The sequence below is a fragment of the Amycolatopsis sp. cg9 genome (genome assembly GCF_041346945.1).
Classification (GTDB): Bacteria; Actinomycetota; Actinomycetes; order Mycobacteriales; family Pseudonocardiaceae; genus Amycolatopsis.
Map to the genome: position 1 here is coordinate 6,694,261 of NZ_CP166850.1, position 111,108 is coordinate 6,805,368.

General features: G+C 73.3%; 110 protein-coding genes and 1 pseudogene (2 of these 111 cut by a window edge). 60 read left to right on the top strand and 51 right to left on the bottom strand.

Going from position 1 to position 111,108, the window contains the following annotated elements; all coding sequences use genetic code 11:
- Both AB5J73_RS31085 and AB5J73_RS31090 read left to right on the top strand, forming a co-directional pair.
- Window positions 1–1,356: the 3' portion of a peptide-N4-asparagine amidase gene (locus AB5J73_RS31085; RefSeq protein ID WP_370962226.1), read on the top strand. The gene continues 306 nt to the left of window position 1, outside the view; the window shows 1,356 of its 1,662 coding nt (coding positions 307–1,662); its start codon lies off the left edge, out of view; it ends in the stop codon at window positions 1,354–1,356.
- A gap of 53 nt (window positions 1,357–1,409) precedes the next feature.
- A complete protein-coding gene (locus AB5J73_RS31090; protein ID WP_370962227.1) occupies window positions 1,410–2,687 on the top strand; it encodes a cytochrome P450 in 1,278 nt (425 codons plus the stop codon).
- A 2-nt stretch (window positions 2,688–2,689) separates the two neighbouring features.
- Here the strand turns inward: AB5J73_RS31090 and AB5J73_RS31095 are convergent, their stop codons facing one another.
- Complete coding sequence (locus AB5J73_RS31095; protein ID WP_370962228.1) at window positions 2,690–3,316, bottom strand: alpha-ketoglutarate-dependent dioxygenase AlkB; 627 nt, start codon at window positions 3,314–3,316, stop codon at window positions 2,690–2,692.
- A gap of 65 nt (window positions 3,317–3,381) precedes the next feature.
- On the bottom strand, window positions 3,382–3,957 hold the full coding sequence (locus tag AB5J73_RS31100) for a dihydrofolate reductase family protein (protein WP_370962229.1): 576 nt from the start codon (window positions 3,955–3,957) through the stop codon (window positions 3,382–3,384).
- A 172-nt stretch (window positions 3,958–4,129) separates the two neighbouring features.
- On the opposite strand from AB5J73_RS31100, the gene AB5J73_RS31105 reads away from it, so the two are divergent.
- Window positions 4,130–4,708, top strand: a complete 579-nt coding sequence (locus AB5J73_RS31105) for a hypothetical protein (protein WP_370962230.1) — start codon at window positions 4,130–4,132, stop codon at window positions 4,706–4,708.
- A 21-nt stretch (window positions 4,709–4,729) separates the two neighbouring features.
- Here the strand turns inward: AB5J73_RS31105 and AB5J73_RS31110 are convergent, their stop codons facing one another.
- Entirely contained in the window at window positions 4,730–5,668 is a 939-nt protein-coding gene (locus AB5J73_RS31110) for an RluA family pseudouridine synthase (protein ID WP_370962231.1), read from the bottom strand.
- Between the two features lie 117 nt (window positions 5,669–5,785).
- Window positions 5,786–6,163, bottom strand: a complete 378-nt coding sequence (locus AB5J73_RS31115) for a DUF5313 domain-containing protein (protein ID WP_370973399.1) — start codon at window positions 6,161–6,163, stop codon at window positions 5,786–5,788.
- Window positions 6,164–6,249: 86 nt separating this feature from the next.
- On the opposite strand from AB5J73_RS31115, the gene AB5J73_RS31120 reads away from it, so the two are divergent.
- The 3 genes from AB5J73_RS31120 to AB5J73_RS31130 are packed head-to-tail and all read left to right on the top strand — an operon-like array spanning window position 6,250 to window position 8,191.
- Window positions 6,250–6,687: a MarR family winged helix-turn-helix transcriptional regulator gene (locus AB5J73_RS31120; protein WP_370962232.1), complete on the top strand. Its 438-nt coding sequence runs from the start codon at window positions 6,250–6,252 to the stop codon at window positions 6,685–6,687.
- A gap of 53 nt (window positions 6,688–6,740) precedes the next feature.
- Window positions 6,741–7,622: a TIGR03854 family LLM class F420-dependent oxidoreductase gene (locus tag AB5J73_RS31125; protein ID WP_370962233.1), complete on the top strand. Its 882-nt coding sequence runs from the start codon at window positions 6,741–6,743 to the stop codon at window positions 7,620–7,622.
- Between the two features lie 29 nt (window positions 7,623–7,651).
- Entirely contained in the window at window positions 7,652–8,191 is a 540-nt protein-coding gene (locus AB5J73_RS31130) for a TetR/AcrR family transcriptional regulator (protein WP_370962234.1), read from the top strand.
- Here the strand turns inward: AB5J73_RS31130 and AB5J73_RS31135 are convergent.
- Complete coding sequence (locus AB5J73_RS31135; RefSeq protein WP_370962235.1) at window positions 8,188–9,702, bottom strand: MDR family MFS transporter; 1,515 nt, start codon at window positions 9,700–9,702, stop codon at window positions 8,188–8,190. The two genes, AB5J73_RS31130 and AB5J73_RS31135, sit on opposite strands and share 4 nt — an antisense overlap.
- 126 nt (window positions 9,703–9,828) lie before the next feature.
- Here AB5J73_RS31135 and AB5J73_RS31140 point away from each other — a divergent pair, with 126 nt between their 5' ends.
- A complete protein-coding gene (locus AB5J73_RS31140; RefSeq protein WP_370962236.1) occupies window positions 9,829–10,995 on the top strand; it encodes a DUF1015 family protein in 1,167 nt (388 codons plus the stop codon).
- Window positions 10,996–11,161: 166 nt separating this feature from the next.
- Here the strand turns inward: AB5J73_RS31140 and AB5J73_RS31145 are convergent, their stop codons facing one another.
- Window positions 11,162–12,085, bottom strand: coding sequence for a squalene cyclase (locus tag AB5J73_RS31145; RefSeq protein WP_370962237.1), 924 nt, complete (start codon window positions 12,083–12,085; stop codon window positions 11,162–11,164).
- Window positions 12,085–12,591: a DinB family protein gene (locus AB5J73_RS31150; RefSeq protein WP_370962238.1), complete on the bottom strand. Its 507-nt coding sequence runs from the start codon at window positions 12,589–12,591 to the stop codon at window positions 12,085–12,087. The genes AB5J73_RS31145 and AB5J73_RS31150 overlap by 1 nt, the downstream gene beginning before the upstream one ends.
- Window positions 12,592–12,645: 54 nt before the next feature.
- On the opposite strand from AB5J73_RS31150, the gene AB5J73_RS31155 reads away from it, so the two are divergent.
- Genes AB5J73_RS31155 through AB5J73_RS31165 form a run of 3 tightly spaced genes read left to right on the top strand, consistent with a single transcriptional unit; the run spans window position 12,646 to window position 15,175 of the window.
- Window positions 12,646–13,725, top strand: coding sequence for an ATP-dependent DNA ligase (locus AB5J73_RS31155; protein WP_370962239.1), 1,080 nt, complete (start codon window positions 12,646–12,648; stop codon window positions 13,723–13,725).
- Window positions 13,722–14,726 (top strand): non-homologous end-joining DNA ligase, encoded by a 1,005-nt coding sequence (gene ligD / locus AB5J73_RS31160; RefSeq protein ID WP_370962240.1) that lies wholly within the window; start codon window positions 13,722–13,724, stop codon window positions 14,724–14,726. Before AB5J73_RS31155 ends, ligD (AB5J73_RS31160) begins: the two co-directional genes overlap by 4 nt.
- A 2-nt stretch (window positions 14,727–14,728) precedes the next feature.
- The gene (locus tag AB5J73_RS31165; RefSeq protein ID WP_370962241.1) at window positions 14,729–15,175 is read left to right on the top strand and encodes a GNAT family N-acetyltransferase; all 447 of its coding nucleotides are present in this window, start codon (window positions 14,729–14,731) and stop codon (window positions 15,173–15,175) included.
- 43 nt (window positions 15,176–15,218) lie between these two features.
- Here AB5J73_RS31165 and AB5J73_RS31170 read toward each other — a convergent pair whose 3' ends face one another.
- From AB5J73_RS31170 to AB5J73_RS31180, 3 genes are all read right to left on the bottom strand, one after another.
- Window positions 15,219–15,488 (bottom strand): hypothetical protein, encoded by a 270-nt coding sequence (locus AB5J73_RS31170; protein WP_370962242.1) that lies wholly within the window; start codon window positions 15,486–15,488, stop codon window positions 15,219–15,221.
- Window positions 15,489–15,598: 110 nt separating this feature from the next.
- A complete protein-coding gene (locus AB5J73_RS31175; protein ID WP_370962243.1) occupies window positions 15,599–15,865 on the bottom strand; it encodes a hypothetical protein in 267 nt (88 codons plus the stop codon).
- A 59-nt stretch (window positions 15,866–15,924) separates the two neighbouring features.
- Window positions 15,925–16,935, bottom strand: coding sequence for a GTP-binding protein (locus AB5J73_RS31180; protein WP_370962244.1), 1,011 nt, complete (start codon window positions 16,933–16,935; stop codon window positions 15,925–15,927).
- A gap of 439 nt (window positions 16,936–17,374) precedes the next feature.
- Here AB5J73_RS31180 and AB5J73_RS31185 point away from each other — a divergent pair, with 439 nt between their 5' ends.
- The 3 genes from AB5J73_RS31185 to AB5J73_RS31195 all read left to right on the top strand — a co-directional run bounded on the left by AB5J73_RS31185 (window position 17,375) and on the right by AB5J73_RS31195 (window position 20,504).
- Entirely contained in the window at window positions 17,375–18,520 is a 1,146-nt protein-coding gene (locus AB5J73_RS31185; RefSeq protein WP_370962245.1) for a nitric oxide synthase oxygenase, read from the top strand.
- A gap of 104 nt (window positions 18,521–18,624) precedes the next feature.
- The gene (locus tag AB5J73_RS31190; protein ID WP_370962246.1) at window positions 18,625–19,131 is read left to right on the top strand and encodes a flavodoxin domain-containing protein; all 507 of its coding nucleotides are present in this window, start codon (window positions 18,625–18,627) and stop codon (window positions 19,129–19,131) included.
- Window positions 19,132–19,208: 77 nt separating this feature from the next.
- Window positions 19,209–20,504, top strand: a complete 1,296-nt coding sequence (locus AB5J73_RS31195; RefSeq protein WP_370962247.1) for an MFS transporter — start codon at window positions 19,209–19,211, stop codon at window positions 20,502–20,504.
- On the opposite strand, the gene AB5J73_RS31200 is transcribed toward AB5J73_RS31195, so the two are convergent.
- Genes AB5J73_RS31200 through AB5J73_RS31210 form a run of 3 tightly spaced genes read right to left on the bottom strand, consistent with a single transcriptional unit; the run spans window position 20,455 to window position 22,941 of the window.
- Entirely contained in the window at window positions 20,455–21,024 is a 570-nt protein-coding gene (locus AB5J73_RS31200; RefSeq protein ID WP_370962248.1) for an STAS domain-containing protein, read from the bottom strand. The genes AB5J73_RS31195 and AB5J73_RS31200 overlap by 50 nt on opposite strands.
- A 42-nt stretch (window positions 21,025–21,066) precedes the next feature.
- Window positions 21,067–21,726 (bottom strand): response regulator, encoded by a 660-nt coding sequence (locus tag AB5J73_RS31205; RefSeq protein ID WP_370962249.1) that lies wholly within the window; start codon window positions 21,724–21,726, stop codon window positions 21,067–21,069.
- A gap of 9 nt (window positions 21,727–21,735) precedes the next feature.
- Window positions 21,736–22,941 (bottom strand): sensor histidine kinase, encoded by a 1,206-nt coding sequence (locus AB5J73_RS31210; RefSeq protein WP_370962250.1) that lies wholly within the window; start codon window positions 22,939–22,941, stop codon window positions 21,736–21,738.
- A 171-nt stretch (window positions 22,942–23,112) separates the two neighbouring features.
- Between AB5J73_RS31210 and AB5J73_RS31215 the strand changes: the two genes are divergently transcribed.
- Entirely contained in the window at window positions 23,113–23,718 is a 606-nt protein-coding gene (locus AB5J73_RS31215) for an MmpS family transport accessory protein (protein WP_370962251.1), read from the top strand.
- A gap of 48 nt (window positions 23,719–23,766) precedes the next feature.
- Here AB5J73_RS31215 and AB5J73_RS31220 read toward each other — a convergent pair whose 3' ends face one another.
- Together AB5J73_RS31220 and AB5J73_RS31225 are read right to left on the bottom strand one after the other, a co-directional pair.
- Window positions 23,767–25,260, bottom strand: coding sequence for an exo-alpha-sialidase (locus AB5J73_RS31220; RefSeq protein ID WP_370962252.1), 1,494 nt, complete (start codon window positions 25,258–25,260; stop codon window positions 23,767–23,769).
- A gap of 197 nt (window positions 25,261–25,457) precedes the next feature.
- Window positions 25,458–26,360 carry a LysR substrate-binding domain-containing protein gene (locus AB5J73_RS31225; protein ID WP_370962253.1) on the bottom strand — a complete coding sequence of 301 codons (903 nt, stop codon included), beginning with the start codon at window positions 26,358–26,360 and terminating at the stop codon, window positions 25,458–25,460.
- 112 nt (window positions 26,361–26,472) lie between these two features.
- Between AB5J73_RS31225 and AB5J73_RS31230 the strand changes: the two genes are divergently transcribed.
- The 3 genes from AB5J73_RS31230 (at window position 26,473) to AB5J73_RS31240 (ending at window position 29,358) form a co-directional block, all read left to right on the top strand.
- A complete protein-coding gene (locus AB5J73_RS31230) occupies window positions 26,473–27,354 on the top strand; it encodes an SDR family oxidoreductase (protein WP_370962254.1) in 882 nt (293 codons plus the stop codon).
- Window positions 27,355–27,421: 67 nt separating this feature from the next.
- Entirely contained in the window at window positions 27,422–28,255 is an 834-nt protein-coding gene (locus tag AB5J73_RS31235) for a PadR family transcriptional regulator (protein WP_370962255.1), read from the top strand.
- 65 nt (window positions 28,256–28,320) lie between these two features.
- On the top strand, window positions 28,321–29,358 hold the full coding sequence (locus tag AB5J73_RS31240; protein ID WP_370962256.1) for a methyltransferase domain-containing protein: 1,038 nt from the start codon (window positions 28,321–28,323) through the stop codon (window positions 29,356–29,358).
- 1 nt (window position 29,359) lies between these two features.
- On the opposite strand, the gene AB5J73_RS31245 is transcribed toward AB5J73_RS31240, so the two are convergent.
- The 7 genes from AB5J73_RS31245 to AB5J73_RS31275 form a co-directional block, all read right to left on the bottom strand.
- Window positions 29,360–30,679, bottom strand: a complete 1,320-nt coding sequence (locus AB5J73_RS31245) for a M14 family zinc carboxypeptidase (protein ID WP_370962257.1) — start codon at window positions 30,677–30,679, stop codon at window positions 29,360–29,362.
- A 126-nt stretch (window positions 30,680–30,805) separates the two neighbouring features.
- Window positions 30,806–31,477, bottom strand: a complete 672-nt coding sequence (locus AB5J73_RS31250) for an ESX secretion-associated protein EspG (protein WP_370962258.1) — start codon at window positions 31,475–31,477, stop codon at window positions 30,806–30,808.
- 15 nt (window positions 31,478–31,492) lie between these two features.
- Window positions 31,493–32,743, bottom strand: a complete 1,251-nt coding sequence (locus AB5J73_RS31255) for a hypothetical protein (protein WP_370962259.1) — start codon at window positions 32,741–32,743, stop codon at window positions 31,493–31,495.
- A complete protein-coding gene (locus AB5J73_RS31260; RefSeq protein WP_370962260.1) occupies window positions 32,743–33,048 on the bottom strand; it encodes a PE domain-containing protein in 306 nt (101 codons plus the stop codon). The genes AB5J73_RS31255 and AB5J73_RS31260 overlap by 1 nt, the downstream gene beginning before the upstream one ends.
- Before the next feature lie 122 nt (window positions 33,049–33,170).
- On the bottom strand, window positions 33,171–38,642 hold the full coding sequence (locus tag AB5J73_RS31265; RefSeq protein WP_370962261.1) for a biotin carboxylase N-terminal domain-containing protein: 5,472 nt from the start codon (window positions 38,640–38,642) through the stop codon (window positions 33,171–33,173).
- Window positions 38,643–38,917: 275 nt separating this feature from the next.
- The gene (locus AB5J73_RS31270; protein WP_370962262.1) at window positions 38,918–39,157 is read right to left on the bottom strand and encodes a hypothetical protein; all 240 of its coding nucleotides are present in this window, start codon (window positions 39,155–39,157) and stop codon (window positions 38,918–38,920) included.
- A gap of 142 nt (window positions 39,158–39,299) precedes the next feature.
- A complete protein-coding gene (locus AB5J73_RS31275) occupies window positions 39,300–40,922 on the bottom strand; it encodes a DUF6345 domain-containing protein (RefSeq protein WP_370962263.1) in 1,623 nt (540 codons plus the stop codon).
- A 230-nt stretch (window positions 40,923–41,152) separates the two neighbouring features.
- Here AB5J73_RS31275 and AB5J73_RS31280 point away from each other — a divergent pair, with 230 nt between their 5' ends.
- The 3 genes from AB5J73_RS31280 to AB5J73_RS31290 all read left to right on the top strand — a co-directional run bounded on the left by AB5J73_RS31280 (window position 41,153) and on the right by AB5J73_RS31290 (window position 43,972).
- Window positions 41,153–41,479, top strand: a complete 327-nt coding sequence (locus AB5J73_RS31280) for a hypothetical protein (protein WP_370962264.1) — start codon at window positions 41,153–41,155, stop codon at window positions 41,477–41,479.
- A gap of 99 nt (window positions 41,480–41,578) precedes the next feature.
- Window positions 41,579–43,096 carry a CehA/McbA family metallohydrolase gene (locus AB5J73_RS31285; protein ID WP_370962265.1) on the top strand — a complete coding sequence of 506 codons (1,518 nt, stop codon included), beginning with the start codon at window positions 41,579–41,581 and terminating at the stop codon, window positions 43,094–43,096.
- A gap of 93 nt (window positions 43,097–43,189) precedes the next feature.
- Complete coding sequence (locus AB5J73_RS31290) at window positions 43,190–43,972, top strand: hypothetical protein (protein ID WP_370973400.1); 783 nt, start codon at window positions 43,190–43,192, stop codon at window positions 43,970–43,972.
- 81 nt (window positions 43,973–44,053) lie between these two features.
- Here the strand turns inward: AB5J73_RS31290 and AB5J73_RS31295 are convergent, their stop codons facing one another.
- From AB5J73_RS31295 to AB5J73_RS31305, 3 genes are read right to left on the bottom strand one after another with little or no spacing between them, the layout of a single operon-like run.
- Window positions 44,054–45,079 (bottom strand): NAD(P)-dependent alcohol dehydrogenase, encoded by a 1,026-nt coding sequence (locus tag AB5J73_RS31295; protein WP_370962266.1) that lies wholly within the window; start codon window positions 45,077–45,079, stop codon window positions 44,054–44,056.
- Complete coding sequence (locus tag AB5J73_RS31300; protein ID WP_370962267.1) at window positions 45,076–45,750, bottom strand: iron-sulfur cluster assembly protein; 675 nt, start codon at window positions 45,748–45,750, stop codon at window positions 45,076–45,078. The genes AB5J73_RS31295 and AB5J73_RS31300 overlap by 4 nt, the downstream gene beginning before the upstream one ends.
- A 1-nt stretch (window position 45,751) precedes the next feature.
- Window positions 45,752–46,765, bottom strand: coding sequence for an amidohydrolase family protein (locus AB5J73_RS31305; protein WP_370962268.1), 1,014 nt, complete (start codon window positions 46,763–46,765; stop codon window positions 45,752–45,754).
- 162 nt (window positions 46,766–46,927) lie between these two features.
- On the opposite strand from AB5J73_RS31305, the gene AB5J73_RS31310 reads away from it, so the two are divergent.
- Window positions 46,928–48,391 carry a helix-turn-helix domain-containing protein gene (locus AB5J73_RS31310; protein WP_370962269.1) on the top strand — a complete coding sequence of 488 codons (1,464 nt, stop codon included), beginning with the start codon at window positions 46,928–46,930 and terminating at the stop codon, window positions 48,389–48,391.
- Here AB5J73_RS31310 and AB5J73_RS31315 read toward each other — a convergent pair.
- Window positions 48,366–49,577 carry an MFS transporter gene (locus tag AB5J73_RS31315; RefSeq protein WP_370962270.1) on the bottom strand — a complete coding sequence of 404 codons (1,212 nt, stop codon included), beginning with the start codon at window positions 49,575–49,577 and terminating at the stop codon, window positions 48,366–48,368. The genes AB5J73_RS31310 and AB5J73_RS31315 overlap by 26 nt on opposite strands.
- A gap of 81 nt (window positions 49,578–49,658) precedes the next feature.
- Here AB5J73_RS31315 and AB5J73_RS31320 point away from each other — a divergent pair, with 81 nt between their 5' ends.
- A complete protein-coding gene (locus tag AB5J73_RS31320; RefSeq protein WP_370962271.1) occupies window positions 49,659–51,065 on the top strand; it encodes a PLP-dependent aminotransferase family protein in 1,407 nt (468 codons plus the stop codon).
- Here AB5J73_RS31320 and AB5J73_RS31325 read toward each other — a convergent pair.
- The 3 genes from AB5J73_RS31325 to AB5J73_RS31335 form a co-directional block, all read right to left on the bottom strand.
- On the bottom strand, window positions 51,052–54,255 hold the full coding sequence (locus AB5J73_RS31325) for an NACHT domain-containing NTPase (protein WP_370962272.1): 3,204 nt from the start codon (window positions 54,253–54,255) through the stop codon (window positions 51,052–51,054). The genes AB5J73_RS31320 and AB5J73_RS31325 overlap by 14 nt on opposite strands.
- Window positions 54,256–54,317: 62 nt before the next feature.
- The gene (locus AB5J73_RS31330; RefSeq protein WP_370962273.1) at window positions 54,318–55,724 is read right to left on the bottom strand and encodes an MFS transporter; all 1,407 of its coding nucleotides are present in this window, start codon (window positions 55,722–55,724) and stop codon (window positions 54,318–54,320) included.
- A gap of 81 nt (window positions 55,725–55,805) precedes the next feature.
- Window positions 55,806–56,282 carry an SRPBCC family protein gene (locus AB5J73_RS31335; RefSeq protein WP_370962274.1) on the bottom strand — a complete coding sequence of 159 codons (477 nt, stop codon included), beginning with the start codon at window positions 56,280–56,282 and terminating at the stop codon, window positions 55,806–55,808.
- Between the two features lie 168 nt (window positions 56,283–56,450).
- Between AB5J73_RS31335 and AB5J73_RS31340 the strand changes: the two genes are divergently transcribed.
- A complete protein-coding gene (locus tag AB5J73_RS31340; RefSeq protein WP_370962275.1) occupies window positions 56,451–56,966 on the top strand; it encodes a bifunctional nuclease family protein in 516 nt (171 codons plus the stop codon).
- Window positions 56,967–57,014: 48 nt separating this feature from the next.
- Complete coding sequence (locus AB5J73_RS31345; protein WP_370962276.1) at window positions 57,015–57,968, top strand: sigma-70 family RNA polymerase sigma factor; 954 nt, start codon at window positions 57,015–57,017, stop codon at window positions 57,966–57,968.
- On the opposite strand, the gene AB5J73_RS31350 is transcribed toward AB5J73_RS31345, so the two are convergent.
- Complete coding sequence (locus tag AB5J73_RS31350) at window positions 57,932–58,411, bottom strand: DUF2087 domain-containing protein (protein ID WP_370962277.1); 480 nt, start codon at window positions 58,409–58,411, stop codon at window positions 57,932–57,934. The genes AB5J73_RS31345 and AB5J73_RS31350 overlap by 37 nt on opposite strands.
- Window positions 58,412–58,492: 81 nt before the next feature.
- On the opposite strand from AB5J73_RS31350, the gene AB5J73_RS31355 reads away from it, so the two are divergent.
- The 8 genes from AB5J73_RS31355 to AB5J73_RS31390 are packed head-to-tail and all read left to right on the top strand — an operon-like array spanning window position 58,493 to window position 66,646.
- On the top strand, window positions 58,493–58,936 hold the full coding sequence (locus tag AB5J73_RS31355; RefSeq protein ID WP_370962278.1) for a MarR family winged helix-turn-helix transcriptional regulator: 444 nt from the start codon (window positions 58,493–58,495) through the stop codon (window positions 58,934–58,936).
- Entirely contained in the window at window positions 58,933–60,324 is a 1,392-nt protein-coding gene (locus AB5J73_RS31360; RefSeq protein WP_370962279.1) for an MFS transporter, read from the top strand. The genes AB5J73_RS31355 and AB5J73_RS31360 overlap by 4 nt, the downstream gene beginning before the upstream one ends.
- A complete protein-coding gene (locus AB5J73_RS31365) occupies window positions 60,311–60,898 on the top strand; it encodes a cysteine hydrolase (RefSeq protein ID WP_370962280.1) in 588 nt (195 codons plus the stop codon). The genes AB5J73_RS31360 and AB5J73_RS31365 overlap by 14 nt, the downstream gene beginning before the upstream one ends.
- Before the next feature lie 10 nt (window positions 60,899–60,908).
- On the top strand, window positions 60,909–62,549 hold the full coding sequence (locus tag AB5J73_RS31370; protein WP_370962281.1) for a fatty acyl-AMP ligase: 1,641 nt from the start codon (window positions 60,909–60,911) through the stop codon (window positions 62,547–62,549).
- On the top strand, window positions 62,542–62,805 hold the full coding sequence (locus AB5J73_RS31375) for an acyl carrier protein (protein WP_247024143.1): 264 nt from the start codon (window positions 62,542–62,544) through the stop codon (window positions 62,803–62,805). The genes AB5J73_RS31370 and AB5J73_RS31375 overlap by 8 nt, the downstream gene beginning before the upstream one ends.
- The gene (locus AB5J73_RS31380) at window positions 62,802–63,119 is read left to right on the top strand and encodes a hypothetical protein (protein WP_370962282.1); all 318 of its coding nucleotides are present in this window, start codon (window positions 62,802–62,804) and stop codon (window positions 63,117–63,119) included. The genes AB5J73_RS31375 and AB5J73_RS31380 overlap by 4 nt, the downstream gene beginning before the upstream one ends.
- On the top strand, window positions 63,119–66,259 hold the full coding sequence (locus AB5J73_RS31385) for a WXG100 family type VII secretion target (protein ID WP_370962283.1): 3,141 nt from the start codon (window positions 63,119–63,121) through the stop codon (window positions 66,257–66,259). Before AB5J73_RS31380 ends, AB5J73_RS31385 begins: the two co-directional genes overlap by 1 nt.
- Window positions 66,260–66,268: 9 nt before the next feature.
- The gene (locus AB5J73_RS31390) at window positions 66,269–66,646 is read left to right on the top strand and encodes a hypothetical protein (RefSeq protein ID WP_370962284.1); all 378 of its coding nucleotides are present in this window, start codon (window positions 66,269–66,271) and stop codon (window positions 66,644–66,646) included.
- Here AB5J73_RS31390 and AB5J73_RS31395 read toward each other — a convergent pair.
- A complete protein-coding gene (locus tag AB5J73_RS31395; RefSeq protein ID WP_370962285.1) occupies window positions 66,630–67,421 on the bottom strand; it encodes a trans-aconitate 2-methyltransferase in 792 nt (263 codons plus the stop codon). The genes AB5J73_RS31390 and AB5J73_RS31395 overlap by 17 nt on opposite strands.
- A gap of 40 nt (window positions 67,422–67,461) precedes the next feature.
- On the opposite strand from AB5J73_RS31395, the gene AB5J73_RS31400 reads away from it, so the two are divergent.
- The 3 genes from AB5J73_RS31400 (at window position 67,462) to AB5J73_RS31410 (ending at window position 69,496) form a co-directional block, all read left to right on the top strand.
- Window positions 67,462–69,021, top strand: a complete 1,560-nt coding sequence (locus AB5J73_RS31400) for a glycoside hydrolase family 13 protein (protein ID WP_370962286.1) — start codon at window positions 67,462–67,464, stop codon at window positions 69,019–69,021.
- Between the two features lie 101 nt (window positions 69,022–69,122).
- Window positions 69,123–69,311, top strand: coding sequence for a hypothetical protein (locus AB5J73_RS31405; protein ID WP_370962287.1), 189 nt, complete (start codon window positions 69,123–69,125; stop codon window positions 69,309–69,311).
- Window positions 69,311–69,496 (top strand): hypothetical protein, encoded by a 186-nt coding sequence (locus tag AB5J73_RS31410; RefSeq protein ID WP_370962288.1) that lies wholly within the window; start codon window positions 69,311–69,313, stop codon window positions 69,494–69,496. Before AB5J73_RS31405 ends, AB5J73_RS31410 begins: the two co-directional genes overlap by 1 nt.
- Before the next feature lie 8 nt (window positions 69,497–69,504).
- Here AB5J73_RS31410 and AB5J73_RS31415 read toward each other — a convergent pair whose 3' ends face one another.
- On the bottom strand, window positions 69,505–70,347 hold the full coding sequence (locus AB5J73_RS31415) for a PfkB family carbohydrate kinase (RefSeq protein ID WP_370962289.1): 843 nt from the start codon (window positions 70,345–70,347) through the stop codon (window positions 69,505–69,507).
- 186 nt (window positions 70,348–70,533) lie between these two features.
- Here AB5J73_RS31415 and AB5J73_RS31420 point away from each other — a divergent pair, with 186 nt between their 5' ends.
- The 9 genes from AB5J73_RS31420 (at window position 70,534) to AB5J73_RS31460 (ending at window position 76,971) form a co-directional block, all read left to right on the top strand.
- Entirely contained in the window at window positions 70,534–71,301 is a 768-nt protein-coding gene (locus tag AB5J73_RS31420) for an ANTAR domain-containing protein (RefSeq protein WP_370962290.1), read from the top strand.
- Window positions 71,302–71,395: 94 nt separating this feature from the next.
- A complete protein-coding gene (locus AB5J73_RS31425; protein ID WP_370962291.1) occupies window positions 71,396–71,791 on the top strand; it encodes an STAS domain-containing protein in 396 nt (131 codons plus the stop codon).
- A 72-nt stretch (window positions 71,792–71,863) separates the two neighbouring features.
- Complete coding sequence (locus tag AB5J73_RS31430; protein WP_370962292.1) at window positions 71,864–72,598, top strand: ANTAR domain-containing protein; 735 nt, start codon at window positions 71,864–71,866, stop codon at window positions 72,596–72,598.
- Between the two features lie 16 nt (window positions 72,599–72,614).
- Window positions 72,615–73,535 (top strand): non-homologous end-joining DNA ligase, encoded by a 921-nt coding sequence (ligD, locus tag AB5J73_RS31435; RefSeq protein ID WP_370962293.1) that lies wholly within the window; start codon window positions 72,615–72,617, stop codon window positions 73,533–73,535.
- A 240-nt stretch (window positions 73,536–73,775) separates the two neighbouring features.
- Window positions 73,776–74,180 (top strand): STAS domain-containing protein, encoded by a 405-nt coding sequence (locus AB5J73_RS31440; RefSeq protein WP_370962294.1) that lies wholly within the window; start codon window positions 73,776–73,778, stop codon window positions 74,178–74,180.
- Window positions 74,181–74,242: 62 nt separating this feature from the next.
- Window positions 74,243–74,662 carry a DUF6292 family protein gene (locus AB5J73_RS31445; protein ID WP_370962295.1) on the top strand — a complete coding sequence of 140 codons (420 nt, stop codon included), beginning with the start codon at window positions 74,243–74,245 and terminating at the stop codon, window positions 74,660–74,662.
- 50 nt (window positions 74,663–74,712) lie between these two features.
- Window positions 74,713–75,687: a non-homologous end-joining DNA ligase gene (ligD, locus tag AB5J73_RS31450; protein WP_370962296.1), complete on the top strand. Its 975-nt coding sequence runs from the start codon at window positions 74,713–74,715 to the stop codon at window positions 75,685–75,687.
- A gap of 40 nt (window positions 75,688–75,727) precedes the next feature.
- The gene (locus AB5J73_RS31455) at window positions 75,728–76,150 is read left to right on the top strand and encodes a GyrI-like domain-containing protein (protein ID WP_370962297.1); all 423 of its coding nucleotides are present in this window, start codon (window positions 75,728–75,730) and stop codon (window positions 76,148–76,150) included.
- A 479-nt stretch (window positions 76,151–76,629) separates the two neighbouring features.
- Window positions 76,630–76,971 (top strand): DoxX family protein, encoded by a 342-nt coding sequence (locus AB5J73_RS31460; protein ID WP_370962298.1) that lies wholly within the window; start codon window positions 76,630–76,632, stop codon window positions 76,969–76,971.
- On the opposite strand, the gene AB5J73_RS31465 is transcribed toward AB5J73_RS31460, so the two are convergent.
- Window positions 76,929–77,780 (bottom strand): alpha/beta fold hydrolase, encoded by an 852-nt coding sequence (locus tag AB5J73_RS31465; RefSeq protein ID WP_370962299.1) that lies wholly within the window; start codon window positions 77,778–77,780, stop codon window positions 76,929–76,931. The two genes, AB5J73_RS31460 and AB5J73_RS31465, sit on opposite strands and share 43 nt — an antisense overlap.
- Window positions 77,777–78,799 carry an alpha/beta hydrolase gene (locus AB5J73_RS31470; RefSeq protein WP_370962300.1) on the bottom strand — a complete coding sequence of 341 codons (1,023 nt, stop codon included), beginning with the start codon at window positions 78,797–78,799 and terminating at the stop codon, window positions 77,777–77,779. Before AB5J73_RS31470 ends, AB5J73_RS31465 begins: the two co-directional genes overlap by 4 nt.
- A 133-nt stretch (window positions 78,800–78,932) precedes the next feature.
- On the opposite strand from AB5J73_RS31470, the gene AB5J73_RS31475 reads away from it, so the two are divergent.
- The 3 genes from AB5J73_RS31475 to AB5J73_RS31485 are packed head-to-tail and all read left to right on the top strand — an operon-like array spanning window position 78,933 to window position 80,597.
- The gene (locus AB5J73_RS31475) at window positions 78,933–79,613 is read left to right on the top strand and encodes a hypothetical protein (protein WP_370962301.1); all 681 of its coding nucleotides are present in this window, start codon (window positions 78,933–78,935) and stop codon (window positions 79,611–79,613) included.
- The gene (locus AB5J73_RS31480) at window positions 79,613–80,155 is read left to right on the top strand and encodes a DUF6529 family protein (RefSeq protein WP_370962302.1); all 543 of its coding nucleotides are present in this window, start codon (window positions 79,613–79,615) and stop codon (window positions 80,153–80,155) included. Before AB5J73_RS31475 ends, AB5J73_RS31480 begins: the two co-directional genes overlap by 1 nt.
- 13 nt (window positions 80,156–80,168) lie before the next feature.
- On the top strand, window positions 80,169–80,597 hold the full coding sequence (locus AB5J73_RS31485; protein WP_370962303.1) for a Rieske (2Fe-2S) protein: 429 nt from the start codon (window positions 80,169–80,171) through the stop codon (window positions 80,595–80,597).
- Here the strand turns inward: AB5J73_RS31485 and AB5J73_RS31490 are convergent.
- Window positions 80,594–82,501 (bottom strand): hypothetical protein, encoded by a 1,908-nt coding sequence (locus tag AB5J73_RS31490; RefSeq protein WP_370962304.1) that lies wholly within the window; start codon window positions 82,499–82,501, stop codon window positions 80,594–80,596. The genes AB5J73_RS31485 and AB5J73_RS31490 overlap by 4 nt on opposite strands.
- A 134-nt stretch (window positions 82,502–82,635) precedes the next feature.
- On the opposite strand from AB5J73_RS31490, the gene AB5J73_RS31495 reads away from it, so the two are divergent.
- On the top strand, window positions 82,636–83,547 hold the full coding sequence (locus AB5J73_RS31495) for a DUF3800 domain-containing protein (protein ID WP_370962305.1): 912 nt from the start codon (window positions 82,636–82,638) through the stop codon (window positions 83,545–83,547).
- Here AB5J73_RS31495 and AB5J73_RS31500 read toward each other — a convergent pair.
- Window positions 83,537–84,994 (bottom strand): serine/threonine-protein kinase, encoded by a 1,458-nt coding sequence (locus AB5J73_RS31500; RefSeq protein ID WP_370962306.1) that lies wholly within the window; start codon window positions 84,992–84,994, stop codon window positions 83,537–83,539. The genes AB5J73_RS31495 and AB5J73_RS31500 overlap by 11 nt on opposite strands.
- 83 nt (window positions 84,995–85,077) lie before the next feature.
- On the opposite strand from AB5J73_RS31500, the gene AB5J73_RS31505 reads away from it, so the two are divergent.
- Entirely contained in the window at window positions 85,078–85,980 is a 903-nt protein-coding gene (locus tag AB5J73_RS31505) for a GNAT family N-acetyltransferase (protein WP_370962307.1), read from the top strand.
- Window positions 85,980–86,888 carry an NAD-dependent protein deacetylase gene (locus AB5J73_RS31510; RefSeq protein ID WP_370962308.1) on the top strand — a complete coding sequence of 303 codons (909 nt, stop codon included), beginning with the start codon at window positions 85,980–85,982 and terminating at the stop codon, window positions 86,886–86,888. The genes AB5J73_RS31505 and AB5J73_RS31510 overlap by 1 nt, the downstream gene beginning before the upstream one ends.
- Here AB5J73_RS31510 and AB5J73_RS31515 read toward each other — a convergent pair.
- From AB5J73_RS31515 to AB5J73_RS31525, 3 genes are all read right to left on the bottom strand, one after another.
- Window positions 86,860–87,426 carry a TIGR03086 family metal-binding protein gene (locus AB5J73_RS31515; protein WP_370962309.1) on the bottom strand — a complete coding sequence of 189 codons (567 nt, stop codon included), beginning with the start codon at window positions 87,424–87,426 and terminating at the stop codon, window positions 86,860–86,862. The genes AB5J73_RS31510 and AB5J73_RS31515 overlap by 29 nt on opposite strands.
- A gap of 221 nt (window positions 87,427–87,647) precedes the next feature.
- A complete protein-coding gene (locus tag AB5J73_RS31520) occupies window positions 87,648–88,145 on the bottom strand; it encodes a group II truncated hemoglobin (protein ID WP_370962310.1) in 498 nt (165 codons plus the stop codon).
- Window positions 88,146–88,177: 32 nt separating this feature from the next.
- Window positions 88,178–89,116 carry an NAD(P)/FAD-dependent oxidoreductase gene (locus tag AB5J73_RS31525; RefSeq protein WP_370962311.1) on the bottom strand — a complete coding sequence of 313 codons (939 nt, stop codon included), beginning with the start codon at window positions 89,114–89,116 and terminating at the stop codon, window positions 88,178–88,180.
- A 77-nt stretch (window positions 89,117–89,193) separates the two neighbouring features.
- Here AB5J73_RS31525 and AB5J73_RS31530 point away from each other — a divergent pair, with 77 nt between their 5' ends.
- On the top strand, window positions 89,194–89,778 hold the full coding sequence (locus AB5J73_RS31530; RefSeq protein ID WP_370962312.1) for a helix-turn-helix domain-containing protein: 585 nt from the start codon (window positions 89,194–89,196) through the stop codon (window positions 89,776–89,778).
- Between the two features lie 168 nt (window positions 89,779–89,946).
- Window positions 89,947–90,096, top strand: a pseudogene (locus tag AB5J73_RS31535) (zinc-binding dehydrogenase); the annotation flags it as partial.
- An 18-nt stretch (window positions 90,097–90,114) separates the two neighbouring features.
- On the opposite strand, the gene AB5J73_RS31540 reads toward AB5J73_RS31535, so the two are convergent.
- Entirely contained in the window at window positions 90,115–90,603 is a 489-nt protein-coding gene (locus AB5J73_RS31540) for an N-acetyltransferase family protein (protein ID WP_370962313.1), read from the bottom strand.
- 18 nt (window positions 90,604–90,621) lie between these two features.
- Between AB5J73_RS31540 and AB5J73_RS31545 the strand changes: the two genes are divergently transcribed.
- Together AB5J73_RS31545 and AB5J73_RS31550 are read left to right on the top strand one after the other, a co-directional pair.
- Window positions 90,622–91,191 (top strand): helix-turn-helix domain-containing protein, encoded by a 570-nt coding sequence (locus AB5J73_RS31545; protein ID WP_370973402.1) that lies wholly within the window; start codon window positions 90,622–90,624, stop codon window positions 91,189–91,191.
- A gap of 60 nt (window positions 91,192–91,251) precedes the next feature.
- Window positions 91,252–91,512, top strand: a complete 261-nt coding sequence (locus tag AB5J73_RS31550) for a hypothetical protein (protein WP_370962314.1) — start codon at window positions 91,252–91,254, stop codon at window positions 91,510–91,512.
- A 1-nt stretch (window position 91,513) separates the two neighbouring features.
- Here AB5J73_RS31550 and AB5J73_RS31555 read toward each other — a convergent pair whose 3' ends face one another.
- The gene (locus AB5J73_RS31555) at window positions 91,514–91,729 is read right to left on the bottom strand and encodes a hypothetical protein (RefSeq protein WP_370962315.1); all 216 of its coding nucleotides are present in this window, start codon (window positions 91,727–91,729) and stop codon (window positions 91,514–91,516) included.
- Between the two features lie 133 nt (window positions 91,730–91,862).
- Here AB5J73_RS31555 and AB5J73_RS31560 point away from each other — a divergent pair, with 133 nt between their 5' ends.
- From AB5J73_RS31560 to dmpG, 3 genes are read left to right on the top strand one after another with little or no spacing between them, the layout of a single operon-like run.
- Window positions 91,863–93,050 (top strand): MFS transporter, encoded by a 1,188-nt coding sequence (locus AB5J73_RS31560; protein WP_370962316.1) that lies wholly within the window; start codon window positions 91,863–91,865, stop codon window positions 93,048–93,050.
- Window positions 93,038–93,937 (top strand): acetaldehyde dehydrogenase (acetylating), encoded by a 900-nt coding sequence (locus AB5J73_RS31565; protein WP_370962317.1) that lies wholly within the window; start codon window positions 93,038–93,040, stop codon window positions 93,935–93,937. Before AB5J73_RS31560 ends, AB5J73_RS31565 begins: the two co-directional genes overlap by 13 nt.
- Window positions 93,934–94,959, top strand: a complete 1,026-nt coding sequence (gene dmpG, locus AB5J73_RS31570) for a 4-hydroxy-2-oxovalerate aldolase (protein WP_370962318.1) — start codon at window positions 93,934–93,936, stop codon at window positions 94,957–94,959. Before AB5J73_RS31565 ends, dmpG begins: the two co-directional genes overlap by 4 nt.
- A gap of 80 nt (window positions 94,960–95,039) precedes the next feature.
- Here the strand turns inward: dmpG and AB5J73_RS31575 are convergent, their stop codons facing one another.
- Window positions 95,040–96,554 (bottom strand): FAD-dependent monooxygenase, encoded by a 1,515-nt coding sequence (locus tag AB5J73_RS31575; RefSeq protein WP_370962319.1) that lies wholly within the window; start codon window positions 96,552–96,554, stop codon window positions 95,040–95,042.
- A 65-nt stretch (window positions 96,555–96,619) separates the two neighbouring features.
- On the opposite strand from AB5J73_RS31575, the gene AB5J73_RS31580 reads away from it, so the two are divergent.
- Both AB5J73_RS31580 and AB5J73_RS31585 read left to right on the top strand, forming a co-directional pair.
- Complete coding sequence (locus AB5J73_RS31580) at window positions 96,620–97,252, top strand: TetR/AcrR family transcriptional regulator (RefSeq protein ID WP_370962320.1); 633 nt, start codon at window positions 96,620–96,622, stop codon at window positions 97,250–97,252.
- A 228-nt stretch (window positions 97,253–97,480) separates the two neighbouring features.
- Window positions 97,481–99,991 carry a LuxR C-terminal-related transcriptional regulator gene (locus tag AB5J73_RS31585; protein WP_370962321.1) on the top strand — a complete coding sequence of 837 codons (2,511 nt, stop codon included), beginning with the start codon at window positions 97,481–97,483 and terminating at the stop codon, window positions 99,989–99,991.
- Window positions 99,992–99,995: 4 nt separating this feature from the next.
- Here the strand turns inward: AB5J73_RS31585 and AB5J73_RS31590 are convergent, their stop codons facing one another.
- From AB5J73_RS31590 to AB5J73_RS31615, 6 genes are all read right to left on the bottom strand, one after another.
- Window positions 99,996–105,368: a S8 family serine peptidase gene (locus AB5J73_RS31590; RefSeq protein ID WP_370962322.1), complete on the bottom strand. Its 5,373-nt coding sequence runs from the start codon at window positions 105,366–105,368 to the stop codon at window positions 99,996–99,998.
- A 70-nt stretch (window positions 105,369–105,438) separates the two neighbouring features.
- A complete protein-coding gene (locus AB5J73_RS31595; RefSeq protein WP_370962323.1) occupies window positions 105,439–105,870 on the bottom strand; it encodes a hypothetical protein in 432 nt (143 codons plus the stop codon).
- A gap of 22 nt (window positions 105,871–105,892) precedes the next feature.
- On the bottom strand, window positions 105,893–106,603 hold the full coding sequence (locus tag AB5J73_RS31600) for a hypothetical protein (RefSeq protein WP_370962324.1): 711 nt from the start codon (window positions 106,601–106,603) through the stop codon (window positions 105,893–105,895).
- Window positions 106,604–106,656: 53 nt separating this feature from the next.
- Complete coding sequence (locus AB5J73_RS31605) at window positions 106,657–107,142, bottom strand: hypothetical protein (RefSeq protein ID WP_370962325.1); 486 nt, start codon at window positions 107,140–107,142, stop codon at window positions 106,657–106,659.
- Between the two features lie 4 nt (window positions 107,143–107,146).
- A complete protein-coding gene (locus AB5J73_RS31610; RefSeq protein WP_370962326.1) occupies window positions 107,147–108,265 on the bottom strand; it encodes a hypothetical protein in 1,119 nt (372 codons plus the stop codon).
- A gap of 189 nt (window positions 108,266–108,454) precedes the next feature.
- Window positions 108,455–109,333: a LysR family transcriptional regulator ArgP gene (locus AB5J73_RS31615; RefSeq protein ID WP_370962327.1), complete on the bottom strand. Its 879-nt coding sequence runs from the start codon at window positions 109,331–109,333 to the stop codon at window positions 108,455–108,457.
- Window positions 109,334–109,399: 66 nt separating this feature from the next.
- Between AB5J73_RS31615 and AB5J73_RS31620 the strand changes: the two genes are divergently transcribed.
- Complete coding sequence (locus AB5J73_RS31620) at window positions 109,400–110,002, top strand: LysE/ArgO family amino acid transporter (protein WP_370962329.1); 603 nt, start codon at window positions 109,400–109,402, stop codon at window positions 110,000–110,002.
- A gap of 1 nt (window position 110,003) precedes the next feature.
- On the opposite strand, the gene AB5J73_RS31625 is transcribed toward AB5J73_RS31620, so the two are convergent.
- From AB5J73_RS31625 to AB5J73_RS31635, 3 genes are all read right to left on the bottom strand, one after another.
- Entirely contained in the window at window positions 110,004–110,492 is a 489-nt protein-coding gene (locus AB5J73_RS31625) for a methylated-DNA--[protein]-cysteine S-methyltransferase (protein WP_370962330.1), read from the bottom strand.
- Window positions 110,492–110,842, bottom strand: a complete 351-nt coding sequence (locus tag AB5J73_RS31630; protein ID WP_370962331.1) for a hypothetical protein — start codon at window positions 110,840–110,842, stop codon at window positions 110,492–110,494. Before AB5J73_RS31630 ends, AB5J73_RS31625 begins: the two co-directional genes overlap by 1 nt.
- Before the next feature lie 248 nt (window positions 110,843–111,090).
- Window positions 111,091–111,108, bottom strand: partial view of a 2OG-Fe(II) oxygenase gene (locus tag AB5J73_RS31635; RefSeq protein ID WP_370962332.1) — the 3' end only. 696 nt of this gene lie beyond the right edge of the window; the window shows 18 of its 714 coding nt (coding positions 697–714); the start codon falls outside the window, past its right edge — the gene reads right to left on this strand; it ends in the stop codon at window positions 111,091–111,093.

Genomic DNA, 111,108 nt, shown 5'->3' on the forward strand with positions numbered 1-111,108 from the left:
GGGGATCTGCGGATCGGCGGGACCGAGGTCTGGTGGGGGACGACCGAGGAGCCCAGTGGTGAGGGCCGGCGCGCGATCACCTACCACTTCGACAAGGACCTCACGCCCTACGCCGCGCTGCTGCGCACGCCGCAGCCCTTCCGCGGCGGCATCGAGAACTACAACTCGCCGGTCTACACCGGGGTCTACGCCCAGACCGTGACGCTCACCTACTACCAGGCCGACCGGAAGCACCCCGCGCCCGAGACCGCCGATCACGTCGCCGGGTTCGGGCACGCCGACGCGACCCCGGCCGCGCCCACCGTGCACTTCAGCGCGAAAGACCTGCCGCGCAACATCACCCGCGCCTACCTCGAGGTCACCCTCGAAGGCCACGCCTGCGACGAGCAGTGGTTCGACGACGTTCCCGACGCCGTCTCGGCGAAGTACCCCGCCGCCGGGCTGTGCGGGAAGGGGCCCTACCGCGAAGCGAACTTCGCGATCGACGGAACCGCCGCCGGCAGCGCGTTCACCTTCCCGCACATCTACTCCGGCGGGATCGTGCCGCAGCTGTGGCGGCCGATCGTGGCGATCGACACCTTCAGCCTGCACGCCGAAACCTACGACGTGACCCCGTTCGCGGGCCGGCTCGTGGACGGCGGTGCGCACGACTTCTCCTTCTCCTTCGCGGACATCGGCGGTGAGTTCACCGTCGTCCCGACGCTACTGCTCTACACCGACAAAAACGCCGCGCGCACGTCCGGTGCCCTGACCCGGCACGACGTCGCGGCGGCCCCGGCGCGGCAGGAGGTGGTGAAGGACATCGACGGCGGCGTGAACGTCACCGTCACCGCGAAGCGCGACGACGTGACCGCCGGCTACGTCGACACCTCCGCCGGCCGCGTCTACACCCGCGTCGAGCGCACCCGCGACTACCGCAACAGCGACGACGTCACCGGCGGCGGTTTCACCCAGCACGTCGTCCAGGCCGATTCGGGCCAGCAGACGTCGACGTCCACAGTGGACGGACGGGTGCGGTCCGCCGCGCGGCACACGTGGTCCTACCCGCTGACCACCGACGCCACCGCGAACGTCACCGACGACCAGAACCTGCGGATCTCCGGCGCGGCTGAAATGACCAAGGTCCTCGGCGACCTCACCGGCGACGGCCGGAGCTGGCGGCCGGTGCGCGCGTCGCGGGAGTGGCTGAGCTCCTCGGGCGTGCTGGCCCGCACGAACGGCGTCAACACCGAAGCCGACGGGCGCTCCCGGACGTCGTTCGCCGGCTCGGACGACCTCGGCCGCCCGTACTTCCACTACGCCGCGAGCGAGCACGGGCTGATCACCGCGAACACGGAGCTGCCGCCGCGGAGGTGAGTCCCGTCTCGCCGTCGGTCACCCGATCGGGCTAGTGCGGTACTGTCGGGTACATGGGGAGTCTGCGCTCACGGGTCCTGGGCTGGGTCGGCCGCCGGTACCTCGCCCGGCAGTCGAAAAAGGGCTTCGACCTCGAAAAGATGTCGTCGCTCCTGCCCGATTCGGCGCTGCTGCCGCTGAAGCGCGACGGGCTCGACCCGGTCGCCGACATGGCCGCGCGCCGCGCCGAAGCACCCATCGGCAAGCTCGACCTGCCGTTCGGGATGAACGCCTGGCTGGTCACGGGTTACGACGAGGCGAAGGCGGTCCTCGGCAAGGCCACCGGGTTCTCCAGCGACTTCGGCAACCTCGTCGGCAACGCCGGGGTGACCGCGGACCAGAACCCGGGCGGCCTCGGCTTCGCGGACCCGCCGGTGCACACGCGGCTGCGGAAGCTGCTCACCCCCGAGTTCACCATGCGCCGGCTCGGCCGGCTGGCCCCGCGGATCGACGAGATCGTCGCCGAGCAGCTCGACGCGATGGCCAAGACGGAAGGGCCGGTCGACCTCTGGCAGGCGTTCGCGCTGCCGATCCCGTCGCTGACCATCTGCGAACTGCTCGGGGTGTCCTATGAGGACCGGGCGGAGTTCCAGCGGCTGAGCACCGCCCGCTTCGACCTCTTCGGCGGCGCGGGCGCGTCGCTGGGCGCGATGTCGGAGTCGCTGACCTACCTGCTCGACATCGTGAAGAAGCAGCGCGAGGAGCCCGGCGACGGCTTGCTCGGCATGCTGATCAAGGAGCACGGCGACGAGATCGACGACCGCGAGCTGGCCGGCCTCGCCGACGGCGTGCTCACCGGCGGCCTCGAGACGACGGCGAGCATGCTGGCGCTCGGCGCGCTGGTGCTGCTGCGCGACGAGAAGGCCCTCGAAGCCGTCCGCGGCGACGACGAGTCCGTGCACCGCTTCGTCGAGGAGCTGCTGCGCTACCTGACCGTGGTGCAGATGGCGTTCCCGCGCTTCGCCAAGCAGGACATGGACATCGCCGGCGTCCACATCGCCGAGGGCGACATCGTGCTGGTGTCGCTGTCGGCCGCGGACCGCGACCCGAAGCTGGGCGCGGGCATGGAGGACTTCGACGCCACCCGCGAGCCGACGTCGCACCTGGCGTTCAGCTACGGCATCCACCGCTGCATCGGCGCCGAGCTCGCCCGCATGGAGCTGCGCACGGCGTACCCGGCGCTGATCAAGCGGTTCCCGAACCTGCGGCTCGCCGTGCCGGAGCACGATCTTTCGTTCCGCAAGGTGTCCATTGTGTACGGACTGGACGAGCTGCCGGTCCTGGTCGACTGACCTCAGCGCACGCCGCGCGGCCGGAACTGGATGCTGATCCGCGGCCCCACCGCGCGGCTCGTCTTCGGGATCGCGTGTTCCCACGTGCGCTGGCACGAGCCGCCCATCACGATCAGGTCGCCGTGGCCGAGGGCGTAGCGGTGGGACTCGCCGCCGCCGCGGGGGCGCAGGGCCAGCTGGCGGGCCGTGCCGACCGAGATGATCGCCACCATCGTGTCTTCCGTGCTGCCGCGGCCGATCGTGTCGCCGTGCCAGGCGACGCTGTCGCGGCCGTCGCGGTAGTAGCAGAGGCCCGCCGTGCGGAACGGCTCGCCGAGTTCGCCCGCGTAGTGCTCGCTCAGCGCGGCGCGCGCCTCGGCCAGCACAGGGTGGGGGAGCGGCGCCGCTTCGCCGTAGAAGCACAGCAGCCGGGGGACGTCGACGAGCCGGTCGTACATCCGGCGCCGCTCGGCCTGCCACGGGACACCGGTGACGAGACCGGTGAAGACCTCGTCGGCGCCGTCGAGCCAGCCCGCCTGGACGTCGATCCACGCGCCGGAGCCGAGTCCGGTCCGGCGGGGCGCCAGCTCGTGCAGCGTGACGGGGCCGGATTCGCCGAACAGCGATGCCTGCAGTGCCGGGGTCGTCATGGGTCCGACCGTACACCACGTTCGAACAGATGTTCTACGTGAAACATCGGCCGGACCCGCGGCGGTCAGCGCACGAACTCGTAGACCAGCTTCTGGATCCCGTTGCCGTACGACGCGCTGTCGATCAGCTTCAGGCTCTGCTTGTCCTTGTCGGTCTCGCTGAACAGCCGCTTGCCCGCCCCGAGCAGCACCGGGAACACCAGCAGGTGGAGCCGGTCGAGCAGGCCCGCGTCGGCGAGCGAACGGTTGAGGGTGGCGCTGCCGTTGACGATGATCGGGCCGCCCTCGGTTTCCTTGAGCGCGGCGACGTCGTCCAGTGAACGCAGGATCGTCGTCTCGCCCCAGTTGTCCACCAGGTCGGCCTCCTGGAGGGTGGTCGAGACGACGTACTTCGGCATCGCGTTGTAGCCGGCGAACTCCACGGTCATGCCCGGCCAGACCGGCGCGAAGGCCTCGTAGCTGACGCGGCCCAGCAGGAGCGCGGTGGCCTCGTCCTGCTCGGTGCCCTTGATCTCGTAGGCGGCCGGCTCGAACTCGACGTCCTTGAAGGTCCAGCCCGCGTTGCGGTAGCCGGCCTCGCCGCCGGGGGCTTCGACGACGCCGTCGAGCGAGACGAACGACGTGGAGATCAGGGTGCGCATGGGTGCTCCTCGGGTGATCGGTGGTGCCTTCACGAGTCTGTCGAACGAGCACGGCCGGATTCGACAAGGCCCGGAAAACTCTTGTCCGTGACGGCTCCGGCTCGTACAGTCACAACACCGCCGCCTCGAGTGAACCAGGAGGTCGACGGTGCGCAGAATTCACGGTGCGGGTGTGGTCGTGGCGGTCGCGGCAGGGCTCGCGGTCCTCGCCCCCGCGGCGAACGCCCAGGTCGGGACGGGTCCGTGGACCCCGGAGTCGCCGGGCTTCACGGAACAGGAGCGCGGGTGTGGCCAGATTTCCGGGCTCACCTTCCAGCTCACCTGTTCGACCGGCAGTGGTGACCAGCGGGCGGAACGCCGCTACACCACCTACACCGGCGGTACCCACCAGTTCGAAGGCTCGTTCAAGATCACCGGCATGACCGGCTCCCGGATCAGTCTCAAGCAGACGTTCCGCGACGGCTCGAACGCCGGGCCGTACTTCCTGCTGGCGGTCGAGAAGGGCGGCCGGATATACGCGGTGGAGGGCGGGGCGACACTGGGCAGCGGCGCGACCGTCGGCACGTCGGTGCGGGTGAACACGATCAACCAGGTCGGCAGCTCGCACAAGGTGTACCTCAACGGCTCGCTCAAGCAGACGATCGCCAGCGCGAGCGGTAGTTACTACGACAAGTTCGGCAGTTACCGCACGTCCAGCGGCGCGGGGCCGATCACGGTGCAGTGGAGCGGCGTGAAGTTCTGGCGCAAGTGACGCACCGGCGGCGCTCCCGGGTCACGCCGGGGGTGCCGCCCACGCGGCGAGGTCGTCCCAGGCGGACAGCCGCAGCCCGCTGGTGAACCGGCGGGCTGCGCCGGTGACCGGGTCGTCGAAGGCGAGCACCTTCGCCAGCAGCTGCAACGGTTTCGTGAAGTCGCCGAGCGGCTTTTCCCGCAGCTCCGGGTAGAAGTCGTCGCCGAGGATGGGGACGCCGAGGCCGCTGAGGTGGACGCGCAGCTGGTGCGTCCGGCCGGTCGACGGCTTCAGCCGGTAGCGCCCCAGCCCGTCGCGGTGTTCGAGCAGTTCGACGTGCGTCTCGGCGTTCGGCTCGCCCGGCTTTTCGCGCGCGGCGAGCACCCCACGCTCCTTGACGATCCGGCTCCGGACGGTCCGCGGCAGCTCCAGCGCGGGGTCGTACGGGGCGATGGCCTCGTACTCCTTGTGCACGCGGCGGTCGCGGAACAGCGTCTGGTACTTCCCGCGCAGCTCCGGCGTGATCACGAACATCACCAGGCCGGCGGTGACCCGGTCGAGCCGGTGCGCGGGGGACAGCTGCGGCAGGTCCAGCTCGCGCCGCAGCCGCACGAGCGCGGTCTCCAGGATGTGCTGCCCGCGCGGGATGGTCGCCAGGAAGTGCGGCTTGTCGACGACCAGCAGGTGCTCGTCGCGGTGCACGACGCGGATTTCGAACGGGACCGGCACCTCGTCCGGCAGGTCGCGGTGGAACCAGATGAACGAGCCGGGCTCGAACGGCGTGTCGACGCCGAGCGGGCCGTCGAGGCCGTGGATGCGTTCCTCGCGCAGCATTTCCTCGATGCGGGCCGGTGTCACGCGGGGCAGCCGGTCGACGAGGTGCGCCAGCAGGGTCGGCCACTCGCCGTCGGCGGGGAGCTTGAGCCGGGCGGGGTCCAGCCCGTGGCGCGGCGGGATCGGCGGCCGGAGCTTGCGTCTCATCGTCCCCGACTCTAGTTGCCGATCCGGCCAGAAGCAGGCCGCCCCCGAACGGCAGGCGACCGGCGCCACGGGCTGATCCGGCCGTGACTGTGGCCGGATCGGCAACCAGCAGCACAGCTAACCCTCCGGCGACGTCCGGTAGCGCGCGAGGTAGCGGGCGGTGGCTTCGGCGTTCTTCGCCTCGGCGGCTTCGGCGCGGATGCGGCGCCCGGTGTTGTGCGGGAAGCCCTGCCGGCCGAGCCGGTGCTCGACGCTCTCCTCCATGTACGCGCAGGAGTAGAAGTACGCGACGAGCGCGGCCATGAGGACCAGCGAGAGCCGCAGCCAGATCGAGCCGGGCAGCAGCAGCCACACCGCGCACAGCGGCAGGATGCCGACCGACCGCTGCAGCACGTACCGCGCCCGCCAGTGCTTCGAGGTCGCGTCGTGCAGGGCCCAGTCGTTGAGGCGCTCGGGCAGCCGCACGCCCACGGCGTACCCGAACCAGCGGAGCACACTCGGTCGTTCCATGAATTCGATAGTACACTAATGCTTAGTGCACTAATAATTAGCGCGATCGAGGACACAGTAGGATCGAAGGCATGATCGACCTGGGTGAAGACCCGCTGAAGCTGGACCGGCAGGTGTGTTTCGCGCTGTCGGTGGCTTCGCGCAGCGTGATCGCGATCTACCGGCCGCTGCTCGAGCCGCACGGCCTGACCCACCCGCAGTACCTGGTGCTGCTGGCGCTGTGGGAACGCTCGCCGCGCTCGGTGAAGGACCTCGGCGCGTCGCTGCGCCACGAGCCCGCGACGCTCTCGCCGCTGTTGAAGCGGCTGGAGGCACTGGGGTACGTGACGCGCGCGCGGAGCCGCGAGGACGAGCGGCAGCTGACCGTCGAGCTGACGGCGAAAGGGCGCGCGCTGCGGGCGGTGGCGGAGAAGATCCCGTACCGGGTGGTCGAGACGCTGGGGATGGACGTGTCCGAGCTGGAGGCACTGCACGCCGCGCTGAGCCGGGTCATCGCCGCGACCGCCTGAGGAATTCCCGGCCGCCCGGCGCGTTGCCACTGGAGAGCCCTCCGGGAGGAACCGTGCTGAAGATCAGGCTGGGTGTCGCGCCGGCGGCGGGAACGGGGCCCGGCGAGTTCGCCGGGCTGGCGCGGCGGCTGGAGGCCGCCGGTGTCGACTCGCTCTGGCTGTCGGAACTGGTCTACTCGCCCGAAGTCGACCCGATGATCGGCATGACGCACGCGCTCGCGACGACGGCGAAGCTCAAGGTCGGCACCGGCGTGGCGATCCTGCCGGGCCGGCACCCGGTGCTCGTCGCGAAGCAGTTGCTGACCCTGGCCGGCCTCGCGCCCAAGCGGGTGCTCCCGGTCTTCGGGCTGCGCCCGGCCCGCGCCGCCGAGCACGACCTCTTCCCGGTGCCCGCCGGGCGGCGGGCCGCGGTGTTCGACGAGTCGCTGACCCTGCTGCGGCGGTTGCTCGAAGAGGACGACGTCTCCTTCGACGGCGAGTTCTTCCACGTCGACGGCGGCCACCTCGGGCCGCGCCCGGCCAAGCGGCTGGACGTCTGGCTCGGGGGAGCGGCGCCGGCGGCCCTGCGCCGGGCGGGTCGGCTCGCCGACGGCTGGCTCGGCAGCTTCCACACGCCGGCCCAGGCGCGCGACGCCCGCATCGCGATCCAGGAGGCCGCGGCGGAGGCCGGTCGCGAGATCGAAGCCGACCACTTCGGGCTCAGCCTGGCCGTCGCCGACAAGGGGCTCCCGGCCGAGCTGATCGCCGCGGCGGCCAAGCGGCGGCCGGGCGTGCCGGTCGAGGACCTGGTGGCGACCAGCTGGCCCGAGGCGCGCCGGCTGGTGGAGCAGCACATCGAGGCCGGGCTGACGAAGTTCGTCATCCGGCCCGGCCACGGCGACTTCGAGGAGTTCCTGGCGAACTTCCAGGCGGAGCTCATGCCGCTGCAGAACTGATGTACCTACCGGTAGGTACACTGAGGTCCGTGGACACGAGGGAACGCCTCATCGAGAGCACCCGCACCCTGCTGTGGGAGCGCGGCTACGTCGGCACCAGCCCGAAGACCATCCAGCAGCTCGCCGACGCCGGTCAGGGCAGCATGTACCACCACTTCTCCGGCAAGGAGGAGCTCGCGCGCGCGGCCATCGACCGCACCGCCGAGGAGATGCGCGCCGCCGCCGAGGCGCAGCTGTCCGGGCCGGGCACCCCGCTCGAGCGGATCGCGGCCTACCTCCGCCGTGAACGCGACGTCCTGCGCGGCTGCCCGGTCGGCCGGCTGACGCAGGACCCGGACGTCATGGCCGCGCCCGTCCTCCGCGCACCGGTCGAAGAGACGTTCGCCTGGCTGCGCACCCGGCTCGCCGAGGTGGTGGCGGAGGACGACGGCGGGCTCGACCCGGTGGCCACCGCGTCGGCTGTCGTCGCGACCCTGCAGGGCGGCTACGTCCTCGCCCGGGCCGCGGGCCGCACCCAGCCGTTCGACCAGGCGATCGAGGGGATCCTCGCGCTGCTCGGCCGCGCCTAGAACTCGAGCTGCTCGGTCTTGCGCGGCATCAGCAGCAGCGCCAGCACCGACAGCACCGCCACCGCGAGCAGGCCGATGAACACGTAGTGCGTCGCGTCGTTCAGCGCGCCCCGGACGAACGTCGCGACCGGGGAGTCGCTGTGACCGCCCAGGACCAGGCTCGTCGCGTCCACCGACGGCGGCAGCTTGCCCGCCACCTCCGCCGGCGGGTTCGCGAACCGGGAAGCCAGCGTCGCGTTCGCGATCGCGCCGAACACCGCCGCGCCGACCGCGCTGCCGAGGGACCGGCTGAACAGGTTCGTCGCCGTCACCACGCCGCGGCGGTCCCAGCCCACCACCGACTGGATCGCCACCAGCGTCGGGCTGGCCGCGAGGCCCAGGCCGAGGCCGAGGACGAACGCCGCGATCGCCGCCGCCCAGATCGACGACGTCGCGCCGAGCATGGCCACCAGCACGCCGCCGGCGATGATGAACACGCTGCCGATCAGCGCCGTGTCGCGGAAGCCGATGCGCAGGTAGATCTTGCCGGCCAGGGCCGCCGAGATCGGCCAGCCGACGGTCAGCGCCGCCACCGCGAACCCGGCCACCAGCGCGCCCGCGCCGAGCACGCCCTGTGCGTAGGTCGGCAGGTACGACGTCAGGCCCATCAGGACCGCGCCGACCACGACCGCGACCAGGTTGCCGCCCACCAGGATCCGCCGGGTGAACACCCACAGCGGCAGCACCGGCTCGGCCGCGCGCTTCTCCACCAGCACGAACGCCACCAGCAGCGCCGCGCCCACGACGAAGATCGCCACGCTCGGCAGTGAGCCCCACGCCCACGCGACGCCACCTTCGAGCAGGCCCAGGATCACCAGCGAGCAGCCGACGGTGAGCAGCGCGGCGCCGGTGTAGTCGACCCGGTGCGGCTTGCGCTCCACGCGCTCGGCGAAGTTGCGGAACAGCATCAGCGCGGCGATCGCGCCGAGCGGCAGGTTGACGAAGAAGATCCACCGCCAGTCCAGGTACTCGGCGAACACGCCGCCGAGCGTCGGGCCGACCACCGACGCGATGCCCCAGACGCTGGCGACGTAGCCCTGCACCCGGGCGCGTTCCTCCACCGTGTAGAGGTCGCCGATGATCGTCATCGACATCGGCTGGATCGCGCCCGCCCCGATGCCCTGCACCGCGCGGGCGGCGATCAGCACCGGCATGCTCCACGCGGCCCCGCACAGCACCGAGCCGACGAGGAACGCGGCGATCCCGAAGAACATCACCGGGCGGCGGCCGAGGACGTCGGCGAACTTGCCGTAGAGCGGCACCGTGACGGCCTGGGTGAGCAGGTAGATCGAGAACAGCCACGGGAACTGCGAAAACCCGCCGAGGTCGCGCACCACCGAGGGCACCGCGGTCGCGATGATCGTGCTGTCGAGCGCGACCAGCGCGGTGCTGAGCATGACGGCGACCAGCACGGGACCGCGTTCCGAACGGAAGCCGACCCCCTTCACGCTGGTGGCGGCGGGTGTCGTCATCGGCGGGCTGCTCCTCGGGGAGGTCATGTCCGGGGTCAACTACTTTGCAGTCCTAAGCATTCCACCGGGAGGGCACCGCACCCCAGCGAATTTCCGTCTCCGCGCTCATCGCGCAAGATGGGAGGGATGAGCGACTGGATCCGGCCGATCGGGCGGGGCTGGGTGGTCCGCGGCGCGGTGCCCGGCCCGGACGTCGACGAGTTCGCCGAGCCCGGCCGGGTGGTCGACGCGCTGGCCGCGCCCGGTGCCGGCGACAGCCTGCTGGCCGTGCAGCACCCCGCGCGTACGCCCGCGGCGCTGGCGCGGGGTCTCGACCTGGCCGCCGCCGTCCCGGTCGCCCGCGCGGTGCTCGAACGGCTCCGCAAGCGGTCCTACCGGCCGGTGCGCGAGGTCGTCGCGCCGTACCGGATCGAAGGGCCGGACGGCGTCGCGCTGGGCGTGCTCTGCCTGGTCGACCCGGCCGCGGTGACCGACGACGGCACCGCGCGCGTCCGGCACACCGAGGACGTCTACCCCGACGTCGTGGCCGAGCGGGCCGCCGTGCTCGCCGGGCTCGGCTGCGCGACCAGCGCGGCGCTGCTCGTCCCGGCCACCGGCGGCGACCTGCTCACCGAGGTGGTGGCCCGCGCGTGCGGGGCGCTCGGCCTGCCCGATCTGTCCACTTCGGACGCGGCCGGGCGGCGGCACGACCTGTGGGTGGTGCCCGCCGGGCCGCTGCAGCACCGCCTGCTCGCCGCGGCCGGCGCCGCCGAACTCCTGGTCGCCGACGGCAACCACCGGGTGGCCGCGGCCGCGGCGGCCGGGCACGGCGGGCTGCTCGCCCTGGTCACCGCGGGGCCGGAGCTGCGGATCGGCGCGATCCACCGGGTGCTCACCGGTACCGGCCTCGGCCCCGAGGACCTGGTGTCGCGCTGGTCCGCGGCCGGTCTGGACGTGCGCTACGACGAGCACGCGGTGCCGGTCACCGGCGAGGCCGTGGTGCGCGCGGGCGCGGCGGTGCTGCGGGTCCCGCTGCCGCGACCCGGGTTCGCCGGCCCGGGACCGGTGATCGACCACGAGATCGTCGAGCGCGTCCTCTTCGCCGCGGCGCTCGGGATCGACCCCGACGGCCCCGGCGTCCAGCCGCTCCCGGACGGCCGCCCGGTACCACCGGACGCCGACGCGGTGGTCCTGCTGGCACCGGTGAGCCACGCCGACGTCCTCGCCGTGCACGCGGCCGGGCGGCGGATGCCGCGGAAGGCCACGTACTTCACGCCGAAGCCGCGCAGCGGTCTGCTGCTCGCGGAGCTTTAGCGGCGTCCGGCGTGCCGACCCGGTGCGGTCACCGGCTGGTGGGACCGTGGGCGGCTGGTGGTGATGTGCGTGCCGCGCGTCCAAACTCGCGGTCCGGCGGCGGATCTCGCGGCCGCCGCCCGGCCGCCGCCCGGCCGCCCCGCAGCGGTATGCTGTTCGCGGAGCTCTAACGGGCGTCCCACCAGTCCAGGACGCGGGTCGCGAAGAACGTCAGCCACTTCGACGGCTCCCCGGCCGGGACGTCCACCGCGAACCACACGCGGCCCGTGTCGGTCCGCTGCCGCAGCCACGTCCCGTCCGGCTGCCGGGCCGCGCGGATCAGCTCGACCGCGTCCGCCATCCGCTCGTCCGGCCGGGCCGCGTCGCGGAAGTACGAAGCCGCGTTGAGCACGTCGTAGCGCCAGCGCATCGGGTAGCCGAACTCGGTCACCCACGGCCCGAGCGACTCGCCCGTCGACAACCGGCGGAACAACCCGCGCTCCAGGAGGTACTCCTCGCCGAGGCGGCGGGCTTCGCGGGTCTCGTCGGTGCCGCCGGTCGCGGTTTCGTGCGCCAGCAGTCCTTTGAGAGCGTTGAGTGTCGAGTGGACGGACGACCGCGTCGAGCCTTCGACCCACTCGCAGTTCCAGCCGCCGTCCGGGAGCCGGTGGGTGGTGAACCACGCCGCGATCCCGGCGACGTCCGCGCCGAGCCACACCCCGTTGGCCAGGGTCCAGGCGTTGATGCAGCAGTCGACTTCGCCGTCCCAGTAGGGCAGGTCGTCGTACTCCCAGCGGCAGTTCGCGGCCAGCAGCCCGGCCGTGCCGCCCAGCACCGCGGCGTCGAGACCCCATTCGCGCAGGGCGTTCAACGACCACGTCGTCGCCGTCCACGGCTGGGGCTCGTCGCCGCGGAAGCCGGCCGGGAAGAACGCGCCGCCCGCCCACCGGCCGTCCGGGTCCTGCGCCGCCAGCAGCCGCGCGCCGAACCCTTCGGACGCGACTCGGGCGCGCGTCGCTTCCCAGACCGCCGGTGGGGCGCCCGCGAGGTCCCGCTCGACCTGCCAGCGCAGGGCCGGATCCGAGTCGAGCAGCCACGCGAGCACGTCCACTAGGCCCCCGTGACGCCGTCGATCGCTTCCCGGATGAAGTCCGCGTGGCCGTTGTGGCGGGCGTACTCGTGGATCATGTGCAGCATCACCAGCCGCAGCGAGACGTCCTCGCCCCAGCGTGCCTGGTGGCCGGTGACGTCGAGGGACTCGGCCGCCGCTTCGATCTTGCGGGACTGCTCCACTTCGTCCTGCCACGCCGCGAAGGCTTCCTCGCGCGTCGAGGAACCGGCGTCGTAGGCGGCCTGGAAGTCGCCGTCGGCCGACCACCGCAGCGGGATGTCCTCGGCGTTGATCACCCGCCGGAACCAGGTGCGCTCCACTTCGGCCATGTGCCGGACGAGGCCGAGCAGCGACAGCGTCGAGGGCGGGCTGGCGGCGCGGCGGAGGTCCTCGTCGGACAGTCCGTCGCACTTCATCGCGAGGGTGGCGCGGTGGAAGTCGAGGAACGTGCGCAGCATTTCGCGCTCGCCCCCGGTCAGGGGCGGCGCGGGGCGTTCGGTGGTCACGAGTCAGTGTGTATCACGCCCGGAAATGTCGTACCCGTGTTTTAAGCTCGCGCGGTGGACTTGCCCGTGATGCCGCCGGTGCGGCCGATGCTCGCGAAAGCCGTGCACGAGGTGCCGCGTGACCCGGGGCTGCTGTTCGAGCCCAAGTGGGACGGTTTCCGCTGCGTCGTGTTCCGCGACGGCGACGAGATCGAGCTGGGTTCGCGCAACGACCGCCCGCTGACCCGGTACTTCCCGGAGCTGGTCGAGCTGCTGGCCGCCGCGCTGCCGCCCCGCTGCGTCGTGGACGGCGAGATCGTGCTGGTCACGCCCGCGGGGCTGGACTTCGAGGCGCTGCAGCTGCGGCTGCACCCGGCGGCCTCGCGCGTGCGCAAACTGGCCGAGGAGACGCCGGCGAGCTTCGTCGCGTTCGACCTGCTCGCGCTCGGTGACACCGACCTGACCGGAGAGCCGTTCCGCGCCCGGCGCGAGCGGCTGGAAAGCATCCTGCGCACCGACGCCGAGGGGCTGCAGCGCGTCCACCTGACCCCGCTGAGCGACGACCCGGCGCAGGCCGAAGACTGGTTCACCCGGTTCGAGGGCGCGGGCTTCGACGGCGTCATGGCGAAGCCCGCGGACCTGCCGTACGAGCAGGACAAGCGGGTGATGCTGAAGGTCAAGCACGAGCGCACGGCCGACTGCGTCGTGACCGGGTTCCGCTGGCACAAGGACGGCGCCGGCGTCGGGTCGCTGCTGCTGGGGCTGTTCGACGGCGAGGGCGTGCTGCACCACGTCGGCGTGGCGAGCAGCTTCACCAAGGCGCGGCGGGCCGAGCTGGTCGGCGAGCTGGCGCCGCTGCGGGAAAACGCGCTCGAGAACCACCCGTGGCGGTCCTGGGCCGAGTACGAACCCGAGCCCGGGCGGCAGCCGGGCGCGATGAGCCGGTGGGCGCCGCAGAAGGACCTGTCCTGGGAGCCGCTGCGGCCCGAGTGGGTGGCTGAGGTCCGCTACGAGCACCTGCAGGGCGGCCGGTTCCGCCACGGCGGGCGGCTGGTCCGGTTCCGGCCCGACCGCACCCCGGAGTCCTGCACGTACGCCCAGCTCGACGAGGCGCCGCCCGCCGAGCTCGCCGAGCTGTTCGGGGAGGCGCGATGAGCGAGGCGGTGCTGCTGGACGTCGACGGCGTCGAGGTCAAGATCAGCAGCCCGGACAAGGTCTACTTCCCGGAGCGCGGCGAGACGAAGCTCGACCTCGTCGAGTACTACCGCGCGATCTCGGGGCCGCTGCTGGCCCGGCTCGGCGGGCGCCCGCTGCTGCTGGAGCGCTACCCGGACGGCGCGGGCGGCAAGAACTGGTTCCAGAAGCGCGTGCCCAAGGGCGCGCCGCCGTGGCTGAGCACCACCGTCGTCTCGACGCCGAACGGCACGACGAGCGACGCGCTGGTGGCGAAGGACCTCGCGCACGTCCTGTGGGCGGTGAACCTCGGCTGCCTCGGCTTCCACGTGTGGCCGTACCACGCGGACACGCCCGAGGTCACCGACGAACTGCGCGTCGACCTGGACCCCTCGCCCGGCATCGGCTTCGACGAGCTGCGCGAAGCCGCCGTGCTGACCCGGGAGTTCCTGGCCGAGCACGGCATCGAGGGCCACCTGAAGACGTCCGGTTCGCGCGGCCTGCACCTGTACGTGCTGCTCGAACCGCGCTGGGACGGCTTCCAGGTGCGCGCCGCGGCGGTCGCGCTGGCGCGGGCCCTGGAGCGCCGGCACCCGGAGAAGATCACGGCGCAGTGGTGGAAGGAGGAACGCGGCTCGCGCGTGTTCGTCGACTTCAACCAGAACGCGCCGCACAAGACCGTGTTCGGCACGTGGTGCGTGCGGCCGCGGGTGGGCGGCCAGGTGTCCACGCCGATCGGCTGGGACGAACTGGACACCGTGGAGCCGGACACGCTGACGCTGAGCACGGTGCCGGCGCGGGTGGCCGGGCGCGGCGACCCGTGGGCCGGCGCGGGGGAGCGGCCGCAGTCGATCGAGCCGCTGCTGGCGATGTCCGAAGCGGACCTGGCGAACGGGCTGATGGACGCGCCGTGGCCGCCGGTCTACCCGAAGATGCCCAACGAGCCGCCGCGGGTGGCGCCGAGCCGGGCGAAGAAGGCGTGAAGGTGGCCACCGTCGCGGAGTGCCCGGCCGACGACGGGTTGCTGCTCGCCCTGATGACGGCGATGACGGCCGAGCTGATCGTGGTCTACGACCTGCCCCCGGACGCCCAGCCCCGCCCGCTGGCCCCGGCCAGCCGCTACCTCCTGGCCCGTGACGGCCCCCGCGCGATCGGCTGCTGCGCGGTCGAACCGGTCGAGCCGGGCCTGTCCGAGCTGAAACGCATGTTCGTCGCCCCGGACGTCCGCGGCACCGGCGTGTCGGGCGCACTGGTCGCCGAGTCCGAGCGCCTCGCCCGCGGCCAGGGCGCGGTCCGCCTCCGCCTGGAAACCGGCATCCGCCAGCCGGCGGCGATGCGCCTCTACGAGAGCGCGGGGTACCGGCGGGTGCCGAACTTCCCGCCGCACGAAAGCGATCCCGAGTCGGTCTGCTACGAGAAGGCGCTCGCTTAGGACTCGTTGTTCCCTCGCGCGGCGGCGATCCGCTCGAGCTTCTTCATCCCTTCGGAGTCTCCCGCGTCCCAGCGGAAACCGCGAGGTTGACGAGCGCGTCGACGTCGACGCAGTCCCCGGGCACGAGGTCCAGCTCGCGCAGGCGCGGGCCGTCCGCGGGGATCAGCAGCGGTCGGTCCGGGAACACCCGGCGCGGCGCTTCGGCCGCGACCCGGGTCTTGCCCGCCGCGGCCGGGCCGTGCAGCAGGACGGGGTGCCGATGGCGAAGAGCCGGCTGAACGCCTCGACGACGTCCCGCGTGCGGTCCGACCACGAACTGAGGAACGGCGTTCCCCGGACGAGGACCGAAACCGACGCCGCGAGCACCGCCACGGCGCCCGCGAACCACCCCGACCGTCTCTTCACCGCGCCGCGGTCTCCCGGCTAGACCTCGAGGTCCAGCGACAGCTGGCCGCGGTCCTCGCCGCCGGTGGCGAGGGCTCCCGACAGCGTCGCCACGCAGCGCGGGCACGGCGTGACCTCCGACGTCGTCAAGTCGACCGGTTTCCAGCTGCGGGATTCCCGCTCGCCGCAGGCGGAGCGGCGGTAACGGAGGTCGCCGGAGCGGGTCATCAAGTGGGCCAGGGGGACGTCTTCGGGCAGCACGCCGACCCGGTACCAGCGGGGTGCGCTCACCGCGGTGGTCGTCATGGGCGACAGTGTCCGCCGGCCCGGGCCGGCCGGGAGCGCATTTGCCGGTCGTCGGCGTGTCAGGCCTGGTCGGGGAGGTAGCGGAGGATGTGCAGCAGGCCGCGCTCGTCGACCACCGACGGATCCGCGGCCACGCAACCGCGCAGCTCGGCCAGGACGGCGCCGGTGTCGAGGCCCGCGCCGATCAGCACCAGCTCGGTCCGCTGCGGCGCGCGTGCGGGCCACGGCGCACGCGCCAGCTGGACGAAGCCGCCGACCGTGTGCAGGTCGAAGCGGGCGTCGATGCCGAAGTCGGCCTGGCCCTTCATGCGGTAGAGCCCGGCCGGGCGGCGCTCCAGGAAGTCCACGAACGCGCGAGGCGCCAGCGGCGTCGCGGCCGTGAACGTGACCGTCTGGTAGCTCGCGTGCAGGTGCTGGGTGTGGTCGTGCTCCTCCTCGCGCAGGTCGTCGAAAGACAGCTGGCCGACGCGCTCGCCGCGGGGTTCGGGATCGAAGAACAGCCGCGGGTCGACGCGGCCGTGCTCGGTGACCAGCAGCGGGCGGCCCGGCGCCAGCTCTTCGACGACCGCGGTGAGCTTGGCGAGCGCTTCGGCGGAGACCCGGTCGGCCTTGTTCAGCACCACGAGGTCGGCCAGCCGCAGGTGGTCGGCCAGCTCGGGGTGGCGCTCGCGGGCGGCCTCGAACTCGGCCGCGTCCACGACCTCGGCGAGCCCGCCGTAGCGGATGTCCGGGTTCTCGCTGGCGATCATCAGGCGGATCAGGTCGCGGGGTTCGGCGATGCCGCTGGCCTCGACCACGATGACGTCGATGCCCGCTTCGGCCGAGGAGAGCCGGCCGAGCATCGCGTCCAGGCCGCCGGCGTCGACGGCGCAGCACAGGCAGCCGTTGCCGAGCGAAACCATCGTGTCGACCTGGCCGGCGACCGCGAGCGCGTCGACGTTCACGCGCCCGAAGTCGTTGACCACGACACCGACCCGGGCGCCCTCGCGGTTGGCCAGCAGGTGGTTGAGCAGCGTCGTCTTGCCCGCGCCGAGGAACCCGGCGACGAGGACCACGGGAATCGGGCTCACGCACGCGACTCTAACGCCGCGCGCGGGCGCGCTGATACACGGGGGACCGCGGCCGGGAAAGGCCGTCCGCCGAAATCCCACGAAAAGAGGAAAGGCCGTTTCCGGGAAAGGATCACGGTGCCCGCGCCGTCCACTGTGATCGATTGACGGTAAATGCGCTGCGCCATGTCCGAATAACGCTTGGTAACAGTTATTTTCGGCGTGTTTTCCCTGGCCGGAGCCGCATTCCGGGATCGGCGGCGCGGGAGTCACGATCGGGGGAGTGCGGCGCGCGGATCGAGGAGTATTCTCCCCCGCCTGGCCGGAGGTGCCGGGGCGGCAGAGCCTCCAGGTCGACTTCGTCGTCGGCGACCATCGGAGGAACGGTGAACCTTTTCGTCGGGATGCAGATCACGATTTCGGAGAGTGGGGAAGCGCGGTGACCGTTACACCTGAGCGGGTGACGGCACCGCTGCCGCTTTACCCCCAGCGCGTCTCGGAGGAACAGAGCGTCAATTCCGCGGAAGCGGAAGAATTCCTGGACCGGATGTTCGCCGAGGGTGCCGCCGAAGCGGGCGACCGGTTCGAAACCCGGCTCGCCGTGGTGCGCGCGGAAATCGCCGAAACGGGAACCTACCGCCACACCGCCGCCGAGCTGGCGTACGGCGCGCGCGTCGCCTGGCGCAACTCGGCCCGCTGCATCGGCAGGCTGTACTGGCGCAGCCTCCGCGTCCGCGACCGGCGGCGGGTCACCGACCCCGCGGCGATCGCCGGCGAATGCGTCGCCCACCTGCGCCAGGCCACCCGCGGCGGGCGGATCCGCCCGACGGTCACCGTCTTCGCGCCGGACACCCCCGAGGTGCCGGGGCCGCGCATCCACAACGAACAGCTGATCCGCTACGCCGGGTACCGCCTCGACGACGGCTCGGTCCTCGGCGATCCCCGGTACACCGGGTTCACCGATCGCGTGCGAAGACTCGGCTGGCGCCCGCCGGAGCGAAGAGGGTCCTTCGACGTCCTCCCGCTGCTGATCGAGGCGCCGCCCGGCGAGCCGCGGCTGTTCACGCTGCCCCCGGACGCCGTGCTGGAGGTGCCGCTCACCCACCCCGACCACCGCTGGTTCGCCGGCCTCGGCCTGCGCTGGCACGCCGTGCCGGCGATCAGCAACATGCCGCTGGAGATCGGCGGGGTCACCTACCCCGCGGCGCCGTTCAACGGCTGGTACCTCGGCACCGAGATCGGGGCGCGGAACCTGGCCGACGAGCAGCGCTACGACCTGCTGCCGGTCATCGCCGAGCTGATGGGCCTGCCGACGGCGTCCGAGCGCACGCTGTGGCGCGACCGGGCGCTGGTCGAGCTGACGCTGGCGGTGCAGCACTCGTTCGACGCCGCCGGCGTGACCATCGCCGACCACCACACCGAGTCGCAGCGGTTCCTGGCCCACCTGGAACGCGAAGAGCGGGCGGGCCGCCGGTGCCAGGCCGACTGGAGCTGGATCGTGCCGCCGGTGTCCGGCGGCCAGACCGCGGTGTTCCACCGCTACTACGACGAGCCCGATCCCGCGCTGCGCCCGGCGTTCTTGCCGCCGGCGAGCACGTGCGGGTGAACGAGCGGCCCGTGGGCCCACGAAGAGCAACGTAAGAGCGCCCGTATGGCGGATCGTGCCCGGCCCGCGGCGCGGCCCGGTCCGCCAGGGCCGACAATGAAGGCATGTCCGTTGTCCTCGTCGCCTACGCCGGTCGCCACGGCGGAACCCGGCAGATCGCCGAGGTGATCGCCGCCGAGATCGGCGGGACCGGCCTGACCGTGGACGTGCGCGACGCCGCCGACGTCGCCGGGGTCGAGGACTACGCCGCGGTCATCGTCGGCAGCGCCCTGTACTACCACCGGTGGCGCCCGGAGGCGGTCCGGTTCCTGGAGCGCAACGCCGGGGCGCTGGCCGAGCGCCCGGTCTGGCTGTTCCACAGCGGACCGTGCGGCCCGGGCGCGGCCGGCCAGCAGGTCAGCCTGCCGCCGAACGTGGCGCTGCTGGCCGCGCGCATCGACGCCGAGCGCACCGCGACCTTCGGCGGGCGCCTCGACCCGGCGACCGTGCACGGCCTGATCCCGCGCCTGCTCGCGTCCGGGCGCCGCGCGGGCGACTTCCGCGACTGGGACCGGATCAAGGCGTGGGCCCGGGACGTCGGCCGCCGGGTCCGCACCCGCGTCACGCTCTGACCCTTGCCCGCACCCGGCGGTGGGTGCTAAACCCTGCCTGCGGTCTTCCGGTGAAAAACCGACGGGACGGGGCAAACGTGACGGAACGCAAGGCGGCATCGGCTCCGGCGAAGAAAGCGCTTACATCCGATCAGCGCAACGCCTTCCTGGCGGCGCTGCTCGGCTGGAGCATGGACTCGTTCGACTACTTCCTCGTCGTCTTCGTCCTGGCGGACATCGCGAAGGACAAGTCGTTCGGCGCGACGGCGACGCAGCTGGCGTTCATCACCACGGCCACGCTGGTGATGCGCCCGGTCGGCGCGCTGCTGTTCGGCCTGTGGGCCGACCGCGTCGGACGGCGGATCCCGCTGATGGCCGACGTCCTGCTGTACTCGGTGGCCGGCCTGCTCTGCGCGTTCGCCCCGAACTACACCGTGCTGCTCGTCCTGCGGTTCGTCTACGGCATCGGCATGGGCGGCGAGTGGGGCCTCGGCGCGGCACTGGCGATGGAGAAGATCCCGGTCGCCCGCCGCGGGTTCTTCTCGGGCCTGCTGCAGGTCGGCTACTCGATCGGCTACCTGCTCGCCGCGCTCGCGTACCTGCTGTTCCACTCGCTGCTCGACCTCGAATGGCGCTGGATCTTCGTGCTCAGCATCTTCCCGGCGCTGATCAGCCTGCTGATCCGGGCGCGGGTGAAGGAATCGGAGGTCTGGGAGGTCGCGCGGGAGAAGCTCCGGGTCACGCGGACGTCGGTCAAGGACATCCTGCTGAACCCGAAGGTCATCCGCCGCTTCGGCTACCTGATCCTGCTGATGACGGCGTTCAACTGGATGAGCCACGGCACCCAGGACGTCTACCCGAGCTTCCTGAAGGCCCACGAAAACGGCGGGGCCGGCCTCAGCGCGTCGGCGAGCACGTGGATCGCCGTGCTGTACAACGTCGGCGCCATCATCGGCGGCCTGACCTTCGGCACGCTGTCCGAACGCCTGGGCCGCCGCCGCACGATCGTGACGGCCGCGGTGCTCGGCCTGCCCGTGATCCCGATCTTCGCGTTCGACCACGGCGCGGGGATGCTCGCGCTCGGCTCGTTCCTGATGCAGATCATGGTGCAGGGCGCGTGGGGCGTGATCCCCGCGCACCTGACCGAGATGTCCCCGGACGCCATCCGCGGGTTCTACCCGGGGGTGACCTACCAGCTGGGCAACCTGCTGGCCGCGCTGAACCTGCCGATCCAGCAGGCCATCGCGGAGGCGCACGGGTACACCTCGGCCCTCGTGTGGACGGTGGTGCCGGGCCTGATCGCGGTGGCGGTGCTGACGGCGATCGGCAAGGAGGCCAAGGGGATCAAGTTCGGCGAGGCGGCGGTGGCCACGGCCCCGGCGGGCACGAAGTAGCGCCCTCCGCCGTCAGCCGGGCCAGGATCCCGAGCCACTCGACGGCGTCGGCCGCGGAGGGGTGCAACGGCAGCGACGGCCCCAGCCGGAGGGTCTCCATCGCCCGCCGCACCACCGCGGGGCAGCCGGCGAGGGCGAACGGGACCCCGGCGCCGAGCGCGCGGCCGGCCACCTCGTGCAGGAGCGCCACCCCGCGGGCGGAGCAGTGGCGCACCCCGGTCAGGTCCAGGACGAGACCCCGCGGGGCCAGCGCGACTTCTTCGGCGAGCCGGTCGTGCAGCCGGTCCCCGCAGGCCAGGTCGATGTCCCCGGTCACGGCGACGACGGTGGCGTCGGCGGTCGCGGTGAGCACCAGCGACGCGGCGGGCGGCGCCGGCGGTTCCGGCCGGCTCTCGTAGTGGCGGTCCAGCAGCGCGTCGATGTCGAGCTTGGCGGGGTAGGGAACCGAATCGACCCGGTGGGCCCATTCCCGCAGCGCCGCGACCAGTGCGCGGTGCTTTTCGTCATCGGGGCGGACCATGCTCGTTACATCGTTTTCGGGGGCCCCGGTGCAACACCGGGCTCAGGGTGTGACGAGCCCGGCCTCGTAGGCGAAGATCGTGAGCTGGACCCGGTTGCTGACGTCGAGCTTCGCGAACGTGCGCGTGATGTGCGTTTTCACGGTCGCTTCGCTGACGAACAGCTCCGCCCCGATCTCCGCGTTCGGCTTGCCCCGCGCGACCGCCGTGACGATCTGGCGTTCGCGGTCGCTGAGCAGGTCCAGCTTCGCCAGTGCGAGGGCCCGGCGCGGGCTGACGCGCGACGCGACGAACTGGCCGATCAGCTGTTTCGTCGTGCGGGGGGACAGCATCGCGTCGCCGTTCGCGACCACCCGGACGCCCTCGATGATCTCCTGCGGCGAGCCTTCCTTGAGCAGGAACCCGCTCGCGCCGGCCGCGAGGGCTTCGAACACGTACTCGTCGAGGTCGAACGTCGTCAGGATCAGCACCCGCGGCGGGCGCGGCTGGGCGAGCACCGCCGCCGTCGCCGCGAGGCCGTCCATGCGGCGCATCCGGATGTCCATCAGGACGACGTCCGGTGCGTGCCGCGCGACCTGCTGCACCGCTTCGTCGCCGTCGCCCGCCTCCGCGACGACCTCGATGCCGGGGGCGCTGCCGAGGATCATGGTCAGGCCGGTGCGGACCAGCGGGTCGTCGTCGACGAGCAGTACGCGCACGCTCACCCGCACATGCTAGGGCGCCGGGCCGGCCGCCGGTGCCCAGGGCAGCCAGGCGCGCAGCGCGAACATCCGCTCGCCGGCCGGGCCCGCCGTGAGCGAGCCGCCCAGCAGGGAGATCCGCTCGCCGACGCCGGTGAGCCCGGTGCCCGAACCGGGCGAGGGCACCGGGTGCGGCGGCAGCGCGTTGACGACCTCGAGCACCAGGCCGGGGCCGGGGCCGCCGCGCACGGTCACCTCCGCCGGCGCGCCCGGCGCGTGCCGGAGCACGTTGGTGAGCGCTTCCTGGAGGATCCGGTAGGCGGCCGTGCCGAGCGGGGCCGGGGCGGTGGCCGCCTGGTCGAGCAGGATGGTCACGTTGGCGGCGAGCCCGGCCTGCCGGGCGCCGGAGACCAGGCCGGGGATGTCGGCCAGCGTCGGCTGGGGCGGCTCCGCCGGGCCGCCCGCCTCGCGGCCGGTGAACCCGGGGCCGCGGAGCACGCCGATCACCTGGCGCAGGTCGTCGAGCGACTGCCGGGCGGTGGTCCGCACGGTCTTGGCGGCCGCCGCGGTGTCCGGTGCGGTGGTGGCGGTGACCTCGAGCGCGCCCGCCTGCAGTGAAAGCAGCGACAGCCGGTGCCCGAGGACGTCGTGCATCTCGCGCGCGATGCGGGCCTGTTCCTCGCGGCGCGCCATCTGCTCCCGCAGCGCTTCCTGTTCGGCGATCCGGCGGCTCGTCTCCGCCAGGCTGTGCCGCACCACGCCGACGGTGACCGGGACCGCGGTGAACACGACCGCGGTCAGGACCACGCCGACGAGCTTGGCCGCCGTCGACTCGGTCGACATCCAGGCCCCGGCGATGGTGACGTCGGAGAAGCGGCTCGCGTCCCGCCACACGGCGAGCGAGGTCGCCGCCACCACGAGCGCCGAGGTGCCCCACCGCCGCCACCCGACGTGGTGGGCCGTGAACGCGGCGAGGGCGATCAACGCGGCCAGCGAGTCGCCGGGCAGCAGCAGCGGCGGCACGAGCGCGAGGCCGGTGACGAGCAGCGGCCAGCGGTGCCGCCAGACCAGCATCACGGACGCGCCGATCCCGGCGAACCAGGCGAGCACGCCCGGCACCGTGATCAGCGTGGCCGACGTCCCCGGCAAGGCACTGGCCATGGCGACGTAGATCGTGCTGCTCAACACGCCCGCCGCGACCGCGAGCACGGTGCACACCACCCGAAGCACGGACCCCATGCGCTGAGCCTACGAGGCGGTCCCGGGGCGTCCATCAGCTGTTCGGCTTGTCCGGCGCGGGGGCGGTGACGACTTTCGTCGTACGGGGTCGAGGCTCGCGGACGACGCGGCGGCGCCCGCGCCGCTGGTTTCCTGCTCGCCGTCAAGCGAAGGCGAAAGGACACGACCCCGATGAGCGACTACACCCCGATCCAGCAGCAGTACCCGGTTCCCCGGGCCGCGCCGCCCCGCAACGGCCTCGGCACGGCGGGTTTCGTCCTCGGCCTGGTCGGGCTGGTGTTCTCGCCGATCCCGCTCGTCGGCGTGGTCGCCTGGCCGCTGGTGGTGCTCGGCCTCGTCCTGTCCGCGGTCGGCCTGGCCAGGGTGCGTGCGGGCAAAGCCACCAACAAGGGGCTCTCGATCGCCGGCATCGTCGTGTCGGTGCTCGGCCTCGTCGTGAGCATCCTGTGGGTGGTGGTGCTCGGCAAGGCGATCGGCGACATCAACGAGCAGGCGACCCAGCACCACACGATCGTCTATTCGGTGACGGGCGATGCGAAGACCGCCGACGTCGACTACAGCACCTTCGACCAGGCGGGCTCGGTCAAGACCGAGACCGGCGCGGCGGTGCCGTGGACGAAGACCGTCGAGGCCACCGGCGTCGTCATCGGCGCGTTCACGGTGAGCACCGGGGAAGCGGGCGGCACGGTGACCTGCAAGGTCGTCGTGGACGGCCGGGAGGTCAAGACGGCGACCGCGTCCGGTGAGTTCGCGCTCGCCAGCTGCTCGGGTTTCTGACGGCGGTGGAGGAGGGGACCCGGCCAGGGGGCGGGTCCCCTCCCCGCGTCAGCCGCAGTGCTCGAACTCGCTGGTGTAGGACTGGCCGTCGGCCGCGCCGCCCCACTTCACGCACTTGTCCGCCGCGGCGGCGGAAACCGGGCCGGCGAAGTAGGAGAACGCGCCGGAGTCGGTGACCCGCGCCGAGCCCTGGACCTCCAGGAAGGCCGAGGTCTGCGTGGCCTTCCCGGCGTTGGCGCTCTTCATCGCGCTGACGCAGTTCTTGCCGGTGGCGGCGTTGTAGGTCAGGTAGGCCGTGCCCGCCGTGCCGAGCGGCGCGGAATCGATGACGCCGTAACCGAGTCCGCAGGCCGGGGCGCCCAGCGCGGCGTCGGTCACCGTGGCGTAGCGGATGGTGTCGTTCGCGTGGAACTCCGGCCCGGCCTCGAACAGCACGCCGACCGACGACTGGGACAGCTGCACCATGTCGGAGTACGCCGCGTCCTGGCCCCACACGAGCAGGCTGCCCGCGGTGCCGGTCCAGTTCGCGCCCTCGTCGAACGACGAGTGCACCCGCAGCTCCTTGCGCCGGTCGCAGGTGGACGGTGCGGCGAACACCACCCGGTTGTACTTGCCGCCGGTGTCGGTGGCGCTCATCCGGGCCGTCGAACCCTGGACGGTCGGCGCGACGAGGTCGGTGGCGAAGGCGAACTTCGCGCTGAAGCTCGCGCCGCCGTCCGAGCTGATCGCGAAGGCGCGGTTGCGCGTCCCGCCCTCCAGGCACTTGTCACCGTCGTTGGCCTGGTTGCGCGCGGCGGCGTACACCCGGCCGTCGAGCAGCTCGGTGACGCTGATCTCCTGCGGGTCGATCGCGGTGGTGGGCGAGTCGGTCGCGCCGCGGTGCCAGGTGGCGCCCCGGTCGTCGCTGTAGACCAGCGCACCGGTGTTCTTGCCGCCGATCGTCCAGCTGATCCCGGCGACGAGCCGCCCGGCGTGCGCGCCGCGGGTGAGCACGATCCCGTGCGACGGCCCGGTGGCGAGCCAGCCCGGGGCGCTCGCGAACCCGAGCTCGGTGGTCAGCACGCGCGGCGCGCCCCACGTCTTGCCGTTGTCCTCGCTGATCGACACGCGCGGGACGCGGCCGCAAGCGGGGTTGGTGTAGCACTGCATGGTGGACAGCAGCACGATCCGGTTGCTGCCCGGGATGACGATCGGGGCCGGGTTGCCCTTGGTGTCGCCGTTGGCCTTGATGACCGTCTGCAAGGCGCTCCACGTCTTGCCGCCGTCGGTGGAGCGCTTCAGGACGAGGTCGATTTCGCCTAGGTCGTTGCAGGTGCTGGCGCCGCCGTTGCGGCCCTCGGCGAAGGCGAGCAGGTCGCCGTTGTTCGCCTTGACCACGGTGGGGATGCGGTAGCAGTCGTGGCCTTCGGTGTTCTTGTCGAACACCAACGTGCTGCTGACGTCGGCTTGCGCGGAGGCGGTGCCGATGGCGGCCGGGACGGCCACGGCGGCACACCCCAGCAGCCCGGCCAGGAGGCCTCTGGTGATCCGGGTGAGGTTCACGGTTTCTCCCTGCGAGTTCGTTCTACGTCCTACGTCTCGGCGGTAGCGTCGACTCGGTCCGTACAAGACCCGTACAACCCGGCGTATAACGAACTATTCATGGCCGGCAGGGAAAATCCGGGTGAACGCGGCCGGATCCGGCCGCCGGAGCGGACGTGCACTGTCCTTTGTGGACCAGGGCCTGCGCGCTGTTCGGCTCAGGTCACCGGGAGCCGCAGGGCCGCGGCTTCGGGGCCGGTCAGGTGCGCCTCCAGCGTCTTGCACGCCGCGGCCACCAGTCGGTTGCGGTCGCCGGCGCGGGTCGCCATCACCACCTGGCACGGCTCGACGCCGGTCAGGGGCACCGTCGTCACGTCGGGGCGCAGGCGGCTGAACCGGATGCCCGCCGGGACGATCGAGACCAGCTGGCCGGCCGCGATCAGCTCGAACTTCTCCTCGTAGCCCTCGATCAGCGGCCCGTCCGGCGCGCGGGTGCCGTCCGGGCGGGGGTCGACGCGCCAGAACGCGTTCCACGCCGGGTCGTCGAGGCGGGGGAGCGGCTCGTCCGCGATGTCGGCCAGCGTCACCGACTCGCGGCCGGCCAGGCGGTGGTCGGTGGACAGCACCAGCACGCGCTCTTCGTCGTAGAGGACCGTCACCCGCAGCCGGTCGGCCGGCAGCGGCAACCGCGTCACCGCGATGTCGACCCGGTGGTCGAGCAGGGCCGCGCGGGCCTCCGTCCAGCCGAGGTGGCGGGTCAGCACCTCGGCGTCCGGGTGGCGGCGGCGCAGTTCGCGCACGGCCGGGGTGACGAACAGGTTCGTCAGGTAGCCGATGGTGACCCGGCTGGGGGTGGCCGCCGCGCGGGTGCTCGCCGCCGCCTGCTCGGCCGAGCGCAGCAGGGCCTTGGCACGGGGAAGGAAGACCTCGCCGGCGTCGGTGAGGCGGGTGCCCTGCGGCGTGCGGTCCAGCAGGCGCGCGCCGAGCTGGCCTTCGAGGCGGCGGATCTGCCTGCTCAGCGACGGCTGCGTGGTGTGCAGGGCGGCCGCCGCGCGCCCGAAGTGCCGGTGTTCGGCGACGGCGGTGAAGTACCGCACGAGCCGCAGGTCCAGATCGGTCACCCGGGCAGTCTACCTGCGGTGATGCCTGAGCCGTATTGCCCGATGAGGAACAGGCTTTGGACGCGCGAGCCACTCCCGCCGAACGATGGGAGCACAGCGAAAGGAGCACGAAATGCGTGTGTTCGTCACCGGTGCGACGGGGTTCGTCGGCAGCGCCGTCGTCCGCGAACTCCTCGAAGCGGGCCACGAGGTCCTCGGCCTCGCCCGCTCGGACGAGAAGGCCGCGGCGCTCGCGACCACCGGCGCCGAGGTCCGCCGCGGCACCCTGGCCGACCTGGCCGGTCTCCGCGCCGCCGCCGCGGAGTCGGACGCCGTCGTCCACACCGCCTACATCCACGACGACTTCGCCGATCTCACGGCCGCCGCGGCGGCCGACCGCGCCGCCATCGGTGCTTTCGGCGACGCCCTCGAAGGATCCGGCAAGGCACTGGTCGTGACGGCGGCGACCGGGCCGGTGGCGCCCGGCCGGCTGGCCACGGAGGACGACGAGGCCGACCCGGCGTTCCCCCGCTCGTCCTCGGAGACGGCGGCCCTCGGCCTGGCCGGCCGCGGGATCCGCGCGTCGGTCCTGCGGCTGCCGCATTCGGTGCACGGCGAGGGCGACCGCCACGGGTTCGTCCCCGCGCTGATCCGGCTGGCCCGCGAGAAGGGCGTGTCGGCCTACCCGGGCGACGGCACCGTCCGCTGGGCCGCGGTCCACCGCTTCGACGCGGCCCGCTTGTACCGCCTGGCGGTCGAGACGGCGCCGGAGGGCGTGCGGCTGCACGCCGTCGGCGACGAGGGCGTGCCGCTGCGGGAGCTCGCCGAGATCATCGGGCGGCACCTTTCGTTGCCGGTCCAGGCGGGAGCCGCGGCGGAGCATTTCGGGTGGATCGCGCACTTCACGCGGGCGGACTCGCCGGCGTCGAGCGTCCTGACGCAGAAGCGGCTCGGGTGGGTGCCCGAGTGGCCGGGGCTGGTCGCGGACCTGGAGGCCGGGCACTACTTCACCTGAGGTTGCCGCCGATCCAACGGCGATATATCGTGTGAATGTCGGCGATACGACAACACGAGGAGATCGCATGGACATGTCGGCGGGCGCGGGCCGGATCTTCGCCGGATTCGGCGGCGGCCACTTCGGCCACGGACCGGGCGGCCACGGCGGGCCGGGGCACGGTGCGGGTCACCACGAGCTGCACGGCGGGCCGGTCCTGCACGGCCTGCACGGCCACGAACCGGGCCTGCACGGGGTGCCGGGGCACGAGGACTGGGACGGTGGGCCGGAGCTGGCGCGTGGGGGGCCGCCGGGTGGGTTTCCGCCGCATCCGCCCCAGCCGCCGCAGCCGCCGGGCTTTCCCGGGTTTCCCGGTGGGCCCGGCTCCTTCGGCGGGCCGGGCGGGTGGGGCGGTGGTGGGCCGTGGCAGCGGGTGCGGGAGTTCCGCGGCGGGCGGCCCGCGGCGCGTCCGGTGCGCCCGGCCGTGCTGGCGCTGCTCGCCGAGGAACCGATGCACGGCTACCAGCTGATGCAGGAGATCCGCCGCCGCACGAACGAGCGGTGGCGGCCCAGTCCCGGGTCGGTCTATCCGATCCTGCAGCAGCTGGAGGACGAAGGCCTGGTCCACACCGTCGAGACGGCCGGGCGCCGCGTCGCCGAGCTGACCGACGCGGGCCGTGAGCACGTCGCCGGCCGGGAGGCGGAGTTCGCCGCGCTGTGGGGCGAGCCCGAGGAGGAGCCCAACGCCGACCGGTTCGCGACCCTGTGGCACGCCTTGGGCGAGCTGTCGGGCGCGGCCGCCCAGGTGGGGCACAGCGGCACCGAAGCCCAGGTGGCCGAGGTGAAGAAGATCCTCGCCGACGCGCGGCGGCGGGTTTACGCGGTGCTGGCCGACGCCGGTCTGGAGGACGAGGAGGCCTGACGCCGGCCCGCCCGGCCAGACCGTCCACATCGGACGGTCCGGCCGGGCGGGTAAGCTCGGCTCCCATGGAGGAGAAGGACTTCGCCGCCCACCTGACGGCGGTCATGACCGGCAGCGCGCTCACCATGCTGATCGGCGTCGGCCACCGCACCGGCCTCTTCGAAGCGGCCGCTCGCGGGCCCGCCACCAGCGCCGGGCTGGCCGAGCGCGCCGGGCTCCACGAGCGTTACGTCCGCGAGTGGCTCGGGGCCATGGTCACCGGCGGCGTCTTCACCCACGACGCCGGCGAGTACACCTTCCCGCCCGAGCACGCGAAGTTCCTGCTCGGCGAAACGGCGGCGAACCTGATGCCGTCCCTGCTCACCCTCAGCGCGTTCACCGGCATCCTCCCCGACCTGGAACGCGCGTTCGCCGAGGGCGGCGGAGTCCCGCGCGAGGCGTACGGGCCCCACCTCGAGGCCCTGGGCGCGAAAACCGGGGACAGCTGGAAGCACATCTACCGCGAACACCTCGTCGACGGCTTCTTCGGCGCGGTCCCCGGCCTGACCGAGCGGCTCACCGCCGGGGCGCGCGTGCTCGACCTCGGCTGCGGCACCGGCAACGCGATCGCCGTCGCCGCGCGGGCGTTCCCCGCCTCGCGGTTCACCGGGCTCGACATCAACCCCGGGGTGGTCGATCAGGCCCGGGAAAACACCCGGGACCTCCCGAACGCCGAGTTCGCCGTCGGGGACGCCGCCGAGCTCACGGCCGATCCGCCGTACGACGTGATCACCGCGTTCGACGCCGTCCACGACCAGGACCGGCCGGACGTCGTGCTGCGGCGGGTCCGCGGCGCGCTGGCGCCGGACGGCCTGTTCTTCATGGTGGACACGAACTTCTCCAGTGACGTCGCCGAGAACGTCGGCAACCCGCTCGCCGCGCTGTGCTACTCGATCAGCCTGATGTACTGCACGACGACGTCGATGGCCGAAGGCGGCGCCGCGCTGGGAGCCGTGTGGGGCACCGGAAAAGCCCTCGAACTGCTCGCGGACGCGGGGTTCCGGCACGTCGAAGTGCTCGGGTCCCCGCGTCCGCAGAACTGCGTCTACGCCTGCCGGCCCTGAACTACTGCTGGTACGGCGCCGCCGCGGCCTTCGCGGCCGTGATCAGCGCGCCCTTGTTCTTCGGCCAGAACGTGCTGTCGACGCAGGTGTAGCGGGGGAGGAAACCACCGCAGGTGCCGCTGGAGCCGCCGACCTCGAACGTCACGCTGGCGACGCCGAGTTCGCCGTAGGTGAAGTCGTCGGTGGTGCCGGACGTGTCGTAGCCGACGGTTTCCTCGTTGGTGCCGACGAGGTAGCCGTTGGACGCCGCGTACTTCGCGCCGAGCTTGCGGTACTGCGCGTCGTTCGGCGAGGTGGCCTGGGTGAAGCCCCACGGGATGATGATGTCGTTGCCGTAGCTGTGCAGCGTGATCATCGTGCCCTTGGCGGTGGCCGGCGCGGGGTCGTTGTTCCCGGTGCCGCGCTGGTCCGGGAAGATCGCGCGGGCCAGCTTCTCCAGCGCCTGTGTCTCCGGCTCGGAGCCCGCGCTCACGCCCTGGTAGGTCTCCGAACAGGCGGAGTTGGAGTCGCCGCCCCACTTGAACGTCGAGTTGCGGTTGAGGTCGATGCCGATGTTCGTGCCCGTGCAGCTTCCGCGCGAGTTGTCGGCGTTCTTGCGCTGCAGCTTGGGCGAATTCCCGCCGGAGGCGACGATGTCGACGCCGTCGGGATTGGCGATCGGCACCACCCACACCTCGGTCGTGTCCAAGATGGACTTCGCGGTGGCGTCGGTGGCGTAGCCGTCGGCGAGGTAGTCGATCCAGCGCCAGGCGAGCTCGCCGGTCGACAGCTCGCGCGCGTGGATCTGGGCCATCAGGAAGAACTTCGGCTTCGGCGACGTCGTCGACAGCGTGCAGTCGCCCGCCTGCTTCTTCGTCAGGCAGAGCGCCTGGACGTCGTGGCCGCCCTGGCCCTTGGTCTTCTTCCACGACTGGCCGATCGTGTACTTCGTGGCCAGGTCCGGGTGCGCGGAAGCGACCTGAGCGAGGTGGTTCTCGTGCGCGGTGACCGTCCGGTACCCGCCGTAGTAGGTGTCGGCCGCCAGCTTGTTCGTCTCGGCGGGGAGTTCTTTGTAGACGGTGTCGAAGAACGACGGCCGGTAGCCGCGCGCCCGCAGCTGGTTCGCGACGCCCTGGCCGCCGACGACGTAGACGGCACCCGCGTCGCCTTCTTCGACGTCGAAGCCGGCTTCGGTCAGCGCCTGCGCCTGGGCGGCGGTGGCCGGCACGCGCCAGAAGACCGGCGTGTCCGCCGGCTGGGCGGTGGCCGTACCCCCGAGCAGGGTGGTGAGCAGGACCCCGGTCGCCGCGAGGGCGAGCCGGGACAGGGACCTTGACGCCATCGGAGGATCTCCTCACGCCGCACGGATGGAGGTCCGGCGGGAACCCTTGGTCACCGCACCGGCACGCACAGTGTGTCGGGGCGGGCAAACCCGGCACACCCCCGAAAGTCGCGAAACCGGGCGTGCTCAGATCAGCCCGGCGTGCGTCTCGTTCAGCAGGGCGACGATCAGCCGCGGGGTGCCCGGCGCCACCACGACGGCGTCCTCGCCCGCCGGGTACGTCAGCACCCGGCCGCGGCCGAGGTCGAGCGCGGTGGCCGGGTTCGAGCGGATCCGCACGCCGCGGTCGCGCCGCGCGGTGTAGAGCTGGTGGACCGCTTCCCGCGGTTCGCCCAGCGGCGCGGCGCTCGCGGGCTGCACCCGGTCCGGGACGTCGGCGCCGTCGAGCTCGGGCAGGCCGTCGAGGAGGCTGGTCGCGAGCCGGACCGGGCGCACCGGCTCGACGAGCACCGCCACGTCGTCGGCGACCAGCCGGATCGCGTCCTCGCCCCGCGCCGCGACCAGGACCGCGCCGTGCCCGCCGTCGCGGTGGGTGGTCCAGGAGTAGAACTCGTGGTCCGCGTGCGCGAGGGTCCGCAGGGACGTGCGCCAGAGGTCGTTCAGCCGGTTGTTGCGCGCGAGCCCGAGCGCGGTGAGCGTGCGCATCGTGCGCTTTTCGAGTTCCGCCGCGGTGTCTTCGCGGACCCAGTGGTGGCGGGCGGTGCCGAGCGCCGCGGGCGGCTCGCCGAGGTCCAGCAGGCGCCAGGCGGTCAGGAACGCGAGCCGGGGCAGGACGACGGGTTCGTCGAAGACGGGCATGCGGTTCTCCCCGGGTCAGGCACCGATGGTGGGGTCGACGGTGGTCTGCCCGGTGACCGGGTCGACCCGGCCGTACCGCTCGTCGTCGGTGAAGAGGGAGCCGTCGTCGAGGACGTACTTGCGTTCGTGCTCCCGGTCGCCCTCCCGCCGCGAACGCCGGCCCGGCGCCTGCCCGCCGGAACCGCTCGTGCCGCGGGACGCGCCCGGTTCTCCGCCGCGGGAGCCGGGACCCGGCGGGACGCCGCGGGAGGTGCCGGGACCCGGCGGAGTGGCGCGGAAGGGGCCGGTGAGGCCCGGCGGCGGGACGGCGCCCGCCGCCGATCCGGCCGCTGGGGGCGCCGGGGCCGTCGCGCCGGGCACCGGGGCCGACCAGCCCGGGGGCTCGGTGGGGACGAAGCCGGTCGTCCTCGTCGCGCCGGGGACGGCCGGATCGGCGCCGGCCGGGCCCGGTAGCGGGTGAGCGGCCACCGCCGGGGCGGGTACCGGGGGAGTGGTGGGCGGACGGGTGGGTGGCGGGAACCCCGTGGGACCGGCGGCGGTCGTCGCGGGGTAGCCGGAGTGCGGCTGGGCACCCCCGCCGGCGCCGTGGCCCCCAGCGGCGGGAAGGCCGGCGGGGCCGCGATCGGCGGCCGGGAGGCCGGTGCGGGCACCCTCGGCGGCGGGGTCGCCGTCGTCGTAGCGCAGGGCGCGGGCCTGGCCGTCCAGCTGGGCGGCGTAGGCGTGGTAGTGCTCCAGGTACCGAGCCGCGTTCTCGTTGTAGGCGGTGATCGCCTGCTCGGTGTCGGTGTCCCACGGCGTGATGCGGTCCCAGAGGCTCTTCTCCGGCCGCGGGCCCAGGCGTGTGAGCTCGGCGTGGAGCTGCCGGTAGCGGTGGTCCGCTTCGGTGACGTTCAGGCTGTTGCTGACGTACCTCGCTTCGGTCGTGTCGAGGCCGCCGCCGAACGCGCGGGTGGTGGCGCTCGCCGCGTCGGCCGCTTCGCCCCGCCACGCGGCGTCGAGCCGGTTGAGGACCGAATGCAGGAGATCGGCCACCTCGCGGTGCGCCATCGCCACGCGCTGTGCCGTTTCGGCCGCCTCGGCCCAGCCGGTGCCGTTGCCGCGGTGCACCAGGTCCACGAGGTCCTGCAGGGAGACGACCCGCGCCTCGGCGTCCTGGCCCGCCAGGCCGGCGGACCACTTCTCGGCGTCTTCGGTCGTGTGCACGGACTCGGGCCCGGCCCGGTGGACCGCGGCCCGCACCCGCGGGTTCGACCAGGGGAACAGCATCAGCGGGCCAGGTCGCCGGCCGCGGCGGCGTCCTGCTCGCGCAGCCGCCCGGCCGACGCGCCGACCTTCGCGACCAGCTCGCGCAGGAACGCGATCCGGCGCCGGAGGTGGTCGCGGTCGGCCGCGAACAGCATGCCGAGGCGCGTGGTGTAGGCCTCGCTGGCCGGATCACCCGCGGGCGAGCGCAGGTTGATCAGCAGGTCGGTGTCGGCCGACGCCGCGGTCAAGCGGTCGTTCGCGGTCTCGAGCCGCGCGAGGAGCGCCCGCAGCTCGTCGGGGTCCAGCGCGAAGTCGGTGTGCGTCAACGGGTCCCCTCTCCGGCTCGCGGCGAAAGCCGCAAGGGGACAGTCGCGGGGCCCGCCCGGCCCGTTACGGCCGGGTGAAGGGGCGGCACTTTCACGTGAAAGTGCCGCCCCGCCGGGAAGAGCTACTTCTTCAGCCCGTGCTCGATGGCCTCGATGATCCGCGGCCGCAGCTCCGCCGCCGAGATGATCGCGTCCACCGAGCCGACCTCGACCGCGCGCTGGATGCTGTGGACGCGGTCGAACTCCGCGGCCACCTCGCTGACCTTCTCCGCGCGGACCGACGACTGGAGCTCCGCCAGCTTGGCGTTGAGCGCCGCCCGCTCGGCGCCGCCGGCCGCCGCGACCTGGGCCTGCAGCTCGGTCACCCGCGGGTCGTTCGCCGTGCGGTTGTTCACCTCGCCGGCGAAGACCACCGCGGCCGCCGGGGCACCACCCAGCACCGACGCGAACGAGCCCTCGAGGGCCAGCACCGTCATGTTCGGGTTGAGCGTCTTGGAGAACACCACGAACGCGCCGCCGTGGTACCGCGAAATCACGGTGAACACGATCGGGCCCTCGAAGTTGACGATCGCCCGCCCGATTTCCGCGCCGTACTCCAGCTGCAGCTTGCGCAGCGACTCCGGTGAGCCGTCGAAGCCCGACAGGTTCGCCAGGACCACCAGCGGCCGGTTGCCCGACGCCGCGTTGATCGCGCGGGCCGTCTTCTTCGACGAGCGCGGGAACAGCGTGCCCGCGGTGTAGGTGTCCGGGCCGTCGGTGGGCGGGAAGCCGCGGCGCGGCACCGAGCGCGACTCGATGCCGATGAGGCAGACCGGGCGGCCGCCGATGTGCACGTCCTGCACCGCCGACGTCTCCGCGTCGGCCATGCCCGCCCAGCGTTCCAGCACCGGGTGGTCCTGGTCGGACAGCGCGCGCATCACCGTGCGGATGTCGAACGGCTTCTTGCGGTCGGGGTTGTGCTCGGCGGAGAAGATCTCGCCGACGGTCGTGAAGTCGCTGCCGACGACGGCGTGCGGGAACGACGAGACGTCGCGGCCGACCGGGTCGGTCGTGGCCACCTTCCGCGGCCCGGACTCGCCCGGCGCGATGTAGGTGTGCTCGTAGTGCGCCATCAGGACTTCCCGCGCGGCCGGCAGGTTCGGCGCCCAGTACTGCGCCTGGCCGTTCGGGCCCATCACGCGGTCGTAGCCGCCGATGCCGAAGTTGTCCTCGGCCGACACGCCGCCGGAGAAGTCCAGCGCCTGCTTGCCGGTGAGCACCATCGCCGAGTCCGGCGTCATCACCAGGATGCCCTTGGTGTGCATGAGCATCGTGGCTTCGGCGTTCCAGTACGGCTGGGCGCCGACGTTGATGCCGTTGACCACGATGTTGATCTCGCCGCCGTCCTGGGTGAACGTGACGATCCGCTTGAGCGCCGCGGCGACCCAGTCCATGTTCTCGGTGCCCGAGGACATCGAGATCCGCGCGCCCGAAGACAGGGCGAGCCACTCCAGCGGGACGCGCAGCCGCTCGGCCAGGTCGAGCGCCGCGATGACGCGCGAGCACTCCGGCTCCGACAGGGCGCCCAGCGACTTCGTCGGGTCGCCCAGGAGCACGACGCGCATGACGCCTTCGGGGTGCCGCGCGGTCGGGGTCGTGACGACACCCGCCACGAGCGCCGCGGTGTTCTTGCCCTTCGGCCGGTCGACCGGGACCAGCACGCCGGAGGCGTCCAGGTCGTGCTCGGTGAACGTGCCGCCGGGGCCGGCGAGCAGGTCGGTCAGCTCGTACGGGTACACCGTCCCGCGCCGTGCCGCCCGCAGGACCTTCAGGCGGTATTCGTCCAGCGGCTTCACCGGCTCGGTCGACGGGTGGTCGACGTGCAGCCGCGCGCCGTGGCCGGGGTCGAAGGTGATCCGGACGGCGAGCTCGGTCAGCCTGCCCGCGTCCGTGCGCCGCCGCGCCAGGAACTGGACCTCCTCCAGCCCGGCCCCCACCGACGTCGGCAGGATGCGCTGGACCAGCGTGTTCAGCTCCTCGGTGGTGAGGTCGGTCGGCGGCCAGACGTACATCATGATCCGGTTGGTGTCGAACCGCTTGTTCTGCGGCCGCTGCGCCTGGATGTTCCGGATCGCGTCGAGGCAGGCGGTGACCGCGTCCTCGAGCGCGGGCAGCGCGACCAGGCGGCCGTCGGCTTCGCGCAGCGGCGTCAGGTCGCGGACCTGGCCCATCGCGATCAGCCGCTCGTCGGCCGGGTTGGTCTTCGCCACGGCCTTGAAGAGGTAGATCTCCTCGTCCGCCGACGGCAGCCGCGTGAGGTCGAACTCGCGCAGCCGCTGCAGCTGCAGGCGCTGGGCGATCTGCGGGTGCAGGCCGCGGATCAGCCGGTCTTCGGCGAACGCCTCGCCGTCGCGCTCGAACGTGAAGTGGTGGTGCATCACCGCGCCGCCGGTGCCGGCCACGGTGAAGACGACCCGCCGCACGCTCGCGGGCACCGGGTGCTCGGCCAGCAGCGCACCGAGCCGCGCGGCGGCCGCGTCGGCGTCCGGCTGGTCCTCCCAGCGCAGGTACAGGTCGGCGACCACGCCTTCGGTCGCCACCTCGCCGAGCGCGCCGAGCGCGTCGGGCAGGGCGGCGATGTCGACGGCGGTGGTGACCAGCGGCAGCACGCCGTCGGCGGTGTCCAGCCCGGCGGTCAGCCACCGGGAGCCGCCGGCGTCGCGCACGGCGACCCCGGACAGCCGCCGGTTGCCGTAGTAGCGGCGGGTCAGCACTTCCAGCAGCGGCGCGTGATCACGGCCCGGGCGCCCGATCCGCTGGCCGACCAGCCGGACGAGCGGCTGCGAGCCGGTGATCATCGCCTGGATCCGGTCGGCGCGGTCCGGCGCGTCCGGGTGCTGGTCGAGGTAGCGCAGTTCGGTGCGGACGGCGGCGTACACCTCGGCGCGGTGGCGGCGCAGCAGCGGCTGGGCGAACCAGCGGAACACGACGCCGCGGGCGAGGTCGGACACCGCGGGGAAGCGCACCTGCGTGGCCTCGACGAGGTGTTCCAGGGTGAGCCCGGCGCGCTCGCTCAGCGACTCCACCGGCGGCGCGCCGGTCAGCCACTGCCGCAGCAGCTCCGAAACGACGGCGACGTCGGCCGCCATCCGCTGCTGCGCCAGGAAGATCCGGAAGACCGCGGCCTCCAGCTCCGGCGTGCGGTCCAGGTCCGCGACGCCGTAGTGCGCGAGCACCTGGCGCAGCCGGGCCTGGAAGCCTTGGGTGACGCCGGCGCGTTCGACGTCGAGGCTCTGCAGGTAGCTGTGGAAGAACTCGCGCGAGCTGTGCACGGCGCCGTTCGACTCGGCGTCGAGCTCGCCGCCGGGGGTGTTGCGGCTCAGCTCGGACAGGTCGGCGAAGACGGTGAGCAGGTCCAGCTCGCCTTCGACCGGGCGGTTGCCCAGTTCGGTGCGCGCTTCCAGGTAGGCCGCGACGAGCCGCTTGCGCTCGGCCGGGTCGACGTCGAAGCCGAGCAGCAGGCTCTTCAGGTCCTGCAGGCCGCGTTCGACGCGCTCGGCCGCGGACACGCCGTCGGGCACGGTCGGGAGCTCGACCTCGACGGTCTCGGTCTCTTCGGCCGCCTCGTCCTCGGCCCCGTCGGCCAGCGGCTCCAGGCGCATCAGGGGCGCGCCGGTCTCGACCTGGCTGCCGACCGACACCGGGCACTCGCGGACGCGGGCGCGGAACGGCGCGCGCAGCACCGTCTCCATCTTCATGCTCTCCAGCACGAGGATCGGCGCGTTCGCCTCGACCTCGTCGCCGACGGCCAGCGGGGTCGCGACGACCAGGGCGGGCGCGGGGGAGCGGACGACGCCGCCCTCGTCGCGGCTGATGCGGTGGGTGACGCCGTCGACCTCGACCAGGTGGATCGGGCCGTGCGTGGCCGACACGAGGCGGAACCGCCGCCCGTTGACCAGGATCTGGCCGCTGTGGGCGTCGAAGCGGTCGATCTCGACCTCGGCGTGGTGCACGTCCGACGCGCCGGCCGAGACGCCGACGCGGAAGCGCTTCCGCCCGGCCCGCGCCACGCTGACGCGGTAGCCGACGCCGCGGAGCTTGAGCTCGAGCGGGCGGCCGCTTTCGTGCTGCACCTGCGGGCGCCCGCCGTGCGCGGTGGCCAGCAGCCGCTGGACGGAGACCTCTTCCTCGTCCTGGTAGGCCTCGATGGCGGCCGCGGCGAGCGCGATCGCGGAGTGCCGGTGGGTGACCAGGCGGCCTTCGGCGCGGACGCGGTCGATCCAGCCGGTGTCGGCGCTGGCGTCGATCACCTCGGGCTGGTCGAGCAGGTCGAGCACGAAGCTCTTGTTGGTGGCGCCGCCCTCGATGATGACGGTGGTCTCGGCCATGGCGCGGCGCAGGCGACCGAGCGCCTCGTCGCGGTCGCGGCCGTAGGCGATGATCTTGGCGATCATCGAGTCGAAGTCGGCCGGGATGGTGTCGCCTTCGCTGACGCCGGTGTCGACGCGGATGCCGGGACCGGCGGGCAGGGCCAGCCGCGCGATGCGGCCGGGGGAGGGCGCGAAGTCGCGGTCGGGGTCCTCGGCGTTGAGCCGGGCTTCGATCGCGTGGCCGCTCTCGGCGGGCTGGGTGCCTTCGAGCTTGCCGCCGCCCGCGACGTGCAGCTGGAGCTTGACCAGGTCGGTGCCGGTGGTGATCTCGGTGATCGGGTGCTCGACCTGCAGGCGGGTGTTGACCTCGAGGAAGGCGAACAGCTTCTCGCCCGGGTGGTAGAGGAACTCGACGGTGCACGCGCCGCGGTAGCCGACCGCCACCGCGAGCCGCTCCGCCGACGCCTTCAGCTCCGCGGTCTGCTCGGGGGCGAGGACGGGGGAGGCGGACTCCTCGATGATCTTCTGGTTGCGGCGCTGCACGGAGCAGTCGCGGACGCCGAGCGCCCACGCCGTCTCGCCGTCGGAGATCACCTGGACCTCGACGTGCCGGGCGCCGGTGACCAGGCGCTCCAGGAACACGACGCCGGAGCCGAACGCGCGCAGGGCTTCCTGGCTGGTGCGCTCGTAGGCGTCGGCGAGGTCTTCGCCGGAGGCCACCATGCGGATGCCGCGCCCGCCGCCGCCGGCGGTCGCCTTGAGCATCAGGGGGTAGCCGATCCGGTCACCGGCCGCCAGCGCGTCGTCGAGCGTGGCGACCTCGCCGCGGCTCCACGGCGCGACCGGCACGCCGACCTCTTCGGCGATCAGCTTCGCGCCGATCTTGTCACCGAGCTTGCGCATCGCCTCGGCGCTCGGCCCGACGAAGGTGACGCCGACCTTCTCGCACAGTTCGGCGAACGCCGGGTCCTCGGCGACGAAACCCCAGCCGACCCACGCGGCGTCGGCCTCCGTCTCGACGAGCGCCTGCTCGAGCTTGGCGAGGTCGAGGTAGGGCCGGGCCGAAGCCGGGCCGAGGTCGTAGGCCAGGTCGGCCTCACGGACGAACGTGGCGGTGCGGTCCGCGTCGGTGTAGAGGGCGACCGTCTCGATCCGCGTCCCGGTTTCCGCCGACAGGTCCCGGACGGCGTGGATGAGCCGCATCGCGGCCTCTCCGCGGTTGACGATGGCGACACGACTGAACACCGGCTGAGCCTCCCAAGTACCCACGCACAGAAGGCGACGCACCTGTCCTGGAGCGTCGCCTGCACCTGTCTACACCCTGCTGGATTACCGCGGGGTAGACCAATGTCCGCCATGGCGCATGCCGAGGCGGCTGCGTTGTGGGAACCCCACAAAAAGCGACCCGCGCCACACTGCCGGGACCGCGTTTCTCGCGAGGGCTGCCACAAAGCACGGTGCGCAGCCTACGGCGGGTCGGAGCCGGAAAACATCCAGATCCGCGAAAGTAGGGGCCCCGGTCAGGACGCCAGCAGGACGGCCGGATCCAGGACCTGGCCCAGCTCGCGGCGTTCGGCCTCCGACAACGGCACGGCCGCGACCTCGCACCGCCCGTCCGGCCCCGGCGCGGTGGTGATCGCCAGCACCGGGCGCCCGTCGATTTCGCGCAGCGTCACCCGGCCCCCGCAGGAGAGGTCCACCGTGACCCCCGGCTGTTCGCGATGCCGGCCCAGCCAGCGGCCGACGAAGTCGAAGGTCATCGCGTGTCTCCCCTCGGTACGGGCAACTCCCCTTGAAGCACAGGTGTCGTTCGTTAATGCCCCGGATACACCTCGTTCACACCTCGGATCGCGGACGGGCCGGCACCCCCCGACCGGGTGCCGGCCCGGCCCGCCCCCGGGCTCACCGCAGCGGCGCCTCCAGGACGTACCGCTTCGCGAGCCCCTCGCCGCAGTCCACCTCGACCGTCCGCCGGACGCACGGCGTGCCGTCGTCGCCGCGCAGGGCGTAGCCGACCGCCGTCGAATCCGGGACTTCGCGGACCTCGGCGGGCACGCGGCCGCCGGCCGAGAGGCGGCGCAGCAGGCGCTGCAGCGGCGCGTCCAGTGCCTCGTCCACAGTGGACGGCTCACGGGCCGTCCCGCGGGCGGACGGCGGTGCCGCGGGTGCGCCGGCGGTCAGCCGGTCGACCTCGCGGGTCGCGTCGACGATCGTCGTCACGGTGCCGCCGCCGTCGATGCTGACCCGCACCTCGCCCAGGCCGGGCGTGACGACCGGGTGGCCGTCGACCAGCTGCGTGAACACCACGTGGGTTTCGCGCACGCGCGGCTCCGCGACCTCCTCGGGCGTGCCGCCCGCGTGGTACTGGTGGCGCACCTTGTCCGCGACGAGGTCGACCCGGTCGGCCAAGCCGAACGTCTCGACGGCGTCCTGGGCGATCCGGACCGCCTCGGCGGCGCTCGGCGCGTCCCGGCCGGTGCCGTCCGCTTCGGCGAACGTGATCTCGCGGACGCCGCGGTGGTCGACGCTCAGCCGCGGGCCGCCCTGGTCCGCGCCCAGCACGACGCCGTGCGGGCCCATCGCCTCCGGCAGCCCGCCGCCCGGCCGGACGCCGTAGTGCCCGGCCAGCTCGCCCAGCTGCGCGGGCGAGAGCCGGCGCGGTGCGAACCGGGCCGTCTGCGGCGCGCCGGGCAGCTCGAGGCGCGCCTCGCGGATGCTCCGGGCGGCGTCGTACCACGTCCACCACCACCAGTTCTTCGACGCGGCGGCGGTCGAGAAGGACCCTTCGTTCCACAGCCGGTCCTGCGCCTCGGCCTGCGTCGCCCCGCACGCGACGGCCGAGGGCGCCTGGTGGTGGTCGATGTCCCAGGACGCGTCCAGCCACGCCTTGCTGAACTTGTGGCCGTTGCCGTTCCACTTGCTGAAGAAGTACGCGCCGTAGTTCGGGCTGTCCACGCTGGTGGACTCGAACCCGAAGATCATCCGCAGGCCCAGGTTCGCCGCGTCCCACGTGCGGATCGGGCTGTTGCCGTCGCCGATGCGCAGCGAGAGGCAGGTGGAGAAGAACAGGTAGCGGGCGACCTCGTTGCCCAGCCGCATGTCGGCCGAGCTCGCCCAGGCCGAGCCGCCCCAGGTGCCGCCCATCGGCATCCAGAACACGCCGTTGCCGTCCATCGTCCCGTGCCCGGAGTGGTACTCGGCCACGCAGGCGTCGAAGCCGTACGTGCCCTGCCAGTCGTCGTACTGCTCGCCGTAGAGCCAGGACAGCACGCCGCCGTCGGTGTACCAGAAGTTCGGCGCCGTGAACTGCTTGACGTAATTGTAGAAACCGCCGGCGTCGTCGTGGGTGTAGGAGAGGTCGGTGATTCCGGGCGGGAAGTCTTCGATCGAGCAGACGCCGTACCGGTTCGCGCCGCGGTCGGCGGTGATCCCGCTCGCGGTGAACGGATCGGCCGAGGTCAGCGCCCGCGCCGCGGTGGACGTCCCCGGTGGTGCCGCGCCGGCACCGTCTTTCAGCAAAGCCATGGTTCCTCCCCGTGTACCGAATGGATTCGTGCGGTGCGAAGCTACCTCCGAATCCGCCGAAAGCTTTCGAATACATCTTTTTGCCACACCTTCAGCGCAATTTTTTCAGTGCTGCACCGATTCCGTGGAGCTTTCCCGTCCGGTGCCGCCACCCGGTCAGCCGGAACCGGCCACAGTGGACAGCGCGGCGGGAGGTGCGCGCGCCGGGCGGGTGCGGCCAGGATGGCGGGATGAAACTCGGGCAGCTGGCCACGTCGGCGCGGGACCTGTTCTCCGCGAAACTCGTCTACGGCGAACCCGTCGAGCGGGACGGCGCCGTCGTCATCCCGGCCGCGGCGGTGTTCGGCGGCGGGGGCGGGGGCGGCGGCGACACCGGTGCGCTGCCGGTGCGGGAAGGCGCCGGGTTCGGCGTGTTCGCCCGGCCGGCGGGCGCGTTCGTCGTCCGGGGCGGCCGCGTGACGTGGGTGCCCGCGGTCGACGTCACGCGCCTGGGGCTGGCCGCCGCCGTCACCGTCGTCGCGCTCGCGAAGATCCTCGCCCGACGTGCCAGGTCCTGACCGGACAGGTGCGGCACGCGCCGAAAGTTCACCGCCGGTTCTTGTCCGCGTTCGCGTTCGCGGCCTAGCGTCGGGGCGTCGTTCGATGCGGAGGTACGCATGAGTTCTGGGGACCTGAGCCGCCGGGCGCTGCTGCGCGCGGGCGGGGTGGCGGCGGCCGGGGCGGCGGTGGGGATGCTGCCCGGCGTCGCGTTCGCCGATCAGCCGGGCGGCACCGGCAGCCAGACCCGGACCGTCACCGGCACGCTGAAGCCGGACGTCCCGGACTGGTACTACCTGCCCGTCGACGTCCCGCGCGGGGTGCGGCAGATCGACGTCCGCTACTCCTACGACAAGCCCCCGGTGCCGGCCGGCACCCGCGGGAACGCGTGCGACATCGGGATGTTCGGGCCGGAGGGCCACGAACTGGGCAACGCCCGCGGCTTCCGCGGCTGGTCCGGCGGCTTCCGCGACCGGTTCTCGATCAGCGCGGCCGAGGCCACGCCCGGCTACCTGGCGGGCCCGATCAAGCCGGGCCGCTGGCACGTCGTCCTCGGCCCGTACACCGTCGCGCCGCAGGGCCTGAACTACCAGGTCGACATCACGCTCACCTTCGGGCCCGACGCGGCGCCGTTCGTCCCGGAGCCCGCGCCGGAGACCGCGCCGGCCCGCGAGCGCGGCCGCGCCTGGTACCGCGGCGACGGGCACCTGCACACCGTCCACTCCGACGGCCGCCGCACGCCGGACCAGCTGGTCGCCGACGCCCGCGCGGCCGGGCTGGACTTCATCGTGTCCACCGACCACAACACGTCCAGCTCGCAGCTCGTGTGGGGCCGGTTCGCCACCGACGACCTGCTGATCCTCAACGGCGAAGAGGTGACGACGCGGTCCGGGCACTGGCCCGCCATCGGCCTGCCCGCCGGCACCTGGATCGACTGGCGCTACCGCGCGGCCGACCCGCAGGACTTCCGCCGGTTCACCGACCAGGTGCACCGCGCGGGCGGCCTGGTCACCGCCGCGCACCCGTTCGCGAACTGCTTCGGCTGCACCTACGAGTTCGCGTACGAGATCGCCGACCTGGTCGAGGTCTGGAACGGCCCGTGGACCCAGGACGACGAGGCCAGCGTCATCCACTGGGACGGCCTCCTGCGCGGCGGCCGGTTCATCCCGGCGATCGGCGACTCCGACGCGCACAACCCCGACCAGCGGGTCGCGCTGCCGCACACGGTCGTGCTCGCCGACCGGCTGCGCCGGAAGGAACTCCTGGCCGGGCTGAAGGCCGGGCGTTCGTGGCTGGCGGAGTCGTCGGCGGTCCAGCTGGACTTCACGGTCTCCGGCGGCGGCCGCACGGCCGGGATCGGCGAGCGGCTGCCGGCCGGCACCGGCGACCCGGTGACGGTCAAGGCGGCCGTCGGCGGGGTGCCGGGCACGACGGTGACGTTCCTCGACCAGCTCGGCCCGGAGCACACCGAGACCATCGGCGACGCCGGCGCGGCCACAGTCACGTGGACGACGTACCCGCGCTACTCGCGCTGGGTGCGCGTCGAGGTCCGCCGCCCGTCCGGGGGCCCGAACACGACCCAGCCGAACGCGATGGTCGCGATGTCGAACCCGATCTTCCTCGGCACCGGCCACTGAACCCCGACCCGCCGCGCCGCGTCCTGGTTTTGGCAGACTGGTGCGAACGGGTGAAGGCGAGGCAGGGTGCGCGGGTGTGGCCTGAAGGTGGCGATCTTCCTGGGGGCGGTCGTCGTGCTGACCGCGGGGATCGTCGTGGCGGTGGTGCTGACGCGCAGCCCGGTGCGGACGCCGGGCTGCACGGTGGCGCAGCCGGGGCAGGACGGGTACACGTTCACGCCGGAGCAGATGAACAACGCGGCGACGATCTCGGCCGTCGGCACCAAGCTCGGCCTGCCCGCGCACGCGGCCACGGTCGCGCTGGCCACGGCGTTGCAGGAGTCGAAGCTGCGCAACCTCGAGGGCGGTGACCGCGACTCGGTCGGGCTGTTCCAGCAGCGGCCCAGCCAGGGCTGGGGCACGGTGGCGCAGCTGCGCGACCCCGTCTACGCGGCGACGGCGTTCTACGAGAAGCTCGAGAAGCTGCCGGGCTGGGAGACGCTGCCGATCACCGAGGCCGCCCAGGAGATCCAGCGCTCGGGGGTGCCGGACGCGTACGCGCAGTGGGAGTCGCAGGCCCGCGCGATGGCGGCGGCGTTCAACGGCCAGTTCCCGGCCACGCTGACCTGCCGCAACCTGACCCTCGCGGCCCCGGCCGACCTGGCGGCCGCCGCCACGGCGGAGCTGGGCACGGCCGCGTTGAGCGGCGCCCACCCGGCCGGGCAGGGCTGGATGTACGCGAGCTGGCTGGTCGGCCGGGCGGAGGCGCTGGGCGTGGACAAGGTGAGCTTCGCCGGCCAGACGTGGACGGCGGAGTCCGGGGCCTGGGCCCAGGACTCCGCCGCCGGCCAGGACCTCTCCCTGCACCAGGCCCCGGCGCCCCAGCCCAGCGAGTAACGCCGCACTTTCACGTGAAAGTGACCCGGAGTGCGCACTCCGGCTCACTTTCACGTGAAAGTGCGGCCGGGACCAGCCGGGTCAGGGCACGAGGATCGCGCGGCCGCGGATGCGCCCGGCGTCGAGGTCGTCGAGGGCCGTCTGGAACTCCTCCAGCCGGTAGCGGGCCGTGTGCAGCTTCACGCGGCCCTGCGCGGCCAGCACCATCAGCTCGCACAGGTCGTTGTACGAACCGACCAGGTTGCCGATCAGGTTGATCTCCGCCGAAATGACGTCGATCGTCGGGACGTCGATGTTCTCGCCGTAGCCGACGACGTGGTAGTCGCCCGCCCGCCGCAGCATCGCGATCCCGTCGCGGGTCGCGCCGCCTTCGCCGACGAAGTCGATGACCGCCTCGGCGCCGTGGCCGCCGGTCAGGTCGAGCACCCGCGAAACCTGCGCGCCGTCGGCGGCGACGCCGTGGTCGGCGCCGATCGAGACCGCCAGCTCGACCGCGTCCGGGTTGCGGTCGACGACGATCAGCTCCCCGGCCGAGATCGCCTTGAGCACCTGGATGCCGATGTGGCCGAGGCCGCCCGCGCCGATGACGACGCACCTGTCGCCCGGCCGCAGCCGCCGGGCCGCCTTCGCCGCCGCGTGGTACGCCGTCAGCCCGGCGTCCGCCAGCGCCGCGACGTCGGCCGGCTCCAGCGCGTCGTCGATCTTCACCACGCTGCGCGCGGACGTCTTGAGGTACTCCGCGTAGCCGCCCGCGGTGTCGATGCCCGGGAACTGCGACTGTGCGCAGTGGACGTCGTCGCCGAAGCGGCAGGCGCGGCACAGCCCGCACGTGATGAGCGGGTGCACGATCACCTTGTCGCCCTCGGCGACGTTGGTGACCGCGCCGCCGACCGCGTGCACCCAGCCCGCGTTCTCGTGGCCGATCGTGTACGGCAGCGTGACGCCGGACTTCTCCTTCCACTGCCCTTCGAGGATGTGCAGGTCGGTGCGGCAGACGCCGGCGCCGCCGATCCGCACGACCACGTCGTACGGGCCGGTGACCGACGGCTCGGGGACGTCGGTCAGCTTCAACGGCGAGTCGTACCCGACGACCTGGACGGCTTTCACGCTGGTACCTCCACAGTGGATTCGGGGTAGCGGGTGCGGAGCAGGCCGCGGCAGAAGTGCGCGTTGCCTTCGATCGAGATGCGGACCGACCGGGCGAACCGCAGCCGCAGCGGGATTTCCTCGCGGGGGAACGGGGTTCCGTCGTGGCCGACCAGCACCGGCGACGTCGGTTCGGACGGCAGCCCGAGTGCCTCGCGGCGTCGGAGCAAGGCCTGCGAAGCGGGCACGTCCGGCAGGTCCGCGAGGGTGACGCCGGGCAGGTCGACGTGCTCGTCCGCCCGCAGCAGCACGCTCAGCGCACGTTCCACCGCCGCTTGGTGGGCCTTGCGCCGGAAGGTTTCCCGCAGCTCTTCGAGGTCTTCGTCGGCCTCGTGGCCGAACGTTCCGCGGTAGCCCGCGTCGGCGGCGAGGCCGGCGTTGATGAGGTCCGAGTCGTGGTGGTCGTCCAGCTCCACCACCACTTCGGTCGTCCACGGCAGCGCCGTCAGCACGTCCTTGGCGTCCGATGCCATGAGGTAGGCGAAGTTCGGCGCGCAGAACGACGTCGGCAGTCGCAAGTGGACGGTCACCCGGCCGTCGTCCACGTCCAGTGACTTGACGAAGCCGAGGTCGGTGATCGGCTCGTCCAGCTCGGGGTCGAGTACCGCGTCCAGCGCGGCGTACGCGTCCACGTCAGGCCACCGAAACGGCTTGCGGCTCGACCGGGGCCAGCCGCAGCTCGGCGGGGACCGGGACGTCGTACATCGCCGCCGCGTTGAGCCCGAGGATCTTCTTCTTCTGGCCGACCGTCAACGGCGCGTACTCCGGCATGTCCTCCGGGATCTGGAAGTCGACGAACCGCTCGATCAGCCAGCGAGGTGTCCACAGCGCGTAGTCGCTGGAGAACTGGATGCGGTCCTCGTCCAGCCAGTACAGCAGCTCGCCGATGATCTGCGCGAAGTACCGCGGCCGCGTGTGGATGAACGGGATGGCCACCGCGAGTCCCGCGTGGACGTTCGGCTCCTGCGTCGCGATCCAGCAGAAGTCCTCCAGCCGCGGCAGGCCGCAGTGCTCGACGACGAAGTTGAGGTCGGTGAAGTCGGTCGCCGCGTGGTCGACGTCGGCGACGTCGAAGGCGTCGCGGTCCAGCGGCCGGATCGTCGGTCCCTTGTGGACGTGGATGTTCTTGATCCCGAGTTCCTGGCAGGCTTCGAAGTACTTGTACGTCCACTTGCCGTCGAGCTTGTAGCCGCGCGAGTCGCCCTGCCATTCGGCGGTGTAGAGCTTGACGCCCTTGAGGTTGAAGCGCTCGGCGTCGCGCCGCAGCTGGTCGATGCCGGCCTGCTCGAAGCGCGGGTCGAAGAAGTGGTTGTAGGTCAGCTTGCCCTCGTGCTTCTGCGTCAGCGCGAAGGCTTCTTCGGTCTGCCCGAAGCCGTTGTTGTAGAAAGCGCCGAGGTGCGCGGGCTGGAAGATCGCGTGGTCGACGTAGCCGTTCTCGAACAGGTCACGCATCAGCCGGTCGCCGCCCTGGTAGAGGTAGTCCTCGTACGGCCAGACCTCGGACTCGGGGCTGAGGTTGCGGTGGTAGTCGTAGAAGCAGTCGATGAACTGCTTTCCGTGGATGTTGCGCTGGTTCTCGGGGCGCGCGTCCCACAGGGCCACGTGGGCGTCCACGATGAAGTAGGTCTCGCCGTCCTTGCTGTACATGCGTTCCTCCACAGTTGGCGCGATGGAGGGGACGGTAGGGACGTCGGCGCAGGTCAGGGACCCGTCTCGTGTCTCAGTTTGAGACAGCGGCCGCCGGTGCGCCGCGCGCGGAGGACGTAGCCTGGGGGCGTCCGACGCAGAGCCGCGTCCCGGGAGGCCGAGGTGGAGAACCCGCAGGTGCACGTCACGCGCTCCTTCGACGCGAAGGCCGCGATCGCGCCCCGGCTGCGGGCGTCCTGGCAGCGCAGCGAGCGCTACGGCGTCCCGGAAGACGAGGTCGTGCCGGTGTTCTCCGGCGCGGTCGACACCGGCTCGCTGCTCTACGAATGCGGCACCGAGGTGCTGCGCGGGCTGCAGGCGACGCTGGCCAACGAGCCGATCAGCCTGATGATCACCGACAGCGAGGGCCTGGTGCTGAGCCGGCTGTGCACGGACGCCACGATCCACCGCTCGCTCGACAAGGTGCACCTGGCGCCCGGGTTCTACTTCGCGGAGAGCAACGCGGGCACCAACGGGCTGGGCCTGGCGCTGGCCGACCGGGCGCCGTCGCTGGTGCGGGCGGCCGAGCACTACTGCACCGACCTGCGCGGCTACACCTGCGCGGCGGTGCCGGTGCTGGACCCGCTGACCGGCGGGCTGGCCGGCAGCGTCAACCTGACCACCTGGTCGGCGCAGTCCTCGGAGCTGCTGCTCGCGCTGGCCCAGGCCGCGGCCGGCAACACCGCCGCGCTGATGCTGGCCCGCGCGTCCGGCCGCACCGCCCGCCCGACCCCGCGCGGCGAGGTCTTCCGCGTCTACGCCGACCGGGTCGACCCCGGCGACCTGCCGCGGCTCTCACCCGCGTGGACCACCGCGGTCGCCGACGCGCGGACCGCGCTGGGCGGCGGCCGGGTCGTCGCGGTCGTCGGCGAGCCGGGCGCGGGCAAGACGGCGCTGGCGTCGCTGGCGCGGCGGGAGCTGCGGCCCCGCGAGCGCGTCCTCAACGCCCGCCCGCCGGCCCCCGACGACGTCGACACCTGGCTGACGCTGTGGACGCCCGAGCTGGCCAAGGCCGAGACCTGCGTGATCGTCTCGGGCGTGGACGCGCTGCCCGCGTGGGCGGCGGAGGAACTGGCCCGGATCTTCGCCGAGGCCCGCCACGACGACCTGCCCCCGTTCGTCCTCACCGCCGAGGACCCCGCGGCGGTGCCCGCCGCGCTGAGCCCGCTGGTCGACCGGGTCGTCGAGGTCCCGGCGCTGCGGTTCCGCCCGGACGACGTCCTCCCGCTGGCCCGCCACTTCGCGCGGCGCGACCGCGGCCGCGACGTCACGTTCACCCCGGCGGCGGCTCGCGCGCTGACGGCGTACGACTGGCCCGAGAACGTGAAGCAGCTTCGCCGCGTGGTGCGCGAAGCCGCTTCACGGTCTCAAGTGGTCGACACCCCGCAGCTGCCCGCCGAGGTGTTCACCGGGGTCGGGCACCGGCTGAGCCGGCTGCAGGCGCTGGAACGCGACGAGATCGTCCGCTGCCTGGCCGAGCCGGGCGCGACGGTCGTGCAGGCCGCGGCGAAGCTCGGCATGGGCCGGGCGACGCTCTACCGGAAGCTGGCGCAGTACGGGCTCAACGCGCGGCGGCTGAAATCCTGACCGGCGGGCGCGCGGCCTCGGCCCAGCGGACCGCCGGGCCCATCGCCCAGCCCGCCGCCAGGAAGACCCCACCCAGCAGCAGCCAGCCCGGCAGGCCCCAGCCGATCACCACGGTGGACAGCAGCACCGGCCCGATCGCGCGGGCCACCGACACCCCGGTGCCGAAGAAACCCTGGTACTGACCCTGCCGGTCGGCCGGCGCGAGCGCGAAGCCGATCTCCCACGAGCCCGCCGACTGCAGCATCTCGCCGAGCACCTGCACCAGCGCGCCCACGACCAGCACCGCGAACGCGACCGCCGGCGACGTCCCGGCCGCCGACAGCGCGAAGGCCACGCAGGACGCGAGCAGCAGCACCCCGGACCGGCGGACCATCCTGGCCGCCGCGCCGATGCTCGCCAGCCGTCCGGCCACCCGGACCTGCAGCAGCACGACCAGGACGGTGTTGAGCACGAACAGCGCGGACACCGTCCAGCCGGGCGCGGCGGTCCGTTCGACGATCCACAGCGGGATCGCGACGCTCAGCAACGGCATGCGCAGCAACAGGATCGCGTTGAGCAGCGTCACCAGTGCGTACGGGCGGTCGCGCAGCACGGCCAGCTTCGGCTCGCCGGTGCGCGGCGCCGAGCGCGGCACGGCGGGGAGCGCGAGCAGGAGTGCGGCGGTGACCGCGAAACTGCCGGCGTCGAGCACGAAGACCGTCAGGTACGCCGTCGCCGTGTCGGCCGACAGCGCGAGCCCGCCCAGGCCGGCGCCGACGGCGAGCCCAGCGTTGCCCGCGGACTGCAGCGTCGCCCGGACGCGCGTCCGGCGTGCCGGGTCGGCGAGCGCGGCCAGCAGCGCCTGCCGGGCGGCGGCCAGGCCGGTCTGGCAGCTGCCGTAGAGGCAGGCGGCGAGCACGAACAGCACCGGCGAGCGGACCAGCAGGAAGGCCAGGATCGACGCGCCCGTGGCGAGGGCCAGGAGCACGGCCGAGCCCCGCGCGCCGTGCCGGTCGGCGAGGTGGCCGAGCGGTACCCCGGCGACCGAGCCCACCGCCCAGCCGAGGGTGAGGCCGAGCCCGACCTGCGCCGGGGTCAGCCCGGCGATCCGGGTGAAGAACAGCACCGAGCACGTCAAGAACGCGCCGTCGCCGAGCGAGCCCACCAGCTGGGTGGCGGCGAGCAGGCGATCCGGGGTCTTCGTCATGGGGACGACGGTAGAGCGGAACTTGGCCCGATCCCAGATCCAATTCTGGTTCGGGCCATTGGGCCAATGTAAGGTCGCCCGATGGACTTCCACGTCAGCCTGGCCGGGCGTGGCGACCTGAGCGTCCGGATCTACCGCCAGCTGCGCGACGCCGTCCTCGACGGCAGGCTGCGGGCGGGGGAGCGGCTGCCGCCGACCCGCGAGCTGGCCCGGCGCCTGGCGGTGTCCCGCAACACCGTCGCGGTGGCCTACGACCGCCTCACGGCCGACGGTTTCCTGACCGGCCGGGTCGGCGCGGGCACGTACGTCTCGGCTTCGCTGCCCGCGCCCCGGCGCCGCTCGGTGCCCTCGGCGGCGGGACCGCGCCCGAAGCCGGTGTGGCGCTCGCTGCCGCCACCGGTCGCCGCCGCCACCCGCGAGCCTTCCTTCGACTTCCGCGTCGGCATCCCCGACGCCGGGCTGTTCCCCCTCGAAACCTGGCGGCGCTTCCTCGCCCGCGAACTCCGGGACGGCGTTGCCCACTACGCGGGCCCTGAAGGCCACCCGGCCCTGCGCGCGGCGATCGCCCGGCACGCCGGCGTTTCCCGTTCGGTGCGCGCGGAAGCGGAGGACGTCCTCGTCACCCAGGGCGCGCAGCAGGCACTGGACCTCCTGTGCCGGGTGCTGCTGTCCCCGGGCGACCGGGTCGCCGTCGAGGATCCCGGTTACCGCCTGGCGAAACTGCTTTTCGCCTCGCACGGAGCCGAAGTCGTGGGCGTGCCGGTGGACGGCGAAGGCCTCGACGTCGCGGCGCTGCCCCCGCGCACGAAGCTGGTGTACGTGACGCCTTCCCACCAGTTCCCGCTCGGCACGCCGATGTCCCTGCCCCGCCGCGCGGCGCTGCTGGCGTGGGCTTCGCGCGCGGACGCGCTCGTGGTGGAGGACGACTACGACAGCGAGTTCCGCTTCTCGGACCGGCCGCTGGAGCCGCTGCAGAGCCTGGACCGCGACGGGCGGGTGGCGTACGTGGGGTCGTTCTCGAAGACGCTGCTCCCGATGCTGCGCCTGGGTTTCCTGGTCGCGCCGGCGTCGCTGCGGGAGGCGTTGTGCCATGCCCGGCAGCTGTCCGATTGGCACGGAGATCTGCCCGCGCAGGCGGCACTGGCGCGGTTCATCGATGACGGTCTGTTCGCGCGGCACCTCCGCCGGGCGACGAAGGCGTACGCGGAACGGCACGGGCGGCTGGTGTCCACTTTGGACCGGGTGTTCGCCGGTCGGCTGCGGGTGGTTCCTTCGGCGGCGGGGTTGCACTTGTGTGCGCTGGCGGACGCCGACCTGGAGCCGATCGCCACCCGGGCGGCGGCCGCGGGGGTCGCGGTGCAGACGCTTTCCGACCTTTGCGGCGGGTTTCCGTTGCCCGGTCTGGTGCTGGGCTACGGCTCGATCCCGGTGGAGAGGATCGACGCCGGTCTCGCGGCACTCGACCGGGCCTGGGCTAACGACCACTGAGGAGGGTGGTGAAACCGACTCCGAAGTCGCTCCCTCCTGACAAGGCAGCTGTGCAAGTGTCAGTCGCCCGCTGAGGTGCCTTCGAGCTCAGCTTGTCCCGGCACTTGGTGGCCAGTTCGGCGGAAGTGTCATGGATGTAGTCGAACGAGAGCGTGGGGAGCCGCTCGATTCGCAGGCGGAGCTCGGTCACTTGCGCGTACGTGATGAGAAGGCGCGGCGAGCCGCAGGCGCTGATCCGCTTGAGCAGCGCGTCGGTCAAGTCCGCCCGGCGCAGGTCGTAGGTGTCGAACGACAAGTCGTTCCTGTTCTTCAGCTGGGCGCATTCCTCGTCCGATACACCGTCCTCGAGCTCTCCTGGTGCAAGGTCACCGGGCTCTTTGTATCGAGTGAGCCGGTTCTTCGCGAGGTTTTCCGAGTACTGCGCGGCGAGTGACGGAAGGTCGAGATCACGACTGCCGATCACGACGGAGTCGACGGAGGAGTCCGGCGCCACCTTTGACTGGCTGGCGTCGATGTTCACGATCGCGGATGCGGCTCTCTCGTGTTTCGGGTGGTAACTTCCGCGGCTCGACACGTAGGTCGACGCCAACGAGTTCATCGAGGAATCCCCGGAGCGCTCGCCGTCGGCATAGACGAAATCGACGATCAGCGGATCTTCGGCAAGACTCTGCGCGGCGGCGACGCCCTGGAGAACCGCTCGCATTTCCGTCGTGGGCAGCTCGGTGAACTTCCCGGCTACGGCGACGATCGAGTACGTGGAATTGTCCTTCGGTTCGTGTACCGATTCGATCTTCGTCAGGAGGTCGGAGTCGGTGCCGCTCCTGGTCAAGTGTCGTAGGTCGTCGTCGTCCAAGAATGCGAAACAGGCGGACTCGTGGTTGCCGAACGTGCGGGCCATCCGTGCATCGGCGCCCTGCCATCCGGTTGTCGCGCAAGTCGAAGGCTCGTTCAGCGCGATCAACGAAATCGAGGTAATCAGCAGGATCGCCGTCACCGAGGCACCTGCGAGGCGCCACACCTTGGGATGGACGAGGGGCCTCTTCTGCGCCTCCGAAACCAGGCGCTCCTGCAAAGTCACGTGCCAGAACTGGTAAGACGCGCCGGCGACCCGCAGAATGCCGTGTTCGCGGGCGTCGTTCAAGTGGTGCATGACGCGCCAAGGGGAGCGGCGACCGAGGAAGAGAGCGAACCGGGTGGCCGTGAACCAAGTCCACGTATGGCTGCTCAGCAGCGCGGCCGCGCAGAGGACGAAGACCTCGAACATGCCGACGAGGGTGAGACGGAGGTCCGTCGGTGCGAATTCGGACCAGATGCCGTAGTAAGCGATGCGCGGGAGGTGTATCTCGGCGACGGTGGGAAAACTGAAGGCGACGGCGATCCGTTCTCCGAAGTGTCCGCCGATCGAGGCCGCGATCGTTGCCAACGGGATGGCGAGTGCCCCGGCTACCAGACCGGCCGAAAGCGACGAAGTGAGCGCGGTCTTGCGTGATTGGTGAAGGACTCGGGTCGGTCCACCCTTTTTCGGTCCCGTGCTCCCGTGTTTCGCCAGCTGGTGAGCTCCGACGGTCAGGCCGGCGACGATGGACAACGCCAGGAGCGCGGTTGCTTGCGTGGAGACACGGATGACGTCGGTGGCGTCGATGGTCGTTTGAGCGCTGGTCGTGACGATGAGGTACCCCAGTCCGAGCAGCGACACCCAGAGCATCCCGGTCGCGGCGCCCGACCAGAAGCTGCGGCGCCGGGTCGGCCCGCCCGTGTGCAGGCGGAACGCAGACACGGTCAAACCCAGCAAGAAGACGTCGACGACGGGTGCGGCGACGAAGAGCTCCAGCGGACTGAGCAGTTGCACCCCACTGGCCAGGTGGGCCAGCGACACGACGCCGGCGAGAGCCAGGGTGGCTGTGGGGAGCGTGAGGTACATGGTCCCGATGGTCGAAGTCGCGCGATCGGCGAGTTCCCACCAGTTCAGGTCGCGCTTACCATTTTTGTGCAGGTATTCGGCGAGGCGGGTCAGCCATTTCTTCTCCTTCCTCATCGCGGTCGCGTCGGCCGGCGGGTAGGCACTGTCGACCAGCTGGTCCAGGAGGTAGTTCTCGACGGCGTGGCCGGTCTTGAGCTGCTTGTCAAGAAGCGCTTGCGGATCACGCCGCTCGAAAGTCGCGGTGAACAGGGACAGCATGAGTGGTGTGGTCAGCGCGGTTCCGATGGGTCCCTGCGGGTGCTGCTCGATGTGGTCGACCACGGCCTTCCAATGGGAGTTGTCCTTGAGGTTTCGGACCACATCGACAGTCTTCACCGGAAGAAGCTCGACGACAGGAGTGCGCAGGAGCACGGGGGCCCCGCCGGTGATCTCCTCGCGGTACTCGTTCGAACGGCAGGTGAGGACGAGCGGGAGATCACCTTGCAGGGCTTCGTTGATCTTGTTGATCGCGGGGCGCCGAAAGTGCTCGGGAAGTTCGTCCAACCCGTCCAGGATCGGCAACACCAGTTGCTGCGAAAGCAGGGTGCGAGGAGTCGCCGGATCGTCGCCGTAGTGCAGGGAAGCCAGAGTCTCGACGAGCCAATCTTCGAGGGTGTCGACCACCGGGTCCCACGACGACAACGACAGGAACATCGGGACCGGGGATCCGGGTGCGCGCGACCGGAGCAGACCAATGGTCAGGATGATCCCCAGGAACGTCTTTCCCGAACCGGGCTTGCCGATGACGACCAGCCGCCGGCTTGGAACGCTGTTGAACGCCTCGGCGAGTCTGAGCGCCGCCTGGTCGGGATTCGTCCCGGTCCGGCCGTCCAGCTTGAGCTCGACCTTGCCGAACCGTGCGTCCTCCCCGAAAACGGTCGCTGGGTCGGCGGCGAGAGCGGGATCGGATTTTCGCCAGGTCAGCGGGACTGTGCGCGCGTTGCCGAAGTGCTGCCGCCGATGCCGGACTTCCGCGGTCCACTGGTCCAGCAACCGAGCGGCGATCGTGTCTGCCGCTTGATCGCCGGGCGGAACCGGTTGACGCCGGAGCGCGAACGTGATGATCGAGGCAGCGGTGGTGCCGACCCCGATGAGGGAGACCGCGATATTGCCGTAGGAGACGTTCTCCTCAAGCGAGCTCGTCACGAGGGAGATCACCGACAGCAGCCCGACAACGGCGATGACGCACCCCGTGGCGATGAAGACGGCTTTCCGGTGACGCCTCGACATCAAAGGCTTTCCTCACGGTCGGTGGACTGCACAAGCAGTACTCGACCGGCGGAAGACGCCCGTTACAACTTCGTCGGGGATTTTTCGAAGCTGAGATCCTCCACGTAGTGGTCCGTGCGCCGCCGCGCCGCGATCAGCAACCCGCCCAGGCAAGTCGCCGCCGCCGTCGCGACCACCACCAGCCATCCGCGGCGGAAGTCCGCCAGATCCGGGGTTCCCGCGAACACCGCCACCAGTACCGCCGTTCCCAGCACCGTGCCGATCTGCCGCATCGTCGTCACCGTCGACGAGCCCGCGCCCCAGCGCGCGGGCGGCAGGACCGTGCCCACCACTCCGGACAGGCTCGGCAGGATCAACCCCACCCCGACCCCCGTCAGCAACTGCCCCGGCAGCATCGACGCCGCGTAGTCCGGGGTCGCGCCCATCCGCAGCACCCAGATCAGCGCCCCCGCGCCGAACGAAACCGCGCCGAGGGCGACGATCGGGCCCGGGCCGAAGCGGTGGACGAACCGGCCGCCGAGGATGGACACCGGGACCACCACCAGCGGGCCCGGGGCCAGTGAAAGTCCCGCGACCAGGATCGAGTCGTGCCAGATCGAGGTCAGGAACAGCACGTTGCCGAACAGCATCGCCGCGAAGCCGGCCGCGAACACGCCCGTCGTCGCGCACGCCAGCCACAGCGTCGGGACGCGCAGCGCCGGCAGGTCCAGCACCGGGACCGCGTGGCGCGCCGAGCGCAGCGGGACCCACGCCAGCGCGAGCGCCGCCACCGCGAACGCCGCCAGGACGCCGGGCGAGCCCCAGCCGTCGTCCGGGGCCGAGACCAGCGCGTAGGCGAGGGCGCCCACGCCGATCAGCAGGCCGGCCGCGCCGAGCAGGTCCGGGACGCCGGTCGAGGTGTCCCGGGACTCGCGCAGCACCCGCGGGCCGGCCAGCAGCGTCGCCGCGCAGATCGGCAGGTTCACCAGGAACACCCAGCGCCAGGACGCCTCGACGAGCAGGCCGCCGACCGGCGGGCCGAGCGCCGCGGCCGCCGCGCCCACCGACGCCCAGACCCCCACCGCCAGTGGCCGCCGGTGCGGCGGGAACGCCGTCAGCAGCAGCGCCAGTGACGTCGGCATCACGAGCGCCGCGCCGGCCGCCTGCACCGCGCGGAAGAGGACCAGGACCGGGATCGACGGCGCCAGCGCGCAGGCGGCCGAGGCCAGCGTGAACACCGCGACGCCGGCGAGGAACAGCCGCTTCCGGCCGTAGCGGTCGGCGAGCCGCCCGGCCGGGGCGAGGCAGGCGGCGAACAGCACCGTGTAGCCGTTGAGCACCCACGACAGCGTCGCCAGGTCGTCGCCGGGGAACGCGGCCCGGATGCCGGGGAAGGCGATGGTGACGATGAACGTGTCGAGGCTGGCCAGGAACGCCGCCGTCGAGACGACCAGCAGCACGAGGCCGGGCTTCGGCGCGGTGTCGGTCATGTCCCTCCTAGGTCCGAAAAAGCAACCTAGCCGGAGAACGTGAGTTTCAACAAGAGACTGACCTGTTCGGAGCGATCCAGCTCACGCCGCGGCGGCCTGCGCTTCGGCCCGGGCCTTGAGCGCCGCGAGGGTGTACTCGATCGACTCGACGTTGTACCCGGGCCGGTCGGCGCGGCCGGTGACCCGCGGGCCCATGAACTTCCGCACGATCCAGCTGCCGATCCGGTACCAGTTCTCGGTGACCACGCAGCCGTCCGGGGCCGGCGCCAGCACGTACTCCCAGCGCGAAACCCGCGAGCCGAACGGCGTCCGCACGTCGAAGGCGAACCGGCGCTCCGGCTCGAACGCGACCACCCGCACCCGCGTCCACCACTGCAGGGCGCCGTTCTCGTTGCGGCCGCGGAACCGCGCGCCGAGGGCCGGGCCGGTGCCGTCGAGCCAGCGGCCGCCGACGTTCTCCGGGCTCAGCTCGCCCATCCGCGGCAGGTCGGTGACCCACGACCACACCGCGCCCGCGCCGGCGGGGACGGTCACGCTGCGCGAAATCGTCGGTTCCACCCCACGACGGTGACAGCGCCGCCGGGGCCGGGGCAAGGCGTTCCGGCGTTGTCCGCAGCCGAGAAGAGCCGGGGTGAAAAACTCCCGGCCCGAACCGGGTTGCCGCCCCGCCATTCTGGGTACCTCGCGCGCGGAGGAGTGCGGAGGAGTCTTGACACGGAGGGTGCGGTGGTCAGCGTGATCCCGATCGAGGTCGTGGGGATGGCCGTTCCGGTGCCGGGGGAGGCGCCCCTGATGTTGCTCCGGGAACCCGACGGCGCCCGCCGCTGGCTCGCCATCATGATCGGCTACGGCGAGGCCGAAGCCCTCGTGCGGGCCCGGGAGCAGATCGCGCAGCCGCGCCCGGGCACGATCGAACTGCTCGGCGACGTACTCGCGGCGTTCGGCCAGGGCGTCGCCGCGGTCGAGCTGACCGAGGTGCGCGACGGGATCTTCTACGCCGACCTCGTGCTCGCCTCCGGCACCCGCGTGTCGGCCCGCCCGAGCGACGCGGTCGCGCTCGGCCTGCGCCAGGGCGCGCCGATCCGGGTCGCCGAAGAGGTGCTCGACGTCGCGTCCGTGCAGCTGGAGGTCGAGCAGGAGACCGAAGGACCGGCCGCCGACGTGCTGGACACCGAGGCCGAGGTCGCCCGGTTCCGCGCCGAACTCGACGCCCTGCGGCCCGAGGACTTCGACGACCTGTGAGCGCTCCGCTCCCTCCCGCCGGTACATTCCCCGGCGGGAGGGACGCCGATGCCGGACTTCGCCGCGGCCGCCGAGCCGCACCGCCGTGAGCTGCTGGCGCACTGCTACCGCATGCTCGGCTCGGTGCACGAGGCCGAGGACCTGGTCCAGGAAACCCTGGTCCGCGCCTGGAAAGCGTGGCCGGGCTACGACCCGGCGCGGGCTTCGGTGCGCACCTGGCTCCACCGCATCGCGACCAACGCCTGCCTCACCGCGCTGGAAGGGCGCGCCCGCCGCCCGCTGCCGTCCGGGCTCGGGCACCCGAGCGACGACCCGGCCGCACCGCTGACGCCGTCGTTCGAAATCCCGTGGCTGCAGCCGTTCCCGGACGCGCGCCCGGACGATCCCGGCCGGGGCACGCTCCGGCTGGCGTTGCTGGCGGCGATGCAGACGCTGCCGCCGAAGCAGCGCGCGGTGCTGATCCTGCGCGACGTCCTCGAGTTCAGCGCCGCGGAGGTCGCCGGGTTCCTCGACACCACCCCCGCGGCGGTCAACAGCGCGCTGCAACGGGCTCGCGCGGGCCTCGGCGGGGTGTCCGTGGAGGAGGTCGCCGAGCCGGCCGACGCCGCGGTGGCGGCGATCCTGGACCGGTACGTGCGGGCGTTCGAACGCGCCGACGTCGCCGGGCTGGTCGAGCTGCTGGCCGACGACGTCGTCATGGAGATGCCGCCGGTGCCGCTGTGGTTCCGCGGCCGCGACGACTACGGCCGGTTCCTCGGACGGCTCTTCGCGATGCGCGGCCCGGACTGGCGGATGACGCGCGCGGCGGCCAACGGCCAGCCCGCGCTGGTCGCGTACTGCCGCGACGACGCCGGGGTCTTCCGGCTGCACACCCTGCAGGTGTTCACCGTGACGAAGGCGGGCGTGGCGCACAACGTCGTGTTCGCCGATCCCGCCGTGCTGGCGGCGTTCGACCTCCCCGCGACTCAGCCGGCGGCGCGGGCCTCCGACGGGCGGCCGTAGGCGCCGCCGTCGTTGCTGCGCTGCAGCAGGCCTTCGTCGATCAGGTAGCGGCGCAGGGTCGCGTGGTCGTCGTGGACCATCACGAGCTTCTCGCGGACGTCCTGCTCGGTGTAGAGGCGGCCGGGCTCGAACCGCTCGGCGAGGGTGGCGAGGAGCAGCTGCCGCCGCTTGCCCGAATGCGGGATCGTGACGAGCCTGCCGTGGCGGAACAGCCCGTCGAGCGGGTCGGCGGGTCCCTTCGCGAGTGCTTCGCGGAAGACGCCGGGCACCGGCCGGTAGCGGTCGCCGTCCGCCACGACGAGACCCGCGCCGGTCAGCCGTCTGACCGGCTTGGCCGGGACCTCGCCCGCCGGAAGCCCCTCGGGCGCGGCGCAGATGCGGGCGAACAGCAGCAGGCGTTCGGGGTCCGAGAGAGCGGCGACGAGCGCTTCCGGTGCGGCCATGGCCCGGAAGGTACCGGAAATGCCGGCTCTCGTCGTCGGCGAAAACTCGACAGGGTTACCTGATCAGTTTACCCTGTCGATATGGCTCCGAAAACGGTTCCCGCCCCGGCGGTCGCGGCCGCGCAGGCGTTGCGCGTGCTCGTCGGCAGGCTGCGGCGGAAGATGATGGACGCGACCGCGGTCGGCGATCTGACCTCGGCGCAGGCCTCGGCGCTCGCCCGGCTCGCGAAACTGGAGCCGACGACGGCGAGCGTGCTGGCCGGGGCCGAGCGGGTGCGCCCGCAGTCGATGGCCGCGACCGTGGCCGCTTTGGAGAAGCTCGGCCTCGTCCGCCGCGAGGCCGATCCGGACGACGGCCGCCGCCAGCTGATCCACTTCACGCCCGAAGGCCGCGCGTACGGCAGGGGAGCCCGTGCCTCGCGGGAGGAGTGGCTGGCCCGGAGCCTCGCGGAGCGGCTCACCGACGACGAACTGGCCGTGGTCACCGAGGCGCTGGCCCTGCTCGGCCGCATCGTCGAACCGTGACGACGCGCGACCGGGCGCGGGCCGGGTTCGACCGGAAGCTGCTGGCCCCGCTCATTTCGGGCGCGGTGCTGAACCCGGTCAACTCCACGATCATCGCGGTCGCGCTGGTGCCGATCGGCGTGGCGTTCGGCCAGCCGGCGTCGGCGACCGCGTGGCTGATCTCCGCGCTGTACCTGGCCACCGCGGTCGGGCAGCCGGTCGTCGGGCGGCTGATCGACCGCTACGGCCCGCGGCGGCTGTTCCTCCCGGCGACGGCGCTGGTCGGGGTGGCGGGCGTGCTCGGCACGTGCGCGCCGAACCTCGGGGTGCTGATCGCCGCCCGGGTCGTCCTCGGCTTCGGCACCTGCGCGGGCTACCCGGCGGCGATGCGGCTCATCCGCGACGAAAGCGAGCGCACCGGCCGTGACAGCCCCGCCTTCGTGCTCACCGTGCTGGCGATCTCGACCCAGACGATCTCGGTGATCGGCCCGGCCTTGGGCGGCCTGCTGATCGGCGTCGGCGGCTGGCGCGCGACCTTCGCCGTCAACGTCCCGATCGCACTGGCCGCCTTCGTCCTCGGCGCCCGCCGGTTCCCGAAGGTGCCGAAACGCGCGCCGAAGGGCGGGTTCGACCTCGACTTCCCCGGGATGGCGCTGTTCGCCGGCACGCTCGTCGCGCTGCTGCTGTTCCTGATGCACCCGGCCGCGGGGGAGTGGTACCTGCCGGTGCTCGCCGCCGCCGGGGCCGCGGGCTTCGCCGTGCGCGAACTGACCTGCGCGCACCCGTTCATCGACCTGCGGCTGCTCGGCCGCAACGGCCCGCTGCTGCGCACGTACGGCCGCGCGCTGCTCGCCTACGTCGTGGCCTACAGCTTCCTCTACGGCTACACGCAATGGCTCGAGCACACCCGCGGCCTGTCGGCGGCCGAGGCCGGGCTCGCGACGCTGCCGCTGTTCGCGACCGGGATCGTCGTGTCGCTCGTCAGCGGCCGCCGGGAAGCCGTGCGCGGCAAGCTGGTCGTCGCCGCGTTCGGGCAGCTCGCGGGCTGCGCGCTGCTGCTGACCCTCGACGCCTCGGCCGCGGTCTGGCTGCTCGTCGTGCTCGCGCTCGTGGCCGGGGTGCCACAGGGCCTGAACAGCCTGGCGCTGCAGAACTCCGTGTACCGCCAGGCGAATCCCGCCGACATCGCCGCGTCGGCCGGGTTGCTGCGCACGTTCGGCTACCTCGGCGCGATCGTCTCGTCCGCGCTGCAGGGCGCGTTCTTCGGCCCCGCCGCCGAAACCGCCGGCCTGCACGGCTTCGCGCTGCTGCTCGTCGGCATCGGGGTCGTCTTCCTGCTGCTGACCGTGTTCGACCGTTCCCTTTCCCCGCGCACCACCCGACCCGAGGACGAAGATGACCACGCTTGACCCGGACCGCACCGCCCTGCTCGTGATGGACTACCAGAACGGGATCGTCGCGCAGCTCTCCGACACCGGCCCGCTGCTCGACCGCGTCACCGCCGCCGTCGACGACGTCCGCGCGCACGGCGGGCACGTCGGCTGGGTGCGCGTCGCGTTCGAAGACACCGAGTTCGACGCCGTCCCGGAAACGAGCGTGTTCGCGGCGATCGCGACCGCGGACCACCGGGCCGCCATGCGCGCCGACGCACCCGGCACGCAGCTCGACGCCCGGCTCGCGCCCCGGGACGAGGACGTCCGGGTGCGCAAGATCCGCGTCGGCGCCTTCACCACCACCGACCTCGGAGCGCAGCTGCGTGCGCGCGGGATCACGACGCTCGTCCTCGCCGGGATCAGCACCAGCGGCGTCGTGCTGAGCACGGTCCGCGAAGCGATGGACCGCGACTACCGCGTCGTCGTCCTGCGCGACGCCTGCGCCGACCGCGAAGCGGCGACGCACGACTTCCTCACCGGGACGCTGTTCCCGCGCACGTGCGCGGTCGTCGACGTGGCCGGGCTCGGGGACCTCTGGGCCGACCGGTAGGTTCCGCAGCGTGCCCCGTCCGACCGCGCCGGTGACCGTGCCCGAGGACGTGCTGCGCGTCTCGATCGTGGAGCGGCTCTTCGCCCGCGCGGACGACCCGCGGCCGCTGTACACCCACCAGGACCACACCCACGCCGCCGAGCACACGCTGACCTGGGCCGAGTTCGCCGCCCGGGTCCGCGTGGTCGCGGGCGGGCTGCGGCGGGCCGCCGAGCCGGGGGAGCGGGTCGCGGTCCTCGCGGGCCAGGAGCTCGCCTACCCGCTCGCGTTCTTCGGCGCGCTGGCCGCCGGCCTCGTCGCGGTCCCGCTGATGGTGCCGTCGAACGCCGCGCAGGCCGAGCGGCTCGCCGGGGTGCTGGCCGATTCCGGCGCGCGCGTGTGGCTGACGTCGGCGGCCGCGGCGGCGCGGCTGCCCGCGCACGACCACGTCGTCGTGGTCGACGAGCTGACCGGGCCGGGCGCCGATCCGGTGTTCGCGGACCCGGAGACCCCCGCGTACCTGCAGTACACGTCGGGGTCGACGCGGGAGCCGGCGGGCGCGGTGATCCCGCACCGGGCGATCGTCGCCGCCTGCTGGCAGGGGAGCCGGGCCTACGCCGTCGACGAAGGCACGACCTGCGCCGGCTGGATCCCGTTCTTCCACGACATGGGCCTGATCCAGCTGCTGTGCCTGCCCGTTTTCGCTGGCGGCCGCGCGGTGTTCATGTCCCCGGCGGAGTTCGTTCACCGGCCGCGGCGGTGGCTGCGGCAGCTGGCCGACCACCCCGCCGTGTTCACCGCCGCGCCGAACTTCGCCTACGACCTCGCGGCGGACGCGGGCGCCGAGGACGGCCTCGACCTCTCGGACGTGCGGGTCGCGCTCAACGGCGCCGAACCCGTCCGCCCGGCCACGGTGGAGCGCTTTCTCGAGGTCTTCGGCCCGCACGGGTTCCGGCGCGAGGCGTACCGGCCGTCCTACGGGCTCGCCGAAGCCACCGTGTACGTCGCGAGCGCCGGGCCGGAAGGGCCGCGTGGCGCCGTCTTCGACCGCGAGGCCCTCGCCCAGGGACAGGCGGTCGAAACCGTCGACGGGCAGGAACTCGTGTCCGTCGGGCGGCCGGTCGGGCAGCGGGTCCGGATCGTCCACGACGGACACGAGCAGCCCGACGGCGCCGTCGGCGAGATCTGGATCCACGGCCCGAACGTGGCGACCGGCTACTGGGGCCGCGGCGACGCGGCCGCGTTCGGCGCCACCCTCGACGGGCTCGGCGGCTGGCTGCGCACCGGCGACCTCGGCGTCGTGCACCGCGGCGACCTCTACGTCACCGGGCGGCTCAAGGACCTCATCGTCATCGACGGGCGCAACTTCCACCCGCAGGACATCGAGGCCGCGGCCGGGGAGGCCCACCCGGCCGTCCGCCGCGACCGCGTCGCCGCGTTCGGCGTGACCGACGACGGCGGCGAGGGGGCGGTGGTGGTCGCGGAGTGGGCGCGCGGCGCCGAAGCGGACGTCAAGGAAGTGACCCGGGCCGTGCTGCGCGCGGTGTCCGCCGAGCACGGTCTCACCCTCCGCAGGGTGCATCTGGTCCCTTCCGGTGGACTTCCGCGCACCTCCAGCGGCAAGGTCGCCCGGTCGGCCGCGAAGGCACGTTATGGTGGCGACCGTGGGTGATCACCGCGCCGAGGTCACGAAGGTCGTCAGCGAGACCTTCCGGCTCGACCCGGCCCTCGTCGAGCCCGACGCCCCCCTGGAGGAGCTGGGGATCGACTCGAAAGGCCGGATCAAGCTGCTGGCGGCGCTGGAGGTCTACTACGGCGTGACGATCGACCTGGACCAGCTCGATCGGTTCACCGACGTGGGTTCGGTGGCCGCCGTGCTCGCGGAAGCCCTGGGAACTGGCGGAACTGAGGGAGAGGCGCTGAAATGAGCGGCGGGGGGTACACCGCGACGACCGAGGCGTTGTCGACGGCCTCGAAGACGATCGGTGACCTGGCGGAAAACCTGCTCGACGACAACCCGGACCTGCAGAATTCGCAGGTGACCGCGGAGAAGTTCGGCCGGGCGCACGGCACCCACGCGACGAAGTACACCGCGGGCGCGCAAGCGCTGTGGGCCGCGGTCTCCGGCTACAGCAGCACGCTGGGGTCGTTCGGCACCAACCTCGGCACCGCCGGGTCGAGCTACAGCGCCAACGAAGACAACCAGTCCGGCGCGATCACGAACGCCGGGGGCAGTCTCTGATGGCCGACGAGAAGAAGAAGTGGTCCGACGTCAAGGCGCTGCTGGACGACCCGAGCGTCCCGGCGGGTCAGAAGAGCGCGCTGATCAGCAGCTGGCTGCGGGAAAACCCGCCACCGCCGCCGTTCCTGGCCGACCAGGAACCGGACGAAATCAAGCAGAAGCGGCAGGAAGCCGAGAAGTACGCGAACGCGTACAACGCCAACCCGCTGTTCGCCGGGCAGTCGGTCGACGAGGCCTTCGACAAGGCCAAGCAGAGCGGCGACCAGAACTCCTACAACGAGGACCAGGAAAAGAAGGCCGTCGACGACGGCAAGTCGAAGCTCGACGGCACCCAGCCGCCCGCGTCCGGTGACGACGGGAGCACCAGCGGGACGAAGACGTCCGACGAGATCTTCGACGCCGCCGCGCCCGCGCTGAAGCTGTTCGAGACGTTCGGCTCGCTGCTGGCGAAGATCCCGGCCGACTGCCGCGGCAACACCCGCGCGCTGGACCTCGACAAGGACATCCGCGCGCCATTCGACGAACAGCGCGGGATCAGCTTCGCGGACTTCGTCGCCGACGCCGCGCACTTCAAGCGCGGTTCGGAGACGGTGGACCGGACGGTGCAGGACACCGGCTCGCAGCTGGGCACGCTGTACCAGACCTGGAGCGGCGCGGGCGCCGACGCGGCGTCCGACACCTACAACGACAAGATCCAGCCCAAGGCCGCCAAGCTGTCCCAGACGCTCGGCAACGCGAGCGAGGCGACCAAGAACACCGCCACGACGGTGTTCCAGCTGTGCAAGGGCAAGGCCGACGCCGTCATCGGGATGTACACCGACCTGGTCGGCAAGGCCGACTACACGATGGCGCAGAAGGTCGTCGCGGTGGCCAGCGGCGAGCACGGCAACGAGCAGGACCTGGCCCAGATCGCGGGCTGGATGGACCTCAACTTCGGCACCAACCTGGTCAAGACCCTCAACGACCAGGGCTGCTGCGACGGCGACGAGATCAAGAAGCACGGCCAGGACCTGGCCAAGCAGTGGATCCAGAACCAGTTCAACCCCGACATGTGGGACCGGCTGTACAAGGGCTTCGAGAAGACCTGCAAGGACACGAAGGACCTCGTCGACCAGGCCTACGACGCCCTCGACAAGGTCATGGGCGGGATCAAGAACGAGTTCGAGGGCGTTTCGATGCCCGGCGGCTCGGGCAGCGGCGCACCCGGGGGTTCCGGCACGGCCGGCGGCTCCGGCGGTGGCCCGGGTGGCTCGGGCAGCGGGTCCGGGTCCGGCTCGGGTGGTTCGGGCGGCGGGTCCGGGTCCGGCTCGGGTGGTTCGGGTGACGGGTCCGGGTCCGGCTCGGGCGGTTCGGGCAGCGGCTCCGGTTCGGGGTCCGGTGGTTCGGGCAGCGGCGGGGGCGGTGGCCCGGTGCCGTCGATCCCCGACACGGGTTCGGGATCCGGCACGCCGGGCGCGGGGGCCGGCGGGGGCTCCGGCACCGACCTGCCCAGCGGCGCGGACGGCAGTGGTTCGGGCAGCGGTTCGGGCGGTGGCTCGGGGAGCGGTTCCGGGGCGGGTGGCGGCGGTCCGATCCCGTCCATCCCCGACGGCTCCGCCGGTGGCGGCGGGTCCGTCGGCGGCGGGTCCGGCTCATCCGGCGGCTCCGGGTCCGGCGGCGGTGACGACGGGGCGGCCCAGGCGGAGGCGGCCAAGCAGCAGGCCGCGCAGGCCGCGGAGGAAGCCAAGCAGAAGGCGTCGGACGCGCTGAAGGAGTTCAGCGGCCCCGGCATCCAGACCGACTCCGGCGAGGGCGCGGGCGGCCTCGGTGGCGGCTCGGGCTCGGGTTCCGGGCCGGGCGGCGGCTCGGGCTCCGGCTCGGGTTCGGGGTCGGACGACACCTCACCTTCGTCGACGCCGTCCCCGTCCGCGAGCGGCCAGGACGCCGCGGCCGCGGCCGCCGAAGCGGCCAAGAAGAAGGCCGCGGACGCGCTCAGCGAGTTCAGCGGTCCCGGCATCCAGACCGACGACGGCGCCGGCGGCCTCGGCGGTGGTTCCGGTTCGGGCGGTGGCGGCGACTCGGGCTCAGGCTCGGGTGACGACGGCAAGGCCGCGGCCGAGCAGGCGGCGGAAGACGCCAAGAACAAGGCGGCCGATGCCCTCAAGGGCCTCGACGGCGACCCGATCAAGACCGAGCCGGGCGACACCGGGCTCGACACCGACGGCGACGGCAAGCCCGACAGCCTCCTCGGCGACGGCAAGGACGTCGACAAGGACGGCGACGGCAAGCCCGACGCCAAGGGCGACGACGACCCCGACGTCCTCAAGGTCAAGCAGGGCGACAAGACCTTCGAGATGACCGAGCCGGACCACGACGGCAAGATGGACATCAAGGTCGGCGACGGACCCGGCGACCCGAAGGACTTCAAGCTCGACTGGTCGGGTGACGGCAAGTCCGGCGACGGTCCACAAGGGACGGATGACGACTGCTACCGCCCCGGCCCGGACGGCAAGATCCACATCCGGGACGGCGACCTGAAGATCACCGCCGAGCGGCCCGACGGCGCGGACGGCCCCACGGTCGTCACCGTCGACGACGGCACCGGGAAGCCGACGACCTACACCCTCGGCGAGGACGGCAAGCCCTCGGACGCGCTCGGGGACACGCCGTCGAAGAAGCTCGACGACGACCTGCCCACCCACCGCGGCACCCTCGAGGACCTCAAGCCGCACGACGGCGGGGACACCGGCGGCGGTGCGCACGGCGGCGGGGGCAGCCCGTCCCCGGCCGGGATCGGCGGCGGCTCGCACGGCGGCGCCGGCGTCACCGGCGCGGGCTTCGACCCGGGTGGCGCGGGCCTCGGCGACTCGCCGGTGTCCGGCGGCGCGCACACCGGCGCCGGGGCCGCGCAGCCGCAGCCCGCGGGGGCGTTCGCACCCGCGGCCGCCGGGGCGACCGGGGCCGCCGGTTCGTCGATGGCCGGCATGCCGGGCATGGGCGCCATGGGCGGCCACGGCGCCGGCGGGGGAGACACCGAACGCAAGTCGCCCGCCTACCGGATCGAAGGCGCCGTCTTCGACAACCTCGGTGAGCCCGGCCGCCGGATCATCGGCTCGCTGCACGACGACGAAGACCCGCCGTCCGCCCGCCGGACCTGGTAAGGAGGACGCATGAGCGACATCGCCGGGATGAAGGCCGAGCTGGACGGTCTCGTCCGCGAGCAGGCCGATCGCCGTGCCTTGCGCGAACAGCAGGGCGAGGAGATCAAGGCCCGCTCGCAGGAGTACATGACCAAGCAGGTCCAGGCGGCCGAGCGGTACGTGCAGCACATCCGCGAGGTCGCGCAGCGCAAGACGAAGTCCGGCTGGAGCACCGACCGGTCCCACGCCGAGCCGGCCTCCGCCTTCGATGCGGAGGAGTACCCCGGCCCGGGCGGGTTCGCGCCGGCCCCGGCGCCGTCCCCGCGGCCGGTTCGGGACGAGCCGCGGCCCGCCCGCCGTCCGCGGGCGGCCGTCGAGGAAGAAGAGGACTTCAACAACCCCTGGTGACCGGCGTCCAGACGTCGACGGCGATCTCGCCGGACCGTTCGGCGTACGTCCCGGGCAGCAGCTGCCGGAGTTCCGCTTCGAACTCCGGCAGCCGGTCGCCGAACAGGTGGGGTGCCGCGCTGGACAACGAGAAGACGCTGTCGACGACCTCGTCCGCGGTGCGGGTGACCGCTTGGCCCGGGACCGCGAACCGCCTCGGCCCGGTGAACCCCGCGGCGCGGTAGACGTCGGCTTCCCCGCCGGCGGTGCCGCCGGGCAGGGAGCCCCGGCCCGCGCGCCGCACCGGGCCGAGGTACTTCCGGACCAGCTCGGTGATCGCCGCCCGCGGCACGGTTCCTTCGGCGCCTTCGTGCGTCGTCGCGTGGACGTGGGCGAGGACGCCGCCCGGCGCCAGCATCCCGCGCACCGCCGCGGCCACCCGCGGCCGGTCCAGCCAGTGGAACGACTGGGCGAACGTCACCAGCCGGAACTCCCCGAGCCCGGCCGGCAGCTCTTCGGCCCGCCGGTGCACCCACCGGCAGCTCCCGGTGTCGAGCCGGGCGGCTTCGCGGAGCATGTCCGCGTCCGCGTCGAGCCCGACCGCTTCGGCGAAGTGCGGCGCCAGCAGCAGCGTCAGCGAGCCCGGTCCGCAGCCGACGTCGAGCAGCCGCCCGGAGCCGTCCAGCCCCAGCGCGGCGGCGAACGCCGCGCCGAGCGCCGCCGGGTAGGGGAGCCGGCCGCGCGCGTAGTGCGCGGCGCTGCCGGCGTACAGGGTCGCGTCCCACTCCCAGGTCACGTGCCGAGCGTAGGCCACCGGGTCCCGGATACTCGGTGTCATGGACGCGAATTGGTGGCGGGACGCCGTGGTTTACGAAGTCTACGTACGCAGCTTCGCCGACTCGAACGGCGACGGCACCGGCGATCTCGCCGGGCTGCGCTCGAGGCTGGGGTACCTGGCCGAACTCGGGATCGACGCCGTGTGGACCACGCCGTGGTACCGCTCGCCGATGGTCGACGGCGGGTACGACGTCGAAGACCACCGCGAAGCCGACCCGCTGTTCGGCAGCGACTACGACGTGCCGGAACTGGTCGCCGAAGCGCACCGGCTCGGGCTGCGGGTGCTGATCGACGTCGTGCCGAACCACACTTCCGACCGCCACCGCTGGTTCCGGGCCGCGCTGGCCGCCGGGCCCGGCGCGCCCGAACGCGCGCGCTACCACTTCCGGCCGGGCCGCGGCCCCGGTGGCGAGCTGCCGCCGACCGACTGGCGCAGCGTCTTCGGCGGGCCCGCCTGGACCCGCGTGGCCGACGGCGAGTGGTACCTGCACCTGTTCGCCCCCGAGCAGCCCGACCTGAACTGGGACCACCCCGAGGTCCGCGCCGAATTCGAAGACCTGCTGCGGTTCTGGTTCGCCCGCGGGGTCGACGGCGTCCGCATCGACGTCGCCCACGGCCTGCTCAAGGACCCGGCGTTCCCCGACCTCGGCGCCGACGAGGAGGAGATCGCGCAGCCGCCGGACCGCAGCGGGCACCCGCACTGGGACCTCGACGGCGTCCACGACATCTACCGCGCGTGGCGGAAGGTCGCCGGCGAGTTCGGCCCGGACCGGGTGTTCGTCGCCGAAGCGTGGGTCGACCGGCCGGACCGCCTCGCCCGGTACGTCCGCCCGGACGAGCTGCACACCGCGTTCAACTTCGACTTCCTGCGCTGCGACTGGGATGCCGCGGCCCTGCGCGAGGTGATCGACCGGACGCTCGACGCCCTCGGCGCGGTCGGCGCGCCCGCGACCTGGGTGCTGTCCAACCACGACGTCGTCCGGCACGTGACGCGGTTCGGCGATCCGCGCCGGGCCCGGGCCGCGCTGCTGCTCATGCTCGCCCTGCCCGGCGGCGCCTACCTGTACCAGGGCGAGGAGCTGGGCCTGGAGGAGGTCGAGGACCTGCCCGAGGAGGTGCTCGCCGACCCGACGTGGGAACGCTCCGGTCACACCCGCCGCGGCCGCGACGGCTGCCGCGTGCCGCTGCCGTGGTCGGGCTCGGCGCCGCCGTTCGGCTTCACCGGCGGCGACGCGCCGACGTGGCTGCCGCAGCCCGCCCACTGGCGGACGCTGACCGCGGCGGCCCAGGCGGGCGACCCGGACTCGATGCTGAGCCTCTACCGCGCCGCCCTCGCCCAGCGCCGGGAGCACCCCGCGCTGGGCGACGGGACGATGACGTGGCTGCCCGCCCCGGACGGCGTGCTGTCCTTCACGCGGGAGCCCGGGTTCGGGTGCGTGGTGAACCTGTCCGCCGAGCCGTACGCGCTGCCGGACGGTGTCCGGGTGCTGCTCGCGAGCGGTCCGCTCGGCGGCGGCCGCGTGCCGCCGGACGGCGCGGTGTGGCTCGCCAGGAGTTGAACGGGCATCACCCGGAAGAGTTGGGTGGAGCGGTGTGAACGCGGACGCGGCGGGGTAACCGGTCGCGTCCACCGCACCCCGACCGAGCCGGAGGTCCTCCGATGCCCGTGCGCACCGCCGCCCCGCCCGCCACCGACGTCGTCGGCCTGGCGCTCGAAGTCCTCGCGGCACAAGGGCTGACCCGGCCGGCCGCGCACGCGGCCCTCGTGGCGATGGCGCGGGAGCGGGGCCTGCCGGTGACGCGCTGCGCGGCGCTCGTCGTGGCCGCGGTCGACGGGCGGGCGGGCTGATGGCCGTCACCGGCGGGTTTTCGCGGACCGGGAACGACGACACGGCGGCGGTGGGCGGGGGCGTGCTGCTCGCGGTCGGGCTGGTGGTCGCGTTCTTCACCTGGTGGTCGTGGTGGACCGCGGCGGGGATCGCGCTGGCCGCCGCCGGCGCGGTGTGGCTGGCGGTGGCGAACCGGAACGGGTGACGGGTGCGTCAGGCGTGTACCGGCTCCAGCTTCCGGGGCCGCAACCGGTCGAGGCCGGAGCGGGACAGGCGGGGCCGGCCGCCCGCGTGCTCGGTCGTCGCCGCGGCCGCCGCGACCGCGAGGCTCGCCGCCGTCTCCAGCGGGTGACGGCGGGTGAGCGCCGCGGTCAGGGTCGCCACCAGCGCGTCCCCGGCGCCGGTCCGGTCGACGACGTCGGTCTCGACGTGCGGCACGAACCACGTCCCCACCGCTCCGGCGAAGAGGTTCCCTTCGTCTCCCACTTCCAGGACGACCAGCGCCGGTCCGCGCCGCCGGAGGTCCGCGGCGGCCCGGGCGGCCGCGGCGACGTCCGGCACCGGCTGCCCGGTGAGCAGCTCGGCCTCGTGGCCGTCCGCGCGGACGACGTCGGCGAGGGCGAGCAGGTCCGGGGTGAGCTCGTCGTCCCGGGGTGCGCCGTCCAGCACCACGCGGGTGCCCGCGGTGTGCGCCAGCCGCGCCGCCAGCAACGCCACCGCGGCGGGTTGCTGCAGCTGCACGATGAGGGAGCCGGCGGCCGAGATCGGCGCCGACGCGGCGAGGACGTCGGTCTCGGCGAGCAGCGTGCCGTCCGGGGCGTCCCCGAGCAACGCCGTCTCGGCGCCGGGGCGGCGGACGACGTGCGCCGTGCCGATCCGGTCGGCTCTGGCCTGCGCGAGCAGCGAGTCGCCCGCGCTGTCCCGGCCGACGACGCCGACCAGCGCCACCGACGTCCCGAGCTGGCTCAGGGCGAGGGCCTGGTTGGCGCCCTTCCCGCCGAGCTGGTCCTGGCGGTCGCGGGCGATCTGCCCGGCGACGACGACCTCGCTGAACATCACCGGTACCGGCGGTCGGTCATGGTGCCTCCTCACGTCCACCGACCGGCTACCCGCCCGGGGGTGGCGGGAAAACCGCTCATTCGGGTTGTGCGGTGGTCGTCCCGGCCGGTGTTGCGTCCGGCCGCCGGATGTGAACGTGCCCGGCTTGCGGTAAATCATGAAGCGGAACGGGTGGAGGTGTCGGTGACCGAAACGTTGATGAGCGCGGCCGACCGGTGGAAGCCGCTGACCGAGCTGCTGCAGGCGCTGCTCGAACGGATCGCCGTCGAGGTGCCGGGGTGCCTCGGCGCGGCGCTGACCGTCAGCCACGGCGACCGCCCGCCTCGGGTGCTGGCCACCGCGGGCGTCGCCGAACACCTCGTGCCCGCGCAGCTGGCCCGCGGCGGCCCGGTCGCGCTCGCGGCCGCCACCGGCGAGCCGGTCACGACGGACGACCTCTTCGGCGACCCGCGCTGGCCGGAGCTGACCCGGGACGCCGTGTTCGCGGACATCCGGTACGAGGCGGTCCGGGGCGCGGTCGCGTTCCCGGGGTACTGGGACGACAGCGGCGCCTTCGTGCTGTCGGCGACGCTCGACCGGCCGCCCGGCGCCGGCCCGCTCGCGATCCTGCGGCGGTTCGAGAAGCTCACCGAAATGACCCTCGTCGTAGCCGAGACCGCCACCGCGGGCGATCCCGACCAGATGCTGGAACTGCTGGCCTCCCGTGCCGCGATCGAACAGGCGAAGGGCGTGATCATGGCCGTCCGGCGGTGCCCGCCCGACGAGGCCTGGCAGACGCTGCGCCGGACGAGCCAGGAGTTCAACGTCAAGGTCCGTGAGCTGGCCGTCGCCCTGGTGGAGCACGTCGGCGGCGGGGTCGCGGCGCAGCCCGAAGGCACGCCCGAGATCCGGCCCGGCGCGGCGGCCCACCACGCGGCCGAACGGCTCTGGACGGCGTTCACCGCGAAATAGGGCGTTTCCCCGCCGGGTGTTTGGGTACCAAGACCCCGTCGTTGATCACCCGTCGCGTCGCCGGCCCAGCCGGCGCGGAAGGCCTGCCGAACCCGTGTCCCCCACACCACCGGTCCCGACCCGGTCCGCGCCGCTCACGGCGCGCCGGACGGCGTACCGCCCCGGTCTCCTCGTGCTGACCTTCGCCGGCGAGATCGACGCGCTGACCCTGCCGATCCTCGAGCGCGAGCTGGGCTCGGCCCCGCCGGGGACGACGGTGGCGGACCTGACGCACGTGGCGTTCGTCGGCCTGGCCGGCGCCCGCGCCCTGGCGGCGGCCGCCGAGCGCGCCGACGCCGAGGGCCGCCGCTTCTGCGTGGTGGCGAACAGCCGCACGCTCGCCCGGCTGTTCCGGGTGACCGGGCTGGCCGCGAGCGTCCCGATGTTCGCGTCCCTGTCCGACGCGCTGCGCGAGCTGCTGGCCACCGGGGTGCACGGCGCGGCCGGCTGAGCGGCGCGCCGGACATGGTCCGGCCGGAAACGGGTACCCGGGGCGTCCTGCGGCCGACCGGGAGGAGCCGGAATGGAACCCACCGCGACGGCCTCGCCGCTGTTCGACGAGGTCACCGGGGCGCTGGAAGCCCTCAGCTCCGTCCTGCACGAGGAGGACGACTTCGAAATCCTGCTGCGGCACATCTGCCGGCAGGTGCGCCACGCGGTCCCCGGGGTGGACGAGGCGTCGATCACGCTGGTGACCGCGGCGGGCCCGCGCACCGCGTCGGCGACGAGCGACGTCGTGAGCGAGCTCGACGCCGACCAGTACCGCCTCGGTGACGGCCCCTGCCTCGAGGCGGTTCGCAGCGGCAAGATCGTCCGCACGGCGGTTTCCGACGCGGTCGAGCGCTGGCCGGCCTTCGCCGAGGGCGCCGAGGAGGCGGGGTTCGCCAGCTTCCTCGCCGCGCCGCTGGTGGCGGACGAGCAGTTCGCCGGCGCGGTCAACTGCTTCGGCCGCCAGGACGGCGGCTTCGCGGAGGTCGAAGCGCAACGGCTCGAGCTCTACACGGTGGCGGTGGAGGCGATCCTGCGCGTCTACCACCGGTACCTGCGCGCGCGGGACACCGCCGAGCACCTGCGGACGGCGCTGACCTCCCGCGCGGTGATCGACCAGGCCAAGGGCATGCTGATGGCGATCCGCCGGATCGACGCCGACGACGCGTTCGCCCTGCTGGTGGACCAGTCGCAGCGGGAGAACACGAAGCTGCGCGAGGTCGCGGAGCGGTTCGTGGCCCGCGTGGTGTCCGGCGGCGCCGCGCCCTGACCGGTACCTTGGTGGCGTGGCGGGCAACCGGATCACGGTGCGGGTGGGCGAACGGCAGCTGACGCTCTCCAACCTCGAAAAGGTCCTCTACCCGCGCCACGGCTTCACCAAGGGCGAGGTGCTCGACTACTACACGCGGATCGCGCCTTTGCTGCTGCCGCACATCCGCGACCGGGCGATGACGTTCGTGCGCTTCCCCGACGGCGTCGACGGCGGGTCGTTCTTCGAAAAGGACGTCTCGCGGCACGCCCCCGAGTGGGTCCGCACCGCGCGCCTGACCGTCGGCGGCCGGGGCGGTGAGTCCGTGGTCGTGGCCTACCCGCTGATCAACGACCTGCCCGAGCTCGTGTGGGCGGCCAACCTCGCCGCGCTCGAACTGCACGTCCACCAGTGGACCGTCGGTCCCGACGATGAGCGGAGCACGCCGGACCGGCTGGTGTTCGACCTCGACCCCGGTCCCGGCGCGACGGTCGTCGACTGCTCCCGGGTCGCCGAACGCCTCTACGAAGTCCTCACCGGACACGGGTTCACGCCGGTGGCGAAGACGAGCGGCGCCAAGGGCATGCAGGTCTACGCGGGCGTCGAGACCGAGGACCCCGGAGCGCCATCGCAGTACGCGAAGGCGCTGGCGGAACGGCTCGCCGCGGAGACACCGGACCTCGTCGTGGCGCGCATGACGAAAAATCTGCGTCCCGGCAAGGTTTTCATCGACTGGAGCCAGAACAACCCGTTCAAGACCACCGTGGCGCCGTACTCGCTGCGCGGGCGCGACGAGCCGACGGTGTCGACCCCGGTCACCTGGGACGAGGTGCGCGCCTGCCGGCACGTTTCGCACCTCCGGTTCACCGCCGACGAGGTACTGGCGCGGGTCGAGGACACCGGAGATCTTTTCGCGGATCTGGGCCGCACCAGGGTCCCCATTCCTGCGTTCGGCTGAATTTCGGAAACCGCAATTCCGCGGCCGGCGCGGTCCCGTTCCCGCCGCGCGGTGGCGGTGAATTGCGGAAGCGTCATCCCGACCAGGAACTCTTGATCGTCCTCTGTGGACTCGTGCACGTGCAGACGGCCGTGTCGGTGCACGGCAGCGCCCGCCGCGCGATCGGCGTTGTGCGGCAAGGTGGACGAAGTGGGTACGGTCTACGCGTAAACCGTCAGCATGAGCCGCCCGGAGCCGGTCATGAAGATCCAGAAACCGCCGCGGCTTTCGCGAGCCTTCGGCCGCAGTTCGCCCGGGGCGTTGTGCGAACCGTTCTCGGTCACCACGACGTTCGCCGGTGACCGGTGCACGGTCGTCGCCGTGGCGGGCGACATCGATATGGCGACCGTGGCGATTTTTGTCGAATGCGCGGAAACCGCGCTGGCGGCGGGCGGGGCGCTCGTCGTCGACCTCGGCGAAGTGGCGTTCTGCTCCGGGGCGGGCCTCCGCGCGCTGCACCGGGTGCAGTGGCGCGCCGACGAGGTGGCCGTCCCGGTCGCGTGGGTGGTGCGCACGCCGCCGATGTGGCGGCTGCTGCGGGGGACCGGCATCGCCGGCTTCGCCTGCTACCGGGACCGGGCCGACGCGCTCGCCGCGTTCGGCTGATCCCCGCTCCACCGGCCGGGCAGGGTGCGCGGCCGGGTTTCGGCGCAAGAGAAGGGAAACGGGTGTCCGGCCTGATCGACACCGATCTCGAGTTCTGGTTCCAGCGCGGCCTGCGCGCGTATCTGGGCGAGGTGGCCAGGGCACTCGGCTTCGGCCTCGAGTCCTGCACTGTGGACGTGGACGTCCCGGTGTCGGCCTACGTGGCGGTGGACTGGCGGCTGCGCCGGTTCCCCGACCGCGACGTCGCCCTGCTCTGGGACGAGGTGCACGGCTGGGCGGTCGCCGTCGAGGCGGCGTGCGGGGAGGAGATGATCGTGCTGGCCTACCTCGGCGGCGCGGACATCCTGCCGCCGCCGCGCGTGCTCGTCGGGTTCCTGACCGCGCTGCGGGCCGGTGCGGTGGAACCGGACGGGCCGGGGTCGCCGGTGCTGCGCCGCGCCGGCAGCCACCAGGAGCTCCTGCCGCTGCTGCCGGCCCGATGACCGCGCCGGCCGCCGGTCCTCCACACTGGACGGCGGTGGGGGAGGTGGCGATGGGGACGGTCCCGGACGCGGTGGCGCCGATGCTGGCCGTCGACGGGCCGCTCCCGGACGACGACCGCCACGGCTACGAGTGGAAGTGGGACGGCTTCCGCGGCTGCGCCCGGATCGCGGCCACCGGCGAAGCCCGGATCACCAGCCGCAGCGGCAGCGACCACACCCACCGCTACCCCGAGCTGCGGGACGTCTTCGGCCCCGCGCTCGGCGGGCACGCGGCGGTGCTGGACGGCGAGGTGGTCGCGCTGAACGCGGCCGGCCGCCCGGAGTTCGAGCTGATGCAGCGCCGCGCGATGCACGAGCCGACGGCGAAGCTGCGGGCCGAGGTCCCGGTCGTCTACTTCGCGTTCGACGTGCTGCGCGTCGGGAGCGAGTCGCTGCTGGACCGGCCGTACGAGCAGCGGCGGCAGCTCCTCGCGGAGCTGGTGCGCCCCTCGGACGGCCGGCTGGTGGTGCCGCCCTGGTACACCCGCGCCGACATCGCACCGGACCAGCTCCTGGCGACGGCGGCCGAGCACGGCATCGAGGGCGTCGTCGCCAAGCGCCTGGACGCGCCCTACCTGCCGGGCACGCGCTCACCGTCGTGGATCAAGCGCGCTCTGACGCAGACGCGCGAAGTGGTGATCGGCGGCTGGCGCCCGGGCGCGGGCCGCCGCGCGGGCACCCTCGGCGCCCTCCTGCTCGGCGCGCACGACGGCGACGGTGCCCTGGTGTACCTCGGCGACGTCGGCACGGGGTTCACCGACGACGCGCTGGAGCACCTCCGGACCGTCCTGACCCCGCTGGCCCGCCCGGCGAGCCCGTTCGCGACCGAAGTGCCCCGCGACCGCGCCCGCGGCGCCCAGTGGATCGAGCCGGCACTGGTCGGCGAGGTCGTCTACCGGCGGCTGACCCCGGATCTCCGGCTGCGCCACACCTCCTGGCGCGGCCTGCGCCCCGACCGGGCACCGGACGAGGTGCGGATCCCGTGACGGCCGGGAATCGTCGGTGCCGGGTGGTTTCCTCGTCGGCATGGCACCTTCGGCACTGACCGCACCCCCCGCCCGCATCGAGCGGGCGGACGTGGCCGTCATGGAACGGACGACGGCCGACGACCTGCCGTCGATCCAGGCGCTCTGGCCGTGGTTCGAGCGGCTCGTCGGGCTGCGCGGCCGGAAGATGTACGCGCGCGTCGACGAGCGGGCGGGCACCTACACCGTCTGCACCCCGGTGCGCGAGGGCGACCGGCCGGCGGAGCTGGGCCTGGCGACCGGAGTGCTCCCCGGCGGCCGGTACCTGCGCGGCCAGTTGTCCGGCGAGCCACCGGGGATCTACGCGCGGATCGGCACCGCGATGGCCGAGTTGCAGGCCGCCGTTGCCGTGGACGAGAGCCGGCCGCTCGTCGAGTTCTACCGCCGCCGCGACCGCATCGAGCTGTGGGTGCCGGTCCCGTGACGGGCTCGCGTTCCTTGCCGTGTCGGCGTGGCGGGACCGCGTCCGGGTTCCGGGTGAAGGGACCCGGCGGTGGGTCCTTGGCCGGCGAGCTGTGCGGGTTGGTGCCGCGGTGGTCGAGCTGCGGTCGGCCGCCCCCGGGGGGCGACCAAACCGAGCTGTGGTGCCGTTTGGCGATCGCCGCGCGTTCCTTGCCGTGTCGGCGAGGCGGGACCGCGTCCGGGTTCCGGGTGAAGGGACCCGGCGGTGGGTCCTTGGCCGGCGAGCTGTGCGGGTTGGTGCCGCGATGGTCGAGCTGCAGCCCGCCGCCGCGACCGCATCGAGCTGTGGGTGCCGCGCCCCCCGCGTGATCGGCGACGGTGCGGGGGTGGTCCGGCGCCCACTGTGATCGCGGTCACGGCCGGTCACATCGGGCTCGCGGGCGGAGTCGTGGGGGTGATGGCGCCGGAACCCCGGCGCCGCGACCTTCCCGAGGAGTTCCGATGTCGACTGCCTACCTGATCGTCACCCTTGCCGCCGCGGCGTTCGTGGGGTTCTCGGCCGTTTCGGTGTTCACCCGCGCGAAGTGGGTTGTCGAGCCGATCACCGAATACGGTGTGCCGGAAGCGTGGTGGACGTGGCTCGGTGCGGCCAAGGCGGCCGGTGCGGTGGGCCTGGTCGTCGGGCTGTTCGTGCCGCCGATCGGGGTCGCGGCGGCGATCGGCTTGGTGCTGTACTTCGCCGGTGCGGTCGTCACCGTGCTGCGGGCCCGGTCGTACGGGCACGTGGTCTTCCCGCTGATCTACGTGGCGCCGGTGGTCGCTTCGCTGGCGCTGCTCGCCTGATCGGCGAGCCAGGTGAGCGCGGCGGCGGCGTGGTCCAGCACGGAGATGTGGCCGTCGCCGGGGGTGAGGCGGAGCTCGGCGCCGGGGCACCGCTCGGCGAGCCACCGGCTGTGCGCCGCGGGGACCATCCGGTCGTCCTCGCCGTGCACCAGCAGCACCGGCGCGGTGATGGCCGCGGGGTCGGCGCCCCACGGCGCGACGTAGGCGAGGTCGTCGTCGATCAGCCCGACGGCCCCGAGCGCGGGCTGCACGACGCTGTCGAGCCAGGACCACGACCCCTTCAGCGCGGCGAAGTCGCCGTCGGTGAAGACCGCGGGGTCGAACCGGGCCGTCGCTTCGTACGCCTCCTTGGCGGCCCGGCCTTCGACGGCGGCCCGCAGGGCACCCGGGCCGGCCATGCCCGCGAACCAGGTTTCGTCGTGGAACGGCGCCACCGCGGCGAGACCGGCGGCCGCGAGGACGCGATCGGGCAGCAGCGCCGCACAGGCGAGCGCGTGGGAGCTGCCCCCGGAGTGGCCCAGAACGGCGAAGCGCCCGATCCCGAGCGCTCCGGTGACGGCGGTCGCGTACTCGGCCGCGGTCCCGACGGTCCGCCCCGGCACCGGCGTGGAGCTGCCGTACCCGGGCCGGTCGTAGGCGACCCAGCGGATCCCGAGCTCCTCGCCGAGCGGCAGCAGCGGCCCGGGCGGCGCCCCGAGGTTGGGCGTGCCGTGGTGCCAGAGGACGGTGAGGCCCGGACCCCCGCTGTCGTATGCGTGCAAGGTCCGCCCGTCAGGCAGCGTCAGGTCGTGTTCGGCGAAAGCGGTCACCGGGCCAGCCGTTCGGCCAGCCACGCCAGCGAGAGCGGGTAGCGGTAGTCGATCGCCGCGTGGCCGGCGTCGAACAGCTCGAAGCGCACGCGCTCGTCCGGCAGGCCCGCTTCGGCGATCGCCGCCCGGAAGGCCTGCGCGCCGAGGTCGAGGTAGTACTCGTCGCTCGTGCCCGCGTCGATCCACACCGCGCGCAGCGCGCGGATAGCCGCCGCGTGGTCCGGCACCATCCGGACCGGGTCCCACGCCAGCCAGCGCTCCCACACCTCCGGCCGCACCGCGCCGGTCAGCGGGTCGCACGGCAGCTCCGGCGTCCCGTCTTCCCGCGCCGAGAAGCACGCCGAGACGCCGAGCAGCTGCAGCAGGGTCGCGTCCTCCGGCTTCGTGAACGACGGGCGCGCGCGGAAGTCCGCCCACCACTTGAAGATGTCCTGGTCGTAGCCGCGCAGGGCACGGGCCGCCTTGCCGAAGTCCTGGAGGTAGCTCAGCTCGTACAGCGAGTCGCCCGCGTGCGTGGCCAGCGCGCCGAACAGGTCGGGGCGCAGCATCGGCGTGATCATCGCGCCGAACCCGCCCGACGACTTGCCGGCGATCGCCCGCGACTCCGGGACCGGCAGGGTGCGGTAGCGCGCGTCCACCCACGGCACGATCTCGTCGCACAGGTACGAGTGGTAGCGGCCGGTGCCCGGCGAATCGACGAACTGGGAGCCGCCGTACGCGGTCCACGCGTCGACGTACACGACCACGCAGCCCGGGGCTCCGCCGGCGAAGACCGCGTCGGCGGTCTCGAGGAAGGTCTGCCGGAACGGCGTCCGGTTGGCCCACATCGCCACGTGCCCGGTGTAGCCCTGGATGACGTACACCGCCGGGTACCGCTGGTCGCCGTCGTCGTAGCCCGGCGGGACGTACACCCACAGCGGCCGTTCGTGCGGATCGCCGAGCGGGTTGCCGCGCAGCAGCTCGGACTCCACGGTGTGCCGGTCGAGCCGGCCGGCGAGGTCGCCTTCCCAGGGCAGCATGGCGCCAGTCAACCAGAACCACCCGGTTGCGGGGGCTAAGCGATACCTCTTTTCCACGCGTAGCGTTGAGCCGTTCCGCCCCGACCTCCGTGTTACGGGCACGGTGGTGGGTCAGGGGAATGCGGGGAAGATCATGAAACATCCGGGGCCGTTGTACACGTTGCTCGCCGGCGTCGCGCTCGCCGGCGGGATCGGGGTCGTCAACCTGGCGACCGGGACCGGCGCCGCGCCGGTCGCCGGCGCCGCGAGCGCGGCGGGTGCCGCGAGCGGCACCACGGCGGCACCGCCGCCGGCCGCGACGACGACGTCGGAAGCGCCGAAGCCCGCGGCACCCGCGCGAGCGGACTACGCCGGACGGGTGACCGGCGGTGGCGCGTCGGTCGCGGTGTCGGTGCGCGACGGCCACGCCATCGCCTACCTCTGCGACGGCAAAAAGGTCGAAGCGTGGCTGCAAGGCGTGACGGCCGGCGGCCAGCTGGACCTGAAGGGCGCCAAGAACGCCGCCCTGACCGGCAGTTACGACGCCACCGCGGTCACCGGCTCGGTCACCGCGGCCGGCAGGACGTGGCAGTTCACCGCGCCGGTGGCGAAGAAGCCCGCCGGGCTCTACCGGGCGGCGCCGAAGGTGAAGGGGCAGCAGGCGAAGGTGGGCTGGATCGTGCTGCCCGACGGCAGCCAGGTCGGCATCCTCGCCGCGGGCGACGACACCGCGGCCGCCCCGCCGCTCGACGCGGCCAAGGGCACCGCGACCGTCGACGGCGCCGCGGTGACCGCCGAGGCGATCAGCGGCCTGGCCGGGACCGGTGACTTCTGATGACCACGGCCGGGCACCGCACCGCGGTCGCGCTCCTGGTCCCGCTGCTCGCCGGCGCCGTCGTCGCGGTGGTGCTGGGCGTCTACGGCAGCCTGCACACGCCGACCGGCGTGGCGGTGAACGTCGCCGGGTTCTCCGGTCCGCAGTCGGTGAAGGCGTGGCTGGCCACGGTGGTCGTCGTGCTCGCCGTCGTCCAGCTGCTCTCGGCGCTTTCGCTGTACGGCAGGCTCGGGACGGCCCCCACATGGATGGGCGCCGTGCACCGCTGGTCGGGCCGGGTGGCCTTCCTCGTGTCGATCCCGGTGGCGCTGCACTGCCTCTACGCGCTCGGGTTCCAGTCGTTCGACACCCGCGTCCTGCTGCACTCGCTGCTGGGCTGCTTCTTCTACGGCGTGTTCGTCGCGAAGATGCTGCTGCTGCGCAAGGACGGCGCGCCCGCGTGGGCGCTGCCGGTGCTCGGCGGGCTCGTCTTCACCGGGCTGGTCGGGCTCTGGCTGAGCGCGTCGCTGTGGTTCTTCACCCAGTCCGGCTTGACCTTCTAGGCGGAGGACGACAGTGCGCGACGACGAAACGGACCCGGTGCTGGCGCGCCGGACGGCGCTGACGGTCCTGGGCGCCGGGCTGGTGGCCGGCTGCAGCACCTACGGCGGTACGCAGGCGCCACCTTCGGCCGCCCAGCAGCCCCCGGCGGCCGGCGGCACGGAACTCGGGGCGGCCGCGGACATCCCGGTCGGCGGCGGCAAGGTGTTCGCGGACAAGCAGGTGGTGGTGACGCAGCCGGTGGCGGGAACCTTCGCGGCCTTCTCCGCCGTCTGCACCCACCAGGGCTGCACGGTGGACGCGGTCGCGGACGGCACCATCGACTGCCCGTGCCACGGCAGCAAGTTCAAGGTCGCCGACGGCTCGGTCGCGAACGGACCGGCGTCGCAACCGCTGGCGAAGAAGGCGGTCACGGTCACCGGCGGCAAGATCACCCTCGCCTAGGTGTAGGCCTTCGCGACGGCCCGGCCGTCAACCGTCCACATCGGACTCGACGTGTCCACGTCGCCGGGCAGCACGGTCCGCCCGTCCGTGCAGGCGTACCCGGAGCCGGCGACGGCGAGGCACTGCAGACCGTCCGCCAGCGTGAGCAGGAAGGGATCGGCGGTCCCACCGGGCTGCGGCGGCGACGGCAGGCCGCCGGCGTAGGTCAGCAGCACGGCCCGGGTGGCCGACGTCGGGCAGGCGACCCGCGGCTCCGGCCCGGCGAAGCACGGGTCGTAGGTGGTGCCGCCGCTCGTGCACCGGTAGGCGTCGTGGCGGCCGGACACCGCGGAGACCGCCCCGCACCGCCCGGCCGCCCGGGCCGTCGCCGCCCCGGTTTTCGGCCGGTACTCGACGGTCTGCGTGAACCGCTGCGCGCGGCCGGCGGTGAGGGAGACCGCGAAGGCGGGGCCGGTCGCGGCCGCCGCGTTCGCCACCGCCCCGATCCCGGCGGCGAGGAACCAGCGCACGGTGTCCCCACCGTCCGGGTGGCAGGGGCCGAGCGCCGCCCACACCTCGGCGGCCAGGTCGGTGCCCGGCCGGTCCGCGGTGTAGTGGGCGGCCGTGGCGGCGGCGGCGCAGGCCGTCACGTCCGGCGCCGGCTCATCGGCCGAGCCGAACAACACGGCCACGCGGTGGGCCGCCGCGGCGAGCGTCGCACCGAGGGCGGCGCCGGGATCGGCTTGGCCCCGCAGAGTCGCCGGCAGGCGGGCGAACGGGACCTCGTAGGTCACCGCGGCACCGGGCCACAGGAGGTCCCGCTGCGGGGTGCGGCCGGTGCGCGCGGCCGATTCCGGCCAGCCGGGAGGAACGGCGAGCCGGTAGGGCACGCGCGCGTTCGAGGTCAGGGTGACCCCCGCCCGCCCGGCCCCCGCGGTGAGGCATACCCAGACCGGCCCTTGCGACGGCCCGGGGTCGGTCGGACCGCCGGAGTCGGCGGCTCGTCCGGGCGCGCCGCTGGAACTGGCCGCGTGCTCGGGGGTGGTGGTCGCGCGGCTGGAGTCGGCTGCGTGCGCGGAATCGGTGTTCGCGCCGCCGGAGCTGGTGACTTGTCCGGGCGAGCCGCCTGGGCTGGCGGCTTGTCCGGGACTGCTGCCGGAACCGGCGGCTTGCTCGGCGTCGGTGTTCGTGCTGCTGGAGTTGGCCGCGCGTCCGGGCGAGCCGCCGGGGCTGGCGGCTTGTCCGGGACTGCTGCCGGAACCGGCGGCTTGCTCGGCGTCGGTGTTCGTGCTGCTGGAGTTGGCCGCGTGTCCGGAACCGGCCGCGCGGGGCGAGCCGGTCGCGTGCCCGGGGGTGGCGGTCGTGCTGCCGGAGCCAGCCGCATGCCCGGGATCGGTGGCCGTGCCGCCGGAACCGGCGGCCTGCTCGGCAGCGACCGTCACACCACCCGAACTCGCCGCGCGCCCGGCGCACTCCGGCTTCGGCGCCGGAGCGGGCACCACGTCCCGCCCGAGCGCGGCGAGGTCGAGCAGCCCGCCCCAGAACCGGCCCGGCCGCGGCAGGTCCGCCACGATGCTCCGCGTCGCCGTGTCGTAGGCGGCCGGCAGGAGCCGGGTGCCGTCCGCCGTGATCACGACCGGTGCGAACCCCGGTGAGGGGGCCGGTGCGGTGATCCGCAGCCGCGGGGTGCCGCCGGTGAAAGCGATGTCGGCGCCGCCGCCGGTCCGGTGTGTCAGTGGCGTCGGCACCGCCGGTTCCGGTGCCGGGTGCACCTCCGCCCGGCCGCCGGTCACCTCGACCCCGTGGACCGTCCCAGGCGGACTCACCGGAAACCTCTGCTGCACCAGGGTTCCCGTCCCGCCCAGCAGCAACGCGACCACGGCCGCGGTGAGCGCGAGCCGGGCCGGCCGGTTGTCCGTGGCCATGCGCGCCTCCCCGGGTACCCCTGTTCTTCGCGAGTCACCGGACCCGCCGTGGTCGTTAGCCGCCGTGGCCCAACCGTGACCGCGGGGCGGCAAAGCGGTCGCCGCGGGCGGCGGGCTCTGGCACCATCGGGCGGGTGAGCCCGGTCGAGATCGCCTGCGACGAGTCGGGCTCGGAGGGCGAAAACCTGCTCGGCGGCGAAACCGACGTCTTCGCCCACGCCGGGGTGCGGCTGAGCCCCGAGGCCGCGGCGGCCTGCGTGCGCGAGATCCGGGCGCGTATCGGCTCCCCGGCCGAGGAGTACAAGGCCAACCATCTGCTGCGCGCCAAGCACCGCGCGGTCCTCGAGTGGCTGCTCGACCCCGGCGGCCCGCTCGCCGGCCGCGGCCACGTCCACCTGACCGGCAAGACGTTCTTCGCCGTGCGCGCCGCGGTCGAGCTGCTGGCCGGACCGGACACCGGCGAGCTGGCCCGCACCCTGCACCGCGCGGGCCCCGCCGCGTTCGGCGCCGCCCGCTGGGAGTACTTCCTGACCGCGTTCACCAGCGTGCTGCGGCGCAACCCCCGGCGCGGCGTGACGACCTCGCCGGAACGGTTCTTCGCGCTGGTCGACGAACTCGCCGCGACCCCGGGCGAAGCCGGCGAGATCCTCGGCCTCTTCCGCGGCGGCGGCGACCGCGTGGCCGCCTACCGCGCCCGGCTGGCGAGCGATCCCGGCCTGGTGCCGGTGCTGGACCCGCTGGTGCCAGCGGTGATCCACACGGTCCGCCACTGGAGCGCCGACGGCACGCCGGTCGCCCTGGTGCACGACGAGCAGCTCGCCCTGACCGCCGAGCGCGTGCTGCAGCTCAAGGCCACCCTCGGCCACCGCCTGGCCGGCGTCCGGTTCGTCGACTCCCGCGCCGACGCCCGGGTCCAGATCGCCGACTTCCTCGCCGGCGTCGCCCGCCGCATCGCCTCCGACGAGCTGAACGGCCGCGGCGACGCCCGCCTGACCGGGCTGCTGAAGTCCTTTGTGGACACCGAATGGGACGGGCTCAGCAGCTGAGCACCTGCGCCGGCGAACTCGTGTTGTCGAGCCGCTTGACGTACGCGCCGCCGCTGCGCCGGGCGCACGCGGTTTCCTTGGTGGCGAACGGCCCGGCGTAGACGGCGTACACGTCGGCGCCGTTCAGCCGCTGCCGCAGCGACCCGCAGCCGGTGGTCGGTGCGTGCAGGTAGCTCGAGCCGGGGTGGGTGTCGAGGAAGCGCTGGACGTCGGCGCGGTAGCGGGCCGGGGTCACGGCGGAGCCGAGGATCACCACGAACGACCCGTCGCACGCGGGCGTGCTCATCGCGGTCGCCAGCCCGAGGTCGGCCCCGCCCGCGACGACCGTGGTGGCGACGGACGTCCGGACGCTCACCTGCGTGGTCGTCACCGGCGGGGTGGTCGGCGGCGGCGTGGGGGAGGGCGTGGCCGACGCCGGGGTCGAGGGCGGGCTCGCCGTCGCCCCGCCCGGGGACGTCGCGCGGAAGAACGTGAACCACGCGGCCACGGCCACGAGGGCGAGCACCGCCACCGCGGCGACCACCCAGGGCGCCTTCGCCGTCCGGGGCCGCTCGGGCACCGGAACCGGATCGGGCGCCGGGGCGACGCGGGTGGCCTGCCGCGTCGGGGGCGCGGCGGCGCCGACCGGGCTGGTGCCGCCGAGCGCGGCCCGCGCGGCGTCCGCCAGCTCCGCGACCGAGCCGAAGCGGTCCGCCGGGTCCTTCGCCATGCCCCGCGCGATCACGTCGTCGAACGCGGCGGGCAGGCCGGGCCGCAGCGCGCTCGGCCGGGGCGGCGGCTGGTGCAGGTGGGCGCCGATCAGCGACGCGGCCGTCGACGCGGGGAACGGCTTGCTGCCGGTCAGGCACTGGTGCAGCACGCAGGCCAGCGAATAGACGTCGACGCGGTGGTCGGCGGGCGCGTCGGTGAAGCGCTCGGGTGCCATGTAGTCGAGGGTGCCGACGGCCCCGCCGGTCGCGGTCAGCCCGGTGTCGGCCCCGGCCGCACGGGCGATCCCGAAGTCCACGAGGTAGGCGAACCCGGTCGCGTCGACGAGCACGTTCGACGGCTTGACGTCCCGGTGCACCAGCCCTTCGGCGTGCGCGGCGGCCAGCGCCCGCGCGACCTGCCCGATGATGTCGACCGCGGCACCCGGCGACGGCGCCCCGCCCGCGGCCAGCCTGCTGCCGAGGTCGTCGCCGTCGACCAGCCGCATGTCGAGGTAGAGCCGCCCGTCGAGCTCCCCGTAGGCGTGGATCGGGATGACGTGCGGCTCGCGCAGCCGCGCCACGGCGTGCGCCTCCCGCCGGAACCGCTCCTGGAACTCCCGGTCGGCGGCGAACCCGGGGGAGAGCAGCTTCAGCGCGACGACGCGGTCGTGGCGCGTGTCGTGGGCGCGGTACACCTTGCCCATCCCGCCGCGGGCGATCAGCGACTCCACGCGGTAGGGCCCGAACTGCCAGCTCACGTTCATCCCTCCGCAGACACCGGGAAGTCGTCGCCTGCGGGCCACGACGTTACACGGAGGGGATTGCTGACTATAGTCAGCGAATGGACCAGGACCTGATCGACGGCGTCCGGCGGTTCAACCGCACGGTCACCCAGCGGATCGGTGCGCTCGACGACGCCTTCCTCGCCCGCGACCGGCCGCTCGGGCAGGCGCGGGTCCTGTGGGAGATCGGCACTCCCGGGCTGGACGTGCGCGAGCTGCGGGAACGGCTCGACCTCGACTCCGGTTACCTGAGCCGGCTGCTGCGCGGGCTCGAGCAGGACGGCCTGGTGCGCGTCGAGCCGAACGCCGCCGACGGCCGGGTGCGGACCGCGCGGCTCACCGAGGCCGGGGCGGCCGAACGCGCCACGCTCGATCGGCTGTCCGACGACGCGGCCGCGTCGATCCTCGATCCGCTGTCCGGTGGTCAGCGCACCCGGCTCGTCGCCGCGATGGCCGAGGTCGAGCGGCTGCTGACGGCGTCGGCGGTCGAGGTCGCGCCGTGCCGGCCGGAGCGGCCCGCGGCGCGGTTCTGCCTGCGCGCCTACTTCGCCGAGCTGGCCCGGCGGTTCGACGACGGCTTCGACCCGGAGCTCAGCACCTCCGCGGCCGACGCCGAGATGACGCCGCCGGCCGGGGTGCTGCTGGTCGCCACGCTGCACGGCGAACCGGTCGGGTGCGGCGCGCTGAAGTTCCCCGGCGGCGCGCCCGCCGAGGTCAAGCGGATGTGGGTGGCACCGTCCGCGCGCGGGCTCGGGCTGGGCCGGCGGTTGCTCGCCGAGCTGGAAGCGCACGCCGCCGGGCAGGGCGTCCGGACGCTGCGGCTGGAGACGAACCGCGCGCTCGCCGAGGCGATCGGGCTGTACCGCGCGGCCGGCTACCGCGAGGTCGAGCCGTTCAACGACGAGCACTACGCCGATCACTGGTTCGAGAAGCACCTCCCCGGCCCCCGTACCCTGGTCTAGTGCGGACCCGGCCCACCCTCTCCTGGACGTCGGCGGACGCGCCGCTGCCGCGGACGTCCAGCCTCGACGAGCTCACCGACGTCGTCGCGCGCGGCCGCGTCGCCGTGCTGAGCGGCGCCGGGCTGTCCACCGAGTCCGGGATCCCCGACTACCGCGGCGAAACCGGCAGCCTGCGCCGGCACACGCCGATGACCTACGACGAGTTCGTCACCAGCGCCGAGGGACGGCAGCGGTACTGGGCGCGCAGCCACCTCGGCTGGCGCACGATCGCCCGCGCCGACCCCAACGACGGCCACCGCGCGGTGACCGCCCTGCGAGAAGGCGGGTACGTCGACGGTGTCATCACCCAGAACGTCGACGGCCTGCACCAGGCGGCCGGCACGGCGGACGCGATCGAGCTGCACGGCAGCCTCGACCGGGTGATCTGCCTGGACTGCCGCCGCACGAGCCCGCGCGCCGACCTGGACCGCCGCCTGCGCGCGGCGAACCCCGCTTTCGACGGCGCGGCCACCCGCATCAACCCGGACGGCGACGTCGAGCTCCCCGACGACGTCGTGCGCCGCTTCACTCCGGTCCCGTGCGCGGACTGCGCGTCCGGCGTGCTGAAACCGGACGTCGTGTTCTTCGGCGAGAACGTCCCGCGCCCGCGCGTCGAGGAGTGCTACCGGCTGGTCGACGCCGCCGAGGCGCTGCTGGTGCTCGGCTCGTCCCTGACGGTGATGTCCGGCCTCCGGTTCGTCCGCCACGCGGCGAAGGCGGGCAAGCCGGTGGTGATCGTCAACCACGGCGAAACGCGCGGCGACCGCTACGCGTCGGTGCGGGTCGACCGCCCGCTCGGCGGGGCGCTGACCGAGCTGGCGGGCCGGCTGGGCTGCGGGCTCACCGGGGATCGCGGCCGAACCGCCTGAGCACCCGGTCCTGCCGCGACGCGCCGGGCTCGTCCGGCGGCGGGGCGGCGAAGACCCGCGAGCTCAGCGCCAGCCCGGCGAAGATGGCGTCGTGGTCCTCGTCGAGCCACGCGACGAGCCCGGGGTCGAGGGTGTCGTCCGCGCCGAGGGCGCGGGCCAGGTCCCAGGTGTGCACGGTGCTGTCGGCCGTGCGGACCGCCAGGGCCCGCCGTCCGGTCAGCTCGCCCAGCGGGTAGTCGACGACGCGGTCCAGCGCGCCGGGCGCGGCGAACGCCGCGGCGCAGGCCCGCACCGACCCGGTGTACGCCGCGACGGGGTCGTCGCCGAGCGCGTCGGCGTCGCGGGCGGCCAGGAACTCGGCCCGGGTGGCGCCGGCGAGGAGCCCGACGTAGTTGAGGTTGCCGCGGGTCATGTGGTTCACCAGCGCCCGCACGTCCCGTTCGGAGCACGGCGTCGGCGCGGCCCAGCCGTCGGCAGGCACCGCGCGGAGGTGGTGCTCGAAACCCTTGCCGGCGAGCAGGAAACGGTCCAGGAGCATGGCCGCCAGTCTGGTGCGGACCCCGCGCGCGGCGCTCGCGGGTTTCGGACGTCGTGGACGAGCCCGGTCCGGGCGGGTGGGGGAACCCGCCCGGACCGGGCTCTGGCGACGGACCTCCACAGCCGGTCGTCGCCTGCAAGACGCGGCGGCCGCCCCAGGCGTTACAGCGCCGTTCGCACCGATCCGGCCGCGGCCACGGCCGGATCGCCCTCGGCGGACGGTTACGTGCCGCTCGGGGGTCCGGCCTGCTTCGAGCCGGACCCGTGCGGTGGCTGCAACCCGTGCCAGGACCAGTGCGGCATGCCGAGCCCGGCGGGGACCTCGGTGGCCGGGCCGGGGTAGGTCAGCACCTCGGCCACCGCCCACTCCATGTAGGCCCGCAGCGCGGCGCGGAACTCGGGATCGGCGGGCAGGCCGGCGTCGTCCGCGGCCTGGACGAAGCACGCCACGAACCGGCGGCCGAGGTCGCTCATGTCGCCGTTACCGGCGTGCATCCGCAGCATCGCCGAGTGGTCGCTGCACTCCTGCGAGAACCGCGGCGGCCCGCCCATGACCTCGGCCCAGTACCGGGCCAGCCGTTCGACGTGCCGCGGGTGCTGGCCCGGGTGTGAGAACGGGTGGTTCAGCTCCGGGTCGGCGAGGCAGCGCTCGTGGTGGGCGGCGGCCAGCGCGAGGAACGCGGGGTCACCGCCGGCGAATTCGTAGAGCGTGGGGCGCACCCGCCGAGCCTGGCACGCCGCGCTCCCGGAAGCTAGCGCGCGCCGGCGGCGGCGCGTTCCGCCGCGGGGGAGAACCCGCCGTAGGCCGCGACGGCGCGCTCGACGTCCTCGGTCACGAGGTCGTGGTTGAGCGCGCCCGCGGCGGCCGCGCCCTGGGCCGCGGCGATGATCACCGTCGCGCGCGCGTCGACGACGTTCCCGGCCGCCCACACCCCCGGCACGCTGGTCTTCCCGCTGGGGTCGACCGCGCCTTCGGTGTAACCGAGCCCGCGCAGGAGCTCGTCGTGCGGGACGGTCCGGGTGCGGAGGAACAGCGCCGTGCGCGGGACGAACCGGTCACCCAGCTCGATCCCGGTCAGCCGGCCGCTCTCCCGGCGCACCGCGGTGACGACGCCGTCGACGACCCGGATGCCGCGCGCGTCGAGCCGTTCGCGGTCCTCTTCGGACGGTGGCGCGGTGTGGGCGAAGTAGACGACGTCGGGGGACCACTGGCGGACGAGCAGCGCGTGCTCGACGCTCCCGGGCTCGGTGCCGAGCACGCCGAGCGGCTCGTCGCGCACTTCGTAACCGTGGCAGTAGGGGCAGGTCACCGCGCCGGTGCCCCAGCTCTCCCGCAGGCCGGGCAGGTCCGGCAGGTCGTCGTGGACGCCGGTGGCGACCAGGACGCGCCGGGCGGTCAGCTCCCGGCCGCTCGCGAGCCGGGCGGTGAACCCGGGTTCGAGCCGCGTCACGCTGTCGTCCAGCAGCTCGACGCCGTAGCCGCCGAGTTCTTCACGGCCGATCTTCAGGAGGTCGGACGGCGGCAGGCCGTCCCGCGAAAGGAAGCCGTGCATGTGTTCGGCCGGGGCGTTGCGCGGTGCCCGGGCGTCGACGACGGCGACCCGCCGCCGCGCGCGGCCCAGCATCAGGGCGGCGTTCAGGCCGGCCGCACCGCCACCCACCACCAGGACGTCATAGCTGTTTTCGGTCATGCCGCCACCTTGAACCCGGCCGCGCGAATCCGACAACTAATGTTGCCGTTTCCGGGACGAGCGGGTTTCCTGGGGGCATGACGGACGCGATCACCCAGGCACTGGCCGAAGTCGGCCCCCGGCTCAAGCGGGTCCGCACCCAGCGGCGGGTCACCCTGGCCGACCTCTCGGCGGCGACGGGCATTTCGAAGAGCACGCTTTCCCGGCTGGAGTCCGGCCAGCGGAAGCCGAGCCTGGAGCTGCTGCTGCCGATCGCGCAGGCCCACCAGGTCCCGCTCGACGAGCTGGTGGGCGCCCCCGAGGTCGGCGACCCCCGCGTCCGCCTCACCGCCCGCCGCATCCCGCGCCACAACGGCGCGACGATGACCGTCCTGCCGCTGACTCGCCAGCCCGGCGCGCCCCAGGCGTTCAAGATGATCCTGGAGGCGGAGACGGGCGAGCCCGATCCCCAGGTCCACGAGGGCTACGAGTGGCTGTACGTCCTTTCGGGACGGTTGCGGCTGGTGCTGGCCGACCGCGACATGGTCCTGGGCCCCGGCGAGGCGGCGGAGTTCGACACGCGGCTGCCGCACTGGTTCGGCGCGGTCGACCGGCCGGCGGAGATCCTCAGCCTGTTCGGGAAGCAGGGGGAGCGGCTCCACCTGCGGGCGAAGTCCCGCTGACTTCTGGACTTGCCGGTCCATTTCGCTCGGCGTCGAGTCCTCGTCCGGCTCCGGGCGGCCGGGGTCGGGACGGTGCCGACCCGGCTGGTCAAGGCGCGGCGGCACGGTGATCGGCCTGGTGTCCCGTGTGGACAAGGTCGCGGTGGGGAGGCGGCCGTCGCCGATCACGTGCCGACGCGCGAAGCCCCGCTCGCGCGGACGGACGAGGTCTTCGGGTTCGTCCGGAGCGGACAGCCGGTGCCCCGCATCGGGCAGCGCTACGCCCTCGCCGACGCCGCGCGGGCCCACCGCGACCTCGAGTCCCGGCGCACGACGGGAAAGCTGCTGCTGCTCCCGTCAGCCCAGGTCCCGCTGCATCAGCAGCGTGTCGAGCCACCGGTCGTGCTTGAACCCGACGTGCCGCAGCACGCCCGCGTCGGTGAAGCCGGCCGCGAGGTGGAGGTTGCGCGAAGCCGGGCTGCCGGAGTCGACGATCACCGCGATCGCCTGCCGCGCCCCGGCTTCGCCGCACCGCCTCAGCAGTTCGCCGAGCAGCCGGCGGCCGTGGCCCCGGCCGGTGGCGCCCGGCGCGAGGTAGATCGTCGTCTCCACCGAGAACCGGTACGCCGGCTTCGGCCGCCACGGCGCCGCCAGCGCGTACCCGAGGACCTCGCCCCCGTCGGCGAGGACGAGGAAGGGCCACGCGCTCTCGCGGATCTTCGCGCGCCACTGGTCCGCGGTCGGCGGCGTGGTCTCGAACGTGACGACGGAGTCGGTCGCGTACGGCGCGAAGACGGCGGCGATGCCCTCGGCGTCAGCCACCGTCGCTTCCTCTATAGTGGACATGGTTGTTATCATAGAGGAATGATCGATCCGGTGCTCCTCGGCCGCCGCCTCCACGAACTCCGCGCCGACCGCGGGCTGGCGCTGAGCGCGCTGGCCAGGGCGGCGGGGGTCAGCGTCAGCATGCTGTCGGCCATCGAGCGCGGCGAGAAGACGCCGACGGTCGTGGTGCTGTCCCGGATCGCCGACGGGCTCGGCCTGTCGCTGTCCCGCCTGCTGGCCGACCTCGAAACCGACCGGGTGATCGTCCGCCGCGCCGCCGAGCAGGAGCACGTCGCCGAGCCGGGCGGCTGGCACCGCACGGTGCTGACCCCGGTCGTCCCCGGCGTCAACTTCGAGTGGATCCGCACGACCCTGCCGCCGCACTGCGACGCGGGCGCGTTCCCCGCCTACGCCCCGGGTTCCCACGAGTTCGTCGCCGTCGAATCGGGTGCGCTGCACCTCGGCGTCGGCGCGGCCGAACACACCCTCCACGCGGGTGACTCGCTCTACTTCCCCGCCGACGCCCCGCATTCGTACGCGAACCGCGGCGACGAACCGTGCGTCTACCACGTCGCCGCGTTGATCATGCGGCCGCGCGGAAACCGGTGACCGCCGCCCGTTTCCGGGTTTCGCCGGTTTCGCGCGCGCCGCGCTGTTACCGTCCCGGCGGTGCGGATCTGGTGCTGCGGGGTCGTCCTGGGTGCGGTTGCGCTGCTCGCCGCCTGCGCCGGCGGCGGATCGGGCACCGGGCGGCTGGTCCCGCCGACCACCTCGACGACGCCGGCCACTTCGGTGACACCGACCACGGACTCCCCGGTGACGACCACTACGCCGCCGGCGACCACGCAGACGAGGGCGCACCCGCCGACGGCGACCACGAAGAAGACGACCACCCCGCGTCACACGACGACGCGGCGGCGCCCGCGCTGAGTCAGCGCCCGCGCAGGCGGGGCCGCGCCAGCCCGACCGCGGCCAGGACGATCAGCGCGACCGCCGCCACCGCCGCGATCACCGACAGGACGGGCGCGCGGGTGTCCGCGCTCGACAACGTGAGGACACTGGACAGGAGCAGGACCGCGCCCACGCCCAGGTTCAGCCAGCACAACGGGGCGGTGGTCGGGATGAAGTGCCAACGCCGTTCGGCCATCGAACCTCCTTGATCGATCTGCACCCCGGAGCTGCCCCGATCGGGTGGCGCTCAAACCGGCGGGAATCCGCCGTGACCCCGAGCTGTCGCAAACCTGCCAGCCCGCGCGGGCCGCCGACGATCTACTGGCCGCATGAACGCGACACGCTGGCCCGCTGTCCTGGCCGTCACCGTCGGCATCTTCGCCATCGTCACCACCGAAATCCTGCCGATCGGGCTGCTGACGCCGATCGCGGCCGGTTTCGGCGTCACGGCAGGCACGGCGGGCTGGACCATGACCGTCCCCGGGCTCGTCGCCGCGGCCGCCGCCCCGGTCGTCACCGTCGCGATCGGACGCGCCGACCGGCGGCTGGTCCTGGCCGCGCTGATGCTCCTGCTCGCCGTCGCCGGTTTCCTCGCCGCGGCGGCGCCCGCGTACTGGGTGCTGCTGGCCGCGCGGTTCCTCGTCGGCCTCGTCATCGGTGGTTTCTGGTCGGTCGGCGCCGGACTGGCGCCCCGGCTCGTGGGGCCGGCCGCCGCCGCGCGGGCGACGGCGGTGATCTTCTCCGCCGTGCCGCTGGGTTCGGTGCTGGGGGTCCCGCTCGGCACCTTCCTCGGGCAGCTCGCCGGCTGGCGGACGGCGTTCCTCGTGCTGGGCCTGCTGAGCCTCGGCACGGCGGCCGCGTTGCTGGCCTTCACGCCTTCGCTGCCCCCGGAAGGAACCACGCGGCCGAGTGTCCTGAAGGGACTGCTGCGCCGCCGTGAAGTCCGAAGTGGACTGATCGTGACGTTCCTCGTGGTGCTGGCCCACTTCGGCACCTACACCTACCTCACGCCGTTGCTGCGGGAGGCCGTCCGCCCGGCGGTGCTCAGCGCTTACCTGCTGGTGTACGGGGTCGCCGGCATCGGCGGGACCTTCCTGGCGGGTGCGAGCCGCCGTCCCCGGGCGGCCTTCGCCGTCGCGGCGGCGGCGATCGGGGCGGCGGTGTTCGTCCTTCCGCACGTCGGCGCGGCGTGCGCCCTCGCGGCGCTCGTGGTGTGGGGAGCGGCGTACGGCGCGGTACCGGTCTGTTCGCAGTGGTGGTTCTCGCGCGCCGCACCGGACGCCCCCGAGGCCGCGACCGTCCTGTTCACCGCGTCCTTCCAGGCCACGATCTCGGCGGGCGCGCTGGCCGGCGGATTCGTGGTGGACGCGGTGTCGGTGCCGGCCGTGATGACCTGCGGCGGGGTGGCCGCCGTTCTCGCCGCGCTCGCCGTTCCCGTCCGGGTGTTCCGCTCGCCGGAACGCCGGGCTGTCGCGGCCGCCGAGTCCGGTGCGACGGTCGGACCATGGCTCCCGTGATGGCGGCGATCGTCGGCCCCGGCAACATCGGCACCGATTTGCTGGCGAAGCTGCGACGCAGTGAAGTGATCGAAGTCGGTTACGTGGTCGGCGTGGTCGAGTCCGACGGCCTCGAACGCGCCCGCGCGCAGGGGATCGCGGCGTCGGCCGAAGGCGTCGACTGGCTGCTGCGCCAGGACCCGCTGCCCGAGCTGGTGTTCGAGGCGACGTCGGCGAAGGCGCACGCCGCGAACGCCCCGCGCTACGAGGCGGCGGGCATCCAGGCGATCGACCTCACCCCGGCGCACCTCGGCCCGATGGTGTGCCCGCCGGTCAACCTCGGCGCCCACCTCGGCGCGCCGAACGTCTCGATGATCACCTGCGGTGGCCAGGCGACGATTCCCGTGGTGCACGCGGTTTCCCGGGTGACGCCGGTGCCGTACGCGGAGATCGTCGCCTCGGTGGCCTCGCGCGGCGCGGGTCCCGGCACCCGGGCGAACATCGACGAGTTCACGCGCACGACGTCGCGGGCGGTGGCCGAGATCGGCGGGGCGGGGAAGGGCAAGGCGATCATCATCCTCAACCCCGTCGAGCCGCCGATGATCATGCGGGACACGGTGTTCTGCGCGATCGGCCTCGACGCCGACCGCGAGGCGATCACCGCGTCCATCCACGAGATGGTGGCCGAGGTGCAGCAGTACGTCCCCGGGTACACCCTGCGTGCCGATCCGCAGTTCGACGACGCTCGCGAGGACTGGGACGGCCACGCGCGGGTCGGCGTCTTCCTCGAGGTCCGCGGCAACGGCGACTACCTCCCGGAGTACGCCGGGAACCTGGACATCATGACCGCCGCGGCCGCGCGCGTCGGCGAGCTGATGGCGCGCGCGAAGCAGGAGGTGCCGGCATGACCCGCCCGGAATTGCGCCACGACGTCCGGATCGTCGACACGACGCTGCGCGATGGCAGCCACGCGATGGCCCACCGCTTCACCGAGCAGCAGGTGCGCGACACCGTGCGCGCGCTCGACCGCGCGGGCGTCGAGGTGATCGAGGTGACCCACGGCGACGGCCTTGGCGGCTCGTCGTTCACCTACGGCTTTTCCGCCGTCGACGAGCTTCGCCTGATCGCGGCGGCGCGTGAAGAAGCGAAGCAGGCGAAGATCGCCGTGCTGCTGGTGCCCGGCATCGGGACGGCGGAGGACCTCCAGCGCGCCTTCGACGCGGGCGCGGAGATGGTGCGGGTGGCGACCCACTGCACCGAGGCCGACGTCTCGCCGCAGCACTTCGGCCTGGCGCGCGAACTCGGCATGGAAACGGCCGGGTTCCTGATGATGGCGCACCGGACGCCCCCGGAAGACCTGGCGAAGCAGGCCAGGATCATGGTGGACGCGGGCTGCCAGGCGGCGTACGTGACGGACTCGGCGGGCGCGCTGCTGATGCACGAAGCGCGGGCGCGGTTCGAAGCACTGGTCGCGGAGGTCGGCGACACGGCGTGGATCGGCTACCACGGGCACCAGAACCTCTCACTCGGCGTCGCGAACTCGGTCCTGGCCCACGAAGCCGGCGTCCGCTACATCGACGGCTCGTTGTGCGCCCTCGGCGCGGGCGCGGGCAACTCGCCGACGGAGGTCCTCGCGGCGGTGTTCGACCGCCTGGGGATCGACACGGGCCTCGACGTCGGCGCCCTGCTGGACGCGGCCGAGGAGGTCGTCCGCCCGTACCTGCACCGCTGGCCGAAGCTGGACCGCAACGCGATCGTCCAGGGCTGGGCGGGGGTCTACTCGAGCTTCCTGCTGCACGCGGAACGGGCCGCGGAGCGCTACGGCGTCCCGGCCCAGGCGATCCTGCGCCGCTGCGGCGAGCTCGCTCTGGTCGGCGGCCAGGAGGACATGATCATCGACGTCGCCGTGCAGCTGGCCGCGGAGGGGTAGCGGCCGGTCCACTGTGGACCTGAACCACCGGGTGCCACGCGTCGCGGGCGCGCCGGGACCGTCCCGGCGCGCCCCCGGCGTCACGCGGGCTCGCCGAACCACCTCCGCAGCGCGGCCTCCAGGCCGGCGGTCCCGCCGTCCTCGCTCGCCCAGGCGATGAAGCCGTCCGGCCGGAGCAGCACCCCGGTGAGGCTCGCTTCGTCGGCGCCCTTCGCGGTGAGCACGTTGACGCGCTCGCTCCAGCCCGCCGCCGCCTGGCGCAGGCCGGCGTCGTCGGCGAGGTCGAGCAGGAGCGCCTTGCCGTCCTGGAGGTGTTCGCCGAGCCGGGTTCCGTCGGCGAAGGCGAAGTCCGGTGCCGCGCGGCCGGTGAGGTCGTGGTCGCCGTCGAGCGGGTAGCGGTGCAGCACGCCGGAGAGCTTCTTGGCCAGGTAGGTGGCGCCGTCGTCGGTGCGCAGCAGATCGCCGACGACCTGGCGCAGCGCCTTCGTCCGGACGTCGCTGCGCATCAGCGCGACCTGCGCCCGCGTCCATTCGAGCACCCACTCGCCGATCGGGTGGCGTTCGGCGGTGTAGGTGTCGAGCAGGCCCTCGGGTGCCCAGCCGTGGATGGTCGCGGCGAGCTTCCACCCGAGGTTGACGGCGTCGCCGATGCCCAGGTTCAGCCCCTGCCCGCCGAAGGGGGAGTGGACGTGCGCGGCGTCGCCGGCCAGCAGGACGCGGCCCAGGCGGTAGGTGCTCGCCTGGCGCGCGTTGTCGGTGAAGCGCGTCGCGCTGTGCACCTCGAGCACCCGGACGTCGGCGCCGGATACCCGCCGGAAGCTGTCCTCCAGTTCCTGCGCGGTGACCGGCGCGTCCCGGTCCGCCGGCGGCCCGTCGAACTCGACGGTGAGCATCCGCCCGGGCATCGGCCCGTGGACGTAGAGCCCGCCGGTGCCGTGCTGCCAGCCCCCGGGCAGCTTGTCGACCCCGCTGAGCTCGGCCATCGCCTGCCGCCCGGTGACGGCGGGGTCGGTCCCGGGGAACTCGAACCCGGCCAGCTTCCGGACCGGGCTGCGACCCCCGTCGCAGCCGACCAGCCAGCTCGCGCGGACCGTTTCCTCCCCGAGCTCGACGGTCACGCCGTCGTCGCCGGCCTCGAACCCGGTCAGCTCGACCCCGCGCCGGATCTCGACCCCCAGTTCGAGGGCGCGCGCGGCGAGGATCGCCTCGACGGCCTGCTGCTGGATCACGACGACGCGGGACGCGGGTCCGACGTCCCGGAAGTCGGGATCCTCGAAGTCGACCCCGTTCGAGGCGACCATGATGCCCGCGAAGTGCCCCACGGGCATCGCCGGCTTCGGCCCGCCGCCGCCCCGCGACTTGAGGAACTCCTCGATCCGCGCGGCGTTCTGCCGCACGTTCTCGTCCATGGCGGGCAGCAGCCCGCGCCGGTAGAAGGCTTCGGCCGTCGTCAGGTTGACCGACCCGGCCTTGATCGTCAGGTCCGGCTCGGGCAGCCGTTCGACGACGAGCACGTCCACGCCCGCCAGCCGCAGTTCGCAGGCCAGCATCAAGCCGACCGGTCCGCCCCCGGAGATCACCACATCCCTGTTCATGGCTCCGATGATGCCCCGAAACTTTTACCGAGTCAAACGTTGTGCTGGGTCTATACTCTCGGCTCATGGCGGATCACGGACTGCGCGAGCGCAAGAAGCAGGCAACACGCCAGCTCATCTCGAACGTGGCGACCGGCCTCTTCATCCAGCGCGGCTTCGACCAGGTGACGGTGGCGGAGATCGCCGAAGCGGCGGGCGTCTCGAAGATGACGGTCTTCAACTACTTCCCGCGCAAGGAGGACCTGTTCCTCGACCGCCACGCGGACCGCCTGGCGGAGCTGACCTCGGTGGTCACCGCACGGCCGGCGGGGGTGTCGCCGTGCGCGGCCCTGCGCGAGCACCAGCACTCGCTGCTGGCTTCGGGGCATCCGCTGTCCGGCGCCATCGCCGGCGGCCCGGGTTTCTGGTGGGTCCTGACGTCGAGCCCGGCGTTGATGGCGCGGTGGTACGAGCAGGAACGCGAAATCGCGGAGGCGTTCACGGAGATTTTCGTCGGCGAGACCGGCGACGCTTTCCGCTCCCGGATGGTGGCGGGGTTGCTGACCACGGCGATCGCGACGATCTTTTCGCACGCGATGGGCCGGATCATCGGGGGAGAGGACGCGGAACTGGTGCGCCGCGAGCAAGTGGCGTTCATCGATGAGGCGTTCGACCTGGTGGAGAACGGCGTCGGCGACTTTCCCGCCGCCGGCCGTTAGCCTGATTGAAATAATGTTTCCCGACCGTGTCGTCCTTCGCCCGTAACGGCGAGCTGTCCACCGCATCCGGGGGAAACGCCTTCACCGCCACGTTTCCGCGGGTGTATTCCTGGATGTCGCACCGGTGCGCGCGCCGCACGGGCGTGGAGGGGGGCGCGAAATGAGGAACGGCAGACCGGGCCGGGAGCCGTGACTCCCGTGACGCCGGTGCACGCCGGCCATTGGCCGTTGACGGATCGGCGTCGCCCGCTGCGGAGGATCGCGGAGGCTGCGCACCGCAGCGACGTTTTCGGCGTCGTGGTGTCCGGGCGCGCCGGGGTGGGCAAGACCCGGCTGCTCGCCGAGGCGATGCGCCGTGCGGTCAAGCAGGGCACGGCGGCGCTGTGGGGCGCGGCCGCGATCCCGGACGTCGCCGCCGCGCCGGGCCGGGGACGGCGTCCGGTGCTGTGCCTCGACGACGTGCACCTCCTGGCCGGTCCGGCCGTCACCGAGGCCCTGCGCCTGGCGACGAGCGGTGCCGCGTTCGTGCTGTGCGCGGCCAGGAGCGAAGAACCGGGCCCGCCGCCGCTCGCCGCGATGGCCGCGTCCGACGGCTTCGCGCAGCTCGTCCTGGAACCGTTGTCCTGCGAAGGAATCGCGGAACTGCTGACCGAAGTCCTCGGCGAGCAGGTCGACGGCGCACTGGTGCACCTGGTGTGGCGGTTCTCCGGCGGCAACCCGATGCTGCTGCGGCGGCTGGTCGAGGACATGCGGGATCGCGCCGCACTGGTGGAGAAGCACGGGCTGTGGCGGCTGGAGCGGTGGTGGACGCCCGGGTCGCGGCTGTCCGGACCGGAGCTGGCCAAGCTCCGCGACCTCGCGCCCCAGGCGCGGTCGGTGGCGCAGGGGCTCGCGCTGTGCGAACCCTGGGAGACCGGGCTGGCCGAACAGGTCTTCGACGCCGACGCGCTCGCCGCGCTGGACGGCGCCGGGCTGCTCGACGCCGAGGTCGAGCAGCGGCGGCACCGGTTGCGGCTGCGCGATCCCCTGTGCGCGCGGGTGCTCGCGGAAACCGTGCAGCCGTTGCACGCGCGGAGGGTGCACCGGCGACTGGCCGACGCGCTGGAGGGCACCGGCGCCCGCCGGCAGGGCGACGGTGCCCGGCTGGCGGCCGGGCGGCTGGCGGCGGGCCAGTCGTGCCCGGCGAGCGCGTTCGTCGCCGGTACCTGGGAAGCGGCCGCGGCCGGGGACATCGACCTGGCGGAACGGCTCGCCGCCGCGGGCACCCGGTCGGGCGGCGGGTTCGCCGCGGCGCTCGCCCGGGCCGGCGTCGCCTACCTCCGGGGACGGCCCGACGACGTCGAGACCTCGCTCACCGGCCGGCGGACAGCAGCCCGGCCCGGGTTCGAGCGGGACCTCGCCGCCCTGCTGTCGGCGCGGTCCCGGGCGCGGCGTGGCCAGGAGGACGTGCTGCCGGACGCCGAGCTCGAAAGGTGCGGCCCCGGCCTGCCGTCGGTCGTCCACGCGGAAGCCGCGCTCCGCCGCTGGCAGGTCGCAGCCGCGCTGGACCTCGCGCTGCCGCAGGTGGGCTCGGCCGCCCCGGTCGTCGCCGTGGCCGCGGCCGAGACCGCCGCGGCCGCCGCGGCGCTGTCCGGTCGTTCGGCGCTGGCGCTCGACCTCGTCCGCCGTGGCGAGTTCGCCGGCCGGGCCCAGGCGGGCACCGGGTCCGCGGGCGAGACGCTGCTGCCGTCGTCCGCGCTGGCGCACGCGCTGGCCGGGCGCATCACCGACGCGCGGCGGCTCGCGGCGGCCCGCTACGGCCGCACGCTCGAGCGGCGGTCCGCCGAGGCGCAGGCGATCTGGGCGATGACCAGCGGCTACCTGGCTCTCCTCGCCGGCCGGGTGACGGCGGCGGCCCGGTTGCTCCGGGAGGCGGCGGTCCTCGTCCGCGCTCACCCCTCCGGGTGGACGTGGCACCTCGAGCCGCAGCTCTTCGGCTGGCTCGCCGAGGCGTCGGCGGTGCTGGGGGACCCGGTGCGGGCCGCCTCGGCGCTCGAAGAGGCCGATCGGGTGCTGCCGCCGGGGATCCCCGTCGGCCCGCGAAGCCGCGCCCGGGCTTGGGTCGCCTGCGCGCAGGGCGACCTGGTCACCGCGCGCCGGAACGCCGTGGCGGCCGCGGAGGAGGCGGCCGAGGCCGGGGCGCCCGGGTGCGAAATGCTGGCCTGGCACGACGTCGTCCGCCTGGGCGGGCCCGAACGCGAGCTCGGGCGGGCGGAAGACCGGCTGACCCGGCTGACCCGGCTGGTCGACGGCGCACTGGTCCACACGCTCGCCGAGCACGCCGCGGCCGTCGTCGTCGGGGACGCGTCCTGGCTGGAACGGACCTCCGAGTGGTTCGCGGAGCGGGGCTTTCTCCTGTATGCGGCGGAGGCCGCCGTGCGGGCGAGCGCGCTCCACCGGCGGAGCGGCCGGGCCGGTGCGGCCGCCAAGGCCGCCGCGGTCGGCCACTCGCTGGCCCAGTCCTGCGAAGGCGCGAACACCCCGGCGCTGGCGGGCGCCGCCCCGGCCGCGCCGTTGACGGCCCGGGAACGCGAGATCGCCCTGCTCGCCGCGGAAGGGCGGCCGAGCAGGGTGATCGCCGACCGGCTGACGCTGTCCGTGCGGACGGTCGACAACCACCTGCACCGGATCTACCTGAAACTGGGTATCGGTGGCCGGGAGGAGCTGACCGGCGTGCTCGCCGGTCGGACTTGGTGGTGAGGGATCACAGTCGTCCGTGGCTGCTGCACCGTTGGCCGGAATTTCCGCGCAGGGCGAGGAAGTGCGCCACCACGTCGTCGCGGTATCGGTCCCCGGCACCGGGGTTGTGCCGGGCGGCGGCGTGCCCGCAGATCTCTTCGTCGGTGGCCGACGCGGTGGCCGGGTCGGCGCGGACGGCGTCGACGATCCGGCGGACCCGCGCGCGGCCGAGTTCGAGCCCCCGGTCGGCGGTCGCCGCGGCCTCGATCCGGGGCCCGGCCGGCTGCCGGCCCACCGCGAGGCGTTGCCACGCCGCGCCGTCCTCGCCCCAGTTGCCGCGAGCGTAGGCGAACAGGTCGGTCTCGCGGATCCCGAGCCGCGCGGGGCGGGCCGAGGCCGTCATGACGTCGGCGGCCCCCTCCCGGGCGGCGACCCGGCGTTCGAGCGTCGTCCGGCGCTGCGCGTCGGTCAGCCGGCTCGCCGCCGACACGCCCGCGAACCGGCGGTCCGCCGCGCTCGCCCGTGCGAACAGCTGCGCCTGGCCCAGCGCCTGCAGCTGCCCGAGCCGGAGCGCGACCGCCGCGCCGGTTTCCGCGCGCAGTTCCCGGAAGTCGAACATCCTCGCGACCTCCACCGGCCCGAAGCCAGTGGTGGCGAGCAACGGCTGGTTGGCCGGATCGGCGGCGAACGCGGCCGGGTCGGCGCCCGGTGCGTTGGCGTGGATCCGCCCCCACAGCCGCCTCGTCGCGGCCGCGACGTCCCTGGCCGAGGTGAGGTCCGGCCGGGTCAGCCCGAACCCGGTCAGCGCGGCGTCGTCCAGCGCGTGGAGGGCATCGATCGCCCAGGGCGTGGTGGCCTGCACCTGGCTGGCCATGCTGGCCCGGACGCCTGCGCTCGTGTGCATCGACGATTCCACGGCCCGCTCGCCGGTTTCGTGCTGCGCGATCGCGCGGACGATGTCGGCGACGAGCGCGTCGGCCGGTGGTGCCGCCGGCACGAACGGCCACCATTCGGCCTCGCCGGCGCCGGCCGCGCGCCCCGGGCCGTCGACGTTCGGGACGTCGGCGCCGGGATCGGCCAGCAGCCGCCAGCCGTAGGCGCGGGGGATGGCGCCGTGCGCGAGCGTCGTGCCCTCGACCCGGTAGCGCGGCGCCAGCTGAGCACCCGCCGGCCCCGCCGCGGCCAGTGCGGTCCGCACGGCCTCCGCCACGGCGGCGCTTCCGCGCGCGGTCCCTTCGTGGCGGCGGAACAAGACCCGCAGCGAACCGCGTCGCTCCGGATCGGCGCGGTCGAGCTCGATCCGGCGGCGCACCCAGCTCGCGAGCGGCCCGACCGGGCCGTACAACGCGTCGAAGGTCTGGATCTCGTCCGGATCGGTGTGCGCCAGCACCCGTGTCAACGCCGCGCCACCGCCCGAATGCGCGGTGAGGATGAGCCGTCCCGCGGTGATCCCGGGCGAGGCGGCGCGTTCGGCCACCGCGGCCAGCGCCAGCGAAATCAGCTCGGTCAGCTTCCCGGCCGCGACCAGCTGCGGGAAGTCGTAGCCGTTCCCGCTCCGCCCGCCGAAGTGGTTTCCCCGCGGCAGCAAGCAGATCGTCGGCCGGATGCGGCGCGGCGCGCCGGTGCCACCGTCGGGATCGGCGAAGTCGAGCCCGCTGTCCGGCGCCTTGTCCCGGACGATGTCCATCGCGGACCGCCGCGCGGAATAGCCGTGGAAGTGCACGACGACGTCGGCCGACCGCGTCCCGGCCGGCAGTTCGTTCCACCGGATCAGCAGATCGGGCGGGCTGCCGCGGTGCGGCCGCAGCAGTTCGACGTCGTTCAGCACGAGCTCGCCCGCCGGGAGCGCCGCGCTGTCCTCCGCGTACGACTCGGTGGCACCGGCGGTACCGGTGTGCCGCCAGTGCCAGTATTCGGTGATCGAGGGGTCCTGTCCGAAGTGGAACCGGGCGGCGTTGGCCGACAGCCACGCGAACAGCCGCGAGGTCAGCCAGCGCGGGTTGTCACCCCGGCGCGCGCTCAGCCGGACGCCGTCCTCGGTGACGCCGAGGTCCAGGGCCCGGCCGTCGTTGTGCAGGCTGTGTCCGGGAGCACCGAGCCACCGGCCGATTTCCCGGGCCAGCGCGTCGGCCGCCGCACTGCCGTGCGCCCCACCGGGAAGCGTGGCGCGGCGCTCCTCGGTTTCCCGGTAGTAGCGCGGGAAGCCCTGTTCCCAGAGCGAGAACTGCCGCGAGGCCGACCGGTAACCGGACACGACACCGATCCGGCTCCCGGCACCGAGCTCCGCCCGGGCGGCGGCGAGCATGGCCACCGCATCCACCGCGGCGGCGGTCCGGAGCAGGTGCCCGTTTTCCACGGCCCCGAGTTCGGAGCCGGGCACATCCGCCACGTAGGGCCGGATCCGTTCGGCGTTCGCCACGTGCCGGTCGAAGACGTCGGCCATGAACCGCAGCTGGTCGGGCGTCGCCCCGGGCCAGTCCGGAACCCGCCCACGGGTGTCTTCGGCGAACTCATCGGAGGCGACCAGTGTCGACGTCATGAGCGGCTGTCCTTTGCTCGGGAGCGTGCCGGGCGCCGGGACGCTCGGCGCGGGCGGGGGATCGAGGGCCAGGAGCCCGGCCGGTGTGGCTGCGGCGTGCGGTGGCGTGGTTGCGGCCGCCGGGGGCGGGATCGGTTCGCTGGGTGGTGCGGTTGGGGCGTGCGGTGGCGATGTGGGTGGGGGATCGAGCGCGAGAAGCCCGGCCGGCGCAACCGAGCCGGCGGCAGGTGTCGCTGCCGTGGCCGGGGGTGGCGTTGCCGGGGAATCGAGGGGCACTAGGCCGGGCAGGTCGCCGGCCGGTGCGGCTGGGGCGTGCGGTGGCGCGGTTGAGGCCGCCGGGGGTGGGATCGGTTCGCCGGGGGGTGCGGTCGCGATCGGCGTGGCCGGTGGTGCGGTTGTCGCCGCCGGGGGCGGAGTTGCCGGTGTGGGTGAAGGATCGAGGGCGAGAAGGCCGGATTGGTCCCCGGTCGGCGCGGCCGGACCGGCGGGTGCGGTTGCCGCCGTCGGGGTGGGAGTTGCCGGTGTGGGTGGGGGATCGAGGGAGAGGAGACCGGGTAGGTCTCCGGCCGCCGGAACCGAGCCGGCGGGCGGTGCGGTTGCTGCCGGGGGCGGCGTTGCCGGTGTGGGCGGGGAATCGAGGGACAGGAGGCCGGCCGGGCCGGATGCGGCGTGCGAGGGGATAGGCGCCGGGGTTGGCGGGGCCGTGGGTGGGATCGGTTCGGCGGCCGGTGCGGTTGCGACCGCCGGGGGTGGTGGGGTCGGTTCGGCCGGTGGGGCGGTCGCGACCACCGGTGGGTCCAGGGGGCGGAGACCGGGGAGTTCGGCGGCCGGCGTGATCGGGCCGGCCAGTGGGGCAGGTTCGGTGATCGGCGCGGCCGGTGCAACCCCGGCCGGGGCCGCGGCGGCCAAGGGCACCGCCGCGGCGGCCGGCACCGGCGTCGCCGCGCCGGTGGTTGCCGGGCGGGTCGGGCGCGAAGGGGGCTGAACCCGGCGGTCCCTTGGCCGTTTGGCGCGCCGGACCGCCTCGTCCGGTTCCGTCGTGGTTTCGTCCGGGGCGACGGTCTCGGCATCGCCCGTCACGTCGGCCGTGGATGGGCCGCCGCGTGCCAGGGTGGCGGCTGCGCGGCAGGCCGCCGCCGCGTTTACCCGGCCGGCGCCGAAGCGGAGCAACTCCGGCTGGTTCGCGGACGGGTCGCGCAGGGCGGTGTGCCGCAGGATGCGCAGGGTCTCCTCCGCGGTCAGGCGCCGCGGCGCCGCCGCCTGGTTCATCAGCGCGATCGTGCCCGCGACGTGCGGGGTCGCCATGCTGGTGCCGCTCTTGATCGTCAGTTCGTCGGCCGTGCGGCCGGTTTCGGTGCGGATGCTGGACTTCGCCGCTTTGATCGCGTAGCCGGGAGCGGCGAGATCGGGCTTGAGCCTGCCGTCCCGGGTCGGGCCGGCGCTGCTGAACGCCGCGGGCGCGCCGCGTTCCAGGTCGAGTGCGGCGACGGCGATGCTGCGCTCGCCCCCGGCGATGGTGCCGATGGTGGTGGCCGGGTTGGCGACGGCGCCGGGGAACCGCGACTGCGCCTGCGCCGTGGACCGCTCGATCCAGGCGTGCCAGGCGCCGTCGGAGACGTGGTCGCCGCGCAACCGCAGCGTCCACGTTCCGGCACCCGCCCTCGGCTGGACCAGCGCGTTGATCAGGTTGTCCCCGTTGTTGGGGTCCCACCGCCGGTGGAACAGCGCGGCCAGCGTGCCCCGCTCGTCGGTCGCGACGTCGTCCTCGCCCAGCGCCGCGCCGGCGACCCGGGTGCCGGCCGGGTCCAGCAGTTCGACGTCGAGCCGGTCCTCGCCGGGGTACCAGACCTCGATTTCGGCGACGCCGTGGCTGCGTTCCGGCAAGACCCACGGGAGGCTCAGCACGTCACCGGCGCGGATCCGCCCGGCGGCGTGCAGGCGCGCGTCGAAGTAGTTGCCGGCGCTGACCACGACCTGCCGGCCGGGCTTCTCCGCGAGCAGCGCGTCGATGCCCTGGACGACCAGCGGGCTCTGGTCCTTCGGGCCGCCCGTGCGCCCGAACGAGCACCCGATCACCACCGGCCGGTCGAGTTCGTCGGCGACGTCGGTGATGTAGCGGATGGCTTCGAGGATCCGCACCGAGTCCCCGAGGGTGCCCTCGATCCGGGTGTCGTCCGCTTTCAGGTGCACGAAGACGAGGTCGGCGCCGGGTGCCACGCCGGGGGACGCGCCCGGCGCGCGACCGCTGCCGCCGGCGATGTCGAGTACGTGGGTGCCGTGCGTTCCGGTGCGGGTGGGGTCGGCGTCGGCGGGGTCGTAGCCGAGCGCGGCGTAGACGTCGCCGGTGGCGAGCGCGGCGTCGATCTGTTCGCGGGTGAAGACCCGGCCGTAGCCGAAGGGCGCCGGGCTGGCCGGGGTTTCCCCGCCCCGCTGGTCCCACAGCCGGAGCAACCGGGTGCCGCCGGTTCCGCCGCGGAAGTTCGCGTGCCCGACGTCGACACCCCAGTCGACGACGCCGAGCAACGTGCCGCTGCCGTCGATCCCCGCCGGCAGGCCGACGACGCGGAGCTGGTCCGGGGACGCACCCAGCGCCGGCACGGACCTGGCCAGTGTCGGCGCGTAGGTGCGGCCCGCTTTGAGGCTGGCCACGTTCGGGTCCGCCCGCACGGCCAGCAGCCGGTCGAGCGGCACCCGGGCCGTGACGACGTCCCCGAACCGGGCGACCACCCGCAGGTCCTCGACCGCGGTGCCCCGGTCGCGCAGCCGCGCGAGGACGGCCAGTTCCCGTCCCGGTGCGGTGCCGGTCTCGGCGAGGAGGCGCGCTTTGAGCGCGGGATCGAACTGCGGCGTTCCGGTCACGAAGACTCGCCTCCCACGGCCGTCCGGACGCGGTGGTCCGCGCCCGGACGGCTCGGTTGCTCGTTCGCCGTCATTTCGACCCGGCGGTGACGGCCTTCCTCCGGGTGCCGGTGGACTCCTCGCCGTTGCCGGCGACGGGCCGCGCTCGTTCGGCGGCGCCGTCCGGCATCGTGGGCACCAGGTCCACCACGGCCTGCAGCTTGTCGGCGAGTTCCTGCGAAGCGATCCGCTGGAGCACCGCGTCGGCCTGCAGCCGGGCGAGGTCGATCGCCCCGCCGCCCTGGATGATTTCGATGAGCAGGTCCGCGGCCGCGTTGACCGCTTGCGTCTCGTCGACGAGCGACTGCTTCGCCTGCTGGACGGCGCCCAGCGCGCCGATCGTGCCCCGCATGTTCGTGGCGATCGGAACGGTGTTCAGCAGAACCGCCTGCTGGCTGCGCCGCTGCACCTCCTTGCCACTGGAGAGCAGCAGGATGATCGGGATCAGCGATTCGTTGTACATGATCGTTTCCTCCCCGTCGGGCCTAGGCGGTCTTGGTGCCCAGGCTCCCGCTCAGCACGAGGACGAGGATCAGCATGGTCATCATGCTGTTGTTCGAATCGCCGCCGCCGCTGCCGCTTTCCCCGCCCATCCCTCCCATGCCGCCCATCAGCAGGAGGGGGAGCAGGATCAGCGAGGTGTTGTTGTCGGTCCCCGAACCGCCTTGGCCGAGCACCGTCAGCAGCAGGAACAACATGGTGGTGTTCTGCGATTCCTGCCGGGCCTTGGTGATCGCCGTCGTGTTCGCCTTCTGCCACTTCGTGGACTGGGCACGCAGTTTCGCCAGTTCCCGGCGCTGCCGCTGATCGGCGTTGAAGACCGCGGTGACCCGGCTGGAGAGGCCGGCGACGTCGCGCTGGACGGTGTTCAGCCGATCGGTGTTGCGGTTGAGCCCGTTGCGCAGCGCGGTGACCGTCGAGTCGAAGTCGGCCTTGCTGACGACGCTCTGGGAAAGCTGCATCCTCGCCTGCCCCTGCGGGGTCGCGAGCACGGCGGCGGAAACCCCGCTGCCGGTGGGCGTGCTGACCCGGCCGAGCGGCGAGCGGCGCACCGAGCCGAACCGGCCGCGGAACTGCGCCGAGGGCGCGGCTTCGTCGTCGTATTCGCCGTAGAACCCTTCGTCGTCCGAATCGAATTCGTCGGCGAAGGCCTCGTCCCAATCGGATTCGAAGGTGTCTTCGTCGTTCTCATGCATGACCGGCATCGTGTTCTCCGTTTGGTCGTTCCTCGTCGCTGCCCGAAATTCCCTCAACTCGCCCGGTGTTGACCGATGCGCTCCGGATCCGCTCCTTCCTCGATCGCGTGCGTGGTGCGCTGCAGCACTCGAAGACCGGATCGGGCGAGCGCCGGTTCGATCCACAGCAGGAGTTCTTCGGTGCTCGGCTGCCGCCACCCGGGGCCACCGCCCCCGTGGCACCGCCGGCACAGCTGGTTGAGGCCCCAGCACTCCCGGCAGGCGCCGAGGGTCTCCGCCACGAACTCGATCATTTCCTCGGAGACGCTCAACGCGGCGCGCAGCGAACCGATCCGCCGTTTGGCGGCGGCGAGCCGGTTTTCGAGTTCTTCGACCCGCCTGCCCTGCTCGCCTTCGCCGTCGGCGCCGGCCATCTGGCTGAGCAGGGTCGACATCAACGGGTCCATGGCCGGCCCGTCCGCACCGGTGGTTTCGACGGAATTCCCGCCGTTCTGCGCGGCCAGCTGTTTGGTCAGCATCGCCATCATCGCCGGGTTCATCCGCTCAGCACCCCTCGATCCGCTCGATGTCGCCGAGTTCCGGTGGTGGCTCGGCCCGGCGGTAGTCGAATTCGCCGTACTCGCCGGTCGGCCCGTAGGAGGTCTCGTAGTCGGCGAAGTCTTCCCAGGCCGCCTCGTCGGCGGCCGGGTCCGACCGGTCGGCCGTGACGACGGCAGGCGGTGCGGCGGCCGGCTGCGCCGCCATGGACTGCACGAGCTGCGTCAGCGCGGGGATGAGCAGGGCCAGCTGAAGCGCCGCGCTGTCTTGTGCCGGTGCCGGTGCCGGGGGCTGGCGGACCGCGCGCCCGATCGCGGGGACCGGCGCGGACGGCCGGGGTGGCGGCGCGGGCCGGCTCACCGGAGCCGGCGGGGCCGGTGGGGGCGCGCTCGCCGCAGGGGGCCGGGCGGGAGCCGGGGCCCGGGGCGGTGGCGGTGGCGGTTGCTGCGGAGCGGTCGCCTGGGAGATCGCCGAAAGACCGGCGCCGATCCCGGCCCCGATCAGCGCTCCCCACGGACCGGCCGCGGCACCGGTGGCCGCTCCCGTGGCGGCACCCGCGCCCAGCCCGGCGAGGAACTTGCCGACGTCCTCCTGGTCCGGGAACTCTTCGAAGTACAGGACGGGCTCCGACTCTTCATCGCTGACCCATTCGAACTGGGGGATCGCGAACTCCGCCCACTCGGCCGCGGTCGGCCGGGCCAGGCCGACCAAGGCCCACTCGGTGGTGTCGTCGCAGGTCGCGTCGGCGACCACGGACACGTGCAGGTGCTTCGTGTGCGGGCTGGGGCCGCGGTAGGCCCGCCACTCCCACGGCGACGGCCCGGCGTCGCCCGCCATGATCCGCCGGTTCCAGATGACGTACTTGATCCGCCGGTCACGCCCCTGTTCGAGGGTGTCGGCGAGTCGCTGCCCGTCGAGCCCGCCCGCCGGGTCGTGCGTGAAGTCCCGCGCGGTGACGATCCCGGCCGGGTCACCGGGAAGGTGGAACCAGGGATTGTGGTCGCTGTCGCGCGAAGCGTGCGCGGCATCGCCGATCCCGCCGTCGCTCGCGCGGTCGCGGCCCGGGGCGATCGTGTTCAGCTGGGCCCGCAGGACTTCGAGTGACCGTGCGACTCGCCATGCCATGACTGGCCTCCCTCGCCGTGGGACCACGCTGACCCGCCGGTCTCGGCGGTGCGTGATCCAGGATCGCCGTCATCGCGCCGCACGTCGTGAGCAATCGCTACTCAACTGCGGGAGCCGGGAGCTACTCAGACGGTGCTCAGCCCGGCGAAGTCCACGGGAGGTGCACGGGCCCGCGCGCGCTTCCCCGGGTCAGCGAAGGGATTCCCGCGCGCCCCGGGCCACGGCCTCCGCCACCGCGGCCAGTGCGGTCGAGTCCAGCTTCCACTGCTGCCAGTGCAGCGGCACGTCGAGCGGCCGGTCCGGGGCCAGGTCCACGAGCACCTCGTCGCGGGCGGCGGCCTGGATCTCGGGCACCATGCCCCAGCCGAGCCCCGCGGCCACCGCGTCCACGAAGGATTGCGAGGCCGGGATGTGGTGGCGGACCAGCGTGAAGCTCCGGCGGCGCGTCAGGCTGCGGAGGAAGCGGTCCTGGAGGTCGTCCTTGCGGTCGAACACGATGACCGGGGCGGCGGGGAGGGATTCCGGTAGGGGCGCGGCCGACAGCCACTTGGCGACGAACGCTGGCGTCGCCATCGCCCGGTAGCGCATCCGGCCCAGGCGGACCGACGTGCAGCCCTGGATCGGTTGCGGCGCGGCCGTTACCGCGGCCATGACCAGGCCTTCGCGGAGCAGGGCCGCGGTGTGGTCCTGGTCTTCGCGCTGGAGGTCGAAGCAGATGCTGTCGGGGACCTCGGCGAGGGCCGGCAGGAACCAGGTGGCCAGCGAGTCGGCGTTCACCGCGATCGAGAGCGAGCGGACGGACGAGCCGAGGCCGAGCTCGGACAGGGCGTCCTGCTCCAGCTGGGCCAGGGAGCGCGCGAAGCGGATCAAGACCTGGCCGGAGGAGGTCAGCTGGATGGGCTTCGTGCGCAGGAGCAGGACCCGGCCGGTGCGCTGCTCCAAGGACTTGATGCGCTGGCTGACCGCCGACGGGGTCACGTGCAGGACCGCCGCCGCGGCGTCGAAGCTTTGCTCGTCCACTACTGCCAGGAGGGTCCGGACCTGGTCGAGCGGGAGGTCTGACATCACGAGTGCTAATGTTACGTAAGAATCTTTAGCTGGAGTAATCCCGGAGGACGGTCATACCGTAACGGTGTGTTCACGCTCCTTCTGGCCGGGTTCGGGACCGGGCTGTCGCTCATCGTCGCCATCGGCTCGCAGAACGCCTTTCTCCTGCAGCAAGGCCTCCGCGGGGGTGCGGTGGCGCCGCTCGTCGTCATCTGCGCCGTGTCCGATCTGGTGCTGATCGGGCTGGGGGTCAGCGGGATCGGGGCCGTGCTGGAACGGTGGCCCACCGCCATCGGCGTCATCGCCGTCGGGGGCGGGGTGTTCCTGCTCGGGTACGGCGTCCTCGCGGCACGACGGGCGTTCCGGCCGTCGGTGCTGACGGTCGGGGACGACCGGACGCCGTTGCGGAAAGCCGTCCTGGCTTGTGTGGCCTTCACCTGGCTCAATCCGCACGTCTACCTGGACACCGTCCTCCTGCTCGGCTCGGTCGCGGTCGCCCACGGTGACGGGCGGTGGCTGTTCGGCGTCGGGGCCGGGATCGCCAGCGCCGTCTGGTTCAGCGCGCTCGGGTTCGGGGCCAAGCGGCTGGCCGGGGTGTTCGCCAAGCCCGTCGCGTGGCGCGTGCTGGACGTCGTGATCGCCGTGACCATGACCGGGCTCGGCCTGACCATGCTGCTCGGCCGCGTCTGAATCACCAGAGCTCGCCGCGTTCGGACGCCGGTGGGCGTTCCAGTTCCAGGAGGTACTCCTTTCGCTTGAGGCCGCCCGCGTACCCCGTCAGCTTGCCGTTCTTGCCGACGACCCGGTGGCACGCGACGAGGATGCTCAGCGGGTTGCGGCCCACCGCCGCGCCGACCTCGTGGGGGAGACCGCCGACGGCCCGGGCCAGGTCGCCGTACGTCGCCGTTGCGCCGTAAGGGATCTTGGCGATCTCCGCCCAGACCGCGCGGTCGGCGGCGGGGCCGGTCGCCTGCGCCGGGACGTCGAACGTCGTGCGCTGGCCGGCGAAGTACTCCTTGAGCTGGCGGACGGCTTCGGGGAACGCGGTGTCGTCGCGTGGGCCGAACGTGGTGCGGTCCGGGCGGGTCCAGTGGTTCGGGAAGTACACGCCCGTGACGGTGTCGCCGGTGCCGACCAGGGTCAGCGGGCCGATCGGGGAATCGAGTTCGAGGTGCTTCATCAGGTCTCCCAGGTTGTGCCGTCCGGCCGGGTGCCGCGCAGGCCGGGCAGCGGGAAGTCGGTCAGTGCGGCGGTGGTGACCGTCCGATGTGGACTCCAGGACGTCGAGAGCCGGAGCCGTCGCGCCATTCCGGCCCAGCCCGCCGGGGTGGCGCTGACCACCCAGAGGTCCGGGTCCGGGGCGGCGAAGCGGCGGGCTTGGCGTAGCCACGACGCCGCTGTTTCCGGCCAGGTCACTGTGGCCAGGACCAGGGCGCCCCACGCCGAGGCGATGCGGGCGCCGCCGGCTCGGGAGACCGGGTCGGCCGCGGTGCCGATCACGATGTGACGGGCGGGGCCGATCAGGCTCACGAGTGCTTCGAGTTCGGCGCTGGTTATGCCCCCGTTCGGCAGGTGGGGCCGAGCGGGCCGCGGTGGCTCGGGTGTGGTGCTTGTGCTGTGTCGTGGGGTGGTGGGCTGGGTGGGTGGTGGCTGGGGTGTGGTGCTCGGGTCGTGTCGTGGGGTGGCGGGTTGAGTGGGTGGTGGCTCGGGTGTGGTGCTCGCGCTGTGCCGTGAAGTGGTGGGCTGGGTGGGGGCCGGTGGCCCGGGTTCGTGGCCTCTCATGCGGCGTCGTGGAA

Bases quoted from the DNA above. Each gene is read 5' to 3' on its own strand.
- AB5J73_RS31090 (WP_370962227.1), top strand. From the start codon at position 1,410: ATGGGGAGTCTGCGCTCACGGGTCCTGGGCTGGGTCGGCCGCCGGTAC.
- AB5J73_RS31095 (WP_370962228.1), bottom strand. From the start codon at position 3,316: ATGACGACCCCGGCACTGCAGGCATCGCTGTTCGGCGAATCCGGCCCC.
- AB5J73_RS31100 (WP_370962229.1), bottom strand. From the start codon at position 3,957: ATGCGCACCCTGATCTCCACGTCGTTCGTCTCGCTCGACGGCGTCGTC.
- AB5J73_RS31110 (WP_370962231.1), bottom strand. From the start codon at position 5,668: ATGAGACGCAAGCTCCGGCCGCCGATCCCGCCGCGCCACGGGCTGGAC.
- AB5J73_RS31120 (WP_370962232.1), top strand. From the start codon at position 6,250: ATGATCGACCTGGGTGAAGACCCGCTGAAGCTGGACCGGCAGGTGTGT.
- AB5J73_RS31135 (WP_370962235.1), bottom strand. From the start codon at position 9,702: ATGACGACACCCGCCGCCACCAGCGTGAAGGGGGTCGGCTTCCGTTCG.
- AB5J73_RS31140 (WP_370962236.1), top strand. From the start codon at position 9,829: ATGAGCGACTGGATCCGGCCGATCGGGCGGGGCTGGGTGGTCCGCGGC.
- ligD (WP_370962240.1), top strand. From the start codon at position 13,722: ATGAGCGAGGCGGTGCTGCTGGACGTCGACGGCGTCGAGGTCAAGATC.
- AB5J73_RS31175 (WP_370962243.1), bottom strand. From the start codon at position 15,865: ATGACGACCACCGCGGTGAGCGCACCCCGCTGGTACCGGGTCGGCGTG.
- AB5J73_RS31190 (WP_370962246.1), top strand. From the start codon at position 18,625: ATGTCCGTTGTCCTCGTCGCCTACGCCGGTCGCCACGGCGGAACCCGG.
- AB5J73_RS31200 (WP_370962248.1), bottom strand. From the start codon at position 21,024: ATGGTCCGCCCCGATGACGAAAAGCACCGCGCACTGGTCGCGGCGCTG.
- AB5J73_RS31210 (WP_370962250.1), bottom strand. From the start codon at position 22,941: ATGGGGTCCGTGCTTCGGGTGGTGTGCACCGTGCTCGCGGTCGCGGCG.
- AB5J73_RS31215 (WP_370962251.1), top strand. From the start codon at position 23,113: ATGAGCGACTACACCCCGATCCAGCAGCAGTACCCGGTTCCCCGGGCC.
- AB5J73_RS31230 (WP_370962254.1), top strand. From the start codon at position 26,473: ATGCGTGTGTTCGTCACCGGTGCGACGGGGTTCGTCGGCAGCGCCGTC.
- AB5J73_RS31235 (WP_370962255.1), top strand. From the start codon at position 27,422: ATGGACATGTCGGCGGGCGCGGGCCGGATCTTCGCCGGATTCGGCGGC.
- AB5J73_RS31240 (WP_370962256.1), top strand. From the start codon at position 28,321: ATGGAGGAGAAGGACTTCGCCGCCCACCTGACGGCGGTCATGACCGGC.
- AB5J73_RS31245 (WP_370962257.1), bottom strand. From the start codon at position 30,679: ATGGCGTCAAGGTCCCTGTCCCGGCTCGCCCTCGCGGCGACCGGGGTC.
- AB5J73_RS31250 (WP_370962258.1), bottom strand. From the start codon at position 31,477: ATGCCCGTCTTCGACGAACCCGTCGTCCTGCCCCGGCTCGCGTTCCTG.
- AB5J73_RS31255 (WP_370962259.1), bottom strand. From the start codon at position 32,743: ATGCTGTTCCCCTGGTCGAACCCGCGGGTGCGGGCCGCGGTCCACCGG.
- AB5J73_RS31270 (WP_370962262.1), bottom strand. From the start codon at position 39,157: ATGACCTTCGACTTCGTCGGCCGCTGGCTGGGCCGGCATCGCGAACAG.
- AB5J73_RS31275 (WP_370962263.1), bottom strand. From the start codon at position 40,922: ATGGCTTTGCTGAAAGACGGTGCCGGCGCGGCACCACCGGGGACGTCC.
- AB5J73_RS31280 (WP_370962264.1), top strand. From the start codon at position 41,153: ATGAAACTCGGGCAGCTGGCCACGTCGGCGCGGGACCTGTTCTCCGCG.
- AB5J73_RS31285 (WP_370962265.1), top strand. From the start codon at position 41,579: ATGAGTTCTGGGGACCTGAGCCGCCGGGCGCTGCTGCGCGCGGGCGGG.
- AB5J73_RS31305 (WP_370962268.1), bottom strand. From the start codon at position 46,765: ATGTACAGCAAGGACGGCGAGACCTACTTCATCGTGGACGCCCACGTG.
- AB5J73_RS31315 (WP_370962270.1), bottom strand. From the start codon at position 49,577: ATGACGAAGACCCCGGATCGCCTGCTCGCCGCCACCCAGCTGGTGGGC.
- AB5J73_RS31320 (WP_370962271.1), top strand. From the start codon at position 49,659: ATGGACTTCCACGTCAGCCTGGCCGGGCGTGGCGACCTGAGCGTCCGG.
- AB5J73_RS31325 (WP_370962272.1), bottom strand. From the start codon at position 54,255: ATGTCGAGGCGTCACCGGAAAGCCGTCTTCATCGCCACGGGGTGCGTC.
- AB5J73_RS31330 (WP_370962273.1), bottom strand. From the start codon at position 55,724: ATGACCGACACCGCGCCGAAGCCCGGCCTCGTGCTGCTGGTCGTCTCG.
- AB5J73_RS31345 (WP_370962276.1), top strand. From the start codon at position 57,015: ATGCCGGACTTCGCCGCGGCCGCCGAGCCGCACCGCCGTGAGCTGCTG.
- AB5J73_RS31350 (WP_370962277.1), bottom strand. From the start codon at position 58,411: ATGGCCGCACCGGAAGCGCTCGTCGCCGCTCTCTCGGACCCCGAACGC.
- AB5J73_RS31355 (WP_370962278.1), top strand. From the start codon at position 58,493: ATGGCTCCGAAAACGGTTCCCGCCCCGGCGGTCGCGGCCGCGCAGGCG.
- AB5J73_RS31365 (WP_370962280.1), top strand. From the start codon at position 60,311: ATGACCACGCTTGACCCGGACCGCACCGCCCTGCTCGTGATGGACTAC.
- AB5J73_RS31380 (WP_370962282.1), top strand. From the start codon at position 62,802: ATGAGCGGCGGGGGGTACACCGCGACGACCGAGGCGTTGTCGACGGCC.
- AB5J73_RS31385 (WP_370962283.1), top strand. From the start codon at position 63,119: ATGGCCGACGAGAAGAAGAAGTGGTCCGACGTCAAGGCGCTGCTGGAC.
- AB5J73_RS31390 (WP_370962284.1), top strand. From the start codon at position 66,269: ATGAGCGACATCGCCGGGATGAAGGCCGAGCTGGACGGTCTCGTCCGC.
- AB5J73_RS31400 (WP_370962286.1), top strand. From the start codon at position 67,462: ATGGACGCGAATTGGTGGCGGGACGCCGTGGTTTACGAAGTCTACGTA.
- AB5J73_RS31405 (WP_370962287.1), top strand. From the start codon at position 69,123: ATGCCCGTGCGCACCGCCGCCCCGCCCGCCACCGACGTCGTCGGCCTG.
- AB5J73_RS31410 (WP_370962288.1), top strand. From the start codon at position 69,311: ATGGCCGTCACCGGCGGGTTTTCGCGGACCGGGAACGACGACACGGCG.
- AB5J73_RS31415 (WP_370962289.1), bottom strand. From the start codon at position 70,347: ATGTTCAGCGAGGTCGTCGTCGCCGGGCAGATCGCCCGCGACCGCCAG.
- AB5J73_RS31430 (WP_370962292.1), top strand. From the start codon at position 71,864: ATGGAACCCACCGCGACGGCCTCGCCGCTGTTCGACGAGGTCACCGGG.
- AB5J73_RS31440 (WP_370962294.1), top strand. From the start codon at position 73,776: ATGAAGATCCAGAAACCGCCGCGGCTTTCGCGAGCCTTCGGCCGCAGT.
- ligD (WP_370962296.1), top strand. From the start codon at position 74,713: ATGGGGACGGTCCCGGACGCGGTGGCGCCGATGCTGGCCGTCGACGGG.
- AB5J73_RS31455 (WP_370962297.1), top strand. From the start codon at position 75,728: ATGGCACCTTCGGCACTGACCGCACCCCCCGCCCGCATCGAGCGGGCG.
- AB5J73_RS31460 (WP_370962298.1), top strand. From the start codon at position 76,630: ATGTCGACTGCCTACCTGATCGTCACCCTTGCCGCCGCGGCGTTCGTG.
- AB5J73_RS31470 (WP_370962300.1), bottom strand. From the start codon at position 78,799: ATGCTGCCCTGGGAAGGCGACCTCGCCGGCCGGCTCGACCGGCACACC.
- AB5J73_RS31475 (WP_370962301.1), top strand. From the start codon at position 78,933: ATGAAACATCCGGGGCCGTTGTACACGTTGCTCGCCGGCGTCGCGCTC.
- AB5J73_RS31480 (WP_370962302.1), top strand. From the start codon at position 79,613: ATGACCACGGCCGGGCACCGCACCGCGGTCGCGCTCCTGGTCCCGCTG.
- AB5J73_RS31490 (WP_370962304.1), bottom strand. From the start codon at position 82,501: ATGGCCACGGACAACCGGCCGGCCCGGCTCGCGCTCACCGCGGCCGTG.
- AB5J73_RS31505 (WP_370962307.1), top strand. From the start codon at position 85,078: ATGGACCAGGACCTGATCGACGGCGTCCGGCGGTTCAACCGCACGGTC.
- AB5J73_RS31515 (WP_370962309.1), bottom strand. From the start codon at position 87,426: ATGCTCCTGGACCGTTTCCTGCTCGCCGGCAAGGGTTTCGAGCACCAC.
- AB5J73_RS31525 (WP_370962311.1), bottom strand. From the start codon at position 89,116: ATGACCGAAAACAGCTATGACGTCCTGGTGGTGGGTGGCGGTGCGGCC.
- AB5J73_RS31530 (WP_370962312.1), top strand. From the start codon at position 89,194: ATGACGGACGCGATCACCCAGGCACTGGCCGAAGTCGGCCCCCGGCTC.
- AB5J73_RS31540 (WP_370962313.1), bottom strand. From the start codon at position 90,603: ATGTCCACTATAGAGGAAGCGACGGTGGCTGACGCCGAGGGCATCGCC.
- AB5J73_RS31545 (WP_370973402.1), top strand. From the start codon at position 90,622: ATGATCGATCCGGTGCTCCTCGGCCGCCGCCTCCACGAACTCCGCGCC.
- AB5J73_RS31555 (WP_370962315.1), bottom strand. From the start codon at position 91,729: ATGGCCGAACGGCGTTGGCACTTCATCCCGACCACCGCCCCGTTGTGC.
- AB5J73_RS31560 (WP_370962316.1), top strand. From the start codon at position 91,863: ATGAACGCGACACGCTGGCCCGCTGTCCTGGCCGTCACCGTCGGCATC.
- AB5J73_RS31565 (WP_370962317.1), top strand. From the start codon at position 93,038: ATGGCTCCCGTGATGGCGGCGATCGTCGGCCCCGGCAACATCGGCACC.
- dmpG (WP_370962318.1), top strand. From the start codon at position 93,934: ATGACCCGCCCGGAATTGCGCCACGACGTCCGGATCGTCGACACGACG.
- AB5J73_RS31575 (WP_370962319.1), bottom strand. From the start codon at position 96,554: ATGAACAGGGATGTGGTGATCTCCGGGGGCGGACCGGTCGGCTTGATG.
- AB5J73_RS31580 (WP_370962320.1), top strand. From the start codon at position 96,620: ATGGCGGATCACGGACTGCGCGAGCGCAAGAAGCAGGCAACACGCCAG.
- AB5J73_RS31595 (WP_370962323.1), bottom strand. From the start codon at position 105,870: ATGTACAACGAATCGCTGATCCCGATCATCCTGCTGCTCTCCAGTGGC.
- AB5J73_RS31600 (WP_370962324.1), bottom strand. From the start codon at position 106,603: ATGCATGAGAACGACGAAGACACCTTCGAATCCGATTGGGACGAGGCC.
- AB5J73_RS31605 (WP_370962325.1), bottom strand. From the start codon at position 107,142: ATGAACCCGGCGATGATGGCGATGCTGACCAAACAGCTGGCCGCGCAG.
- AB5J73_RS31610 (WP_370962326.1), bottom strand. From the start codon at position 108,265: ATGGCATGGCGAGTCGCACGGTCACTCGAAGTCCTGCGGGCCCAGCTG.
- AB5J73_RS31625 (WP_370962330.1), bottom strand. From the start codon at position 110,492: ATGAAGCACCTCGAACTCGATTCCCCGATCGGCCCGCTGACCCTGGTC.